This is a genomic window from Rhodococcus sp. KRD197 (genome assembly GCF_017168235.1).
GTDB lineage: Bacteria > Actinomycetota > Actinomycetes > Mycobacteriales > Mycobacteriaceae > Rhodococcoides.
The window spans coordinates 112482-227824 of the sequence record NZ_JABFAO010000002.1; the positions used below are offsets into that span (position 1 = coordinate 112482).

106 protein-coding genes and 1 pseudogene (2 of these 107 cut by a window edge) are annotated in these 115343 nt (G+C 64.0%); 54 read left to right on the plus strand and 53 right to left on the minus strand.

Features of this window, described 5'->3' with window-relative positions; genetic code table 11:
* From J1M86_RS02805 to J1M86_RS02820, 4 genes are all read right to left on the minus strand, one after another.
* Nucleotides 1–634, minus strand: the 5' portion of a protein-coding gene (locus J1M86_RS02805; RefSeq protein WP_307786510.1) for an iron-siderophore ABC transporter substrate-binding protein. The gene continues 368 nt to the left of window position 1, outside the view; only the first 634 of its 1002 coding nucleotides appear in the window; the start codon lies at nucleotides 632–634; its stop codon lies beyond the left edge, outside the window.
* Nucleotides 635–679: 45 nt separating this feature from the next.
* Entirely contained in the window at nucleotides 680–1432 is a 753-nt protein-coding gene (locus J1M86_RS02810; protein WP_206508743.1) for an EAL domain-containing protein, read from the minus strand.
* 2 nt (nucleotides 1433–1434) lie between these two features.
* Nucleotides 1435–2670: a CdaR family transcriptional regulator gene (locus J1M86_RS02815; RefSeq protein WP_075839298.1), complete on the minus strand. Its 1236-nt coding sequence runs from the start codon at nucleotides 2668–2670 to the stop codon at nucleotides 1435–1437.
* Nucleotides 2671–2795: 125 nt separating this feature from the next.
* Complete coding sequence (locus tag J1M86_RS02820; RefSeq protein ID WP_206508744.1) at nucleotides 2796–4121, minus strand: NAD(P)/FAD-dependent oxidoreductase; 1326 nt, start codon at nucleotides 4119–4121, stop codon at nucleotides 2796–2798.
* Nucleotides 4122–4233: 112 nt separating this feature from the next.
* Here J1M86_RS02820 and J1M86_RS02825 point away from each other — a divergent pair, with 112 nt between their 5' ends.
* Complete coding sequence (locus tag J1M86_RS02825; RefSeq protein ID WP_206508745.1) at nucleotides 4234–5160, plus strand: LysR family transcriptional regulator; 927 nt, start codon at nucleotides 4234–4236, stop codon at nucleotides 5158–5160.
* Here the strand turns inward: J1M86_RS02825 and J1M86_RS02830 are convergent.
* The 3 genes from J1M86_RS02830 to mqo form a co-directional block, all read right to left on the minus strand.
* Complete coding sequence (locus J1M86_RS02830; RefSeq protein ID WP_206508746.1) at nucleotides 5126–5467, minus strand: hypothetical protein; 342 nt, start codon at nucleotides 5465–5467, stop codon at nucleotides 5126–5128. The two genes, J1M86_RS02825 and J1M86_RS02830, sit on opposite strands and share 35 nt — an antisense overlap.
* 293 nt (nucleotides 5468–5760) lie before the next feature.
* Entirely contained in the window at nucleotides 5761–7029 is a 1269-nt protein-coding gene (locus J1M86_RS02835) for a hypothetical protein (protein ID WP_075839300.1), read from the minus strand.
* A gap of 40 nt (nucleotides 7030–7069) precedes the next feature.
* Nucleotides 7070–8473, minus strand: a complete 1404-nt coding sequence (mqo, locus tag J1M86_RS02840; RefSeq protein WP_075839301.1) for a malate dehydrogenase (quinone) — start codon at nucleotides 8471–8473, stop codon at nucleotides 7070–7072.
* A gap of 94 nt (nucleotides 8474–8567) precedes the next feature.
* Between mqo and J1M86_RS02845 the strand changes: the two genes are divergently transcribed.
* The 3 genes from J1M86_RS02845 (at nucleotide 8568) to J1M86_RS02855 (ending at nucleotide 11557) form a co-directional block, all read left to right on the plus strand.
* Nucleotides 8568–9467, plus strand: a complete 900-nt coding sequence (locus J1M86_RS02845) for a LysR family transcriptional regulator (protein ID WP_075839302.1) — start codon at nucleotides 8568–8570, stop codon at nucleotides 9465–9467.
* A gap of 143 nt (nucleotides 9468–9610) precedes the next feature.
* On the plus strand, nucleotides 9611–10945 hold the full coding sequence (locus J1M86_RS26790; RefSeq protein ID WP_307786511.1) for a hypothetical protein: 1335 nt from the start codon (nucleotides 9611–9613) through the stop codon (nucleotides 10943–10945).
* 39 nt (nucleotides 10946–10984) lie between these two features.
* Nucleotides 10985–11557: a nucleotidyltransferase family protein gene (locus J1M86_RS02855; protein WP_206508747.1), complete on the plus strand. Its 573-nt coding sequence runs from the start codon at nucleotides 10985–10987 to the stop codon at nucleotides 11555–11557.
* A gap of 23 nt (nucleotides 11558–11580) precedes the next feature.
* On the opposite strand, the gene J1M86_RS02860 is transcribed toward J1M86_RS02855, so the two are convergent.
* Nucleotides 11581–12792 (minus strand): MFS transporter, encoded by a 1212-nt coding sequence (locus tag J1M86_RS02860; RefSeq protein ID WP_307786512.1) that lies wholly within the window; start codon nucleotides 12790–12792, stop codon nucleotides 11581–11583.
* Between the two features lie 129 nt (nucleotides 12793–12921).
* On the opposite strand from J1M86_RS02860, the gene J1M86_RS02865 reads away from it, so the two are divergent.
* From J1M86_RS02865 to ribA, 4 genes are all read left to right on the plus strand, one after another.
* Nucleotides 12922–13518 carry a TetR/AcrR family transcriptional regulator gene (locus tag J1M86_RS02865; RefSeq protein ID WP_075839307.1) on the plus strand — a complete coding sequence of 199 codons (597 nt, stop codon included), beginning with the start codon at nucleotides 12922–12924 and terminating at the stop codon, nucleotides 13516–13518.
* Between the two features lie 192 nt (nucleotides 13519–13710).
* Complete coding sequence (locus J1M86_RS02870; protein WP_075839308.1) at nucleotides 13711–14220, plus strand: NADPH-dependent FMN reductase; 510 nt, start codon at nucleotides 13711–13713, stop codon at nucleotides 14218–14220.
* Nucleotides 14217–14714 carry a flavin reductase family protein gene (locus J1M86_RS02875; RefSeq protein ID WP_075839309.1) on the plus strand — a complete coding sequence of 166 codons (498 nt, stop codon included), beginning with the start codon at nucleotides 14217–14219 and terminating at the stop codon, nucleotides 14712–14714. Before J1M86_RS02870 ends, J1M86_RS02875 begins: the two co-directional genes overlap by 4 nt.
* The gene (gene ribA, locus J1M86_RS02880) at nucleotides 14714–15940 is read left to right on the plus strand and encodes a GTP cyclohydrolase II (RefSeq protein WP_206508748.1); all 1227 of its coding nucleotides are present in this window, start codon (nucleotides 14714–14716) and stop codon (nucleotides 15938–15940) included. Before J1M86_RS02875 ends, ribA begins: the two co-directional genes overlap by 1 nt.
* A 19-nt stretch (nucleotides 15941–15959) precedes the next feature.
* On the opposite strand, the gene dnaB is transcribed toward ribA, so the two are convergent.
* The 6 genes from dnaB to rpsF all read right to left on the minus strand — a co-directional run bounded on the left by dnaB (nucleotide 15960) and on the right by rpsF (nucleotide 23266).
* Nucleotides 15960–18605, minus strand: coding sequence for a replicative DNA helicase (dnaB, locus tag J1M86_RS02885; protein WP_206508749.1), 2646 nt, complete (start codon nucleotides 18603–18605; stop codon nucleotides 15960–15962).
* A 538-nt stretch (nucleotides 18606–19143) separates the two neighbouring features.
* Complete coding sequence (locus J1M86_RS02890) at nucleotides 19144–21318, minus strand: SulP family inorganic anion transporter (RefSeq protein ID WP_307786513.1); 2175 nt, start codon at nucleotides 21316–21318, stop codon at nucleotides 19144–19146.
* A gap of 303 nt (nucleotides 21319–21621) precedes the next feature.
* On the minus strand, nucleotides 21622–22077 hold the full coding sequence (rplI, locus tag J1M86_RS02895; RefSeq protein ID WP_206508751.1) for a 50S ribosomal protein L9: 456 nt from the start codon (nucleotides 22075–22077) through the stop codon (nucleotides 21622–21624).
* A gap of 16 nt (nucleotides 22078–22093) precedes the next feature.
* Nucleotides 22094–22336 carry a 30S ribosomal protein S18 gene (rpsR, locus tag J1M86_RS02900; protein ID WP_072805029.1) on the minus strand — a complete coding sequence of 81 codons (243 nt, stop codon included), beginning with the start codon at nucleotides 22334–22336 and terminating at the stop codon, nucleotides 22094–22096.
* A gap of 43 nt (nucleotides 22337–22379) precedes the next feature.
* On the minus strand, nucleotides 22380–22919 hold the full coding sequence (locus tag J1M86_RS02905) for a single-stranded DNA-binding protein (RefSeq protein ID WP_206508752.1): 540 nt from the start codon (nucleotides 22917–22919) through the stop codon (nucleotides 22380–22382).
* Between the two features lie 59 nt (nucleotides 22920–22978).
* The gene (gene rpsF, locus J1M86_RS02910) at nucleotides 22979–23266 is read right to left on the minus strand and encodes a 30S ribosomal protein S6 (protein ID WP_075839311.1); all 288 of its coding nucleotides are present in this window, start codon (nucleotides 23264–23266) and stop codon (nucleotides 22979–22981) included.
* Between the two features lie 162 nt (nucleotides 23267–23428).
* Here rpsF and J1M86_RS02915 point away from each other — a divergent pair, with 162 nt between their 5' ends.
* From J1M86_RS02915 to J1M86_RS02925, 3 genes are all read left to right on the plus strand, one after another.
* Nucleotides 23429–24808 carry a glycosyltransferase family 87 protein gene (locus J1M86_RS02915; protein WP_206508753.1) on the plus strand — a complete coding sequence of 460 codons (1380 nt, stop codon included), beginning with the start codon at nucleotides 23429–23431 and terminating at the stop codon, nucleotides 24806–24808.
* A gap of 96 nt (nucleotides 24809–24904) precedes the next feature.
* The gene (locus tag J1M86_RS02920; protein ID WP_075839341.1) at nucleotides 24905–25588 is read left to right on the plus strand and encodes a response regulator; all 684 of its coding nucleotides are present in this window, start codon (nucleotides 24905–24907) and stop codon (nucleotides 25586–25588) included.
* Between the two features lie 152 nt (nucleotides 25589–25740).
* Complete coding sequence (locus J1M86_RS02925; RefSeq protein ID WP_206508754.1) at nucleotides 25741–26115, plus strand: LuxR C-terminal-related transcriptional regulator; 375 nt, start codon at nucleotides 25741–25743, stop codon at nucleotides 26113–26115.
* Between the two features lie 11 nt (nucleotides 26116–26126).
* Here the strand turns inward: J1M86_RS02925 and J1M86_RS02930 are convergent, their stop codons facing one another.
* Both J1M86_RS02930 and J1M86_RS02935 read right to left on the minus strand, forming a co-directional pair.
* The gene (locus J1M86_RS02930) at nucleotides 26127–27224 is read right to left on the minus strand and encodes a DUF475 domain-containing protein (RefSeq protein WP_206508755.1); all 1098 of its coding nucleotides are present in this window, start codon (nucleotides 27222–27224) and stop codon (nucleotides 26127–26129) included.
* 104 nt (nucleotides 27225–27328) lie between these two features.
* A complete protein-coding gene (locus J1M86_RS02935; RefSeq protein ID WP_075839342.1) occupies nucleotides 27329–27904 on the minus strand; it encodes a TerD family protein in 576 nt (191 codons plus the stop codon).
* Between the two features lie 247 nt (nucleotides 27905–28151).
* On the opposite strand from J1M86_RS02935, the gene J1M86_RS02940 reads away from it, so the two are divergent.
* The 9 genes from J1M86_RS02940 (at nucleotide 28152) to J1M86_RS02980 (ending at nucleotide 38061) form a co-directional block, all read left to right on the plus strand.
* Nucleotides 28152–29273: a hypothetical protein gene (locus J1M86_RS02940; protein ID WP_206509118.1), complete on the plus strand. Its 1122-nt coding sequence runs from the start codon at nucleotides 28152–28154 to the stop codon at nucleotides 29271–29273.
* Nucleotides 29274–29302: 29 nt separating this feature from the next.
* The gene (locus J1M86_RS02945; RefSeq protein ID WP_206508756.1) at nucleotides 29303–30475 is read left to right on the plus strand and encodes an HpcH/HpaI aldolase/citrate lyase family protein; all 1173 of its coding nucleotides are present in this window, start codon (nucleotides 29303–29305) and stop codon (nucleotides 30473–30475) included.
* Nucleotides 30472–32799, plus strand: coding sequence for a phosphoribosyltransferase (locus J1M86_RS02950; protein WP_206508757.1), 2328 nt, complete (start codon nucleotides 30472–30474; stop codon nucleotides 32797–32799). The genes J1M86_RS02945 and J1M86_RS02950 overlap by 4 nt, the downstream gene beginning before the upstream one ends.
* Complete coding sequence (locus tag J1M86_RS02955) at nucleotides 32796–33608, plus strand: HAD family hydrolase (protein WP_206508758.1); 813 nt, start codon at nucleotides 32796–32798, stop codon at nucleotides 33606–33608. The genes J1M86_RS02950 and J1M86_RS02955 overlap by 4 nt, the downstream gene beginning before the upstream one ends.
* A 104-nt stretch (nucleotides 33609–33712) precedes the next feature.
* Nucleotides 33713–35113 (plus strand): hypothetical protein, encoded by a 1401-nt coding sequence (locus J1M86_RS02960; RefSeq protein ID WP_206508759.1) that lies wholly within the window; start codon nucleotides 33713–33715, stop codon nucleotides 35111–35113.
* Nucleotides 35110–35868: an ESX secretion-associated protein EspG gene (locus J1M86_RS02965; RefSeq protein ID WP_206508760.1), complete on the plus strand. Its 759-nt coding sequence runs from the start codon at nucleotides 35110–35112 to the stop codon at nucleotides 35866–35868. The genes J1M86_RS02960 and J1M86_RS02965 overlap by 4 nt, the downstream gene beginning before the upstream one ends.
* A 75-nt stretch (nucleotides 35869–35943) precedes the next feature.
* The gene (locus tag J1M86_RS02970) at nucleotides 35944–36540 is read left to right on the plus strand and encodes a hypothetical protein (RefSeq protein WP_206508761.1); all 597 of its coding nucleotides are present in this window, start codon (nucleotides 35944–35946) and stop codon (nucleotides 36538–36540) included.
* Entirely contained in the window at nucleotides 36540–36776 is a 237-nt protein-coding gene (locus J1M86_RS02975) for a helix-turn-helix transcriptional regulator (protein ID WP_206508762.1), read from the plus strand. The genes J1M86_RS02970 and J1M86_RS02975 overlap by 1 nt, the downstream gene beginning before the upstream one ends.
* A 73-nt stretch (nucleotides 36777–36849) precedes the next feature.
* Nucleotides 36850–38061, plus strand: coding sequence for a TerD family protein (locus J1M86_RS02980; protein ID WP_206508763.1), 1212 nt, complete (start codon nucleotides 36850–36852; stop codon nucleotides 38059–38061).
* Between the two features lies 1 nt (nucleotide 38062).
* Here J1M86_RS02980 and J1M86_RS02985 read toward each other — a convergent pair whose 3' ends face one another.
* The 3 genes from J1M86_RS02985 to J1M86_RS02995 form a co-directional block, all read right to left on the minus strand.
* A complete protein-coding gene (locus J1M86_RS02985; protein ID WP_206509119.1) occupies nucleotides 38063–39520 on the minus strand; it encodes a glycosyltransferase family 87 protein in 1458 nt (485 codons plus the stop codon).
* 120 nt (nucleotides 39521–39640) lie between these two features.
* On the minus strand, nucleotides 39641–41725 hold the full coding sequence (locus J1M86_RS02990) for a transglycosylase domain-containing protein (RefSeq protein WP_206509120.1): 2085 nt from the start codon (nucleotides 41723–41725) through the stop codon (nucleotides 39641–39643).
* 624 nt (nucleotides 41726–42349) lie between these two features.
* The gene (locus tag J1M86_RS02995) at nucleotides 42350–42781 is read right to left on the minus strand and encodes a DUF5318 domain-containing protein (protein WP_206508764.1); all 432 of its coding nucleotides are present in this window, start codon (nucleotides 42779–42781) and stop codon (nucleotides 42350–42352) included.
* Between the two features lie 88 nt (nucleotides 42782–42869).
* Here J1M86_RS02995 and J1M86_RS03000 point away from each other — a divergent pair, with 88 nt between their 5' ends.
* From J1M86_RS03000 to J1M86_RS03010, 3 genes are all read left to right on the plus strand, one after another.
* Entirely contained in the window at nucleotides 42870–43688 is an 819-nt protein-coding gene (locus J1M86_RS03000) for a DUF1707 domain-containing protein (protein ID WP_206508765.1), read from the plus strand.
* A gap of 7 nt (nucleotides 43689–43695) precedes the next feature.
* Nucleotides 43696–44553 (plus strand): DUF1707 domain-containing protein, encoded by an 858-nt coding sequence (locus J1M86_RS03005; protein WP_206508766.1) that lies wholly within the window; start codon nucleotides 43696–43698, stop codon nucleotides 44551–44553.
* Nucleotides 44554–44738: 185 nt separating this feature from the next.
* Complete coding sequence (locus tag J1M86_RS03010; protein ID WP_206508767.1) at nucleotides 44739–45245, plus strand: hypothetical protein; 507 nt, start codon at nucleotides 44739–44741, stop codon at nucleotides 45243–45245.
* Between the two features lie 33 nt (nucleotides 45246–45278).
* Here J1M86_RS03010 and J1M86_RS03015 read toward each other — a convergent pair whose 3' ends face one another.
* Complete coding sequence (locus J1M86_RS03015; RefSeq protein WP_075839319.1) at nucleotides 45279–46526, minus strand: hypothetical protein; 1248 nt, start codon at nucleotides 46524–46526, stop codon at nucleotides 45279–45281.
* 238 nt (nucleotides 46527–46764) lie between these two features.
* On the opposite strand from J1M86_RS03015, the gene J1M86_RS03020 reads away from it, so the two are divergent.
* From J1M86_RS03020 to J1M86_RS03030, 3 genes are all read left to right on the plus strand, one after another.
* Nucleotides 46765–47346, plus strand: coding sequence for a PadR family transcriptional regulator (locus J1M86_RS03020; protein ID WP_206508768.1), 582 nt, complete (start codon nucleotides 46765–46767; stop codon nucleotides 47344–47346).
* Nucleotides 47339–48436 (plus strand): inositol-3-phosphate synthase, encoded by a 1098-nt coding sequence (locus J1M86_RS03025; protein ID WP_206508769.1) that lies wholly within the window; start codon nucleotides 47339–47341, stop codon nucleotides 48434–48436. Before J1M86_RS03020 ends, J1M86_RS03025 begins: the two co-directional genes overlap by 8 nt.
* 154 nt (nucleotides 48437–48590) lie before the next feature.
* The gene (locus tag J1M86_RS03030; RefSeq protein WP_269418051.1) at nucleotides 48591–49013 is read left to right on the plus strand and encodes an MmcQ/YjbR family DNA-binding protein; all 423 of its coding nucleotides are present in this window, start codon (nucleotides 48591–48593) and stop codon (nucleotides 49011–49013) included.
* 116 nt (nucleotides 49014–49129) lie between these two features.
* Here J1M86_RS03030 and J1M86_RS03035 read toward each other — a convergent pair whose 3' ends face one another.
* The 3 genes from J1M86_RS03035 to J1M86_RS03045 are packed head-to-tail and all read right to left on the minus strand — an operon-like array spanning nucleotide 49130 to nucleotide 51979.
* Nucleotides 49130–50185 carry a PDR/VanB family oxidoreductase gene (locus J1M86_RS03035; protein ID WP_206508770.1) on the minus strand — a complete coding sequence of 352 codons (1056 nt, stop codon included), beginning with the start codon at nucleotides 50183–50185 and terminating at the stop codon, nucleotides 49130–49132.
* A complete protein-coding gene (locus J1M86_RS03040) occupies nucleotides 50182–51060 on the minus strand; it encodes a metal-dependent hydrolase (protein WP_206508771.1) in 879 nt (292 codons plus the stop codon). Before J1M86_RS03040 ends, J1M86_RS03035 begins: the two co-directional genes overlap by 4 nt.
* Complete coding sequence (locus J1M86_RS03045; RefSeq protein WP_241259523.1) at nucleotides 51047–51979, minus strand: alpha/beta fold hydrolase; 933 nt, start codon at nucleotides 51977–51979, stop codon at nucleotides 51047–51049. Before J1M86_RS03045 ends, J1M86_RS03040 begins: the two co-directional genes overlap by 14 nt.
* 148 nt (nucleotides 51980–52127) lie before the next feature.
* Between J1M86_RS03045 and J1M86_RS03050 the strand changes: the two genes are divergently transcribed.
* From J1M86_RS03050 to J1M86_RS03065, 4 genes are all read left to right on the plus strand, one after another.
* Nucleotides 52128–52799, plus strand: a complete 672-nt coding sequence (locus tag J1M86_RS03050) for a TetR/AcrR family transcriptional regulator (protein ID WP_206508772.1) — start codon at nucleotides 52128–52130, stop codon at nucleotides 52797–52799.
* 373 nt (nucleotides 52800–53172) lie between these two features.
* Nucleotides 53173–53541, plus strand: a complete 369-nt coding sequence (locus tag J1M86_RS03055; protein WP_083667725.1) for a DUF5313 family protein — start codon at nucleotides 53173–53175, stop codon at nucleotides 53539–53541.
* 26 nt (nucleotides 53542–53567) lie between these two features.
* Nucleotides 53568–54293: a peroxiredoxin gene (locus tag J1M86_RS03060; RefSeq protein WP_187346751.1), complete on the plus strand. Its 726-nt coding sequence runs from the start codon at nucleotides 53568–53570 to the stop codon at nucleotides 54291–54293.
* Nucleotides 54294–54350: 57 nt separating this feature from the next.
* Nucleotides 54351–55184 carry a DUF2786 domain-containing protein gene (locus tag J1M86_RS03065; RefSeq protein ID WP_206508773.1) on the plus strand — a complete coding sequence of 278 codons (834 nt, stop codon included), beginning with the start codon at nucleotides 54351–54353 and terminating at the stop codon, nucleotides 55182–55184.
* A 10-nt stretch (nucleotides 55185–55194) separates the two neighbouring features.
* Here J1M86_RS03065 and J1M86_RS03070 read toward each other — a convergent pair whose 3' ends face one another.
* The 9 genes from J1M86_RS03070 to J1M86_RS03110 all read right to left on the minus strand — a co-directional run bounded on the left by J1M86_RS03070 (nucleotide 55195) and on the right by J1M86_RS03110 (nucleotide 64767).
* On the minus strand, nucleotides 55195–55368 hold the full coding sequence (locus J1M86_RS03070) for a hypothetical protein (protein ID WP_187346753.1): 174 nt from the start codon (nucleotides 55366–55368) through the stop codon (nucleotides 55195–55197).
* Entirely contained in the window at nucleotides 55365–56186 is an 822-nt protein-coding gene (locus tag J1M86_RS03075) for a carbohydrate ABC transporter permease (protein WP_206508774.1), read from the minus strand. Before J1M86_RS03075 ends, J1M86_RS03070 begins: the two co-directional genes overlap by 4 nt.
* Nucleotides 56183–57232: a carbohydrate ABC transporter permease gene (locus tag J1M86_RS03080; RefSeq protein WP_206508775.1), complete on the minus strand. Its 1050-nt coding sequence runs from the start codon at nucleotides 57230–57232 to the stop codon at nucleotides 56183–56185. Before J1M86_RS03080 ends, J1M86_RS03075 begins: the two co-directional genes overlap by 4 nt.
* A 31-nt stretch (nucleotides 57233–57263) precedes the next feature.
* A complete protein-coding gene (locus J1M86_RS03085) occupies nucleotides 57264–58535 on the minus strand; it encodes an ABC transporter substrate-binding protein (RefSeq protein WP_206508776.1) in 1272 nt (423 codons plus the stop codon).
* Between the two features lie 168 nt (nucleotides 58536–58703).
* Complete coding sequence (locus tag J1M86_RS03090; RefSeq protein ID WP_206508777.1) at nucleotides 58704–59963, minus strand: MFS transporter; 1260 nt, start codon at nucleotides 59961–59963, stop codon at nucleotides 58704–58706.
* Complete coding sequence (locus tag J1M86_RS03095) at nucleotides 59960–61729, minus strand: ABC transporter permease subunit (RefSeq protein ID WP_307786514.1); 1770 nt, start codon at nucleotides 61727–61729, stop codon at nucleotides 59960–59962. Before J1M86_RS03095 ends, J1M86_RS03090 begins: the two co-directional genes overlap by 4 nt.
* 3 nt (nucleotides 61730–61732) lie before the next feature.
* Entirely contained in the window at nucleotides 61733–63223 is a 1491-nt protein-coding gene (locus J1M86_RS03100; RefSeq protein ID WP_206508778.1) for an ABC transporter substrate-binding protein, read from the minus strand.
* A gap of 30 nt (nucleotides 63224–63253) precedes the next feature.
* Nucleotides 63254–64015 (minus strand): ABC transporter ATP-binding protein, encoded by a 762-nt coding sequence (locus J1M86_RS03105; RefSeq protein WP_206508779.1) that lies wholly within the window; start codon nucleotides 64013–64015, stop codon nucleotides 63254–63256.
* On the minus strand, nucleotides 64012–64767 hold the full coding sequence (locus J1M86_RS03110) for an ABC transporter ATP-binding protein (RefSeq protein WP_206508780.1): 756 nt from the start codon (nucleotides 64765–64767) through the stop codon (nucleotides 64012–64014). The genes J1M86_RS03105 and J1M86_RS03110 overlap by 4 nt, the downstream gene beginning before the upstream one ends.
* A 116-nt stretch (nucleotides 64768–64883) precedes the next feature.
* On the opposite strand from J1M86_RS03110, the gene J1M86_RS03115 reads away from it, so the two are divergent.
* The 6 genes and pseudogenes from J1M86_RS03115 to J1M86_RS03145 all read left to right on the plus strand — a co-directional run bounded on the left by J1M86_RS03115 (nucleotide 64884) and on the right by J1M86_RS03145 (nucleotide 72051).
* A complete protein-coding gene (locus J1M86_RS03115) occupies nucleotides 64884–65393 on the plus strand; it encodes a TIGR04338 family metallohydrolase (RefSeq protein WP_206508781.1) in 510 nt (169 codons plus the stop codon).
* Between the two features lie 16 nt (nucleotides 65394–65409).
* Nucleotides 65410–66174: an LLM class F420-dependent oxidoreductase gene (locus J1M86_RS03120; RefSeq protein ID WP_206508782.1), complete on the plus strand. Its 765-nt coding sequence runs from the start codon at nucleotides 65410–65412 to the stop codon at nucleotides 66172–66174.
* Between the two features lie 136 nt (nucleotides 66175–66310).
* A pseudogene (locus J1M86_RS26210) lies at nucleotides 66311–68041 on the plus strand (ABC transporter substrate-binding protein/permease).
* Between the two features lie 4 nt (nucleotides 68042–68045).
* Nucleotides 68046–68771, plus strand: a complete 726-nt coding sequence (locus J1M86_RS03135) for an amino acid ABC transporter ATP-binding protein (RefSeq protein ID WP_206508785.1) — start codon at nucleotides 68046–68048, stop codon at nucleotides 68769–68771.
* Between the two features lie 147 nt (nucleotides 68772–68918).
* Entirely contained in the window at nucleotides 68919–70976 is a 2058-nt protein-coding gene (locus J1M86_RS03140) for a PhoX family phosphatase (protein WP_206508786.1), read from the plus strand.
* 301 nt (nucleotides 70977–71277) lie between these two features.
* Complete coding sequence (locus J1M86_RS03145; RefSeq protein WP_075839330.1) at nucleotides 71278–72051, plus strand: thioesterase domain-containing protein; 774 nt, start codon at nucleotides 71278–71280, stop codon at nucleotides 72049–72051.
* A 3-nt stretch (nucleotides 72052–72054) separates the two neighbouring features.
* Here J1M86_RS03145 and J1M86_RS03150 read toward each other — a convergent pair whose 3' ends face one another.
* A complete protein-coding gene (locus tag J1M86_RS03150; protein WP_206508787.1) occupies nucleotides 72055–73392 on the minus strand; it encodes an amylo-alpha-1,6-glucosidase in 1338 nt (445 codons plus the stop codon).
* A 118-nt stretch (nucleotides 73393–73510) separates the two neighbouring features.
* Here J1M86_RS03150 and J1M86_RS03155 point away from each other — a divergent pair, with 118 nt between their 5' ends.
* The 3 genes from J1M86_RS03155 to J1M86_RS03170 all read left to right on the plus strand — a co-directional run bounded on the left by J1M86_RS03155 (nucleotide 73511) and on the right by J1M86_RS03170 (nucleotide 75322).
* Entirely contained in the window at nucleotides 73511–74035 is a 525-nt protein-coding gene (locus tag J1M86_RS03155; RefSeq protein WP_075839331.1) for a DinB family protein, read from the plus strand.
* A gap of 20 nt (nucleotides 74036–74055) precedes the next feature.
* Nucleotides 74056–74733, plus strand: a complete 678-nt coding sequence (locus J1M86_RS03160; protein ID WP_206508788.1) for an SDR family oxidoreductase — start codon at nucleotides 74056–74058, stop codon at nucleotides 74731–74733.
* 163 nt (nucleotides 74734–74896) lie between these two features.
* Entirely contained in the window at nucleotides 74897–75322 is a 426-nt protein-coding gene (locus J1M86_RS03170; protein WP_206508789.1) for a pyridoxamine 5'-phosphate oxidase family protein, read from the plus strand.
* Nucleotides 75323–75432: 110 nt separating this feature from the next.
* Here J1M86_RS03170 and J1M86_RS03175 read toward each other — a convergent pair whose 3' ends face one another.
* Both J1M86_RS03175 and leuS read right to left on the minus strand, forming a co-directional pair.
* Complete coding sequence (locus J1M86_RS03175) at nucleotides 75433–76692, minus strand: lipase family protein (protein ID WP_206508790.1); 1260 nt, start codon at nucleotides 76690–76692, stop codon at nucleotides 75433–75435.
* A gap of 149 nt (nucleotides 76693–76841) precedes the next feature.
* Nucleotides 76842–79664, minus strand: a complete 2823-nt coding sequence (leuS, locus tag J1M86_RS03180) for a leucine--tRNA ligase (RefSeq protein WP_206508791.1) — start codon at nucleotides 79662–79664, stop codon at nucleotides 76842–76844.
* Between the two features lie 71 nt (nucleotides 79665–79735).
* On the opposite strand from leuS, the gene J1M86_RS03185 reads away from it, so the two are divergent.
* The 4 genes from J1M86_RS03185 to J1M86_RS03200 all read left to right on the plus strand — a co-directional run bounded on the left by J1M86_RS03185 (nucleotide 79736) and on the right by J1M86_RS03200 (nucleotide 83831).
* The gene (locus J1M86_RS03185; protein ID WP_206508792.1) at nucleotides 79736–80137 is read left to right on the plus strand and encodes an SdpI family protein; all 402 of its coding nucleotides are present in this window, start codon (nucleotides 79736–79738) and stop codon (nucleotides 80135–80137) included.
* Nucleotides 80138–80145: 8 nt separating this feature from the next.
* Complete coding sequence (locus tag J1M86_RS03190) at nucleotides 80146–81099, plus strand: DUF1648 domain-containing protein (protein ID WP_206508793.1); 954 nt, start codon at nucleotides 80146–80148, stop codon at nucleotides 81097–81099.
* Nucleotides 81100–81184: 85 nt separating this feature from the next.
* Nucleotides 81185–82330, plus strand: a complete 1146-nt coding sequence (locus tag J1M86_RS03195; RefSeq protein ID WP_206508794.1) for a diguanylate cyclase — start codon at nucleotides 81185–81187, stop codon at nucleotides 82328–82330.
* Between the two features lie 127 nt (nucleotides 82331–82457).
* Nucleotides 82458–83831, plus strand: coding sequence for a glutamate decarboxylase (locus J1M86_RS03200; protein ID WP_075837757.1), 1374 nt, complete (start codon nucleotides 82458–82460; stop codon nucleotides 83829–83831).
* 15 nt (nucleotides 83832–83846) lie between these two features.
* Here the strand turns inward: J1M86_RS03200 and J1M86_RS03205 are convergent, their stop codons facing one another.
* The 5 genes from J1M86_RS03205 to J1M86_RS03225 form a co-directional block, all read right to left on the minus strand.
* Nucleotides 83847–84455, minus strand: coding sequence for a YqgE/AlgH family protein (locus J1M86_RS03205; RefSeq protein WP_075837756.1), 609 nt, complete (start codon nucleotides 84453–84455; stop codon nucleotides 83847–83849).
* A gap of 62 nt (nucleotides 84456–84517) precedes the next feature.
* Nucleotides 84518–85207, minus strand: coding sequence for a TetR/AcrR family transcriptional regulator (locus tag J1M86_RS03210; RefSeq protein WP_075837755.1), 690 nt, complete (start codon nucleotides 85205–85207; stop codon nucleotides 84518–84520).
* Nucleotides 85208–85236: 29 nt separating this feature from the next.
* Nucleotides 85237–85479, minus strand: coding sequence for a helix-turn-helix transcriptional regulator (locus J1M86_RS03215; protein WP_187346677.1), 243 nt, complete (start codon nucleotides 85477–85479; stop codon nucleotides 85237–85239).
* On the minus strand, nucleotides 85469–86320 hold the full coding sequence (locus J1M86_RS03220; RefSeq protein ID WP_206508795.1) for an ABC transporter permease: 852 nt from the start codon (nucleotides 86318–86320) through the stop codon (nucleotides 85469–85471). The genes J1M86_RS03215 and J1M86_RS03220 overlap by 11 nt, the downstream gene beginning before the upstream one ends.
* The gene (locus J1M86_RS03225; RefSeq protein WP_206508796.1) at nucleotides 86317–87240 is read right to left on the minus strand and encodes an ABC transporter ATP-binding protein; all 924 of its coding nucleotides are present in this window, start codon (nucleotides 87238–87240) and stop codon (nucleotides 86317–86319) included. Before J1M86_RS03225 ends, J1M86_RS03220 begins: the two co-directional genes overlap by 4 nt.
* 173 nt (nucleotides 87241–87413) lie before the next feature.
* On the opposite strand from J1M86_RS03225, the gene J1M86_RS03230 reads away from it, so the two are divergent.
* Together J1M86_RS03230 and J1M86_RS03235 are read left to right on the plus strand one after the other, a co-directional pair.
* Nucleotides 87414–88346 carry an NAD-dependent epimerase/dehydratase family protein gene (locus J1M86_RS03230; RefSeq protein ID WP_206508797.1) on the plus strand — a complete coding sequence of 311 codons (933 nt, stop codon included), beginning with the start codon at nucleotides 87414–87416 and terminating at the stop codon, nucleotides 88344–88346.
* 24 nt (nucleotides 88347–88370) lie between these two features.
* Entirely contained in the window at nucleotides 88371–89648 is a 1278-nt protein-coding gene (locus J1M86_RS03235) for an MFS transporter (protein ID WP_206508798.1), read from the plus strand.
* A 32-nt stretch (nucleotides 89649–89680) separates the two neighbouring features.
* On the opposite strand, the gene J1M86_RS03240 is transcribed toward J1M86_RS03235, so the two are convergent.
* A complete protein-coding gene (locus J1M86_RS03240; RefSeq protein ID WP_206508799.1) occupies nucleotides 89681–91156 on the minus strand; it encodes a CCA tRNA nucleotidyltransferase in 1476 nt (491 codons plus the stop codon).
* A gap of 109 nt (nucleotides 91157–91265) precedes the next feature.
* Between J1M86_RS03240 and J1M86_RS03245 the strand changes: the two genes are divergently transcribed.
* The 3 genes from J1M86_RS03245 to J1M86_RS03255 are packed head-to-tail and all read left to right on the plus strand — an operon-like array spanning nucleotide 91266 to nucleotide 98415.
* Nucleotides 91266–91853 carry an NUDIX hydrolase gene (locus J1M86_RS03245; RefSeq protein ID WP_075837752.1) on the plus strand — a complete coding sequence of 196 codons (588 nt, stop codon included), beginning with the start codon at nucleotides 91266–91268 and terminating at the stop codon, nucleotides 91851–91853.
* A gap of 2 nt (nucleotides 91854–91855) precedes the next feature.
* Entirely contained in the window at nucleotides 91856–94219 is a 2364-nt protein-coding gene (locus tag J1M86_RS03250) for a DUF6049 family protein (RefSeq protein ID WP_307786515.1), read from the plus strand.
* A complete protein-coding gene (locus tag J1M86_RS03255; protein ID WP_206508801.1) occupies nucleotides 94216–98415 on the plus strand; it encodes a lipid II flippase MurJ in 4200 nt (1399 codons plus the stop codon). The genes J1M86_RS03250 and J1M86_RS03255 overlap by 4 nt, the downstream gene beginning before the upstream one ends.
* A gap of 369 nt (nucleotides 98416–98784) precedes the next feature.
* Here the strand turns inward: J1M86_RS03255 and J1M86_RS03260 are convergent, their stop codons facing one another.
* The 3 genes from J1M86_RS03260 to J1M86_RS03270 form a co-directional block, all read right to left on the minus strand.
* Nucleotides 98785–99696, minus strand: a complete 912-nt coding sequence (locus tag J1M86_RS03260; RefSeq protein ID WP_206508802.1) for a 3-oxoacyl-ACP synthase — start codon at nucleotides 99694–99696, stop codon at nucleotides 98785–98787.
* Complete coding sequence (locus tag J1M86_RS03265; RefSeq protein WP_083667308.1) at nucleotides 99680–100783, minus strand: 3-oxoacyl-ACP synthase III family protein; 1104 nt, start codon at nucleotides 100781–100783, stop codon at nucleotides 99680–99682. The genes J1M86_RS03260 and J1M86_RS03265 overlap by 17 nt, the downstream gene beginning before the upstream one ends.
* 206 nt (nucleotides 100784–100989) lie before the next feature.
* On the minus strand, nucleotides 100990–102414 hold the full coding sequence (locus J1M86_RS03270; protein ID WP_241259525.1) for a wax ester/triacylglycerol synthase domain-containing protein: 1425 nt from the start codon (nucleotides 102412–102414) through the stop codon (nucleotides 100990–100992).
* 405 nt (nucleotides 102415–102819) lie between these two features.
* Here J1M86_RS03270 and sigM point away from each other — a divergent pair, with 405 nt between their 5' ends.
* The 5 genes from sigM to J1M86_RS03295 all read left to right on the plus strand — a co-directional run bounded on the left by sigM (nucleotide 102820) and on the right by J1M86_RS03295 (nucleotide 107154).
* On the plus strand, nucleotides 102820–103413 hold the full coding sequence (gene sigM / locus J1M86_RS03275) for an RNA polymerase sigma factor SigM (RefSeq protein WP_075837749.1): 594 nt from the start codon (nucleotides 102820–102822) through the stop codon (nucleotides 103411–103413).
* Nucleotides 103414–103470: 57 nt separating this feature from the next.
* Nucleotides 103471–104229: a hypothetical protein gene (locus J1M86_RS03280; protein ID WP_206508803.1), complete on the plus strand. Its 759-nt coding sequence runs from the start codon at nucleotides 103471–103473 to the stop codon at nucleotides 104227–104229.
* 145 nt (nucleotides 104230–104374) lie between these two features.
* Complete coding sequence (trxB, locus tag J1M86_RS03285) at nucleotides 104375–105364, plus strand: thioredoxin-disulfide reductase (protein ID WP_206508804.1); 990 nt, start codon at nucleotides 104375–104377, stop codon at nucleotides 105362–105364.
* Nucleotides 105365–105414: 50 nt separating this feature from the next.
* The gene (trxA, locus tag J1M86_RS03290; protein WP_075837747.1) at nucleotides 105415–105747 is read left to right on the plus strand and encodes a thioredoxin; all 333 of its coding nucleotides are present in this window, start codon (nucleotides 105415–105417) and stop codon (nucleotides 105745–105747) included.
* A gap of 210 nt (nucleotides 105748–105957) precedes the next feature.
* Complete coding sequence (locus tag J1M86_RS03295; protein WP_206508805.1) at nucleotides 105958–107154, plus strand: N-acetylmuramoyl-L-alanine amidase; 1197 nt, start codon at nucleotides 105958–105960, stop codon at nucleotides 107152–107154.
* 19 nt (nucleotides 107155–107173) lie between these two features.
* Here the strand turns inward: J1M86_RS03295 and J1M86_RS03300 are convergent, their stop codons facing one another.
* From J1M86_RS03300 to rpmH, 9 genes are all read right to left on the minus strand, one after another.
* Nucleotides 107174–107899 carry a GNAT family N-acetyltransferase gene (locus tag J1M86_RS03300; RefSeq protein ID WP_206508806.1) on the minus strand — a complete coding sequence of 242 codons (726 nt, stop codon included), beginning with the start codon at nucleotides 107897–107899 and terminating at the stop codon, nucleotides 107174–107176.
* A 235-nt stretch (nucleotides 107900–108134) separates the two neighbouring features.
* Complete coding sequence (locus tag J1M86_RS03305; protein WP_206508807.1) at nucleotides 108135–109187, minus strand: ParB/RepB/Spo0J family partition protein; 1053 nt, start codon at nucleotides 109185–109187, stop codon at nucleotides 108135–108137.
* Entirely contained in the window at nucleotides 109184–110209 is a 1026-nt protein-coding gene (locus J1M86_RS03310) for a ParA family protein (protein ID WP_206508808.1), read from the minus strand. Before J1M86_RS03310 ends, J1M86_RS03305 begins: the two co-directional genes overlap by 4 nt.
* A 59-nt stretch (nucleotides 110210–110268) precedes the next feature.
* Entirely contained in the window at nucleotides 110269–110946 is a 678-nt protein-coding gene (gene rsmG / locus J1M86_RS03315; RefSeq protein WP_206508809.1) for a 16S rRNA (guanine(527)-N(7))-methyltransferase RsmG, read from the minus strand.
* 886 nt (nucleotides 110947–111832) lie between these two features.
* Nucleotides 111833–112474: a R3H domain-containing nucleic acid-binding protein gene (locus J1M86_RS03320; protein ID WP_083667290.1), complete on the minus strand. Its 642-nt coding sequence runs from the start codon at nucleotides 112472–112474 to the stop codon at nucleotides 111833–111835.
* A gap of 23 nt (nucleotides 112475–112497) precedes the next feature.
* Nucleotides 112498–113616, minus strand: coding sequence for a membrane protein insertase YidC (gene yidC, locus J1M86_RS03325; RefSeq protein WP_206508810.1), 1119 nt, complete (start codon nucleotides 113614–113616; stop codon nucleotides 112498–112500).
* A gap of 4 nt (nucleotides 113617–113620) precedes the next feature.
* A complete protein-coding gene (gene yidD, locus J1M86_RS03330; RefSeq protein ID WP_206508811.1) occupies nucleotides 113621–113959 on the minus strand; it encodes a membrane protein insertion efficiency factor YidD in 339 nt (112 codons plus the stop codon).
* On the minus strand, nucleotides 113956–114351 hold the full coding sequence (gene rnpA / locus J1M86_RS03335) for a ribonuclease P protein component (protein ID WP_075837743.1): 396 nt from the start codon (nucleotides 114349–114351) through the stop codon (nucleotides 113956–113958). Before rnpA ends, yidD begins: the two co-directional genes overlap by 4 nt.
* Before the next feature lie 32 nt (nucleotides 114352–114383).
* A complete protein-coding gene (rpmH, locus tag J1M86_RS03340; protein ID WP_206508812.1) occupies nucleotides 114384–114527 on the minus strand; it encodes a 50S ribosomal protein L34 in 144 nt (47 codons plus the stop codon).
* A 614-nt stretch (nucleotides 114528–115141) separates the two neighbouring features.
* On the opposite strand from rpmH, the gene dnaA reads away from it, so the two are divergent.
* Nucleotides 115142–115343: the start of a chromosomal replication initiator protein DnaA gene (gene dnaA / locus J1M86_RS03345; RefSeq protein ID WP_206508813.1), read on the plus strand. 1331 nt of this gene lie beyond the right edge of the window; 202 of the gene's 1533 nt are visible here — the first part of the coding sequence; the start codon lies at nucleotides 115142–115144; its stop codon lies off the right edge, out of view.

The window sequence follows — 115343 nt, forward strand, 5'->3', positions numbered from 1 at the left end:
CTCCGGTGCGTTCGGCAAACTCGGGATGATTCGCGCGCGTGCTCTCCAGCAGTTCCTGGGTCTGCCGATTCAGTTCCATGCCGCGCTCCGCCTCACCCAGCGCGGTCGCGATCGTCTCGGTGGCGACTGCGCGATCGACCGTGTACGCCGCGGTTCCGGCGGGTCGTGCGACCGTGGGGGCGATCGCGTCGAGCTTGTCGTAGACGGCCTCGTCGAATCCTGCGCTGATGCCGAGGATCAGGTCCGGTGCCAACTCCGCGATCTGTTCGAGGTTGGGTTGGGAGTCCGATGCGATACGCGTCAGATCTGCATCATCCACCTCGTCCTCGGTCCACGGTCCGAGCCCGTTCTCGTAGAACACGAACCCGGTGTTGCCGACGGGAATCGTGCCCAGTGCGATGACGGCATCGGCGTCGGTGACACCGAGGGTCACCACACGTTCCGGCTTCTCGGTGATCGTCGTTGCGCCGAACTCGTGTTCGATGGTGATCGGGAACGAGCCGCTCGCCGAGGCGAGTGCATCGCCGGGGCTCTCGTCGCTGCCGCACGACACCGACGCCAGCACAAGCAATCCCGCGGCCGCGGCCGCGGCGAATCGAACTGCCTTCGGCAAGAACAACACTCTGAGACCCACTGATTCCACCTTTGCTCCACGTTCGAGTTAGGGGAACCTTAGCAGCTAGCGTAGGCGGGTCTGCACGTCCGTCCCCGACGCTGCGGCACCGAACAACCAGCCCTGCCCCAACGTCGCACCCAATTTGAGGGCGCGATCGTGATCGCGTTCGGACTCGATACCTTCGGCGAGGAGCACAGCGCCGGTCGATGCGACATACCTGCGTACCGCGAACATCACGCGCGCGGTGTGGAGTGATTTCGGGCGGCGAACAATGGACGCGTCGAGCTTGACGATGTCCGGTTCGACCACCGAAAGCGCCTCGAGCGTAGCCGAGTTCGATCCCACGTCGTCGAGCGCAATCGCAAATCCTCGACGCCGTGCCGATCGCACCATGGCCCGCAACCGGTCCGGGTGCACATCGAGTCCTCGCTCGGTGATCTCGAGAACCACGTTCGCCTCGCACACGAGTGAGTCGAGATGCATCTCGGTGCAGGCATCGTCGACTATTCCCGACGGTTCGAAGTTCAGGTACAGCGCCAGGCTGTCGGTGAGTCCTGCTGATTGAGCTGCCTTCACTGCCGCACTGCGACAGGCGAAGTCGATATCCGAGACAACCCCACGTGATCGGGCCAGAGCGAAGACCTCGGCCGGGTCGGCGCCCTTCACGGTAGGCCACCGTGCCAACGCCTCGACGCCGACGACCTCGCTCGTGTGCAAGGCCACCACGGTCTGGAAGCACGGCACCATGGAGTCGATTCTTCCGAGGGCCGCGCGAGCAGCGAACGACGTCACCGCGGCAACCGGCAGGGCTGTCATGTTCACTGCTTCGAGTCGAGTGAGTCGGCGATCAGGGCAGCGTGCAGTGCACGCAGGCCCGAGGACTTCATGGGATCGACACCCGTGATCTGTTCGATGCGCTTGAGGCGATAGTCGACGGTGTTGGGATGGCAAACCAGTTGCTTCGCGGCCTTCTTGCGATTCGCCTCGGTCGCGACGAACGCCTCCAGAGTCGGCAACAGGTCAGGCGTCTGGCGCAACGGGTCGAGCAACCGCGTCAGATGCCGACGACCGATACCCGGCCGAGCGATCTGAAACTCCAGCGCCAAGTCAGAGATGCGATAGACGGCAGGAGGATAGTTCAGTCGTTGGACGAGCCGCAGTAGTTCGTAGACATTGTCGGCGGCGTCGGACACCCGTTCCGGCTTCGCGAACGCAGTGGCGGCCGACACTGGAACTCCGGCAGCCTCGCTCAGACTCGCGACGAGTTCCTCGGCCGCGGCCGGGGTGGCGTCGGGCACCAGAATCGTTCCTCCCGAGGCGCTCAGCAGCGCCAACGGCGGCATGGGCGAGCTGTATCGCGAAAGGGCCGATGTGATGCGTGCGAGCTTGTAGCCGGCGGCAGCGTCGTTCCCCCCTGGGGTTTCGGTCTCGTCCTCGTGCGGCGGGAAATGCACCGCGAGAACCTCGTAGCCACTGGCGAGTTCGATTCCGACACGTTCGGCGATGCGCGCGGCTTCGGGGTCGCCAGCGAGCAACGCCGTGACAATCGCGTGTGTCTGTTCATGGTCCTGCGCCGCGGCCGTCTTGTACTCATCGAGGTATGCGGAGGCGACAGCCTCGGACACTACGTCGAGCAATCCGAACATCAATACGGTGCCGTCGACGAGCGCGGGGTAGTCACTGTCGACAGCGCAGCCGGCGACCATTCGTAGACCCACCGAGAATCCCTCGTGGAACGCATGTTGGATGGGTGCCAGCGGAACACCGGCACGGGCCCACGTGCCTGCGGATTGGCTGAGGCGAGACAACTCCGCCGACGTGGGCTGGACTCCGCTGTCGAGAACGTCTGCTGCCAGCGCCACGCACACCTCGGCGATGTCGGCGACGGCACTCCGTCCGATTTCTCCGGTCAGATCCTGGCACCGAGCGGTCGTCAGCACATGCTCGACCAGGCGCGCTGTGGTCTCTCTTGCGACGCGCAGCTGATGGGAGGCGGGCCGACCGCCCAGATTCACACTCTCGGCCGGACCCGCGGGCGACATGGTCGCTGCCATCTGACATCACCTTCCCAACAGACGTTCCAACGCTGTACGTCAAGAAGGTACTCCACAAAACCGACCGTCGCTGGTATTTGAGTGTTTCAAACATACCGGCAGTTTGTTTTAGGGTGTCACGCGAACTATGCCGCTCGCTGCTTTTCACTCGACGGATTTTCGACCGACAGCTTCTCGGCGGCGACTGCTTGCCTGTCCGTGTACTGGAAGTGCGGACGCCTGTCCCCGATGTAGGAGTTCATCCACGACAGGACGGCGATGTAGCGGTTTCGGAACCCGACCAGATACATCAGGTGCACCGCCAGCCACATCACCCAAGCCAGCGGACCGGCCATGTCCACCTTGCCGAACAGTCTCGCGACCGCACTGAAGCGGCCGACGATCGACATGCTGCCTTTGTCGAAGTACTCGAACGGTGTGCCGGTATCGAGTTTGCCCGTGATCATCTGGGCAACGTGGCGTCCCTGCTGCATCGCGACGGGCGACTGGCCGGGCAGCCCGTTCAGCGATGTCACGTCACCGATGGCGTAGACGTCCTTCGCGGTCCCGACAGTAAGGTCGTCGTGGACGAGGAGACGGCCCGCGCGGTCAGTCTCGCACCCCGTCCGCTGCGCCACTACCGAAGCAAGGTCGCTGGCCTGCACGCCGGCCGACCAGATGACCGTCTTGGCGCTGATGCGCAAGATGGCGTCGGTATCGACGTCCTTGACGGTGACCACATCGTCGGCGATGTCGGTGACCATGGCGCCCGTCAGGATGTCGACGCCCGAGCTTTCCAGCTTCTTCCGGGCATAGGCGCTCAACTTGCCGCCGAACGCCGGCAACACGTCCTTGACTCCGTCGACGAGCGTCACCGTCACCTCGTCTGGGGCGATGTCCGGGAACGATGCGGCGAAGTATCGGTGTGCCAGGTCTCTGATCTGACCCGCCAGCTCGACTCCGGTCGCGCCGGCACCGACGACGACGAAGCTCAGCAGATCCCTCTTGATCGCCGGGTCCGATGTCTGGTGAGCGGCCTCGTAGCAGCTCAGGATCTGCTCGCGCAGCGCCACGGCGTCGTCGACGGTCTTGAGCGCGAACGTGCGGTCCTTGAACTCGTCGCGACCGAAGTAGGCCTGAGTGGCACCTGTAGCGACGATCAGTTGTCCGTATTCGATGGTGTGGTTCACACCGGCACCGGTGTAGGTGACCTGGTGCCGATCTGGATCCACGTCGACAACGCGACCGAGGCGGACATCGGCGGATTCGTACTCCGCCAGAATGCGCCGGATGGGGGGCGCGATCTCGCCGGTCGAGAGCATTCCGGTCGCCGCCTGGTACAGCAGCGGCTGAAAGAGGTGCTCGGTGCTGCTGGAGATCAGCGAGAAGTCGACTCCGGCCTTGCCGAGGGACTTGGCGGCGGCGAGGGCCCCGAATCCCGATCCGACAATGACAACGTCGTACTTCTCCACAGCGAGTCTCCCTTCGATCGAACGTGTGGCTCCATGAAACGCTGGATTCGGGTGATCATCAACGCGAAAGTTGACATAGCATCTATGAGCAGGACTCATAGATGGAGGCAGGATGGAACTACGACAGCTGAGATACTTCCTTGCCGTCGCCGAGGAGCTCAACTTCTCGCGGGCAGCGGAGCGGTGCTACGTCTCGCAGTCCGCCATCAGCCTGCAGATTGCAAAGCTCGAACGAGAGATGCGAGCGCCTCTGTTCGAACGGTCGTCTCGTTCGGTCCAATTGACCACGGTGGGAACTCGATTGGTGTCCATCGCCCGGCACATGATGGACCTCGAGCAGGCAGCGCTGGCCTTGACGGCGCGAAGCCGGAACCAGCTACGCCTGACGGCGAACATGACATTTGCGGCAAATGCCATCGCCGCGATCGTTCAGGTGAGAGAACGCCACCCAGAAGCGGAGATCGATTTCGTCCTGAAACGATTTGCTGAGCAGATCGAAGCTGTCACCTCCGGCGACTGTCAGGTGGCGTTGATTCGCGGCAGCGTCGAGCGATCCGGTCTCGATGCGATCGAGCTGTGGACCGAGGACCTCGTGGTGGTCCTGGCCGAGGGACATCCACTGGCATCCGAGACCAATCCAAGCCTGGAGCAGCTGGCCGACTATCCGCTGCTCCTGCCGAAACGTAGCGAACAGATTCTCCTGCACAGGGTCGTCGAACGCGCCATGAAACGCAGCGGACTACGGCTGAGCTTCGGCCCACCCGTCGCCCTCGACCACACCGCAAGCGCAGAACTACTGAACCACCCCGAATGCTGGTCCATCCTGTACGCGAGCACCGCGGACAACACACCGAAGACGGGGCTCGTCTTCCGATCCGAGGCTCAGCAACGACTGCGGCTGCCGGTCTCGGCTGTGATCGACACCTCCGCGCCCGAGACCGCGATACAGCGAGACCTCATCGCAGCTCTAGCGGAGACAGCGCCGTCGTCGGCATCGACATCGGTCACAGCACTCCCGCCTCCCGCATCTGCTGGATGACGAACTCTCCCGAATAGTTGCTCACCTGCGACCGTGGGCCGCGCATCGGCGCGAACGCGATCCCGAATTTCGCCATGCTCGAATCAGACTGCGCTACAGCAATATCAAACGAATAGCGATCACCATCTACCGTCATCTCGCCAGCGCGATAGGCATAGTCTTGGACGCCGATGCGCACCTGCCGTTTCGCAGCCACCCCACGGACGGCCACGAGTTCGATCACCGTGTCATTTTTCAGACCCGTGCAGGCGTACACGGCCTCGAGAACGTCACCGGCCTTCGGGACATCGACGGTGCCACCGCCCATGGCACCACCCGCTTGCGAAACCCAGCTGGTGGCCCATTGCGGCGGATCGTCACCCGCAACCGTGACACCCGACGGTTCGTCTCCGGTGCAACTTGCCTCCTTGGTCGAATCGTCCGAACACGCCGACAGCCCGACAACGGCGCCGACGCACACTGCGCAGATCACTGTCCACCGTCGCCTTGCACCCAACCAACCCATAGCCTCGCCCATCACCGACTCCACCGCCGGACAGCCCCGACGGCCCCCGGAGGAACCATACCTCTCGGACCGTTTGTGGTGGCGGTCAGTGACGATTAAGACGCGTGAAGGTGCCGCCCTGGTCGCCGAGCGATTGCGAGTCCTGCAAACACGATGACCGACACCGAGACGAGCACACCGATGTTCAGCGGGGATAACGCGGCGACAACCGGGCCCTCGTAACCGGTCTCGGTCCCGTCGGTCCAGTAGTAGACCGATGGGACGTTCGGGGCGGACACCGAGAACAAAGTCAGCGTCATCGGAATAGCCGGGGCCATAGCCGAGGCCGGCAGGTTCACCGGGAGCGCGGACCCGAGGCTGAAGCCGACGGCAGCCGGGAACAGCAAGGTGTACGCCACTGTCGGTACTACATTCAAACCCGCCGTGTGGGTGAGCAATCCGGTCGCCGCGACGCACGCCAGCACTGACAATCCCACCACTACATGGGGACGGTGAGAGCCGAGGACTGCGGCAAGAGCCAGGACGGCGACGCCACCCAATGCAATCCACCACGACCGAGAAGACCACGCCAAGCCAGTCACTGTGGTCGCAGCTACTGCCAAGCCGACCATGAGGATGACACCGTCACGGGCATCGACGAACCGCGAGGCTGCGAGCGTAGAAGCGCACGAAACAACAACTGCCAGCGTCCATCCCCACGTTGCCGAGGTGATCGAACCGAGAAAGATGTAGGCCAACAGGTATACCAACACAAGCGCAATCAAAGCGAGGACAACGCGGGTGGTCGCCTCATCTCTCGCCAGCGGACCCAACCGAAGCGCGACCACGGACACCAGAACGGCGACGGCCAACAGCACGAGCGGGTGGGCGGAGGGCTCGACGTAGCTGGACCCCACGGATACGAGCCACCGTCCCTCCTCGGAGGGGAGAAGAGCTCTGACGGCGCCCCAGAACAGCACCCCAACCGACACCCCGACGATCAGCGCGACCTGCGCGGCGCGTCGTGTCACCGAAATGACGGCGGAGGCGCCCAACAGGAGTCCAGCACCCACAGCACTGACAGACACAGCCTGATTACCGGCAACTGGCACCAAGGCAGGCAACGCAATGACGGCGGGACCGGTGACGCCAGCGAGGGCGACGAGCCGAGCCGATCGACGCACCTGCACCGCCAGGATCGTCAGAAGCGCCACGCTCACGGTCACGAACCCGGACCACTGGGGCGTAACGAACTGTCCGAACCACACACCGGACTCTTCCGCGAACCGCGAGTCGTTCCCCAGCGACAATCGCGCAGCGAGTACCGCCGTCAAACTTCCACACAGCGCCGCAAACGTCGGCCCATGGCGCTCGGTCCACTTCATCCGTCGAACTTAGCGAACCGTAAAACTCAGGAGCTCTTTCTCACCAGTACGGAGCGAGGGAAGTCCCCGGTAGCAACTCCTGCAAACGCGGCGCCCACGTTCCTCTGTCTTCAGCGAAGCATCGCTCCAAGACTTCGATCATCGCCGACGGCGCCACGGACGCGCCTGGGGAGGCGCCGAGGAGTCCTGCGATGGTTCCGTCTGCACCGGTGACGATCTCGGTCCCGAACATCAACTCGCCGGAGATCCGTGACATCGGCTTGATCAGCTGCGCGCGTTGCCCCGCAGAGATCGGGTACCAATCGGCTGGCTTCGCATCCGGATAGAACTTCTGCAGCTCCGCAAACTTCTTTCTGCGCGTTGCCAGCAGTTGTCCGACGAGATACCGCACCAGAGAGAGGTTCTGCGCACCAACGGACAGCAGAATCGCCAGGTTCGATGGGCGAATCGTGGTGAACAGGTCACGCAACCGACCGTGTTTGAGCAGCCGCGTACTGAAGGTCGCGTACGGCCCGAACATCAGTGACGCTGTGCCATCGACGATGCGCGTGTCCAGGTGCGGTAGCGACATTGGCGGTGCGCCGAGCGACGGCTTGCCGTAGACCTTTGCCCGGTGTCGGTCGACGACGGCGGGATCGTCCGTTCGGAGAAACTCGGCCCCGAACGGGAACACGCTGTACCCGCGGATCTCGGGAATGTGGGCCTTCTGCAACAATCGCAGTGCATATCCACCGGCGCCGACGAACACGAACCGTGACCGAACCCGAAACTTCCTGCCTCCGTGCATCGAACGGCCCGACACAGTCCAGATTCCGTCGCGTCCCCGTTCGAGGTGCGTCACCTCGCAACCGGTGTCTATCCGGCACCCGTTGGTGGACATCGATTGCGTCAGTGAGTGTGTGAGTGCACCGAAGTCGACGTCTGTCCCGGCCGGAGCACGGGTTGCGGCCATGCGTTCCGCCGACGCCCTGCCCTCTATGAGCAAGGGTGCCCAGCGGTGTACGACCTGCGGGTCCTCGGTGTACTCCATCGCCGCGAATGCAGGGTGCGATCGGAGCGTGGTCCATCGCCGACGGAGATACTCGACGTCCTCGTCCCCGAAAACCACGTTCATGTGCGGGACCGAGCTGAGGAAAGACGCCGCGACGTCGCCGCTCTCGATCAGTGAGGCCCAGAAGTCTCGGGTGAGCGCGAACTGGTTCGCGATGACCTCGGGTTTCGACGAGTCATCTGCATCGGGCATGTAGTTCAGTTCACATAGTCCTGCGTGCCCGGTGCCGGCGTTGTTCCACGACCCAGAGCTCTCCCCAGCCAGGTCGTCGAGGCGTTCGAGAAGCGCAATGGACTTGTCCGGCATTGTCTTTGCGATGAGCGTCCCCAAGGTGGCAGACATGATTCCGCCACCGATGAGCAGCACGTCCAGTGGTTCCGATTGCTTGTCCATAGTCAGTTTCCGATCTGCTCGCCGATACACCTGCCATGCTTCCGAGCAGATATTCATCCGTCCAATGATCTTTCAATGGATTTATGATCCGAATATGGATGATGAAGTGTTCTTCGGGCCTGAGTCGATCGCGCCACTGCTCACCGCCTTCGACGCGGTGGCCGCCGAAGGGCACGTCACCCGTGCCGCCGAACTGCTGGGAGTCCCGCAGTCCTCGGTGAGCCGACGACTGCGATCGCTCGAGAGGATCCTCGGGCTCGCCCTGTTCCAGCCCGTCGGCCGCGGGGTGGCACTGACGGCCTCGGGGCATGAGTTCTTTCAACGCACCCACAATGCGATTCGCGAGTTGGACGATGCGGTCTCGGCAGTTCGAGCCGACGCCGATCCGGACAGCGGACTGGTGCGCTTCGGGTTCCCGTTGACTCTCGGCCCCCGCTCGCTGTCGACACTGCTCGTTCAGTTTCACGAATCCGCGTCGCGCATTCGGGTTCACCTGGTTCAAGCTCACGGTCAGGCCCTGGCGACGATGTTGCGTGAGGGCCGTCTCGACGTGGCGGTGATGATCCCGCCACCGGGCGACCTCCCCGCCGTGATTCTCGGTAGTCAGCAGATCTGTCTACACGTAAGCCGGACACACCCCTTTGCCCAGAGGCAGACCGTCGGCATCGAGGAGCTGGCAAACGAGTCTTTCGTAGCCAGCCCGCCGAGCTTTCACTTGCGTACACTCCTCGACAACTGGTGTGCCGAGGCGGGTTTCCGGCCACGAGTTCCGTTCGAGATCAACGAGATCGACACTGTCCGAGCACTGGTCGCCAGCGGACTCGGAGTCGCACTCCTGCCGGTAGCGGAGTCCACCGACCCGAGTGTCGTCACCGTCCCGTTGACGGGCCACCGCGGGCGAGAGGTCGCACTCGTGACCGGCCGATACCGCCCCACCGCGGCCGTGGCCCGTTTTCACGCGCACGTCGTCTCCAGCGAGTTCCTGGCTCGATAGGCTCGGACTTCCGGGGTTCCGACGGCGATATTCGCTGGACACGTTCTTGCGAACGAGCAATGCTGAGAGCCACGCAACTTCGGAGAAGGGACCCCGTTTTGCACGAGCCGAGTGGCCCGCACCTGATACTTCCCGTCGATCCCGTGGCACCCATTCGCGATGGTGTGCTGGACGTCTATGTGCCGGATGGCCCACCACCGTCGGCGTGTGTGCTGCTGGTTCATGGCTTGTACCCAGCGAAACCCGAAGTGATGCCGCGTGATTCGAACTTCTACCACGACTATGCCAGCCATCTTGCCCGACGCGGAGTCGTGGCGGGCGTCGTAGACCACGAACTCACCGATGGATTTCTCTATCCGGAGGCTCTGCGCACGGTGTCCGCGGCTGTGGAGCAACTGCGGTCACGTCCCGAGGTCGACGGTAGCGCCATCGGTCTGTGGTTCTTTTCGGGCGGCGGTCCGCTCGCATACCCGTTCCTGGCCGATACCCAGCCCTGGCTGCGCTGCGTCGAGTTGACCTATCCGGTACTCCCTGGCCCCGGTACCCCCGGTTGGCCCGACCCGGAGCACGCGATACGTGGGGTAGCGACCGTTCCGACGCGCATCACGTTGGTCGAAAACGAGATTCCCGACTTCGTCGGCGGACAGAGAGACTTCCTCGCCCATGCATCCACGGTCGGAGCGCCGCTCGACGTCATGACCGTGGCAGGCGCCGGCCACGGCTTCGACGCCATGCTCGATACACCCGATGCGCAAGCGGCGGTGGAAGCGGGCCTCGACTGGATGGTCGCGCAGCTCACGCACATTGTGCAATCGCGGCGATGTGAAGTAGTCCAATCGACGGATATCCGCCAGGCAGGTGTCGATGCAACCATTGCTCACGACACGAACCTCATCCTGTGCGGAGCAAATATGTTGAACAATAATCGAATACGCCAGTCTCTGGTAGTCGCGGCTGCCGCGGGCGCCGTCGCCCTACTCGCCCCCGGCACGTCCGCGGCGCAACCGAGCACCGGTAGCGTCGAGGCCGCAATCGACAGTGGCAGCGCCATTCTGGATAGTGGAAGCGCCATCCTCGACGGCGGGAGCATCGTCGACGGTGCGAGAAGCATTCTCAACAGCGGGAGCTCGATCATCAACAGCCTGCCGGGAACAGGCTCGATCGCACCGCGGCAGCTGTGCAATCAGGACACCATCGCCGGTGGTGCCGGAGTCACGCAAACCGTGCATGACCTGGGCCGGAGCGGCCCAACCTCGTTCATGCTCCGTTACGAGACCTACAACATTCCGGACATCATCGATGTGTATTACCAGGGTGGCCTCGTCTACAGCACCGGCCAGGTCGGGGACAACATCAACGAGGGCACCGGTTCGGCTGTAGTGAACCTGCCCGCGGGCGGAGACACGACCGTCCTCGTCAAGGTGATCGGGCCGGCCGGAACCGACTGGAACTACACCGTCGGATGCCCAGTCGCGTAGTCGTGATCCATCGCAGCACTTGTGTGTCAGGATGCTGCGATGGGCCCGCACGAGTTCTGGACTGCCATCCGAACGAACTCCGTCGTGACGGAGATTCTCGAGCGCGCACCGAGGCTGGACCTGCCGGATTGGTATCTCACCGCCGGTGGGCTGTTCCAAACCGTCTGGAACTACCGATCGGGCTACGACCCGCAGACCGGCATCCGTGACTACGACTTCTTCTATTTCGACGACTCGGATCTGTCGTACGAGGCGGAGGACCGCGTCATCCAGCAGGCCGAGGAGTTGTTCGGCGATCTCGCCGTCGATGTGGAAGTGCGCAATCAAGCGCGAGTTCACCTCTGGTACGCCGACCATTTCGGTGCTGAACTGAGTCCGTACCGAAGCTCCGAGGACGCCATCGACCACTTCGTCTCGACCACCTGCTGTTTCAGAGTCCGCACCGACCCCGACGGGACACCTCGGGTCTACGCCCCACACGGCTACGAGGACGTGTTCGACGGCATCATTCGACCCAACCCTCGTCTTCCGATGCGTCACGTCTACGAAGCCAAAGCCGAACGGTGGAAGTCGATCTGGCCGAATCTCACCGTACTGCCGTGGGAGGCATGAGGGAGTCATGTAGGTCGCAGCGCTCATACCTTTACCGATGCGCTACGCCTACTGACAAAGAGAAGAAACACTGCAGCCGTTGCAAGCACAGCTCCGATTGCGGGGAGGACGCCCACGGCGGTGCCGCTGGAAAGAGCGACAGATCCAATCCATGCGCCTGCGGCGTTGGCGAGCTGAAAGCCCGCGATGTTCACTGTCGCGGCGAGTTGCGGTGCGTCGCTGGCGGCGCCGATTAGCTTCGATGCGAGCGGCGGGATGATCGAGAACCCGGTGGCGCCGAGGACGAACATCCAGGCGAACGCGAACCACGGCATATTACCGAAGACGAAGAGCACCACCAACGCGAAGGCCAGTGCGCTCAATGCGACGTACAACGTGCGATCGAGCGCCTTGTCCGCGAAGTAGCCCCCGAGTTGATTGCCTACCACCGAGCCCATGCCGAAGACGAACAGCGCCACGGTGACCGTCGACGCTGAGATAGCGGCGTGCTCGGTGAGGTACGGCGCGATGTAGGTGAACACCACGAACAGCGCCGCTTGGCTGAGCGCGGTGAGCCCGATGGCCCACAGGACCGGTCCCCGCGTGAATACGCGTAGTTCCGCTGTCGCACCGCCGGTTTGATGAGATGGAGCCGCGTTGCGGGTGGAGGCGATGAGCCCAGCGGTGACCACCAGCTGGAACACGGCGATGATCGCGAAGGACCAGCGCCAGCCGAGTTGGGTGCCAATCAGGGTGCCAAGCGGGACGCCCAGGACGGTGGCGAGATTGAGGCCCAGCGTCACGCGGGCGATCACCCGTCCCTGGAACTCCGGTGCCACCAGCGAGGTCGCCAACACCAGGCAGAGCGCGAAGAAGGTTGCGTGCGGTAGCGCGGTGATCACCCGGAAGACCACCATGACCGCGAAGTTCGGTGCCAGCGCTGTTCCCACATTCCCGATGACGAACAGCCCCATCAGCGCCACGATCAGCGGCGTCCGCGGCACCCGCGTGGTGGCGATCGTCAGCAGCGGGCCACCGATGACCACTGTGAGTGCGTAGATCGTGATGAGGAGCCCAGCGCTGGAGGTACCGACTCCGAGGTCGGTGGAGATATCCGAAAGTACCCCTACCACCATGTATTCGACGGTTCCCACTCCAAACACTGCGAGCATCATCCAGATGATGGCGACCTTCGCATGTGTACTCCGGCGGGTAGGCCGGGCTGGGGCCGTGGTGTCGTGTCGCGTCTCGGTCACCGTTTGTACATCCCTTCGATCGGGTCGGGCCGTGTTGTATTCGAACCGTAAGCCATTCTCTTAGCGATCGCTACAGGAGTAGACTGGATCACAGCAGACATCTCGTGCGAAGCGAAATCAGGAGGGTGCATGGCGGGCGTACCGGGACAGGGACGAAAGTTCGACGTCGACACAGCGCTCGACCAGGCGATGCTCGCGTTCTGGGAGCACGGATACGAAGGGACGTCGGTGGCAACGTTGACGTCCGCGATGCGCATCAACCCGCCGTCTCTATACAGCGCATTCGGCGGTAAGGAGGGCGTGTTCTTTGCGGCGATCGATCGCTACAAAGCCACTCGCGGCGACTTCATCGATCGCGCCTTCGCCGAGGAGGCCCATGCGAGCGGACTGATTCGCCGCCTGCTCCACGAGGCCGCCACGCACTACACGGACAAGTCCTGTCCGGGTGGATGTTTGATCATCAGCTCGGCCGTCGGCGTGACCCCCGCCAACGACCACATCGCAGACCGGTTGCGGGACATGCGAAATGCGAACGTAGCGTTGCTGTCCGAACGAATCGCCTCGAACATTGCCGACGGTGCACTACCAGCGGACTGCGATCCCGAGGACATGGCCGAGTTCACCGGCGTGGTCATCCAGGGGATGTCCCAACGCGCCCGCGACGGCGCCACCGCGCAGCAACTCGAACGCGTCGCCGTCAGGGCCCTGGACATGCTGAACTTGTAGAAGCTGGGGCGACCACCAGCCCCGGCCTGACCCGTTGTTTGGCGTTCTCCGGGACGGCGCGCGCGTCGGCGCAGGTCAGCACTGCTGGCGAGGCGACCTTCAGTGGCGCAATGCTCCAGCCATCGGAGGGTTGCACGGCCGACATCCGGACGGTGTTGAGTAGTTCTCACCCCACTGCAAGGAGGATCACGCATGAAAGTCACGGTGGTTGCGGGCAACCCCAAGCCGGCCTCTCGAACCCTCGATGCCGCGACGAGCGTGGCAGAGAAGCTGACAGGTGAGACCCCCGACGCGACGGTCGACGTGATCATGCTCGGCAGCGGACTGTTGGGTTGGGGAGACGCCGCGGTGGCGGAGGCAGTGGAGACGGTCTCGTCCTCCGATCTCGTGGTGTGCGCAAGTCCGACCTTCAAAGCCACCTACACCGGAGTTCTCAAGCTGTTTCTCGACCAGTTCGCAGGCGATACCGGCCTGCGCGGTGTGACGGTGCTGCCGCTCATGCTCGGTGCAGGCCCGGCGCACGCGATGGCTCCCGACCTCTTCCTCAAACATGTTCTGGTAGAGCTCGGGGCCACAGCCCCCGCACCGGGTCTCTATCTGATCGACTCCAGCTACACCACCGACTCCAAGATCGGCGACTACGTTTCCCGATGGGGATCGACTCTGCTCGCCGCCGCGTCCACCCGATCGGATCTGTCATGACCTTGGCCACCACCCAGCTCGACCATTCCGTCCTTCGGTCGGCGTTCGCGCAGTTCCCCTCAGGTGTCGTCGCGTTGTGCGCGGAGATCGACGGCAAACCGATGGGGATGGCCGCGTCGAGTTTCGTTGCGGTGTCGATGGATCCACCACTGGTCGCGTTCTGCGTCCAACACACCTCCACGACATGGCCCAAGCTCACCACCTCGGCTCGAATCGGCATTTCGGTCCTGGGCGAGTTGCACGACGGCGCGGCCCGCACGCTGGCCGCCAAGACCGGCAACCGATTCGAAGGTCTCGACACAACCACCACCGAGGACGGTGCCGTCTTCATCGAGGGGGCGAGCATGTGGCTCGACGCCACCGTCACCGAGCAGGTCCCGGCTGGAGATCACGCCATAGTGCTCATGGCGATCAACGAGCTCGAGGTCAAAGCGGATGTGCCTCCGATCGTGTTTCACGGCAGCAAGTTCCGACGCCTTGCCGTGGATCTTTGATGCGGGCGGTCGAGGCGGCGCTCGATTCACTACGTGCTGGCAAACCTGTGTTCGTGACCGATTCCGCGGATCGAGAGAACGAGGGCGACGTTATCCTCGCGGCAGATCGGGTCAATTCGGACTGGGTGGCGTGGACCGTCCGAAACACTTCCGGCTTGCTATGTGCACCGATGACCGGTGCGCGCGCGGACGCGCTGGAACTTCCCCAGATGGTGTCGAACAATCAAGATCCCAAGCAGACCGCCTACACGGTGACCGTCGATGCGGCATTGGGGGTCACGACGGGAATCTCCGCTTCGGATCGTGCACGCACACTACGGGTGCTGGCCGGCGCGGACACGGTTGCGGCGGACTTGATCCGGCCTGGCCACGTTCTGCCGCTGCGGGCTCGGCCCGGAGGCGTTATCGAGCGACCCGGACATACCGAAGCGGCCGTGGATCTCTGTGCATCGGCGGGGTTGCCTGCCGTCGGTGTCATCGCTGAGTTGGTGGCCGACGACGGTTCGATGATGCGCTATCCCGCCGTCGAGGCGCTGGGGCGGCAGATGAGTTTGCCGGTTCTGACCATCGACGAACTCGTCGCCTATCGACGAATGACGAAATCTGCGCCAGCACCGGAGCGGCCCCGAGTGGAACGTATCGTCGAGACGGTTCTACCCACCCAGCACGGTGAATTCCGGATCATCGGCTACCTCGATCACGAGACAGGTGCGGAACATGTCGCGCTCGTGCGCGGCACGCTCGGGTTACGTTCTCTCGCGCGAGTGCACTCGGAATGCTTGACAGGCGAGTCCCTTGCCTCCCAGCGCTGCGAATGCGGCCCCCAGCTAAGCGCTGCGATGGAGCGAATCGGTCGCGAGGGTGGTGTGGTCGTGTATCTACGCGGGCACGAAGGGCGTGGCATCGGTTTGGTCAAGAAACTCGCTGCATATCGTCTGCAGGATCAAGGATTCGACACTGTCGCGGCGAACTTGGAGCTCGGCGAATCAGCGGATGGCCGCGAATACGGCGGCGGCGCTGCGATTCTGCGGGACCTCGGACTCTCGTCCGTACAATTGCTGACGAACAATCCCGCCAAGGTATCGGGCCTGGAGGCTCACGGAATCGAGGTGTCCGCGCGGCTACCCTTGTTGGCGGGTGTTGCACCGGGCAACATTCGATACCTCCAGACGAAGCGAAATCGCATGGGGCACCTGCTTCCTGCGCAATCCGAACGTAGCTCGTAGCGGCGGGGTCCGCCAGCAGCTACCCCCGTGCCATGTCCACGAAGCGCGACAGGTGCAGCTGGTGCGCGACGGTGATGGTCGCGGTCGGACCGTTGCGGTGCTTGCCGAGAATGAGGTCGGCTTCGCCGCCGCGCGGGTCGTCGCGCTCGATGGCGTCGGGGCGGTGCAGCAGGATGACCATGTCGGCGTCCTGCTCCAGCGAACCCGACTCACGGAGGTCGGAGACCATCGGCTTCTTGTCGGTTCGCTGCTCGGGACCACGGTTGAGCTGGCAAACCGCGACGACCGGGCATTCGAGTTCCTTCGCGAGAAGCTTGAGCTGACGCGAGAAGTCGGAGACTTCCTGCTGCCTCGATTCGACCTTCTTGCCCGAGGACATCAGCTGAAGGTAGTCCACCACAATCAGTTTCAGGCCGTTGCGCTGTTTAAGACGACGCGCCTTCGCGCGGATCTCCATCATCGTCAGGTTGGGGGAGTCGTCGACGAACAACGGCGCTTCGCTGATCTCACTCATCCGACGCGCCAGGCGGGTCCAGTCGTCGTCGGTCATCTTTCCCGAACGCATATCGCCGAGTTTGATTTTCGCTTCGGCGGACAGCAGACGCATGACGATCTCGGTGCGGCTCATTTCCAGAGAGAAGATGACACTGGGCATGCCGTGCTTGATCGAGCACGACCGCATGAAGTCCATCGACAAGGTGGAGTTGTGCGTCGGAATCATCGACTCACTGGCGAGGTAGAGGTGCTCGGCGTTGTCCACTTCCACACAACGCACCGGAACGGACTCGACCTTACGGACGTCGACGATGAAGCGGGAACCGGACCGGACTGTTGAGTTTGCCGCCCGACGCTCCTTGTGCAACATCTGCTTTCGATGCAGGCCAAAAACTACTTCGTCGGTGGCGAAGGTCAAAGTGTATGCGGTCGACGACGCCTCGGTGCGTCCCTGGACTCGCTTGGTCGACAAGTGCACGCGATAGCCGAGACTGACTACGAGTTCGCGAACGTCGGTGACCAAACGCTCGCTAGTGACACTGAATTGCGCAGATCCGCCCGCCGTGACCGTTCCGTCGGTGTCGAGCAAACCCGCGAGAAGCGCTCGGCGCTGTGCCACTGAGCTGCGCAGGTACTGATTGGGAATATGTTTGTCGCCGAGGACGCCGATCGTACGAAGCCGAGCCTGAACCGTACCGACCGTATTTCGGCATTCCTGGCATCGGTGCAGCCCTGTTGTACGGGCGCCGCAATCGATACAGGTAGGAGGCTCAACGGGCTCGGAAATGAAGCGCGCTTTACCCCCACAGGATTGACCGCAGGTACGGACAGTCAACGGGAAAGGTACGAATTCCTTGCCGCACACGATGCACGCCTTCGCATCTACGACTTCGGACTGCAATTGAAGTCTGTACCGCAGGGCGGCAGACGGCGACGCCGTCACCCGGAGTCCTTCCCCCTCGATGCGCGTGATGATCTCGGGATCAGCGGTCGTGAGCTGTGCGCAAGCAGACGAACCGTCGCCCAGCCATGCCCCCAGGGTGTACGGAGGGACCAACAAGTCGCGCTCGGGCAGTTGCACTGCCTGCGAGTTGCCGACCGAATGATTGAGTCGCTCATCCTTGGTGTTGCATCGGACCGTCTTCGCGATCTCCTCGGTGGTGCGCACCTCAGCGAACGTCTTCTGATTGCGCATGCGGTGGTAACTGGCTGCCGCGGTCTGCGCCGACTTCCTCGATGCCCTGGTATCTGTCAGCCACTGATGCTCCGCATCGGCGACGATGACTGTGCCATCGGAGAATTCGACCTCGTAGCACGGACGGTCGAGCATCACGTCGGTGGCTGCGACCACGCGTGTGGGAATTCCGTGAGCGTCGATGAGGTGATCGCCCACCGCGACCTCACCCATGGTGGTCCATCCATCGGGTGTGGGTAGCGGTGTGTCCAGCGCGAGCGCCTTGCCCACACCAGGCCTGGCCGCCACGATGATCATCTGACCGGGGTGCAGGCCGTTGGTGATCTCGTCGAGTTCGGCGAAGCCGGTCGGTACGCCGAGCGAGATGCCGCCGCGGCTGGCGATGGAGTCGATCTCGTCCATCGTCGGCTGCAACAGCTCTTCGAGGGGCAGGAAGTCCTCCGAGGTGCGCCGCTCGGTGACGTCGTACACCTCGGCCTGTGCTCGGTCGACCACCTCGGCAACGTCCTGGCCGTCGGAGCCGGCATACCCGAACTGCACGATGCGCGTGCCCGCCTGAACCAGGCGACGCAGAATCGACTTCTCAGCGACGATCTCGGCGTAGTAGCCGGCGTTGGCAGCCGTCGGGACGGTCTGCGTGAGCGTGATCAGGTAGGGCGGACCGCCGATGCGCTTGAGCTCACCGCGACGATCCAGCTCGGCGGATACCGTCACCGGGTCGGCGGGCTCACCGCGGCTGTAGAGGTCCAGGATCGCGTCGTAGACGTTCTGATGCGCCGGACGGTAGAAGTCGCCGGGGCGGAGCACCTCGAGGACGTCCGCGATGGCGTCCTTGCTCAGCAGCATGCCCCCGAGAACCGATTGCTCCGCGGCCATGTCCTGTGGAGGTTGACGGCCGAAGTCTTCACCCGGTGCCTCACTGGGAGGTGATTCGGAGGAATAGCCCGACTGTCCTCGATCGTCCACAACTGCCACGAGAACCGACCGTCCTTTCCCCTCGAAACCCTCACCGCCTGACACGGCCACGCCCTGACACCAGTTGTACAGCCAGCCTCCGACAGTCCTCGGATGTGCTGGATGCAGCTGGCGCCGTGGGCGCCGTCGCCGCGTCACGAAGAGACGCTGCACGGACGTTAGGTGGTCTCGTCTCCAGTCACAACACGGCCTGTGGATGAACCTGTGTAGCAATTGTGGACAGTGCTGAACAACTGTGTTGACCACCTGGGGATAACCTGGGTATAACTTTCCGAGGTTCGGCCATATCTGCCGCTCAGAGCATGTACATAAAGTTTTTTGCCTGTGCATCAACTTGGGAGCGGCGTGTCGAGCCAAGTTGACAGCTCGGGCGTGTTGAGTAAATGCCAGGTGAACAAAGGAGTGAACTGGGTCACAACGTATGGGATTTCACACAATTTCGGGGTGCACGAATGTTTAAACCGAAAAACCCGCATTCGATTCCGAAAATTCGCCCCGACTTCCATGGGCTTGACTCGACACCGGCCCTACTGTTCGGCTAGCGATCCTCGTCGAGGACCGTGATTTCCTTGGTGCCGATCTGCAGGACACGCGCCGAGGGGATGTCGAAGAAGAGTCCAGTGATGCGGACCCTGCCCTCCGCCGCGGCGCGACCCACCACGTGGTGCCGGGCGAGCGTCTGCAACTGCACAGCGACGTTGACCATGCCCAGTTGATCGCCCTCGCCGAAACCGAGTTCGGCGGCCGCTCGGCCGACAGGATGCCCGCTGCGATACGCGTCGAGGCTCGCCAGCCCGTGCTGCAGCCACTCCACCACCCGCTCGTTGGCGGCGTTCTCGGGTCCAGCCATCACGGCCTTCATGGCGCCGCATCCCGAGTGACCGCAGACGACGACCGAACTCGTCCCTACGACGTCAACGCCGTAGGCGAGTGCCGCCTCGACCGAGGTGTCCTGCCCCTGCGCGGGCACAAAGTTGCCCATGTTGCGGACAGTGAAGAGATCGCCCGGCCCACTGCTGGTGATCGTGTTGGGCATGACACGGGAGTCGACACAGCACAGGAAGAACGTGTCGGGTTCCTGGAACTCTCGGAGCCCCTCCAGATGCGGTCTGATGGCGGCCGCGTGAGTGCGGTGGTACTCGGCGACACCAGCGATGACGGGACGCAGCGCCGGCGGCTGATCCTCCATCTCTACGTCACTTCGGAGCTGCCATGCGGACCACGGTGCCAGCGATCGACGTGACTCGGTCAGTCCGCGCTTGGGTGGGCCTTCTGCCGCCGCGGCGAGCGATGCGGATCCGTTCTCTTCGATCTTTACTGTGCCGCCGCCCAGTTCGTGCTGACGTACCCACTCGTGAAGGTGCTCGTGCACAGCATGATCGAGGAAGTCCACTGCCAGTTCCATGCGAACAGTCGCGCCGGCGGGCACCGATGCCAGCACACGCGTCAGTCGCGGCAACGACAGGAAGCTCAGCGAGCCCTGCATGCGCACGCGCCAGCCACCATCGACCGTTTCGTCGGCATGGACATGCGCCCACACCACTCGGCGCAACACGAGGAATATCGCGAGGGCGAGCCCGATGAGCACACCCTCGAGTAGGTTGAGAGCGACGACACCGACGACTGTCACGCCGTAAACGGCGATGTCTCCGGTCTTGCGCGCAATCTTGATGTCCGCCAGCTTGATCAGCTGTACACCTATCATGACCAACAAGCCGGCCAGCGCAGCGAACGGCACCAACTCGACCACCGAGATGAAGAGAACCGAGAAGACCAGGATCCACACGCCGTGCAGAATCGCCGATGCGCGAGACTTCGCCCCGGCCTTGACATTGCTGGCGCTGCGCACGATCACACCGGTCACCGGAAGTCCGCCGGCCGCACCGGAAACCATGTTGGCGGCGCCTTGCCCGAGTAGTTCGCGATCGAAGTTGGTACGCGGACCGGTGTGCATCTTGTCGATGGCTACGGCCGATAGCAGACTCTCCACGCTGGCGATCAACGCGATCGTCAGCACACCCGTGGCAATTCCCGCCCATTGCCCATCCGGAAGCGCGGGGAGACTGAGCGCCTCGATCAGGTTGCCGGGCAGTTCGATTCGTTCCACGTCGAGGTCCATCAGAACCGAGATTGCTGTTGCAACCACCACGGCGACGAGAGCGGCCGGGACCTTCGTTGCCATTCCCGGCATACGCGGCCATGCGAGCATCAGAGCGATCACGATGCCGCCGATGAGAATCGACGGCCACTGGCCGTCGGCGATCGACGTCGGGATGGCAAGGAGGTTCTCCACCGCCGAGCTCTCGGATTCACCCCCGAGGAGGACGTGAATCTGTTGCAGCGCAATGGTGACACCGATTCCGGCCAGCATCGCATGCACCACCACCGGGGAGATGGCCAGTGCGTGGCGCGCAATCTTGCTGAGCCCCAACAGTATCTGCACTGCTCCCGCACCCACGGTAATGAGGCATGTCAGAGCCCAACCGAACTGGTTGACCAACTCCGCGACCACGACGGTGAGGCCGGCCGCTGGGCCACTCACCTGCAGCGCCGACCCACCCAGGGCGCCCGCGAGAATGCCTCCGATAACGGCGGCGATGAGGCCCGCCATGATCGGCGCGCCCGAGGCGACGGCAATACCGATCGACAGCGGGACGGCGACGAGAAAGACGACCAGCGAGGCCGGAACGTCGTATCTGAGAATGCTTGTCACACGGGACCGAGGTCCAGTGCGCTCGGGTGATGTTTCGGAAGAATCCTGTTCGGCTGTCGTTGTCACGTCGAAGTCCTCCGGGCGTCTCGGCGTCAGGTCGGTCGATCGCTTGTCGTACTACTTGTTTCCCCGTGTCGCCCCTTCGACCCAAGCTACGCACATGAACTTGAAATCGCTTATCAAGAGACGATCTTCACATTCGAAAACCGTTGTGAGAAGCAACCTTTGTGAGTAGACACGAAAAAGCCCCACGAACGTTGTGTTCGTGGGGCTTTTGCGGCTGTATCGGCCGGAAGCGTGGAATCAGCTTCCGACGACCTCCAGCTTGAACTTGGCAGCCACATCGGGGTGCAGGTTCACGACGACGTCGTGCTTGCCCGTTGCCTTGATGTGTGCCTTCGGCAGTTCGACGCTGCGCTTGTCGACGACCGGTCCACCGGCTGCCTTGATCGCCGAAGCGACGTCGGACGCGGTGACCGAACCGAACAGCTTGCCCGAGTCGCCGGCGGTCTTGACCGACAGCGTCACGGACTCGAGTCCTTCGATGGCCTGCTTGAGCTCGTTGGCGTGCTCGAGGCCGCGGACGGCACGAGCTTCCTGAGCGCGGCGGATGCCTTCGACCTGCTTCTGTGCGCCGCGGGTGGCCGCGATGGCCAGTCCACGAGGCAGCAGGAAGTTACGGCCGTAGCCGTCTTTGACCTCTACGGTGTCGCCAGGCGCACCGAGGTTGTCCACATCAGCGGTGAGGATCAGCTTCATAGTTGATCGCCCCTTTCTATCGTGCCGTCGCGGCGTAAGGGAGCAGAGCTACCTCACGCGAGTTCTTCACGGCAACGGCCACGTCACGCTGATGCTGGACGCAGTTGCCGGTGACTCGACGCGCGCGGATCTTCCCGCGGTCGCTGACGTACTTACGCAGCAGCGTCGTGTCCTTGTAATCGATTTGCGCGTTCTTTTCCTTGCAGAAGGAACACGCTTTCTTCTTGAGCACCTTGTCGCGCAATGGCGGTTTGGGCATGGTCTTTCTCCGTTACATCTGGTTGTTCTCGATCGCGAAGGATCTAGAACGGAGGCTCGTCGTCCCCGCCGCGAGATCCGCCGAAGGAGCCGGACGCCGCGGGAGCACTGCCCCACGGATCGTCTCCACCGGAATTGGATCCCGCGTTCGAGGCCGGGCGCGCTCCGCCCGATCCACCCGAGGAACCACTGAAGCCGCCTCCGCCGCCACCCCCACCGCGACTGGCCTTGTTGACCTTCGCAGTGGCGTAGCGCAGAGATGGACCGATCTCGTCGACTTCGAGCTCGACGACAGTTCGCTTTTCGCCTTCACGCGTTTCATAGGAACGCTGCCTGAGCCGGCCGGTCACGACTACTCGTGCCCCACGGGTCAAGCTCTCGGCCACGTTCTCCGCAGCTTCACGCCAGATGTTGCAGCGCATGAAGAGGGCGTCTCCGTCTTTCCATTCATTGGTCTGACGGTCGAACGTGCGCGGAGTGGACGCAACAGTGAAGTTGGCCACGGCCGCACCGGCCGGGGTGAAGCGAAGTTCTGGATCTGCCGTCAAGTTTCCGACGACGGTGATGACGGTCTCGCCTGCCATGGTTCCTCTTTCAGTAGAGAAGTCTTTGTTGATGCCAGCCTAGAGGCGAGCAACGACAATTACTTGCCCTGTCGCAGGACCTTTGTGCGCAGAACGGACTCGTTGAGACCGAGCTGGCGGTCGAGCTCGCTCACGGTGGCAGGCTCGGCGTTGATGTTCACAACGGCGTAGATGCCCTCGGCGTGCTTGGCGATCTCGTAGGCCAGACGACGCTTGCCCCAGACATCGACCTTGTCGACGCTGCCGCCGTCCTTGCGAACGACGTTGAGGAACGTGTCGAGTGACGGAGCGACAGTGCGCTCGTCCAGATTGGGGTCGAGAATGACCATCAATTCGTAATGACGCATAAGACCTCATCACCTCCTGTGGACTAGTGAAAACGGCCACGGACGATCCGTGGCAGGAGGGTCGTTGCGTCAGCAACCCTTGGAGGGTACACGGCCATGGCCTGACCTGGGAAATCACTCGACGGTTCCGAACTCGTTACCCAGGCGCCCTAGGCTGGCGGCATGAAGAGGGAAGGGTGGTTGCCGCGAACGCGTCACTCCGCAACCGCCACAGCGATCATCGTGTCCCTGTGTGCGGTGACCCTGTTTCTCGGTTACCTGAACAAGGCGCGTTGCGCGATCGCGCCGTTCTACGACAACGGTCGCAGCACCGCGTTCGACCTGATCAAGGACACTCGCGTCTGCTATTCCGACATCCAGTTCCTGTGGCTGGGTCGCGACATCGACAATCACGTTTTCCCGTATCTGGATGGTGCCATCAACTCCGATGGAATCCTGACGGGGGGAACCGTCGAATACCCGGTGCTGAGCGGGCTGCTGATGTGGCTGGGCGCGATCCCCGCGCACACCGATGCCGAGTTCCTGCTCTACTCGGCGCTGCTGCTCGCGCCCTTCGGTCTCCTGACCGCCTGGATGCTCGGACGGCTGGCGGGCAATGCCGCTCTTCTGTGGTCCGTCGGGCCGCCACTGGTGATGTACGCATTCCACAACTGGGAGCTGCCGGTGGTCGCCTCCGCGGTCGGCGCCGTGTTCGTCATGAACACACGGTGGTCGCTGCGCACCCGCTCCATCATCGCGGCGGTTCTGCTCGGCATCGGGTTCTGCCTCAAGTTGTATCCCGGGGCGTTCGTGCTTCCGCTCGCCGCCTACGTCGCCTACGAGGGAGCTCGCGGCCGAGGCCGCTTCGACATCCGCGGCGGACTGTCGGTCATCGCGGCGGCCACGGCAACCGTGATAGCGATCAATCTTCCGTTCGCCGTGCTCGGTTACGAGGGCTGGCGGGCGTCGTTCGCGTTCCAGACGCTGCGGCAGGCCGACATCACGACCAATTCCATCTGGTACTGGGGCATGCGGCCGCTCTACTTCGTCGACGGCGTGCCCGAGGATGGATCCGAGCAGGCCGAAGCAGCGTTCCAGAACGCCGTCGACGTGCTGTCGCCACTCTTGGTGTTCGCGGCATTCGGGCTCGCGCTGTGGCTCGGCGCCCGGCGCGCCAGGGTCGATAACCTCTACCCGTGGGTCGCGGTGAGCGGATCGATGCTCTGCGGCTTCCTTCTCCTGCACAAAGTGCACTCACCGCAGTACACCCTGTGGCTCGTGCCGTTCTTCGTGTTGCTCCGCGTGCCATGGCCCCTCGTCGCCGCATACCTGGTGGCTGATTTGTCGATGGGCATCGGCATCTTCAAGTACTTCGCCGCGCTCTCCCAGGAAACAGACGAAACCACCGAGGAGTTCTTCGTCGAGGTCGGCGTCTGGGGCCGAGCAGTACTACTGGTCGTGTTCTTCTTTCTGTTCCTCCGAGCGCAGACCAGGTTCGAGCAGGAACCGTCCGCGAGGCTGCCCGTCACCGCCGACGTCCCCGTAGGGTCGGTTCGCCAGTAACGAACCGACCCCGCTGTTCGACAATTGCTCAGAGGGCAGGCAAGCTGAGTACACGAGCCGGGGGGCGACGGCATGGCACACAGCGCGGGGGAGCCGATGACGGTCGATGAACCGATTTCAAGACACGGTCGGTTGCGCCGTATAGGACTCGTGGAGGACCACGAATCGGTCGCGGTGGGGCTGGGAGCGATTCTCGCCGACGAGGCCGACCTGGAGCTCGTTGCCGTTGCCGCAACCGTCGACGAACTGGTCGAACTCGGCGAGAAGCTCGATCTCGTCGTACTCGATCTTCGCCTCGGTGACGGCTCGTCACCCCGCTCGAACGTCGAGAAGCTGCACGCCCTCGGCGTCCAGGTGTTGGTCTACACCGGTGCCGAGAACCCATTCCTCGTCCGCTCGGCGGCGCGTGCCGGAGTGCTCGGTGTCGTCCGAAAATCCGAACCGGCCGCGGCCATCGTCGCCGCCATCCGTAGTGCCGCCGCCGGCGACCAGGTGGTGACGACGGATTGGGCGGCGGCGATCGATGGGGACCCACAACTACCCGACGTCGGCCTGAGCCCGCGTCAGCGAGAGGTGCTCGCGTTGTACGCATCTGGCGAGAAGGCCGGGCGCGTTGCGCGTCTGGCCGGCCTGTCGGAGCAGACGGTCAACGATTACCTGGTGCGGATCAGGAACAAGTACGCCGAAGCAGGGCGGCCTGCGCCGACCAAGACCGATCTCTACAAGCGAGCGGTCGAGGACGGGTGGCTACCGATGCCGGAAGTGCCGCCACAGACCTGATCGAAATCGTCATCACGCGGCTACACATGCGGAGGTTGTGGTTTCAATGCCCCTAGTTTTCAGGGCAGACAACCTGGCAGTCAGCTGAGAAAATTCTGCAAGGAACGGTAGCGCCGCGGCGCAACCGTCATCGGGTTCGGGGGAGGAACATCATGTCTGTCGAGTTCAGCACGGGGGAGGAATCAACGGTCGGCCGGATCACGGAGATCCCTCCCGGCCGACCGATGTCCCTCGTTCCGGCAATGCAGTCTCCGCCGATTCGGATTCCACGGGCCGCGGCTTCGGCAGGACCGTTCAAGCCACGGCCGATGCTGACCAAACGTGAGATTCAAGTCCTCACCGGATGGATCAGGTGCGATTCCAAGCTTGCCGTCGCGAATTCTCTCTTCATCTCGCTGGGCACCGTGAACACGCACCTGACCCGCATCCGTGCCAAGTACGCCGCTGTCGGCCGGCCGGCATCGACCAAGGCTTCCCTCGTCGCCCGCGCCCTGCAGGACGGGCTGATCGACATCGCGGACCTGTAAGGCGCATCGACTCACACGTGCGTGGGGGTGGCGCTGTCTTGTGCTTCGACCTTCCGGTTGCGCATCACCGAGCCGATGAACGCTGCGCCGATGAAGAAGACGCCGACGAGTCCGGTGATGATTTCGTTGATGTGTACCCCGATGGACACCATCAAGATGAGCGCGAGCGCGCCGATGGCCCAGTGCGCGCCGTGCTCGAGATACACGTAATCCGACAGCGTGCCCTTGCGGACGAGGAAGACGGTGATGGACCGCACGAACATCGCGCCGATGAAGCCAAGGCCGAGGGCGATGATGATGGGGTCTGCGGTGATCGCGAACGCGCCGATGACGCCGTCGAACGAGAATGAGGCGTCGAGCACTTCGAGATAGAGGAACAGAAAGAAGCCGGCCTTGCCGGTCGCCTTGGCCAGGGCTGTCGGTCCGCCGGCGGCGTCTTCTGAGTCGTTCTCGACGTGGAACAGTTCTCCCAGCCCGTTGACTGCGATGTAGGTAACCATCCCCAGGACACCTGCGACCATGACTGTCGAGATCTTGTCGTCCTCGGCGAGGAACTCGGCGGTGAGGACCAGGATGATGCTGGCGACCACGACGGCGAGCTGGTTGAGACGCCCGATCCGCGCGAGAGGCCTTTCCAGCCAGCTGAGCCAGGTGATCTCGCGGTGCTCGAAGATGAACCCGAGGAACAACATCAACAGGAACATTCCGCCGAAGGCCGCGATCTGCGGGTGCGCGTCGGTCAACAGGGTCTCGTAACTGGGACTGCCATCCGGGAAGGTTGCGGCTCCGTCGGCGGGCGGGTTCAGCGCCAGATCGATGGCTGCCACCGGACCGAGACCCGAGGCTGCCCAGACGATGATGAGGGGGAACAGCAATCGCATGCCGAACACGGCGATGATGATGCCGATCGTCAGGAAGATCCTCTGCCAGAACTCACTCATCCGCCGCAGAACGGTGGCGTTGATGACGGCGTTGTCGAAGGAAAGTGACACCTCGAGGACGCCGAGGATCGTCACCAGAAACAATGCCTGCCAGCCGCCGTAGAGAAAGGCGACGATCATCGACACGATCGTGACGCCGATGGACCATCCGAAGATGCGCACAACCACGGTGAGTGGCCTTTCTGTAGCAGGCAGAGGGAGGGAAGACGAGAAAACCCCGCCTCATCATGAACGATGAAGCGGGGCAAACCCCAATCATTGACCAGCCTTTACTACACGTTTACCCCGAAATCGCGGGCAATTCCGGCGAGGCCCGACGCGTAGCCCTGGCCGACCGCACGGAACTTCCACTCGGCGCCATTGCGGTAGAGCTCACCGAACACCATTGCCGTCTCCGTGGACGCGTCCTCGGTGAGGTCGTAGCGCGCGAGCTCGTTGTTGTCCGCCTGGTTCACGACACGGATGAACGCATTGCGAACCTGACCGAACGACTGCGAACGAGCGTCGGCATCGTAGATCGAAACGGGGAAGGTGATGGTGTCGACATTCGGCGGAACAGCCGAGAGGTCGACCTTGATCGCCTCGTCGTCACCCTCACCTTCGCCGGTGAGGTTGTCACCGGTGTGCTCGATGGCGCCGTCCGGGCTCTTCAGATTGTTGAAGAAGACGAAGTGCTGATCGCTCAGCGCTTTCTTGTCGGCGCCCAGAGCGATTGCGCTGGCGTCGAGATCGAAGTCCGTGCCGGTCGTCGAACGCACATCCCAACCGAGACCGACCGTAACGGCGGTCATGTTCGGAGCTGCCTTGGTGAGTGAAACGTTGCCGCCCTTGCTGAGGCTGACGCCCATGAGAAGTCCTTTCGCAATGAGTTCCTGTCCGGAATTCACCGTAGTGGTCTCGTGTCCGCTAGGTCACTGTTCGTCCTGCTTCTCTACGCCAACGCGCATCCGACCCGGAGAAGTTCCCGTCAGTAGTATCGACAAGGTGACAAGCCGCCGACCTGGACTCTTTCGCCGACTCGGTGGGTCCGCTCCCGGAGCACCCGGAGCCGGAGACAGTTCCGCGCAGGGCACGGCGGTCGCAGCGTTTCTGGACATGGACAAACGGCAGTCCATCGCATCGTCCGGTGTCGACGCCGTACGCAGCCTCGAAACCGAGCACGAGCTTTCGTCGCGGCGCGAGATGCTGGATCGCTGGGCGGCCACCGAGAAGACCTGTTTCGACGCCGGTGCCGCATACCTGGCCGCAGTGGATCAATTCGACGGCATGACCAACACCGCGGCCAAGACCGCGTTCGAGAATGCCGCCCACGGTCTGGGTGTCGCAGCACAAGCCGTCGACCGTTTCTATGCGGCGCACCGCAGCTCTCTCGAAGAGGCCCGGGCGGCGCTCGCCGCAACGCCCCGCATTGCCCGGGATGCGAAGGCCCAGGCGGAACAGGCGCAGCTCGAGCTCGCGTCGGCGGATCCGTCGTTCGTCGACTATCCCTCGATTCGTTCGGCATTCCTCTCCGTCGACACCGCCGTTGCCGCCGTCGATGCGTCTCTGGCGTCCAACGATGCTCGGGGTGCGCGCGCCGCCGCCGCGGACGTTCGAGAAGCCGCCGTGGCGTTGAAGGCAGCGCTCGCCGCGGCACCCGCGCGGGCACGGGAGGCGCAGTCCGCTCTGGCGTCGGTGCGGACCCGAGTCGAAGCGGTTCGCACCCGGTTCGACCGACTTGCACCGGCGTTTTCCACCCTTCTCCGCGAGTTCAACGTCGCAAGCTCCGCCGACCTCTCCGACAACGAACGTGCCAGCGCACGCCACATCGAGCAGGCCGAGGAGGACTTGGCGGCGGCGCGGGCTGCTGCCGGCGCAGGCAACCCCGAGCAGGCTCTGGAATACGTTGCGCAGGCACGTGCACATCTGAGCGATGCCGAAGAACTCGTCGACGCCGTCACCGACCGTGTCGATTTGCTGCGCAAGGTGAAGGCTGATCCGGTTGCAAGAGAACAGTCGGTGCGTTTCCGGTTACGAGATGCCCAACAACTCGCCGTCAATCGCGGCCTGGTTGCCGAATGGGGATCTGTGTTGGATGCTCAGCTGGCTCGTATCGACCGCGCCAGCGCCGCCCTGACGGGCACGCACCCCGACTATTGGTCGTACCTGCAAGACCTGGACAGCATCTCGGCCTTCATCACCGGGGTGGTCGACCGGATGCGCGCTTCGGCTCGCTGATCTCTTTCCCACGGACACAAAGGATTTCGTTGCAACACTTTCGACATCTCGACGCCGCGGTGCTGGACCGGTTGTTCCTCCACCCGCCGCGGCGGATCGACACCTCCGGCGACATCACGACGCTCGCGACTGCGCTCGGCGCCACCCTCTACATGCCGGCCACTCGAAGTGACCTCCTCGAAGCACTCGTGCGACGCAGCGGCGAGGGTGTCTGCTCCCTCGTCATCGATCTCGAGGATGCCGTCGCCGATCACAACCTGGAAAGCGCGATCACCAACACCGTCGAGACGCTCGAGAAACTGAACCCCTCGGACGTGTTCGGATCATTGGTCTTCGTGCGTACACGCACCCCGGAGCAGATCCGACGGATCAGCGATGCGCTCATCCCCCGCGATGGTTCGACCACCCCCTCGGCACTGACCGGTTTCGTCATCCCGAAGTTCACGGCCGCGACCGGGCGAGCATTCCTCGACGAGATCTCCGGAGCGTCCGTGGCCCACGGCCGGAGATTGCTGGCGATGCCTGTCCTCGAATCCGCAGAAGTCGTCTTCCGCGAAACCCGCGACGCCGAGCTCGTGGCCATCCGCCAGCTCCTGCACGAGCACCGCGACCGAGTGCTCGCGGTCCGGATCGGCGCGACCGACATGTGCGGAATGTTCGGCATTCGCCGTGACCGTGACTTGACCATCTACGACGTGCGCGTCGTCGCGGATGTCATCAGCGCCATCGTCAACCATCTCGGACGCAGCAACGACGCAGGATTCATCATCACCGGGCCGGTCTGGGAATACTTCGCCGACCACGAACGCATGTTCCGCCCCCTGCTGCGCCAGACACCGTTCGCCGAGCAAGAGGCCGTTCGCTTCCGGCAACAACTGGTGAGCCACGATCTCGACGCTCTGCTGCGGGAGGTCACTCTCGACCGCGCCAACGGCATTGCGGGCAAGACCGTCATCCACCCATCGCACGTGGCCCCGGTGCACGCACTCTCGGCCGTGACGCACGAGGAGTATCTCGATGCCCTGGACATACTCGACTCCGACGCCGGAGGCGTGCGAGCTTCGGGATTCGGCAACAAGATGAACGAACTGGGCCCACACCGGAACTGGGCGAAACAGACAATTGTGCGAGCAGAGGCATTCGGCGTGACGAACGAGGGCATCACCTTCGTAGACCTGCTCACCGAACTGGCCGGCCGATGATCGATATCGGTTCATCGATCACGCTCACACCGACGGGTTCGTCGTCGAACTTCTCGCTCGATCAGCTGGTGCGGCCCGGTCTACGCCGAAATCCGCGACGCGCCCACCTGTTGGTGTCGGAAGTACTCGGCAAGCACATTCCCGTCGATCCCGTCCTCGTGGCCGACGCAGCAGGCCGGCTCGCCGACCTGGTACTGACGGCTGTGGGCGGTTCCGACGTCGACGTACTCGGGTTCGCCGAGACAGCGACGGGATTGGGCCACGGTGTCGCCGCTCACCTCGGTGCTCACTGCTACCTGCACTCGACACGGCGTGAGGTCCCCGGCACGGTTGTGTACGCCGAGTTCCAGGAGGGGCACTCGCACGCCACCGATCACCGACTCCTGCCCACATCCACCGATGTCATGACGGCAGCACTCCCACTCGTACTGGTCGACGACGAAATATCGACCGGCCGAACTGCTTTGGAGGCCCTGAGGTCACTGCACGCGCGTACCCCACGGGCTCGCTACGTGATCGCGTCACTGGTCGACATGCGCACCTCGGAGCATCAGGCGCAGACGCAGTCGGTGGCGCAGGAACTCGGCGTCGTCATCGACAGCGTGAGCCTCGCGCAGGGCAGCGTCGAGCTTGCATCTGACCTCGTCGAGACGGTCATCGCGCTGCCCGAGCCCAGGTACAACCCGATCGGGGCGGAGCCCGGCTCGATATCACGGGTCGATGTACCCTGGCCCGCAACCGTTCCCGACGGTGGCCGGCACGGCTTCCTCGCCTCCGACACCGTGGCCTTCGAGGCAGCAGTCGCCGACGCGGCAGCCGTCGTCGGCGCCTCGATCGATCCCGCACGTGCGGTCGTCGTCCTCGGGCACGAAGAGTTGATGTATCTGCCCCAGCGTCTGGCCGCTGCGCTGCAAGAGAACGGGCATCCGGCCCTCTACCAAACCACCACGCGTTCACCGGCGTATGTTCTGGACGAGCCCGGGTATCCGCTGCGGCGCGGCTTCCGCTTCCGCGCACCGGAGGCCGACGACACTGAGTTTCGGTACCTCTACAACGCAGCCGGTCCCGAGAACGCACTGATCGTCCTCGTCGTGGACGAACCCGCCGCGACCGATCGACTCGTCGCCGACGGTGGTGCGGCACACACGATTGCGGCATCCGCGTCGGATGTTCTCATCGTGGTCGTGAGCGGGGCCGACCCCCGAGCATTGGCGACGTCGCGGCGGGCACAACCACTCACCGGCCCTGAGTTCGGTTCGTATGCTCCGCACGAGGTGACGTGGCTTCTGAAGGATCTGTCCGCAGTCGCGCTCGAAGCTGAGGTGGAAGAACGCGAGAAGAACATTCAGGCCGGTACCGCCCACTACGCCGAGTCCCTTCCCGTCGAGTACCAACCGGACGCGGCCTACCGCGAGTTGTTCGAGAAAGTTCTGCAAGAGAGCGCATCTCGACTGGCCCTCGCGGTCGGGACCGTCACCGAGATCGTGCTCGCCGAGCGAGGGCACGACATCGTCCTGGCATCGCTGGCCCGCGCGGGAACACCCGTGGGAATTCTCATGCGGCGCTGGGCTCACCGCATGCACGGCCTCGAACTGCCGCACTACGCCGTCTCCATCGTCCGCGATCGCGGCATCGACACCGTCGCCCTCAGATACATTGCTGAACATCATGATTCGCGTTCGGTGGTCTTCGTCGACGGATGGACCGGCAAGGGCGCGATCGCCCGAGAACTGTCCGAGGCGCTGGCCGCGTTCGACGATGCCCAGTTCAACGACGATATTGCTGTGCTCGCCGATCCTGGGCACTGCGCGCGCACGTACGGCACCCGCGACGACTTCCTGATCGCGTCGGCCTGCCTCAACTCCACCGTGTCCGGTTTGGTGTCTCGGACTGTACTCAACCGCAACCTGATCCACGACGGTGAGTTCCACGGCGCAAAGTTCTACGCCGAGCTGGCGCCTGTCGACGTGTCCAATCACCTCCTCGACACCGTGTCCGCACGCTTCGACGACGTACGCACTGCGGCCTCGGACTCCGCAGCCGAGATACTCCGATCCGATCGGACGCCGAGCTGGAGCGGCTGGGCATCGGTGGAGAAGGTGCGGCAGGAGTTCGGGATCTCCGGGGTGAACTTTGTCAAACCCGGTGTCGGGGAAACGACCCGAGTGCTGCTGCGGCGGGTGCCCTGGCGGGTGCTGGTGCGCGACGCCGATGCGCCCGAGCACCAACACATTCGGATGTTGGCGGCCGCTCGGGGCGTGCCGATCGTCGAGGTTCCGGACCTCGCGTATTCCTGCATGGGCTTGATCAGGAACGTGACATGACCGGTGCCCTCGTGTCGGTCGATCTCGACCGCACGATGATCTACTCGCGCAACGCCCTCGGTGCCGCGTTCGAGGATGCGGTCACCTGTGTCGAGATCTATCAGGATGCGCCGCTGTCGTTCATGAGCATCGACGCGGCCGAATCGCTGCGGTCGTTGGCCGCGGCGGCCCTGGTGGTGCCGACCACCACCCGCACCATCGAACAGTTTCAGAGAATCGCTCTGCCGGGAGCCCCGTGGCGGTACGCGATCACCAGCAACGGCGGGAACATCCTGGTCGACGGCGTGCCCGACGGTAGCTGGCGGGCCGGCTTCACCGGTATCGAACTGCATCGGATACAACGCGAGCTGAGCACCCGCGCGGACGGTGACTGGGTGCTCAAGCGTCGCACCGCCGACGATCTGTTCTGCTACCTCGTGGTCGAGCCCACCGAGGTCCCCGCCGGCTTCCTCACCGAGTGGAGCTGTTGGTGCGCAGCGCGGGGATGGAACGTCTCGCAGCAGGGCCGCAAGATCTACACGATGCCCGATGTCGTCAGCAAGAGCCGGGCCGTGGCCGAGGTACGGGCTCGCGCCATCGAGGACGGCATGCTCGATGCCGGTGTGCGCACGTTCGCCGCCGGTGACGGAGCTCTCGACGCCGATATGCTCATCGCCGCGGACCGGGCCATTCGGCCGCGGCACGGCGAGCTCGAGAGCAAGAATTTTCGATTCCCGGGTCTCGAGGTCACTGCCGCATCCGGCGGACAGGCGGCAGAGGAGATTCTGCGGTGGTTGCAGGCGCAGGTCGGAAATCGAGTGGAACCGTAGCCACTGCCGGTGCGTCAAACAAGAGAAAGGGTCGACTCGCACACAGGGGGTAGTGGAATGGGCAGCAGGCTGCATGCAGATGTTGCGGATGCTGGGTGTCCATCGTGAGTCCGGAGCCCCTCGAGGCAATCGACGTGCCCGGTGAGATCGAGCGCACATTTCACTCGCTGGAGATGACACGAGGCATCCCGACTGCTCCCATGTACTTGATGTCGCAGATGGCCGTAAATGGTCTCGCCGAACGAATCGGCTATGAAGCGCAATACAGTTCGAAGTCGATTACCGACGACCCCTTCGATGCCATGTCACACGAGGAAATCTGGGACAAGGCATCGAGCTTGAAAGCGGACACAATCGACGTGACGGCCCACAACTGGCGCAACCTCGGTTACAACGCCGCTACTGATGCAGCGGAATTCGCGAGTGCGCTATCGGGCACGATAGGCGTCGACTGGCAGGGGATCGCGGCGGACGCAGCGGGGCAGGGCGTACTGCGATACTCGCATTCCGCGGTCGAGCTGGTTCTCGCGTCGGAAAACCTTGCCGCCAAGGTCATGCAATCTCACGACGCCGTTGTCAACACAGCACGGCTACTGGGTCCGCCGGTGCCGTACGGCATCGGCGAGAAGCTGCTCGACGCAAACTCCTGGGTCACACGCACCTTGAGCTTTGGGCTGATCAAGAGCAATCAGCACATGCACGAGGAGGCGGAGGAGGCCGCGCGGATGGTGATGAAGACGCACTACGCGCCGGTGATCCGTCAGGCCGCGATAGAGGTGCCGGTACTCCCTCCGGCAGTGAGCCCCTTCAGCGGCGCGGAGGCCTTCTCCTCGCCGAGTGGATACAGCGGCGGCGCCTCGCAGGGCGCTTCCGCCGGACCCTACGGCGCACCGACATCCGCGGGCGGGGCGTACTCCCAAGCGCAATCGTCAGACGCACGGGGGGCCGAGGGGCTGTCGGCGATGGCGCAGAACCCCACGGCCTCCCCGGAGAACACCTCGACGCAGGCAGCCGGATGGGCGCCCGAAACGGCCTCGCCCGGTCAGACCGGTACCTCACCGGCGTCGGCCGGCGGCCCGAACGGTGCCGGCGGTTCGGCTGCCGGCAATCCCGGCGCCGGTTCGGTTGTGGGGGGCGCCGGTTCGCCCGCGCGATCCGCCACTGGCAGAAGCGGATCCGGATTCGGTGGAGGCGGGGGTGGCTTGGGGAGCGGCAGTGGTAGCGGCGGGCTGGGTGGCAGATCCGGGTCGATGCCCGGCACGCCCGGCTACGCAGGCGGTGGTTCGGGCGCCGGAAGCGGTGCCGGGAGCCCCGGCGCAGGTGGAATCGGCCGCTCCGGTAGCCCCGGCATGGCAGGGATGGGCATGGCCCCGGCAGCTGGACGCGGTGGTCCCGGAGGCGATGACGATGTACACGCGACGCCGGGGTACCTGATCGACGCAGTCAACGGCGACAAACTCATCGGAACACTTCCGCTGGTTGCCCCACCGGTGCTCGGCGAGTGAACGGGCGCTCGTGGACGCTCGGCGGCCTCGAATTTCGCATGCTGATGGAACATGCAGGCCGCGACCGACTCCCGTTCCCCATTCAGTTTCAGCCCACCGCAGACTCGGCCGCGGACTACCATCGCCAGCGCCACGAGGCGGCCGAATCGGTCGCTCGGATGATGGACGACGACCTGCGCCTCGCCATACACACCCTCGTCACCCCGAATGTTCGAGTGGAAGTCGTCGGTCATCGATCATCGTCACCCATCTCCACCGAGAAGATTCGCGGCCATGCAGCCCGCGGACACGAGATCGCCGTCGTGGCAACCCAGCAACCCGCGGACACCGACCGATCCGGGGGCGCGGTGACACTGACACTGCTGGAGCCGTTTCGAGCCGTTGCGGCGGTGCTGAAGGTGCTCCCACCCGCCGACGGGGGAACTGCTCCGCGCATGGACGTCGACTATGCCGGCGCGTCCGTAGAAACACAGTCTCCGTTGGTTCGGCGGGCGGGCCGCAGAACCGACGAGGACCGCTACGAGGCACTCTTCAGCCGTGCGCCGACTTGCGCGGGTGAGATCCTGGTCTGCACCGGATCGGCCACCGACAACAGACTCGAGGAGTCCACCACCGGCGTCAACTGGGTGGACTTCGCCGACGACGGTCGATACCTGATCCGACACGGCGCAAAGCTGTGCGTGCTGCCGGCGTCGACACCCCAGCTGGTGACCGAGATCGCCGGGTTGGTCGGGGAGGCCCTTGCTGCGGTGTGACCCACCGTTGACACCGTATCGAATTTCGATAACATATCGATGATCGTTAATAACGACAATCGATATGGAGTGGCCATGAACCTCGGGCTCGGATCGGTGCGCGGAAACGCCTGGGCGTCCGCTCTACTGGCAGCGATGATCGCCGGCTGGGGCGTCGTGCAGGCGGTGACGTTTCATCGCTCGAACACCGTGGATGTCGTGCTCGAGGCGAGAGATACGCTGCCACCGATTCCACTGTTCGGTGGCCGCTTCTCCGACGGCAACATCGTCGAACTGACCGTCGACAGACAGGATCTCGGGCACCTACAAGGGTTCGTCACCTTCTGCGGGTACGCCGTCTCCGTCACCACGACGCTTGTGCTTCTGTTCGGCCTGTTCTTCCTGTACCGGTTCTGTGTCGACGTCATCGAGGAAAGGCCGTTCTCCCAGCGCGCGAACGTGAATCTCGTCATGGTCAGCGTCGCCGTCATCGCCTTCGCTGTCCTGCCCATGGTCTTCGATCGGCTCGGTACCAATTCGGTCATCGGAGCTCTCGACCTGGACGCCTTCGACGCGCACGGTTCGACGGCAGGCGTATGGGTCGCCCTCGGCATCGCGGTCTTCCTTCAGCTCGTGTTCGCCACACTCAAGCAGGGCGCACGGCTCGAGCAAGACAGTGACGGACTCGTGTGATGGCCGATGCCGTCGAGCACCTCGTGACGTGCAATCTCGGTGAACTTCTCGAAGACCGCGGCATGACCCTTGCCGAACTCTCGCGTCTGGCCGGAGTCAGCGTGGTCAACCTGTCCGTCCTCAAGAACGATCGCGCGAAGGCCATCCGGTTCAGCACCCTCACCGCGGTGTGCAGCGCCCTCGAGTGCACACCCGGCGAGCTTCTCACCATGCGAACGCCCCGCCGCACAAGCTGACGGTCGAGCTGACGAACCCAGTACATTGGTGGGCGGCACGAAGTCGGTTCCGCCCACGATACGAAGGACGTACATGTCTGCCCAGCAATTGGTGAAGGGTCAGAACGGTCCGATCACCGCAACCGACGTGGTCGTCTCGGTGCAGCTCACCGCCCCGGCCGACCTGTCCGCCCTCCTGGTCGGGGCCGACGGCAAGGTTCGCTCCGACGCCGATTTCGTCTTTTTCAACCAGCCCACCGGCCCTGGCGTTCGACTCGTTCCCGGTCGAACCGGCCAACCCGCACAGCTGGCGATCTCGCTGACGCAGATTCCGGCCGACATCGAGCAGATTCGCGCCGTCATCACCCTGGAGGACGCGTCGAGCAGCTTCGGACGCTCCGCGCCACCGACCGCGTATGTCTCCGATGCGCAGGGCAACTCGCTCTTCCAGTACTCCGTCGACGGCCTGACCGCCGAATCGATCGTCATCGCTGTCGAAATCTACCGGCGCTCCGGCGCCTGGAAAGTACGAGCCGTCGGGCAGGGTTACGCGGGTGGTTTCGCGGCACTCGTCACCGATCACGGAGTGTCCGTCGACGACGCCCCCGCCGCACAGCCCGTCTCCGCACCCGTACCACCCGCACCCGCGCCACCCGCTCCTGCACCGTCCGCACCTGCCGGCCCGCCGGAAGTGAGCCTGACGAAGGCTCGTCCAGTCAGCCTCACGAAGGGGCAGAAGGTCACCCTCCGCAAGGACGGTGGCGTCGCGCTGACCGTCATCCGCATGGGACTCGGTTGGGATCCGGTACCTGCACCGAAGAAGACGGGCTTCTTCGGTGGCGGCGGCAGCAAGAGCGGAAACATCGACCTCGACGCATCGGCCATCATGCTGGCCGGCAAGAACGTCGTCGACGTCGTCTACTACGGGCAGCTCAAAGCCAAAGACGGTTCCATCCTGCACGAGGGTGACAACCTCACAGGTGAAGGCGAAGGTGACGACGAGGTCGTGGGCGTCGACCTGACGCGGGTGTCGCCGCAGGTTACCTCGATCGTGTTCACGGTGACCTCCTATCGGGGACAGACTTTCGAGCAGATCGACAATGCGTTCTGCCGACTCGTCGACGACACCAACAACACCGAGCTCGCACGATTCACCCTGCAGGGCGGGATGCCGTTCACCGGCCTCGTCATGGCCAAGGTGTACCGCGAGGGTGCGAACTGGAAACTTCAAGCCATCGGCGAGGGCATCAACGCCAAGCACGCGGGCGAAGCGGTTCCGCAGCTCGGACGCTTCGTTCAGGCCTGACTCAGGCGCTATCCGAGACCGTCTTGCGCCGCACTGGTTTCGCACCTCTGCGGACGTCCGGCGCCCGATCGAGAACACCGCCGATCGGATCGTCGACACCTCCGCCGCGAACCAGATCCTCGCTCGGACGGTAGATCTGGCGCACCACCAGCGCGCACAGACCAATGACCGCGATGTCACGAACGACGACGGCTGCGGTGAACCACTGTTCGGGGACACCCTTGTTCCCAACACCGAGGTAGTAGTACATACGCGGAAACCACACGAGGGCATCGACCGCCATCCACGCCAACAGGATTCTCCGGTGCGGTAGCGCGAGCACAGCGAGCGGAACCAGCCACAGTGAATACTGCGGGCTCCATACCTTGTTGGTCAGCAGAAAGCCGGCCACGACAAGGAAGGCCAGCTGCGCGAGCCTCGGTCGGGTCGGCGCATTGAGGGCGATGTAGGCGATCGCGGCACAGACAAGCCCGAACAGCACGAACGTGACCGCATTGAGCACGATCGGAGTGTCACCCGCGTACTGCACACCGTCGAACCCGGCCCACCCCGTGAAGGAGGCCACCACGTTGTAGATCGAATCGGGATCGGCACCGCGAGTGGAGTTGAGCCGCATGAACTCGTACCACCCGCTCGGAAAGAGGATGGCTATCGGAAGATTCACGGCGAGCCAGGCCGCCACCGCGGCACACGCGGTGACACCCCACTCGCGCATCTTCCCGGCACGCCAGCACAGCACCAGTAGCGGCCCCAGCAACAGCAGCGGATACAGCTTGGCGGCGCCACCGAGTCCCAGCAGAACGCCGGCGAGAACCGGTTTCTTCCGACCCCACGCGAGCAGACCGCCGGCCGCGAATGCGGTCGCCAAAGCGTCGAAGTTGGTGAAGGCATGCACCACAACCAAGGGCGAGGCAGCGACGAGTGCGGCGTCGAAGATACGGCGCCCAGCCGAGAGCGCCGTAGCCCACACCGTCACCAACCATGCGATGGCCAACCCGAGTGTGACGACGTTGAAGTAGACGGCCACGTCGAGCGCCTGCGGCAACCACGACACCGATGTCCACGATCTCGCGACCACCATCGATCCGTACTGGTACAGCCCGGACAGCACCGGATACTCCATATACCGGATCTGCGAGGTGCCGTCCGCCGCGGTTTCCTCCCAGGACTTCTTGTACGGGAACGCGCCCTCGTCGAGTCGCTCCGCGCCGAACAGGGGAACGGTGTCGGAATAGCACATCGCGACGTACTGGCGGCTTCCGCTCCAGTCCAATCCGAGGGCACCGTCGGGCCCGTTCGGTGCCTGTTGGATACAGCCCGCTTTCGCGAACCACCCGAAGCACAGGAACACCACCGCGAGCAGCAACAGCACGCGCAGGGGGGTCATGAAGCGCTGCCGCCCGATCAACGCGTGTTTTCCTGCGGGTCCACCGATGACCGAGGCCAGCTCCGCCACCATCGGATCGGTGTTCGCGGGCCTGTCGCGCGTGGCGTCGGACGACAGATCCGGGGCCGGAGTGGCCGGGCTCGCGATGCGGCGGCCGACCGGTTGGGCGGATCTGTCGTTCACCCGGTCAGGCTACCCGGCCGGATCCGATCCCTGCGCGGGTTCCCCGGGCACCGCTGGCTCTTCCGGGGTCGCAGGCGCAGGTGCGAGGCCCGGCAGCGGAATCGTCACCCCGGGCAGAATCTCCACCTGTCGAGGAGTGATGACCACGGGCGGGGAGATCTCGGTGGGTATGGGCAGCGTGATCGGCGGCTGCTCCGTCGGCGTCTCCTGCGGCGTCGTGGCAGGAGGGGCTGGAGCCGAATACTGCGGTACCCCAGCCTGTCCGGCAATGGGCTCCGGCGTCGGGAACGACTCGTTGGTGGTGCCTTCCAACGCCCCGTCCATCGTGTCCTTCCAGATGTCGGAAGGAAGTCCGGAACCGTAGATCGGTCCGCCCCAGCTGTTCTCGAGCGGTAAGCCCTGCTCGGTGCCGACCCATACCGCCGTCGACAGCGAGGGTGTGTACCCGACCATCCAGGCGTCCTTGTTGTCCCCGGTGTCGCCCAGCTGTGCGGTACCGGTCTTCGCGGCGGATTGCCGTCCACCTGCGAGATTGTGGCCGTTGGAGTATCCGGCGATGGGACGCATGGCGGAGGTGGCATTGTCCGCGACAGCGGCCGAGACCACCTGCTCGCCCGGTTCGGTGCCTCGATCGAGCAGCACCGTGCCGTCGGCGGTGACGACGCGTTGCACGAAGTGCGGTGCGTGATACACACCGGAGGCCGCGAGCGTCGCGTATGCCGAGGCCATGTCGATGACCCGGGACTGGTACTGCCCGAGCACGATTCCGTTGTTCGGTCCGGTCCCGTTCGGCTCGGTCAGCGTAGGACCGACACCCGGAAGCTCCTCGGCCACACCCAGTCGGTGCGCCATGTCCGCGATGGCCTGCGGGCCGTCGTCCATCGACAGCTGCATGCGGTAGAAGCTCGTGTTCAGCGAACGCTTGAGCGCCTCGGCGATGGTGCAGGTTCCGCAGGACGCGCCCTCGACGTTGCCGATCTCGATACCGTCGACGGTCAGCGGCGAGCTGTCGTACATCTTCGACAGTGGAATGCCCTGATCGAGTGCGGCGGCAAGCCCGAACACCTTGAACGACGAGCCGGTCTGTAGACCCGACTGGGCGAAGTCGAAGCCCGCGCCGTCCGCGCCGCCGTAATACGACCGGACGGCACCGGTACGGGGATCGATCGACACCGAGGCCGTACGGAGCTCTGGCGACTCGCCCTCCATGTTCGAGTTCACCGCCTCGATCGCAGCCGCCTGGGCCGCCGGATCGATCGTGGTGGTGATCTGCAGGCCTTCGGTGTTGAGGTCCTGCTCACTGACGCCCTCGGCGGACAGCTCACGCAACACCTGTGTCTTGATCAAACCGTTGGGTCCGCTGTCTGCACTACCGACGGCCGCGGATGCGCTCGGCACCCACTGCGGGAATGTCATCGCCGCGCGCTGAGCCTGCTCGAGATTGCCCTGCGAGACCATGCCGTCGAGCACGTAGTTCCAGCGCGACTCTGCGCCTTCGAGGTTGAACTCCGGATCCAGATTCGATGGCATCTGGATGACCGAGGCCAGTACTGCGCCCTCTTCGATGGACAGCGCTTCGACGGGCTTGCCGAAGTATGCCGTCGACGCTGCCGCGATGCCGTAGGCGCCGCGTCCGAAGTAGATGGTGTTGAGGTATGCGGCAAGGATGTCGTCCTTGGACCACTGACGCGCCATCTTCGAGGAGAGGACCAACTCGCGCATCTTTCGCGTCAGCGTCCGCTCGGAGCCGACGAGCGCGTTCTTCACGTACTGCTGCGTGATGGTCGATCCGCCACCTGCGCTGTCGCGGCCGAGCACATTGTCCCTCGCCGCGCGCGCGAAACCGGTGATCGAGAAACCCGGGTTCGAGTAGAAGTCGCGGTCCTCCGCGGAAAGCACCGCATTGCGAACGTGCAGCGGGATCTGGTCGATGTTCACATCGGTTCGGTTGCCCTCGGGTGGGACGACCCTGGCGATCTCACTGGTTCCGTCGGCGGCATAGATCTTCGCCACCTGATTGGTCTTGATGTCACCGGGACGCGGCACGTCCTCGACGACGTACGCGACCATGAACGCGAGAAGCGGGACGACCATGCCCAGCGCGAACAGTGCCAGCACGGTCCTCCGGACTGTGCGCCATCTGGACTTCTTCTTCGTTTTCGCGGCGGTACCTCTCTCGGGCGGTTCGGGCGGTTCACTGCCCGACGATCGTGGGGAATTCTCGTTCGGCGGACCCACAGGTGGGCGCGTCGGTGGGCCGGTCGGTGGACGGCCGGCTCCGCCCGCGCCCGCGTGCGGCGGACGACCCGGCAGAGGTGTCGGAGGAGGTCCGAGCGGGCGACCCTGCGCGTCGCGCGGCATCTGCGGAGGGATCGGGCGGCCCTGGGCATCTCGTCGAATGGGCGGCGGTGGGCCTGGCCGGGCACCCGGCGGTGGGCCTGACCGGGCACCCGGCGGTGGGCCTGGCCGGGCACCCGGCGGTGGGCCGAGCGGTCGGCCTTGCGCGTCGCGTCGCATGCCGGGAGGGGGGCCGACGGGTCGACGTCCCGGAGGCGGGCCCGGTGGGCGCCTCGACGGGTCGCGGTCGCCGGGATTGCCGCCCGGCTCGTGGTTGCCACCAGGGTTGGCGTTGTCGTATGGGGAACTCACGTACAGGTCTCCAGTGTTTGCGGCAGGCAAGTGCTCGTGCCGACCGGGTCGCTCAGCGAAGCGATTGTGTCACTCACTCGCTGTTCGACGGTTCGGTTGGCGTGAACTCGACCGCGACCGGCGCGGTTGCTTCGGGGGCGGTACGGCACCCAAGACGTAGGACTGAACGAGGTGATTCCAACTGCAGGAACGACACACCTCGACCACGTGTACCGAAAATTCTTCCTGCGTGGCCGCCAGGCGGACCAGCTCGTCGGCGGTGCGAGCGGAACCGGCGAGCGGGCCGAGCTTCTCGCCGAACACCCACGAGACGAGGGTGAGCTGTTCTTTTCTGCAGATCGGACAGACGACATCGCTGCCGCGGCCATGGAACTTGGCAGCCCGAAGTAGGTACGGGTCGGCGTCGCACACGGCAGTGACGCCCGTCCTACCCGAGTACACCTCGGCAAGCAGCGACCGTCGCTGAAGGGCGTAGTCCACCACCTGTCGCTGAAGTCGCACGTTGACCAGAGTACGTGCGGCCGACGACACACGGGGTGGGCACCGTCGGACCGGTGCAAGCGGAAGCCTGCGAAACTATGCTCCACCTGTGCCGACGCGACTTCCACCCTCTACCCGTGCGAGAGACACCGACCGCACAGACACGTGCGCGACGCTCGACGAGGCCCATGCAGACGGGCAGTTGTCCGAGGAAGAGCATGCCGCGCGACTCGACCTGGCGATGGAGGCCGAGACGCTCGCAGATCTGCATTCCCTGATCGAGGACCTGCAGAACGAGTCCGAACTCGCGCGGATGGCGGATCCGATCGAGCTGGCGCACCCGGTGCGAACGGCTCGGTCGTCGCGAATCGGTTTCTTCTCCGTCGCTGTGCCGGTCATCGTCGGTCTCATCGCTCTCACTTTCGGCGTCCGCGCCTGCGCGACGCCGGACGAGCCCGTCCAGCCCTACGGTGACATGGGTTACCAGAACCCGGCCATCGTGGCCGATATCGCAGCGGCCATGCAGGCCAAGACCGGAACCACCGTCGTCGACAGTCTTGGCTTGTTTCCCGAGTACGCAATCGTCCGGATGCCAGGGCCGGGAACCCCACAGAAACAGGTCACGTACGACTTCCGCGACGGAGTGTTGGAGGACTTCGACGACGATTGGTCGAGTCCCCGTACCGCGAATCAGGCGCAGGTCGATCTGACCTCGCTCGATCTGCAGAAGATCTCGGGCATAGTCGCAGGCGCTGCCGAGAGCTTGAACCTCTCGCGTGTGGACACCATCAACATCCAGATTCGAGGCGAGAAGGACGGGCCGGAAGTGTTGATCAGCGCCGCCAACACCGATCAGGAACGAGGGTCCATGTCCGTCGATCCGTCGGGCAATTTCTTGTACGTCACCCCCTTCCGGTTCGGCGAGTAGGACACCCATGGCATCGACATCGAAATACCGCGCGACCGCCCTGCGTGCCCGCGACATCGATCGCGCACTCACGGCCACTGCACTGGACACTGCATACGCCGACGGGCAGCTCACCTTCGGCGAGCACCGACTCAGAACCGAGCGCGCGCGAACGGCAGTGACTCTCGACGAGCTCCGACGGCTCGTCGCCGACCTCCAACTCGATGTCGATCTTCCCGAGCCGGAGGCCGGACGATCGGCTTCGAGGCCCCGGGTGCTCCTCGTGCTCGGGTCGGTGGTGATCGTGGCCGCCGGGTTGGTGCTGTTCTTCGCGACGAGGGAGGACAAGGTGGAGGTGGCAGCGGTGGCAGCCCCCGTGCCGTCTCCGGTGGAGACGGTGCTGATGCCATTGCCGGACGACGTCACGCCGATCGTCGCCCGACCTTTCGTGTTCGACACCGCCGCGGGTCTCGACGACTTCCGGGACCGTTTCATCGAGCGGTTCGGAAGCTCTCAGGTGGTATCGCTGAGCCTGCAGGTCGACGAGGGCTCGCGTGCCGACGTCTACCGCCTCGACGCCGAGGGTCGGGTCGAGCGGATCATGGTCAACGGTGGATTCGAACCACAGAAAGACACATCCCTACCGGAGGAAGGCCAGCTCGGCTTCGACTGGAATCTGCTCGACTCGGCCGTCGTGGCGGGCGTCATCGCCGGCGCGCCCGAGACCGTCGGGGCACCCCAGGGCGTAGTCGACTGGGTCAGCATCGACAACGACGAAGGCGAACAACGCATCTCGGTATCGGTGAGCGTTCCAGATCTATCCGGCGGGCGGGTCGAAACCGACTTCGCCGGCAATCCGACGTACGTGTCGCCTGCTCGGCGCTGATCGAGGTGACGAACACTAGCCGTACACAGGCACTCGTGCTCGTTGCACAGTATGTGCACGCGCGTCGACTCGACCACCCGGTGCGGGTAGCCGTTGACGGCGTAACCGCTTCCGGTAAAACAACTTTGGCCAACGAGCTGAGCGAGATGTTGTCGTAGCTGGGCCGGTCCGCACACCGACTCAGCATGGACGGCTTCCACCGTCCCAGGGCGCGCCGGTACAAGCAAGGCAGGCACTCAGCGCTAGGGTACTACGAAGACGCCTACGACTTCGCCTCGCTCGCACGGCGTGTCCTGATCCCACTCGGACCCGGCGGCGACTACCGCTACACGAGAGCCGTAATCGACTTGGCCTCAGACACTCCCGTCGACGAGCCTGCCGTCCAACTGCAGCAATCCGCGGTCCTCATCGTCGACGGTACGTTCCTCCAGAAGCCCGAGATCGCCGACCTGTGGGACACAACCATTTTCGTTCACACTTCGCTCGATGTCGCCAGACGACGCGGGGTAACTCGCGACGCGGAGGCGCTCGGCGGAACCGAGAAGGCAGACACCGCATTCACGGTTCGCTACCACGCGGCGTCGCAGATGTATCTCGACGAAGCGAGGCCGGCCAAGCACGCGAGCCTGGTGTTCGACAACGACGACCTCGATCACCCGTCCGTCCGAATGGCCAATCCCGAATCATCCTGAGCTGCAGGATGCTTGGTCGAAGCGGTGACGCACTCACTCAGCTTTCCGCTGAAAGCGCGAGACGTCCACAGTGATCCGGCCAACCACGTCCGCGTTGGCGGGGTCGGCGAACGCATCTGGCGTCGTACATCGAACGGTGCCCGTTGCAGTTCGCCCCGAGAGGTCGATCGTCGACGTCACGCCGTCGAGGCCGATGCGCCGTAGTGTGTGCGTGCCGTCGACGCACCACTGGGTGCCGTCGGCTCCCGTCGCTCGATCTGCGCGCGTTGCAGCGACATCTGCCGGGCCGTCCACGGGCACGATGCGTCGGTCCGCGTCGTTCAACATGCGCAATCGCTGCGCATCCGGGTATGTGCGCACGAGCCCATGCCTCCGGTCATCCATCATGTGCGACTGCGTCGAGCCCAGGAGGTACAGCCGTCCCTCGTGGACTGCGCTGGTTCCGCCGCCCTCGGTGGTGTATCTGTCGACACTCAGTTCACCGTCCGGAGCGAGAATGCAGCGGTGGATGTCGTGCTCGCAGGTGATCCAGCAACCGTCGTCGACGGCGTGTATGCGTCGTGCCCATCGGTCGATCGTGGGCTCGATGGTCAGTGGCAACAGGTATCGGGTGATCGTCGAGCTCGTTGTTTCCACCCGAAGGAGTACCGGGTCAGACGAGTGCATCACCCACAGGCAGTCTCCGGCGGCCGCAACGGCTCCGGCGACGAAAGGTGTTGGCCGCACAGGTACATCGTCGAGGTCGAGGTCGATCAGTATGCCCGATGCGACCAGATCGCCCTCCGTGGTGGTCTCGGACGGCCACCAGTCGTTCTCGATCGGCACAGTATCGATCTCGGTGAGCTGGTCGGTGCCGTCGACGCCCGCCCAACCATTCCCTGTCGGTCGGACTTGACTGTGTACGAGAAACATTCGGACGATCCGTCCGAGGACTTGAGGGGGCATATCGATCCCGAAGCCGCCGAGGCTTGCACTGAAGATGCCGGTGAGAGTGACCGGACCGTTGGTGGGTTCGTCCGTCCACCACTGGCTGCTCCAGCCGTCGCCGTAGACGAGATGCAACCACCGCAGCCGTCCGTCGCGGTACCTGCTGGGCGCCTTGCCATAGGCGGGTCTGGCTATCGCCATTCGGGTTTCGTCGCGGGCAGACGGAACGGGCGACGGGTAGTGCTCGAGTACGACGTCCGCGATGTCGCCTACCGATGCACGCGGAAACGAGCCGTCTTGAATTACCCATCCGGCGACGAAGACGCGGAGGGTGCGGGGCTGGGCAATGTTCATTCAATTCCCGACGCAGTAGGAAGAGTCCGCACGACGATGCGTTGCGGGCGTCGGGTCACCGTGCGTCGAAGAATACACGCCGTGGCGGGGGGGCCTCGCTTCGTCGGACACGGTTCCTATTTGTCCTTACAACCTCAACCGCCGCTATGTATGTACATATATCGGCGCGATACATTGTGGGTATATGCTCGGTTATCGCATCAGTTGTGCGGGACGTCCACCGGGGAAAGGAGTAGGCATGCTCGAGCTAGCAATCCTCGGTCTGCTTCTCGAATCTCCGATGCACGGGTACGAGCTCCGAAAGCGCCTGACCGGTCTGCTCGGAGCGTTCAGAGCGTTCTCCTACGGTTCGTTGTATCCAGCCCTGCGTCGCCTACAGGCGGACGGGCTGATTGCCGAGGACGCCGGTCCGGACACGCTCGTCAAGCGTCGAGCCAGGCGCGTGTACGAGCTCACTCCGGAAGGCAGGAAGCGCTTCGCCGAACTCGTAGCGGATACCGGACCGCAGAACTACACAGACGATGGATTCGGCGTCCATCTCGCCTTCTTCAGTCGCACCCCGGCAGAAGCCAGGATGCGCATCCTCGAAGGCAGGCGGCGTCAGGTCGAGGAGCGCCGGGAAGGGCTCCGCGAGGCAGTGGCCAAGGCCAACGGGACCCTCGACCGCTACACCCGTCAGTTGCACCAGCTCGGCCTCGAATCGAGCGAACGCGAAGTTCGCTGGCTCAACGAAGTCATCGCGGCAGAGCAGGCGGGCCCGTCCGCCACCCCCAACCCGACACGTATTTCGAAGACAGAAGGAGAACCCGACCATGGGTGAGAACAGCAGAGGCGCCAACAGCAACGCCATCCGGGTGGCCATTGTGGGTGTAGGCAACTGCGCCTCCTCCCTGGTCCAGGGCGTCGAGTACTACAAGGACGCAGACGAGAACGTCACCGTCCCCGGTCTCATGCACGTCAAGTTCGGCAAGTACCACGTCCGCGACGTCGAGTTCGTCGCTGCGTTCGACGTGGATGCCAAGAAGGTCGGCTTCGACCTGTCCGACGCGATCTTCGCCAGCGAGAACAACACCATCAAGATCGCTGACGTGCCGCCGAAGGACGTGCAGGTTCTGCGCGGACCGACCCTCGACGGACTCGGAAAGTACTACCGCGAGACCATCACCGAGGCCGACGGCGAATCGGTCGACGTCGCACAGGCGCTGCGTGACGCCAAGGTCGACGTCCTGGTGTCCTACCTGCCCGTCGGCTCCGAAGAGGCCGACAAGTTCTACGCGCAGGCCTCCATCGATGCAGGTGTCGCATTCGTCAACGCGCTGCCCGTGTTCATCGCCAGCGACCCCGTCTGGGCCAAGAAGTTCACCGACGCAGGCGTTCCCATCGTCGGCGACGACATCAAGAGCCAGGTCGGCGCGACCATCACGCACCGCGTCATGGCCAAGCTGTTCGAGGACCGCGGCGTACAGCTCGACCGCACCATGCAGCTCAACGTCGGCGGCAACATGGACTTCCTCAACATGCTCGAGCGCACCCGCCTCGAGTCGAAGAAGATCTCCAAGACCCAGGCCGTGACCTCGAACCTGCAGCGCGAGTTCAACACCAAGGACGTCCACATCGGACCGTCCGATCACGTCGGCTGGCTCGACGACCGCAAGTGGGCCTACGTTCGCCTCGAAGGCCGCGCCTTCGGTGACGTGCCTCTGAGCCTCGAGTACAAGCTCGAGGTTTGGGACTCGCCCAACTCGGCCGGCGTCATCATCGACGCGGTTCGTGCCGCGAAGATCGCCCTCGATCGCGGTATCGGTGGACCGGTCATCCCGGCTTCGGCATACCTGATGAAGAGCCCGCCGAAGCAGCTCGCCGACGACGTTGCCCGGACCCAGCTCGAAGCGTTCATCATCGACGCCTAGGCGACTCCGTCGCATGTGAGCGAAAATACGTGTCCTGTCCTGTACTTCCGCTCACATAGGTTGCTCCCAGTGGCACGGCCGAGTTTCCTTCGGGACGCTCGACCGTGCCACTCGCGTGTGTGGACCCCTGCTGTGTGGACCCCTGCGCTATCGTGTGCCAGTGGCCGTCGATCCCACCTCGAACCATCCGTGCCTGAGTCGTGTTCGAGCGATGGCACTCGCCTATCCGGACGCGACCGAGAAGATCTCCCACGGCAGGCCCACTTTCCGCACCGCCAATGTCTTCGTCTACTTCGGCGGTAGCGTCAAAGGGGGTGACGACTTCGACCTGTCGATCGTCGTCAAGTGTGAGAGCGCCGAGGAGCAACGTGCCTGCGAGTCCGAGCCGCGCTACTTCCACCCCGCCTACCTCGGACCCGCCGGGTGGGTCGGGTTCGACCTCTCCGATGCCGAAAACTCGAAAGCCGGAGAAGACATCTGGGCCGAGGCCGCCGAACTGATCGACTGCAGCTACCGAGTCACCGCTCCCAAGCGTGCCGTCGCCAGGTTGGACGCGGGTGAAGGCCCGACGCTGTGAGCCTTGACGCCGTGCGCCAGTGCACACAGGTCGATCGCCTGGAGCACATTCGGCCCTGCGGACCCGACTTGTGTGCACTGACGCACGGGTCCTCGCCAGCTAGATACCCCTGCCAGCTAGATGTCGAGTACTACCCGCTCGCCCTGCGTGCGTTCGGTGCACACGAGCATCCCGTCGGTGCCACCGACAACAGGCACGCGACATGTGCCACAAAAGCCCTGCCTGCACGAGTAGGCCACATCGGGCCGGACTGTTCGAATTGCATCGAGTGCCGAACGGTCCGCCGGCACAGTCACCGTCTCGCCCGTTCGGGCTAGCTCGACTTCGAATTGCACACCGTCGACGATGGGCGGCGCCGAGAACCGTTCGAAGTGAAACTCCGTTCCGCGCGCGACGCCTCGATCGAGCGTGCCGATCATCGGCATCGGCCCGCACGCGTAGATCGCCGATGTACTCCGAGCTCCCTCCAACAGCACTGCCGCCGAGGGGGTGCCGTCGACGTCGTCGGTCCGGATCGTCACATTGTCACCGAACTCGCGCAGCTCGCCGAGAAACGGTAGCGAATCTCTGCTGCGCCCGGTGTAGACCATCGTCCACTCGACGCCGAGACGATGCGCGAGGCGCACCATCGGCAGGATGGGTGTGATGCCGATGCCGCCCGCGACGAAGTGCAGGTGGTCTGCGGTTGATCCGTGCCCCGGAACCGCGAAGGCAAAGGCGTTGCGCGGACCACGAATGGTCAACCGCGTGCCGAGCACAACCTCGTCATGCATCTCCACTGACCCGATACCGTCCGGAATACGCCGCACCGCAATGCGATAGCGCCGACTGTCTGCGGGATCCCCGCACAGCGAGTACTGACGCAACAGTCCCGACGGTGTCTCTACATCGATGTGCGCGCCTGCTCGCCACAGCGGGAGCTCACCACCGTCGGGGGCGGCCAACGCGAAGCCCATGACGTTCTCGTCGTGGGCTTCGACGGCGCGGTCGACGACGACCACCGGAAAGCTGCGGTCGATGCTTTCGCCGGCGACGTCCTTTCGGTGCCGGTACCGCAGGGGGTGCATGTGGGCGTTCATCAGTCGTTCGAGAACCCGAAGCAGCGGATCGCGTTCGCGACGCCCGTACAGATCAGGAGGCACCTCGTCGGGGACGGGGAAAGCGATATTCATTGCAGCGGCGTCCTTGCCGCGGGCGAACCGGCGAGGTAGGCAACTGCTTGCGCGGTACTCCCTTCGCCGTCGGGTGTGTAGTTCGGTTTCAGATACCGTGCAACGCCTCTGGTCATCTGCGCCAACGACGGGAGCGAGCCTCTTCGCATGGCACGAAGCCACTGGAACCACAGCACGATGTAACCGCGGTCCTTCAAGCTCGGGTCGTGCCGCACGATGTACCGGGTCCCGCGCAGCATCAACACGAGGAAGCTGACGAACGCGAAGAGCATGGACAGATTACGACGGACATAGCCGACGCCGAAGTACATCGCGACATCGTGTGCGACGTTGCGGTGCTCGACTTCCTCGGCGCCGTGCCAGCGGTAGAGGTCGATCATGTTCGCATCGCCGTCGAACTCGTCCCAGCGTGAGTTGAGCGCGTAGTCGCCGAGGAATGCCGTCATGTGCTCGATGGCGCCGATCAGGGCGATGCGGTCGACGAGTTGATGCTTCTGCGCCCGGACCGACAGGCCCGGACGAGGTCCGAGAACCTTCCGCATCAGGTACTCGGCGTGCGCCGTGAAGGGCCGGGGATCGATGCCGTGTGCATCGAGGTACTCGTACAGGACGTCATTGTGGGTCTCGGCATGCATCGATTCCTGGCCGATGAAACCGAGCACATCCTCGCGGAGTTTCGCGTCGGCGATCAGCGGGAGCGCCTCGGTGTACGTCGCACAGAACCACCGCTCGCCCTCCGGGAGCAGGAGATTCAGCGCGCTCACGGTGTGCGAGGCGATTGGTTCGCTCGGCATCCAGTGCAGCGGCGTCCGTGTCCAATCGAAGCGCACGTTGCGGGGCTGCAGGGAAACCTCGCCGGGATCATGCTCGTACATGGTCGATCCTTTCGATGAACTGCGTGGTCGCAGCGGCGACGAGCGCAGGCTTTCGCATCGGCAGCCAGTGTCCGGATCGCACGTCGGTGCGACTGACGGATGACGCCCACCTGTCGATATCGGCAAACGAGGCCGGTCTGATGGCCGGGTCGCGCGTGGTGACGAGAAGCTGTATCGGGACGCGGGTGTAGCGCTCGGCGGGCCGAAACACCCGCTGCAGCACGTTGGCTCGATAGATGCGCAGACCGCGGGTCATGTCCCGTCGTAAGGTGTCGGCCAGGTGGGCTTCCGACCGCGGAATCCGCTCGACAATCCGCAGCGAAAGCAGCCAGATCCAGCGACGACCGAAGATGCGAAAGAACACCCGCGGCAGGATCCCCGCCATGAAGAACAGCGTGTAGGCACCCGAGGCGAGCTGGGTAGCAAGCGGCCACAGGCGTTTCGGCGTGAGCGCGGCGTTGCGCATCCACATGCCCATGTGATCGAGACTGGGTCCGGAGATCGAGGTGAACGATGCGATCCGCTCATGGGCACCGGGTTCGCAGACCGCCTCCCACACCTGAACCGAGCCCCAGTCGTGCCCGAGCACGTGCACCGGATTCGGTCCCGCCACGGCGTCGGCAACCGCCATGAAGTCGTCGGCAAGTTGCTCGAGCCGCATCTCGGCGACCGTTCCCTGGTCGGTGGAGGCACCGTGACCGCGCGTGTCGTACGCGACCACCCGAAAGCTGTCGGCAAGGAGCGGAACCACCGAATCCCAGAGACGGTGGGTGTCGGGCCATCCATGCACGAGCACGAGCGTGGGCGCGTCCGGGCCGGTGGGGTCCGGCTGGCCGTGGTCGTAGACCGCCAGTTCGGCGCCGTCGACGCGCACGGTGAACCGCGTGGCCGTGGCGGCTGTTCCTTCGATGGTCATCATCACTCCAGTCGTTGTTACCGACGGTACGCATAGCGTTACCGTCGGTACGTACTGGTTCAAGACTCATCGATTCGCGGCCCTCTGTCAACACACGCGGCCCGAAACCTTCGGTAGCGTGCGGACCCGCGAGGACCTCTACACTGCAGGGATGCCCACCGGCCGAGATCCTGCAGCGCGCAGAACCCACGCTCGCGAGGAATTCGTCGACGCGGCCTTCCGCGTCATCGACAGCAGTGGCCCGAACCCGAGCATGAACGACATCGCGCGCGAAGCAGGGGCCACGAAGCCGCGGCTGTACCGACAGTTCGCGGACAAGGCGGACCTGTACGGCGCAGTCGCGCAGCGCATGGCCGACGAGGTGTACCAACTCGCCGTATCGGACTTCAATTTTCTTCTCGACGCACCCGTGCCGGCGCTGCGCCACGCGATCACGGGTTACGCCGAGGTGGTCGCCCGCCATCCGAACGTCTTCAGATTTCTCGCACAGTCACGCTCGGCTCCCGAGGATCCGACGATCGCCCCGCCACTCGATATCGGCCGCGACATCGCCACGCGCTTCTCGGCCGTCGCGCGGTCGATCCTCGAGTCCGTCGACGCCGACACCACGGGTATCGAGTACGCCTGTAGAGCAGCGGTGGGGGCCGTTCTCGCCGCGACCGATCTGTGGCTCGACGACGACGAACTCGGCGCCGAGGATTTTGTCGACCAGCTCACCGACCTGGTCTGGGGATTGTTGGCGGCTTACCTACGCCGCAAGCAGCTCGAGCTCGACGGCGAGGAGCCGATCTTCGTTACCCTGGCTCGGCTCAAAGGCGCGTAGGGGCTGCGGCGCGTGACGACTCATCGGCGCACGTGCAACGATCCGAGGGAGCTACCGTGCGCATGACTGCGTCAGCGTGCTGGCCGCATCCATCCCACGTGGTCTTTCGGCAGCGAGGACATGGGGCTGGATAACACATTTCGGTCACCTTTCGATTGCGGACGTATGGATGGGCGATCAGACGTCGGCATGCAACGTTCCCATTCGGTATTCGACGCCTTCAGCATACCCCCGGGGGTATCAGATTCCAAGTGATTTCGAGCACCACAGGGTTCAGCACGAGAATCTCCCAGCCAACCCAGGGCCGTTGGGCTGAGTATCAGAGGACCTTGTACCCCAGCGCATATGAACTGGCGAGCCTACGGTCGAGGCCATGAACAAGCCCACGTTTCGTCAGCGCCTGCGCTACGACGCCGGCGGTGTGCTGCCGGAGGAATTTCAGGAATGGGTTCGTCGCGACCTCACCGGTCGCGGTTCGACCGCCCGCTATCTAGCGCGTTTCCTCGTACCTCTCGTCGCTCTGCTCTTTCTCTTTCTGTTGTTTCCCGGACCCAACTGGATTCCAGCTCTGATGATGCTGATGATCCTTGTCCCGACGGTGTACTTCGCGCTTGCTCTGCACTTCGTGTACCGAGTCTTTCGCCTCCAACAACACGGTATCGATCCGGCTTCGGTCACGCGGAAAATTCCCAGCGTCCAACACGACCGCTCGACCTACAAATACAACTACAGGCACCCATGAGATCGATACAGCAAGGCGAGGTTGACATGACGACCCCAGATTCGACAGCCCAGAGCGCGTTCGGAATGCCGCGAATCGGTGATCCTGCACCGGAATTCACCGCCGTGACCACTCAGGGTCCGATCGACTTTCCCGCCGACTATCGCGGCAAATGGGTCATCTTCTTCTCTCATCCAGCAGATTTCACCCCCGTATGCACCAGCGAGTTCATCACGTTCGCTTCGATGTCGGATCAGTTCAAGCAGTACAACACCGAACTGGTCGGGCTCTCGATCGATGGTCTCTACAGCCACATCGCATGGCTGCGCACCATCAAGGACAAGATCAGCTTCAACGGAATGTCCGAGGTCGAGGTCACATTCCCGCTGGTCGAGGACATCACCATGGAGATTGCCAGGCTGTACGGAATGATCATGCCGGGTGAAAGCTCCTCGAAGGCCGTCCGCGCGGTCTTCGTCATCGACCCCAGCGGTGTCGTTCGGGCGGTCATCTACTACCCGCTGAGCACAGGTCGCAATTTCGACGAACTCCTGCGTCTGGTGAAGGCCCTGCAAACCGCGGACGCCTTCGACGTGGCAACACCCGCAGATTGGCGGCCGGGAGATCCCGTGATCGTTCCCCCCGCGGGCTCGTGCGGCACCGCAGCCGACCGGATGCAAAACACAGACACCGACGTCGAATGCCAGGACTGGTTCTTCTGCACCCGATCCATCAGCGAGTCCGAGATCGAGGGCGCGATCCGAGCCGAGTGACGGCTTGCCCGATAAGCGGTGAGTCTGTTGTCGGTGCCGCGTTGTAGCGTCGTGGGCGTGACCTCGGACAAAATGCTCACCCGGATCGGCGGGCTGCTGCGCCAGGCCGAGTCCACCGATAACCCGCACGAGGCCGAAGCGTTCATGGAGGCGGCGCAGCGCCTGGCGACGGCCACCTCGATCGACCTGGCAGTGGCGCGCTCGCACAGTGCCTCCCGTGAGAAGCGGGCAACTCCGGTACAACGGGTCATCCGGATCGGTGAAGCGGGCAAGAGGGGCCTGAAGACCTTCGTGCAGTTGTTCGTCGCCATCGCCCACGCCAACGATGTTCAATGCGACGTCGCCAGGTCGTCGACGCAGGTATTCGCCTACGGCTTCGACTCCGACATCGACACCACCGAGGCGCTCTACTCGTCGTTGCTGATCCAAATGGTTCGGGCCTCGGACAGGTACATCAAGTCCGGGACGTACCGATCCGAGACAGCCGTGCGCACAGTGACCAAAGTGGTCGGGCGTCGCCGCTACCGATTCCGAGAAGAAGTGCCCGTGGCTGCCGTCACCGCGCGGCTCAATTTCCACAGCGCGTTCGCCTTCCGAATCGGCACCCGCTTGGGGGAGGTCAAGAAGGAGACCGAGACCAAAGCGATCTCCGAGAACCGGGAGAAGGGCACGGCATTGGTGCTGCCCGAAAAAGAGATCGAGCTGCGCGAGTTCTACCGCACAGAGTCGACGGCCCGCGGAACATGGCGCGGGCAGAGCGCGAACGCGGGTTACTCCGAGGGTGCGCGCAAGGCAGGTGATCGGGCGGGACGAGCGGCTCGCCTCGGGGTGGGCACGGCAAGCGACAGTCGAGGGCAGATCGGCTCGGCGAACAAGCAACTCGATTCGTGAAGCGTCCCTCTCACCGGAGCTTTCGCATCACGAACCCGAGCGCCGCCAGCAACCCGAGTAGCACGAGGGACGGCCACACCGGCGGATCTCCGCCGATGATTCCAGCTACGGCAGCGATGAACGCCATCACCGCGAAAACACCGAGTATCCCGGCCAGCATCTGAAGATGATCCTGCGCGGTCACGATTTGACACCGCCCGCGGTCAACCCGGAAATGATGCGACGCTGGAACAGCAGCACCATGATCACCAGCGGAATCGCGACGATCGTGCCTGCCGCCATGATCGCTGCGTACGGAACGACATGTGGATCGTTGCCCGAGAATCGCGCGATGGCCACCGTCACCGGTTCGGTTCTGTCACTGGAGAGCTGGCTCGCCAGGAGGTACTCGTTCACAGCCGCGATGAACGCCAGAATAGCGGTGGTGAACAACGCCGGTGCCGCAAGCGGCAGCATCACGAGCCGGAATGCCTGGAATCTTCCGGCGCCGTCGATACGCGCTGCCTCCTCGAGCTCCCACGGCAGTTCGGCGAAGAATGCCGTCAGTGTGTAGATGGTCAAGGGGAGCACGAACGAAATGTTCGGGATGATCATCGCCTGATAGCTACCGATCCAGCCGATGTTCGTGAAGAACTGGAACAGTGGCGTCACGAGCGCGACCACCGGAAACATCGACGCCCCGAGAACGATACCGACGACAACGTACTTGAACCGGAAGTCGATGCGGGACAATGCATAGGCACAGAAGATGCCGATGACCAATCCGATGAACGTGGTGACGCCACCGATGATCAAGCTGTTGAACACTGCTCGGACGAAGTTGTTGCCGTTGGACGTGGACAGCGCGTTCGCGAAGTTCTCCCACGTCACGTGCGTCGGCCACGGTGTCGTGTCGAAGGTGTATCGGGGATCGCGAAAAGCCGTCACCGTCATCCAGTAGAACGGCGCGAGACCCCAGATCAGGATGATCAGGACTCCGAGGTAGATCCGCGCAGTTTTCATCGGAGGGTTCCTTTGCGCTGATCCTCTTGCGTCGCCACCGCATTGGCACCGAGGAACTTCACCAGAATGAACGCGACGATGAAGATCATGATGAAGGAGATGGTGGACAGCGATGCTGCGCTGTTGAATCCTTGCCGAATCTGTTCGACCACCAGGATGGAGATGGTCCGCGTAGCCGGATTGCCCTCGGTGAGAATGGCCGGCAGATCGTACATCCGGAGCGCATCCATGGTGCGGAAGAGAATCGCTACCATCAGCGCGGGTTTGACCAGCGGCAGTGTGATTTTGGTGAAACGCTGCCAGGCCGATGCGCCGTCGACGCGCGCGGCCTCGTAGACGTCGGCGGGAATCATCTGCAGCCCAGCCAGTATCAACAAGGCCATGAACGGTGTCGTCTTCCAGACGTCGGCGATGATGACTGCGAAACGTGCGGGCCAGGCATCGCCCGTCCACAGGATGTTCGTTCCGAGCATCTTGTTGGCGATGCCGTCATAGGCGAAGATGAAATACCACAACTTGGCGGTGACCGCCGTCGGGATGGCCCAGGGAATGAGAATCGCGGCCCGCAACAACGCTCGGCCGGCGAAAGTCTTTCCCATGATGACGGCCATGGCGAAGCCGATGACCACCTCGATGGACACTGTGACGACCGTGAAGAACGCAGTATTGCCGACGGCTTCCCAGAACTGCGATCCGAGAGTGCCGGGAGGACAGGGAACCAACGTCCCCGACGCCGACGTGCACTGCTGCAGTATCCAGTGGGTGTAGTTGGAGAATCCCGCGCTGCCGCCTTGGACGAACATCCCCGTCGCCGGGTCGAGACCCGCGTCCTTCTGGAAGGACATGATGACGGCGCGGATGACCGGGTAAGCGATGACGACCGCCAGAATCACCAGCGTCGGCGCGATCAGCAACCACGCCCTGCCCGACGAGAGTCCGAAGCGTGGCTTCGATGCGGTGCGTGCATGCCGACCGCGGCCGGGGGAAGATCCCCCGGCCGCGGTCGTTGCTACAGCCCCACCGGTTTCACCAGTAGGTAGAGCCATGAATTCTCCTGATTGGCCCGAAAGCGAATCGCTAGTTGGCGCCGGCCGACTCGATACCGGCCTGGATGTCCACGATGGCCTGGTCCACGGGCTTCTCACCCTTGATTGCAGCGAAGGTGTTGTCCTGGATCGCCTTCGACACAGCCGGGTAGAACGGTGTGACGGGACGCGGGACCGCGTTCGCGATGGACTCCTTCAGGGCCGGCAGATAAGGCATCTCGGCGATGAGAGCGGGATCGTCGTAGAGCGACTCGAGCACGGGAGGCAGAGCGCCCTCGGCGATGATGCGCTGCGCCTGCTCGCCCTGCATGAAGCGCAGGAAGTCGGCGGCAGTCGCCTTGTTCTCCGAGAACGTACTGATGGCGGCGTTGTAACCACCGAGTGTCGAGGTGCCGACGCCGTCGACGCCGGGCAGTGGTGCGACGCCGTAGTTACCGGCGACAGCCGATCCCTCCTGCGAGGCGGTGCCGTAGACGTAGGGCCAGTTGCGCAGGTACAGGACGTTGCCGTCCTCGAACGCCTGCTGGCTCTCGGGCTCTTTGAAGGTGGTGTCCTGTTCCGGGATGACACCGGTCTCGAAGGCCGTCACCAGTGCCTGCAGACCGGCCCTGGCCTCGGGGCTGTCGACGGTCGGTGTGGTGCCGTCCTCGGCGACGAACGATCCGCCGTGCGCGTTGATGATCTCGGATACGTTCGCGGTCAGGCCCTCGTAGGCCGCGAACTGGCCTGCGTAGCAATCGATGTTGTTAGCTGTCGCGATCTCGCAACTGGCGGTGAGCTCGTCCCACGTGGTGGGTGCCTCGGGCACCAGATCGGTCCGGTAGAACAGCAGGCCGCCGTTGGTGTTCTTCGGCGCCGCATACTGGGTTCCGTTGTAGGTGGCGCTCTCGACCGTCGAGGGCAGGATGCCCGCGTTGTCCATCGCGAACTCACCCTCGAGCGGGACGAGCCAGCCCTTGGCTGCGAACTCGGCCGTCCAGATCACGTCGAGCGCCATGACGTCGTAGTCGGATTGCTCCGCCTGCAGGTGCTGAACCAGGTCGTCGTGCGCCTGATCGGCGTCGTTCGACTGCTCCTTGAAGGTGACTTCCTCGTCGGGGTTGGCAGCGTTCCACTCGTCGATGATCTGCCGAACCACCCCGGTCTCGGTGGTGTCCTTACCTTCCACGTACGTGATGGGCCCGCGGCCATCGGTGTTGGCCGAGGCCGAGTCGCTGGAACCGCTGTCGCTGGAACACGCGGTGAGCGTCAGCAACGATGCCGCTGTCGCGAGCACCGCCACCTTAGAGATCAAAGACGCCATTGTTTGTCTCTCCACTTGCTTGCTGCACGGGTGCGTGAGGAGATCACAGCACACGAAAACGAACGCGCTCCCCCGACGCACAATGTCGATAGGGACTGTGACACACATTCGGCGAATTGGGAGCGAATCGGCACGAGCTGAATCGGTCAACCTGCTGCCAGCCGAGGTTCAGTCCAATTTTCCGAGCACGATGCGCAGACCGAGAACGCTGGCGATGGGGAACGTCGCGGCCACGAGCCAGGGGATCGCCGAGCCAGGACCGTCGTCGGGTGCAGCATCGATCACTGCACCGAGCGCCACCGATCCGATCAGCACCCCGATGCCGCCGACGGAGGCCATGAAACCGTAGTAGGAGCCGAGCCTGCGTTCGCCGGCCAAGCGCGGCACCAACTCACGCGCCTGCGGCATGGCGAGCATCTGACCGAGAGCCAGCAGGAGAACGAACATCGCAGCCGGGACGAGGCCGACGAAACCCTCCAGCTGCAGTGGTGATGTCGCAGCGACAACGACGAATGACACCGCCATGACTGCGAATCCGACGGGGATAACGACACGTGGTGACCGGCGCGCCGTGACCCGGGTGATTGGCAGCTGTGCCGTCACCACGAATACCGCGGAGATGGCGAAGAACCAGCCCAGAACGGTTTGCGAACCCCAGGCCCGTTCCACCTCGAGTGGCAGCAGCAGATACAACTGGTTGTATGCCACCAGTTGCGCGCTCATCGCGACCGCGAAGAGCACGAACAGCTTGTTGCGCACAACGTCCGTCCAGCCCGAGAGCCACGGATCGTCGCGGTGCTCGCCCGGTTCGTTCGGCAACCACTTCACATGGGCAGCAACAATGACGAGAAAAATCGCCGCCGCGACGAGGCAGGCGAGGCGAAAGTCGACCAGCAGCAACAGCGAACCGACGAGCGGTCCGGTGAACGATCCGATCTGACTGCACACCGACAGCAACGCGAAGGTCTCGACCCGGCGGGGGCCACCGTCGGACTCGCTCTTACCTGCCTCGATGGCTACGGCCGATTCCACTGCAGGAGAGAACAATGCCGCCGCAAAGCCGACGAGGACCGTCGCCACCAGTACCCCGGTGAGCGAGTCGAAGAATGCCAGACCCACGAATCCAAGCACGCGCAACACACAGCCGACGAGGACGACGGGTTTGATGCCCCACCTGTCGGCCAGTGTGCCACCGATGAAGAACAGTCCCTGCTGCGAGAAGGTTCGCACTCCCAGCACGACTCCGACGAGAGCTGCCCCGAGTCCCAGGTCGGAGGTCAGGTGCACCGACAGGTACGGCAGCACCATGAAGAAGCCGACGTTGAACGTCAGCTGCGTCAGAACCAACAGCCTGATCGTCGCAGTCGCCCGCTGTAGCTCGTCGATGAACGACCACCGCCACCGCGCTTGCTTCACACCCGTACTCATGCCGCAGGGGAGCCTACCGCTGCCTCGCTGGCCGGATTGCTGTCGGTGCGACGGCTGCGCCCCGAGGTGGCACTGGACAGGGACACCGCCAGCACGGCCAGTGCGATCAGTGAGGCCAACGGTGCCAACACCACCCACGGCGCTCGTTCGACGTTGGCGACGCCGTCGGCCAGGATCAACCCCCAGTCCGGTGACGGCGGCTGGGGTCCGAGTCCGAGAAAGCCGAGTGCAGCCAGCGCGAGCGCGACACCGGGCAGGCGAAGCAGCGCATGGCGCAGGACCACCGGGACGACGCTGGGAACGATGGACCCGAACAGGATTCGCGGTTCACTGGCGCCGAGGGTCGGCAGAATCGCGATGTACGGACGCGCTCTGGTTTCCTCTACCAACGCGGCGGTGTGTGCGGCCAGCGGAGCCCACGTCACGATCAGAACGGCAACGGCGGCACCCCCGGCGCTGGGCCCCCAGATCGCGGCGATGATGATGCCCGCGACGATGGGGGGAGCGGCATTGGTGACCTCGATCAACCCGCGCGATGCGCGTGGAATCAACCCGAACAACACGCCGATGACGAACGCGGCCAACGTTACCGCCAGCGACAACCCGATCGTCGAGACGGCGCCGTCGGACACTCGCGCCAGCAGGTCCCGTCCGGACGCGTCGGTGCCGAACGGAAACTCGAGAGACGGCGCCGCGAACTTGTCCCGGCTGGTGACGAACGGGTCGCGAGTCACGCCTGCAAGAACGATGACGAGAAGTACCGTCGCCGAGACTATCGGTGCGATCCATCGACGCGGGGACGGCGCGAAGACCCCGGACGGGATCGGCATCGCCCGGTCACGTAACGCACCGCCGAGCATCAGACGCCGGAGCATCTCGGCGGTGATGCCGAGCAGCGCGCTGATCACGAGCAGCAAGAGCACGTCGATCTGCAACGCAGGAAGGTCCTGAGACTGCGCGTCGCCCAGCGTCTTTCGGCCCAAGCCTGGAATGGCGAACACCTTTTCCACAGCCACCGCGCCGCCGGTCAACGCGACCATGATGAGCCCGATCTGGGTGGCGAGACCGGGCAGTGCTCGACGCACGACGGCGACGGCGATGCGCCGTTTGGAGAAGCCGGCCACCGTCCACGTCGTCACCCAGCCCTCGGTGAACGTGACGGCGATGGCGTCGGCGAGGAGGCGACCCAGCAGGCCTCCGGCAGGCAGGCCCAGCGCGAGCGCCGGGAGCACCGCATACTCGAGCCCGTTCCACCCGTACGCCGGGAACGACAGCCACACGGCCCCGAAAACGACGAGTGCCGAGGCCAGCAGGAAGTCCGGGAGCGAGGTCAGCGCAGCCGCCGCGGCGCCGCTCGTTCGACGCGGCGTACCGCGCAGTCCCGCGCGCAGGGACGGCAGGACCACCAGGGTCGCGACGATGAGGGCGACGATCAGAACGAACCCCATCAGGGTCAGCGATACCCCCAGGGCGTCGAGCGCACCCGGCAGCACCGGCGTGCCCGAGTTCCACGACACCCCCGGATCGCCCTGCACGAGACCTGTGAACCAGTCCCAGAACATGCGGACCGGCCCGGCGTCGAGTCCCAACTCCCGACGGATCGAGGCGAGAGCTTCGTCGGTGGGCTCCTGCTCGGCCGACCGCGCTCGCAGAATGCTCAGTGCGGGATCACGATCGGAGAGCCACGGGAGCATCCCGAGCAGCGCCACCACACCTGCGACAGTGACGACGCGCGACGCCGTGACGATCGATGGTCCTCCTCGCACGGTCTACTCGAACGTGGTCTGGTTGGTGATGAGAATGCGCTCGCGAGGGTCGCGGGCCACATCGGTGATACCGGCGGACTCGCCTTGGATGACGCGCTCGTGCAGCATCGGGACCGCGGCGTCCTTCTCCAGAATCAGCCTCTCGGCCTCGAGGATTGCTGCGCGACGGGCGTCGCCGGGCTCGGTTGCCGATGCCGCCGCCAAAGCCGCGTCCACCTCGGCGTCGCAGAACTGGGAGATGTTGAACGATCCCTCGCAGGCGAAGTCGGAGTACATGTACGCCACCGGGTCACCGGAATCGAGGACCGTGGCGCGCGAGAGGATGAAGGCATCGAAACGTCCCTCCAGCGCGTCGGATTCGATGAACTGGTACTCGCGGACGACCTGCTCGACGATGAAGCCCTGGGCCTCGAGCTCCTGCTGCAGCAGCACCGCCACCTCGGGCAGTTCGGCGCGATCGGTGAAGGTGGCGAGGGTGATTCGTTTGCCGGTCGCGTCGCCGGCCGGGGTTTCGGTGCGCTCGGGGCGATCGGCGGCCCAGGGAAGTGCAGGTCCGAGGAGACCGTTCGCGGCGTCGGCGCGGCCCTCGTACACCTGCTCGACGAGTCGATCCTTGTCGACGGACTCGCGGGCCGCGGCGCGCATGGATGGGTCGCTGAAGACGCCGTTCGCGGTATTGAGATACAGGGTGTTGGTCCGCGGCATCGGTACCTCGTGCACCAACTCGGGGTCGACGAGCGATGCCTGCGAGACCGGAATGGCCTCTACGACATCGGCGGTGTCGTTGCGTAGCGACGCCCCGCGTGCGGTGCCGTCGGGCACGAAGTCGGCGTCGATGCCGGCGATCTTGGCGCTCTCGCCCCAGTAGTCGTCATTGCGGTCGAGCGAGGCGCTCGAGGTGCCGTCGACGCTGGTGAGCACGAACGGCCCGGTACCGGTGCCGATCGCATCGACCGGACCCTCACCCTCGTAGGCGACCGGGGCGAGGATGGCCAACTGTGGACTCGACAGTCGCTGGGGCACCAGTGGGTCGACCAATTCGGTTGTGACCGTGACGGTCTCCTCGTCCACTGCAGCGACGGTCATCTCGACGCCGTCGAGGATGCGCGGCTTGGGTGCGGCCTCGGTCGCCGCCGTCAGTGCCGTCACGACAGCATCGGCGTCGAGCGATGCCCCGTTGTGGAAGCGCACATCGGGACGGATGTCGAAGCTCCACGTGAACTCGTCGACGCGGTCCCACCCGGTCGCGAGCCCCGGTAGTGCGTCACCGAGGTCATCGAGGGTGACCAACGTTTCCGCCGTCGACCAGCGTGAGAGCTTGAAGGCGTCGTCGCTGAACTGGTCGAGGCCCGAGCGCGGCGGCTGGAGATGAGCGATCCGCACTCGATCCTCGCTGTCCTCGGACGCCGGTGTGGAGAAGCAACTGGTGAGCGCGAGAACACCCACTGCACCGACCGCTCCCAGTCGTGCTGCGCGAAACTTGCTGCTGGACATGCATTTTCTCCTGTGCTGGTTCGTGACCGGTCAAGCGGAATGAAGCCTGGGCACCGCGTCGAGCAATGCTCGGGTGTGCTGATGGACGGGAGCGGTGAGGACGGACGCGGTGGTCCCGGTCTCGACGATCCGGCCGTCGCACATCACCGAGATGTCGCTGCACAACCGAGCCACCACCGACAGATCGTGGGAGACCACCAGCAACGCGGTCGAGGTTCGTGTGGACAGGTTGTCGAGCACGGTGAGTACCTGGTCGCGCAGGTCGAGGTCCAGTCCGCTCACCGGCTCGTCGGCCAGCAGATAGTCCGGTTCACAAGCAACGGCGCGTGCGATGGCGACCCGCTGATTCTGGCCGCCGGACAGTTCCGAAGCCCTCCGCTGCAGATATCTCTCGTCCAATCCAACTGCAGCCAGAGCCCGCCGAGCGAGTGCCGCGTGGTCGCCCTCGGCGCCGAGAAGGCGCAACGGCGTCGCGACGAGATCGACGACGCTTCGCCGAGGGTCGAGTGAGGTGGCCGGGTCCTGCGGGATGTACTGCACCCGTCGGCGAAACCAACGCAACGAGCGTGCCGAGGCAGGCCCGACGAGTGTGCCGTCCAGCGTCACGGTTCCGGAGTCCGGATAGTTCAGCGCGAGAAGCATTTTCAGTAGCGTTGTCTTGCCTGATCCCGATTCGCCCACCAGCGCGACCCGCGCGCCGGGCGGGACCTCGAGGTCGACTCCGTCGAGCGCGGTGGTGGTCTTGCTGCCCTGGCGGAATCGACGCGTGAGTCCGGATGCGAGAAGGCTCATCGGGCGCGGCCTGCGGTCAGCGCGGATAGCGGGTCCATCGCCCGCGCCCGTGCGATGAGACTCTGTGTCAGGGGGCTCCGGGGATTGGCGATGATGTCGGTCGTCGCACCCTCTTCGACGATATGTCCGCGTTCCATGACGATCAGCCGGTCGCACAGCTGGGCCGCGACGGCCACGTCGTGCGTGATGAACATCTGCGCGGAGTCGACGGCCTTCAAGGCGTCGAGCACCCGTACCTGCGTGACCACGTCGAGGGCGGTGGTCGGCTCGTCGGCGACGAGCAGCGGGCTGCGGCAGGCGAGGGCCAACGCGATGCATACTCGCTGTCGTTGACCACCTGAGAGTTCCAGGGGGTAGGCGGCGAGGATCCGCTCGGGTTCACGGAAGCCGACCTGCTCGAGCAGTGCGGTGGCGTCGGATTTCGTTCTTCGGGCGGGCGCGCTGAGTTGCGCGCCGACGGTGACCATCGGGTTCAGCGCGGTTGCCGAGTTCTGGAAGACCATCGCCGGGCGTGCGCTGAGGGGACGCCGCGGCGTCGGCAGGCCCGCGACGTCGTGGCCATCGACCGTGATGCGACCACTCGAGGTGATGCCCGGGGGAAGGTGTCCGATGATCGCCGAGGCGGTGAGCGACTTGCCCGACCCGGACGCGCCGAGGAGGCCGACTCGCTGGCCGGCGGCGATTCGGAAGGAGATGTTCTCGACGATGCGGGTGCGGCCGGCGTCGATATTCAAGCCATCGACGACGAGCAAGGGGGTCTCCTACGCGAGAATACGGGCGCCTGTTGGCAGTGACTTCGACAATCGTTGTCGCTTTAACTGTAGAGGCGCCTCGGAGCAGACACAAATTCGGCATTAGTGTCGAGACGGTGAAGAACAGGGATTCGCAACGGTCGAAGGTGTACGCGGCCGAGACCTTGGTGCGGACCATCTTCGATCGAGCAGACGAGCGTGACCTGCGAACCGTCGACATCTACGGCTCCACACTGACGCTTCCGATCGAGCGGAAGTTCGCCTCACTCGATTCGGTTCAGCACTATGTCGACTCGATTCTCGCGCTCGACTGGGTCCGCGCGCGGTGGCCTGGCGCCGGGTCGGTGCGGGTGCGCGAGCGGTCCGGATCCGGGGCCTCGCACTACGAGAGAGACACCCGCACCATCGCCGTCCCGCTGCACCGCCGAAACAAGGCATGGGCACTACGGGAGCTCGTCGTACTCCACGAACTCGCCCACCACTTCGAACCGGAGGACTCCGAGGCTCCCGCACACGGCGGTGCATTCGTCGACCGCTTCGTAACCCTGGTCACCGAGATCGTCGGCAACGAGGCAGGGTTCCTACTGCGGGCCACATTGTTGGAGACGGGCGTCGAGATCGGATGATGCGCACAATAGAGGTATGACTGTGAAAATCGGCGTACAACTGCAGCCCCAGCATGCCCCCGACTACGGCCTCATCCGAGATGCGGTGTTGCGCTCGGAGGATGCGGGTGTCGACATCGTCTTCAACTGGGACCACTTCTATCCGCTCTACGGCGACCTCGACGGGGCGCACTTCGAGTGCTGGACGATGCTCGGCGCCTGGGCCGAACAGACGTCCGCCGTCGAGATCGGGGCCCTCGTCACCGGTGGTGGCTATCGTAATCCCGACCTGCTCGCGGATATGGCACGCACGGTCGACCACATGAGCGGTGGCCGACTGATCCTGGGCATCGGTGGTGGGTGGAACCAAAAGGACTACGACAACTTCGGTTACGAGTTCGGCACCGCGGGCTCGCGCCTGAAGCTGCTCGACGACAACCTCGCTCGGATCAGGCACCGCCTCGACGTCGCCAATCCCGCGCCGACACGCGAGATTCCGATCCTGATCGGCGGCGGTGGGGAGAAGAAGACACTGAAGATGGTCGCGAAGTACGCGCATATCTGGCACAGCTTCGCCGACCTGGAGACTTTCGAGCGCAAATCGGGCATCCTCGCCGAACACGGCGAAACCGTCGGACGTGACGTTTCGGGCATCACCCGTTCGGTGCCATGGCCGGGCGCGGACAAGGCCCAGGCCTTCTTCGACGCCGGAGTGAGACTGTTCACCGTGGGGACAGGCGGCCCCGACTACGACCTCACTGAACTCGAAGCTGCGCTGACGTGGCGCAACGACCACAGGTGAGGACTTTCGGGATCGAAGCGCCTCGGTGCGGGAATGTTTGAACACATTCGGTGGTTGACCGCTCGGGCGGCGTAGCGCTCGTGCTGCCTCCAGCGGCGCGATAGTTTCGTTCGTTCGTGACAACACCGAATCACCGATGCCAGCACCGAGGAGTCCAGAGTTGAACACACGTCGTTTACGAGGCCGCGCCACCGCAGCAATTGCAGCGACGCTCGCACTCACGCTCGGCGCAGTAGCGTGCTCGAGCGACGGCAGCTCGGGCGGTACCGGCGAGAACGCACTCGCCGGCTCGGATCAGGTATCCCTGGACAGGTACACCACCGATGACGTCACCCCGCTCGACGAGATCGACACCGCGAACATCGGATTGACCCAACCCGGCACCCTGTACGTGGGCACACTGTCCGACGCCCCGCCGAACATCTTCATCGACGAAGCCGGTAACTTCACCGGCTTCGACAACGAACTGCTCAGGGCGATCGGGGACAAACTCGGCCTCGAGGTCGAGTTCGCCGCGACCGAGTTCTCGGGCCTGCTCGCTTCGGTGAACAACACGGTCTACGACGTCGGATCCTCGTCCATCTCCACCACCGATGCGCGCCGCCAGACCGTCGGATTCACCAACGGCTACGACTTCGGGGAGATGGCGCTCGTGGCGAAGAACGACTACGCCATCCGGACCATCGCCGAGCTGGACGACCAGCAGCGCATCGGCGTCGTCCAGGGCACTGTGCAGGACGATTACGTCACCAACACCATCGGCATCGAGCCGGTCCGATTCCCGGACTACAACACCGCCTACGCCAACGTCAGGTCCGGCCAGATCGACGCGTGGGTCGCGCCGTCGCAGCAGGCCTCCGGCCAGGTCAAGGCAGAGGACGGCGGCGTCGCCATCCTGGAAACGACCGTCAACACCACCAACTTCACTGCCTACGCGGTGAACAAGGACAACCAGCCGTTGATCGACGCCTTGAACTCCGGACTCGACGCGGTCGTCAACGACGGCACATGGAACACCCTCGAGCAGGAGTGGTACCCGGAGCGCGAGGTGCCCTCGGACTGGAAGCCGGGTAGCAAGGCCTCCGTTCTCCCGGCGTCCTAGTCGATGGATACGCTCTCCAACCTGTACGACACGTTCTTCGACTGGCAGCTCATCTGGGACACCGTCCCCGCGCTGATCACCGTCGGACTGCCGAACACTCTGATCCTCGCCCTCTCGTCCGGGGTGATCGGCACGATCATCGGACTCGGGCTGGCGGTGGCGGGAATGTCCCGTTCCCGCTGGCTCCGGTGGCCGGCCCGGATGTACACCGACGTCTTTCGCGGGCTTCCCGCAGCCGTCGTCATTCTCCTCATCGGGCTCGGTTTCGGGCCGACGCTGACCCAATTGACCGGCAGCCGAAGCCCATTCCCCCTCGGTATCGCTGCGCTGTCGCTGATGGCGGCGGCATACTTCGGCGAGATCTTCCGCTCCGGCATCCAGAGCGTCGACTCCGGCCAGCTCGAGGCGTCCCGCGCGCTGGGGTTCAGCTATCGGCGGTCGATGGCGCTGGTGGTTGTGCCGCAGGGGATTCGACGCGTCCTGCCGGCCATCGTCAATCAGTTCATCTCGCTGATCAAGGACAGTTCGCTGATCTACTTCCTCGGGCTGCTGGCCTCGCAACGCGAGCTGTTCCGGGTGGGACAGGACACCGCCGCGCAGACCGGCAATCTCTCACCCCTGCTGGCCGCCGGGGTGTTCTACCTGTTCCTGACGATCCCCCTGACGCACCTGGTGAACTTCATCGACTCCCGTCTGCGATCGGGCAAAGCCGACACATCCGGCACGCTCGACCCGGTCGAGAAGATCATCGTGGTGGAGAGGTGAGCACATGGCTGTCTCATTGACCGGCACCGACATTCATCTCGCCTTCGGCAACAACAAGGTGCTGCGCGGGGTGAACATTCACGTCGACGCGGGTAGAACCACCACCGTCATCGGGCCGTCGGGTTCCGGCAAGTCGACGCTGCTGCGCGCACTGAACAGACTGCACGAACCCGACGAGGGCGACATCCTTCTCGGCGGAAAATCGGTGTTGCGCGACAACCCGGACGAACTTCGGCAGCGTATCGGCATGGTGTTCCAGCACTTCAATCTGTTCCCGCACAAGACAGTGGCCGACAACGTCGCGCTGGCCCCGCAGAAACTCAAGGGTTTGTCGAAGGAGGCAGCGCGAGCCGCGGCAATGGAACAGCTGGAATTGGTGGGCCTTTCCGCCAAGGCGGATTCACGTCCGGGCAATCTGTCCGGTGGACAGCAGCAGCGTGTCGCCATCGCTCGTGCACTCGCCATGAAGCCCGAGATCATGTTCTTCGACGAGGCGACATCCGCGCTGGATCCGGAGCTGGTCAAGGGTGTGCTGGCCCTGATGGCGGATCTGGCATCGGGCGGTATGACGATGGTGGTGGTCACTCACGAGATGGGCTTCGCTCGTTCGGTGTCCAACAAGGTGCTGTTCATGGACCACGGCAGCGCCGTCGAAACCGGCACTCCGGACCAACTTTTCGACGACCCGCACACCGACCGGCTCCAGCAGTTCCTGTCCCAGGTGTTGTAGGCGCCTTCGGCGCATGTGCGTGGAAATACATAGCCTGCTATGTATTTCCACGCACCTGTGGCGGAGCCGCCTTAGGGCACCCTCGTTATTCCCGACTTCACCTGAGCGACTCCTTCGTTTCGCTTTCCACTGGAACGCTGCCGTCTCATGAAGCTTCTCCCGATTCTGACGACCCACGACGGTAGCTCGGCGCGGTCGAACCTGACATGCAAGTACAAGTGCGGCGACGCGTGTTTCCACGACGCCCCCAATACATCCAAGGGCGAGTACTTCGGCGACATCGTCAAGACGGCGATGAGTCGGCGCGGGGTACTGCGCGGCGGCGCGATGGCTGTCGTCGCGGTCGGCGCCGGCGGCCTGCTCGCAGCATGCGGCACCGAGGACGACGCCGCCGCCACCGACGGGACGTCGTCGAACGGCTCGACACCATCCACCCCACCCGTCGACGGTGTCGATTTCACCGCTGTGGCGCCCAACACCGAGGATGCAGTCGTGATCCCGGAGGGCTACGAGCAGGGCGTCGTCATCCGCTGGGGCGACCCGGTGCTCGAGGGTGCACCCGAGTTCGACTTCGACAACCAGACCGCTGCCGCACAGGCCATGCAGTTCGGCTACAACAACGACTTCGCCGGCCTGCTCCCGATCGAGGGCACCCCGAACGCGTACCTGCTCGTCGTCAGCCACGAATACACCACCGAGCCGGCCCTGTTCAAGGGTTACGACGAGGAGAACCCGACGCGTGAGCAGTTCGACATCGCGCTCGCCGCACACGGCCTGTCCATTCTGCAGGTCAACGGCGAGAACGGCTCCGGCGCACTGACACCGGCGTTCAGCCAGTACAACCGTCGCCTCACCGCGACCTCGGAGTTCCTCGTCACCGGTCCCGCCGCGGGCAGTGATTTCCTCAAGACCGGTGCCGACCCCACCGGTACCAAGGTCCTCGGCACGCTCAACAACTGCGCGGGCGGACTGACACCCTGGGGCACAGTGCTCTCGGGTGAGGAGAACTTCAACCAGTACTTCGGCAACGCCGAGTCGGTCACCGAACCCGCTGCCGCCGAGCGGCTCGCGCGCTACGGCCTCGAAGGCGCAGCAAGCGACCGCAAGTGGGAGCAGTTCGACCCTCGATTCGATCTCGCTCAGGAACCCAACGAGGCCAACCGCTTCGGATACATCGTCGAGATCGATCCGTGGGATCCCAACTCCACCCCGGTCAAGCACTCGGCCATGGGTCGCTTCAAGCACGAGGCCGCGACCATCTATGTCACCGACGACGGCACGGTCGTCGCCTACAGCGGTGACGACGAGCGCTTCGACTACATGTACAAGTTCGTCTCCAGCCGAAAGATCATGCCCGGCAACGGCCAGGCTGCTATGCGTGAGAACATGACCATTCTCGACGCGGGCACCCTCTACGTCGCAGTCCTCACAGGCGACTCGCCCGATGCCATCGACGGCACCGGAACCCTGCCGCCGTCCGGCAAGTTCTCGGGCAAGGGTGAGTGGATTCCGTTGCTCCGCACCAACAATGACGGCAATGCAGAATCCCTCGTCGACGGCATGTCCGCCGAAGAGGTCGCTGTCTTCACCCGGCAGGCAGGCGACAAGGTCGGCGCCACGAAGATGGACCGGCCCGAGGACTTCGAGCCGAACCCGGTGACCGGCAAGGTGTACGTGGCACTGACCAACAACAAGAACCGCGGAGTCGACGACTACGCGTCCGTCGACGAGGCGAACCCGCGCGTGCAGAACAAGAACGGCCAGGTCCTCGAGCTCGAAGACGATCACGCCGGTACCGAGTTCGTGTGGAACCTGCTCATCGTCGCCGGTGACCCGGAAGCCGCTGACACCTACTTCGGCGGCTTCGACAAGACCCAGGTCAGCCCGATCTCGTGCCCGGACAACCTGGCTTTCGACTCCAAGGGCAACCTGTGGATTTCCACGGACGGCAACGCCCTCGACTCCAACGACGGCTTGTTCGCTGTCGTCCTGGACGGTGAGCGCCGCGGAGAGACGCGTCAGTTCCTGACCGTTCCGGCAGGCGCCGAGACGTGTGGCCCGATCATCCAGGATGAGCGCGTGATCGTTGCAGTTCAGCACCCGGGTGAGTCGGACGATGCGTCTGCTGACAATCCGGCTTCACACTGGCCCGACGGAGGCGACTCCCAGCCGCGCCCGTCGATGGTTGCGGTCTGGAAGGTCTGACGCCGACCGCGCGATAGCGCCGTTCCACCAGAGGGCGCACGTAACCGTAGTTCTGCGGTTGCGTGCGCCTTCGCCGTTGTTAGGTGTCATCGAAACTTGGCGATCACCTCTGTGACCTGTCTACACGCGCCCCGCTCGTGCGCTCGATCCGCTCGACCAGAGATAACGACTGTGTAACCTCGCCTGATACAGGCCTGGTGGCGGGGGCTTCCATCACAGGGCGGACGAGATCTCGGGGCAGCGTCCGCATCTCCCCGGTACGGGCTTCGGCTCGTCACCACAGCACTTCGGAGGCACAGACATGACCGACATCGGCATCACGGACAGCTACTTCGAGCCTGATGGTTCTGTGCTCACCGCACCGCGCAGTACGGACCCGCAGGTCGATTCTGGCTTCGGCTCCAGATCAGCGTTCGACATCGTCTTCCCCATCCGAACCGAAGGCGCCGACGCCCCGGTGTTCTGCATCCACCCGATTATCGGATTGTCCTGGTGCTACCTCGGTTTCGAGGAATTCACCGCCAACCCCCTGTACGGCATTCAAACTCCCTCACCGAACGAATTGCCCGACACTCTCGACGAATTGGCGCAGAGCTACATCGACGAGATCGAGGCACTCGTCCCCGACGGGCCGTATCACCTTCTCGGGTGGTCGCTCGGCGGTACCATCGCGCACGCCATGGCAGTGCGGCTACGCGCGCAGGGCAAACAGCTCGCGTCTCTCGTGATGTTGGACAGTCACGCCATCCAGCCCCAGATCGGTGACCAGCTAGCCACACTCATCACTGAGTCAGGCGTCGTCGACCCCCGGGAAGCCGAGCGACTGGTCTCGGCCGCCCGGCACACCCACGAACTCGCCAACCGTCACCACCCGGGTGTCTACGACGGCGATGTGCTCTTCGTGACGGCCGACCACGAGGAACGGCTCGGACTGTCGACGTGGCACCCGTATCTGTGCGGCGAGCTCTCGCACTACTCGGTCCCGTATGCCCACTGGGAGATGACGTCGGCGGCGGCGCTGCGGGCTGTCGGCCCGCTCACTGCCCGATACATCGGAGCGCACCGCAGCGAGTAGGCGTCAGCCCAACCAGTCGAGAACCGCAGCCGCCGTCCACGATTGCTGCATGCTGCCCAGCGGTTGACCGGTGAACGGTTCATAGTATTCCGCGAAACTCCCGTCGCTCGCTTGACGCAGTCCTTCCTCGCGCAGATTCAGGGACCGCTCGGCCCAGCCCCGTCGCGAGAACGCCCACGAGAACAGCCACGTTATGACGGGCCACACCGGGCCGCGCCAGTATTCGCGAGGCCGGAAGTCCCGTGAGACGGGCGACGTCGACGGCGGCACCGCGAAGCGCAGGTCGGGGTGGCCGCAGAACCTGGTGCCCTCGAAGGTGCGAATGAGGTTGCGTTCCTGCTCACGAGGGAGACCGCCGCACAACAGTGGCGCGAACATCGCGATGGTGTCGGTGGTGATCCATCGCTGAGCGCGCAGGTCGAAGTCGCGGGCACCGCCGGAGCGCTCGTCCGTCGTCGCGATGACACCCTGGCGAAACTTGTCTGCCCAGCCACGTAGTTCGCGGACGTCCGAGTTGGGCTTCGAATGCTCCTCGCCGATCGTCGCGAGCACGTCGCACGCCATTGCGAAAATCGCGCTGACGAACACGTCTTCGACGGCGAAACTCATCCTCTCCGCGAGGAGCACGTCGTCGTACCCGGACTGCTTCATCTCTTCGACGAGCCAGATGTAGCGGTCGTACTCGCTGTTGCTCGGGCGCTGGGACGGGTCGGTGATAACGGCGTCGTCCTTACGAACGTACGACGGCATCACCCCGGCCACGACAGCCTTGTATGCCGCGTCCCATCGTGGGGAGTTGTCCATGCCCGACTCCCAGCCGTGGAAGAGGGTGATGCGGCCGTTATCGCCGACGTCACGCGCCTCGGCAAGCCAGCGATGCCACCGGACGAGGTTCTCCCATCGGCGATCGAGAAACTCCTCGGCGACGGCTCTCGTCGTGCGGCCGTGTCGACGCGAATGGTCGAGGATCCGCTGGACCGCGATCGCATGTACCGGAGGCTGGGTGATGCCCGATGTCTGCGGACCGAGTGGCGCATGCGCCGCGAGTTCGCTCGTCTCCCATCGGGCCGGGCCGGGAAAGTACCCGTCCACTCCGTTGGCGAAAACGATGTGCGGAATCATCCCGTTCTTCCACTGTGCGGACAGCAGTGTGTCGAGCTCCACCACCGCGCGTTCGACGCTCAGCGGAGCGAGCCCGACGGAGACGAACGCTGCATCCCAGCTCCACATGTGCGGGTACAGACGCGGTGCGGCGCTGGTCATCGTCCCCAGATCGTTGCCGCGCAGGAGATAGGCAGCTCGCGCGGCCAGCTGTGTCGAAGTGAATCCCCGGTCTCCCATCTTCCTAGTTTGCGACCCCGGCGCCGATCTCGCCCGATGAGTGAGCATTCCTATCGAGGACCGAAGCTGTCCGCAAAGCCTTCTATCGTCATTTTCACCAACAACGAAGGAGTTTTCCATGACACTCACCGGTGAGAAGGCCGACATCGCGCGTATGTTCGCCGACCAACGGACCAACTACCTCTATACGGTCGACGGCATCACCGACGAGCAGGCGAGGCTGCGAACCACTGTCAGCGAACTCACCCTCGGCGGGCTGCTCAACCATGTGATCAACAATGAGCGTTCGTGGATGAAGGTCATCGCCGAAATGGACGAGACCGCCGAGTTCGACGTATCTCGGATGGGCACCGAGTACGTGATGGCCGCCGGCGATACCGTCGCGGGACTACGTGAGGAGTACTCCCGCGTCGCGCAGGCCACCGAGGCCGCTCTCGCCGACTTGGACCTCGACGCCCAGGTCCCACTCCCGACGGCACCGTGGGCACCTGTTCGCACGTACCAGTCGGTGCGGTTCACGCTGCTGCACATTCTCCGCGAGATGGCCCAGCATGCAGGTCACGCCGACATCATCCGGGAGTCCCTCGACGGCGGCAACACGACGATGCGCATGGCGGGAGCGGGAGTGGAGCCTGCGGAATGACCATTCGCTAAGTTGGCAGTATGACTTCAACGGCTCTGGTGACGGGTGCCAGCCGAGGTCTCGGCGCGGCGATCGCACGGAAACTCGCGTCCGATCACCACGTCTATCTCGGTGGACGCTCGGCGGAATCGCTCGGTTCCATTGCCGCCGAACTCCCGGAAGCGACGGCATGGCCGGTGGATCTGACGGACCATGCCGCCGTTGTGGGCGCGGCAGCGTCGTTCGACTCTTTGAACGTGCTCGTCCACAACGCGGGCGTCGCAGCCTTGGGCACCGTTCAAGAGTCCTCGATCGAGGACTGGCGGTCGCAGTTCGAGAGCAATGTTCTTGCTGTCGTTGCGTTGACGCAGGCTCTGCTTCCTGCGTTGCGGAAGGTCAATGGTCATGTCGTCCTGATCAATTCGGGTGCGGGGTTGCGTGTCAATCCGGGCTGGGGCGCGTATGCGGCGTCGAAATTCGCGCTGCGGGCGTTCGGTGACGCGCTGCGACAGGAGGAGCCGTCCTTGCGGGTGACCTCGGTGCACCCGGGTCGGATCGACACCGACATGCAGAGGGCGATCGTCGAGCACGAGGGTAAGGAGTACGACGGCGGACAGTTCCTTCGAGCCGACACCGTCGCGCTTGCGGTCCGCAATGCCATCGACACTCCGGCTGATGCGCACCCGACGGAGCTGGTGCTCAAGCCTGTTCGCCGGTAGCCCTCCCGCTGAAATCGAAGTTACGTCGCAGTTTGTGCCGGTTTTCGTACACAACCTCGATCTCGGCGCTGCGGCGCTGCAGCTCGCCGACGGTCCGGTGAACGGCAGCTTTCGATATGCGAAACCCTTCGACGAGCTGTAAAAGCGGACATATCCTCGGTACATGCCACTGTCGAAATCCGAGCGTGAAGAGTTTCTCTCCGAGCCGCACATCGCGGCACTGTCGGTGTTCGCTGGAGCCGAGCGCGGCCCGCTGACCGTCCCTATCTGGTACCAGTACACGCCCGGCGGCGAGGCGTGGGTGCTGACCGGAAAGACGTCCAAGAAGGCCGAGTTGATCCGCGCTGCAGGCACTTTCAGCCTCATGGTCGAACGCGTGGAGCCGACTGTTCGATACGTCTCTGTCGACGGGCCCGTCCTGCGCGAAGTACCCGGCACGGCGGATCAGTTGCGTGAGATGGCTGCCCGCTACCTCGAGCCCGAGAAGGTGGACGGCTACCTCGAGTTCGCGAACAGTCAGCTCGAAGAGAACGTCGTGTTCTACCTCGAACCGAAGTACTGGTTGTCCGCGGATTTGGGCGCAATCTAGCCGTCAGTTGTCTCCGAACATGTACAGCACCTTCGCCGAGATCGAAGTTGTGTACCGAAATCGAACCGAATCGATGCATAACTTCGATCTCGGCGCCGACGGGGTCCGTGTCAGGGGACAGGCGTCGGCGCCAGCGAGTTCCCGACGCCGATCACCCCGCAGTTGCTGCGCGTCGGCAGTCCCGCGAAGCGCTCGGTGAGGAACTGCAAGCCCTGGGCCTCGAAGGGCGCGAAGGCGTCGCCGTGAGTCAACCCGTTGTACTGCGAGTACTGCACATCGACGCCGCGGCCGCAGTATTCGTGGGCAAGTCCTTCCACGTCGGCGGTGATCATGACGGTGTCGCCGATCGGATCGGAATGCCCGACGGCCAGGAACATGGGGGTGCTCGGGGTTCCGGTGCTGCCCATGATGTTGTCGTTGATGGCCTCGACCACCTCGGGAACATCGAGCAGCGAGTTGTACGGGGCTCGCACCATGTCGGCATCGGTCAAGCCGGGGTAATCGGCTGCGAACTCGGCGATGCACTGGTTCGCAACCTCTTGGATCAACTCTGCCCCGTACTCGGACAGGAATGACGCAGTGTCGAGTCCGTAGGCCCGTTGGTAGGCGACGATGAGCGCAGGGATCACCCCGGACCAGTTGTCGCTTCCACTGATGTACGGGAGATTGTGCGCGAGGTCGACGGGAAGGCCACCGGCAGCTGCACCGACGATGTTGAGTTCCGGCGCGTAGTACGGCGCGACCTCGGCGCCCCACTGTGTCGGTACCGAGCCACCCGAGTAGCCGATCAAGCCGACGGGGGTGTTCGACGGCAACTGCAGAAACGCCTGAGTAGCGCGGACACCGTCGAGGGCGGCATAGCCAGACTGCCGCCCGATGGTCCATTCCATCTCCTCGCCCTCGTAATCCGGTGCGACGACGGTGTAGCCGGCCGCGAGATAACCGGCGATGACGGCTTGCTCTGCACCTGCGATTCTGTTGGTCGAACCGCCGCTGAGGGTGTACGACGGGTCGCACTGAGAACCGAGGGCGTCGTAGGCCATGTGGTAGGAGACGATCTTCGGCGGCCCCGGGATGAGCGGCCTGAGTACCGCGGCGGCGGTGACGGCTCCGTTGCCCTGCTGGTCGGTGGTGCGATACAGCACCTGCTCACCGGTGATGGGTGTAGTCAGCGTCGGCGTCGAGAACACCATCGGCCTACTTCGGAGGACCGTTCCCGGCGCGGCGTCGAGCGAACCGTCCCAGCTGTAGAACGGATCGTCGGCGGGGATCGGCGAACCGGGACCCTGGGCCTGCGCGATGGGCGCAACGAGGGTGACCGAGCCGAGAACGAGGGCAATCGCGGCGAGGACTCGAACGATCAGCGACATGGGAGATATCTAAGCGCAGCAGACCGACAGAAACGGCGACTTCAGTCCAGTCTCACCCTCTACGGGTGGTGCTCGACGTCGAGATCGAGGTTGCGTACGGAAACACGCTCGAATCCGTACACAACCTCGATCTCGGCGGGAGGGGCGGACTACTTCAGAACGATGTTGACCATCCGGCCCGGGATGACGATGACCTTGGTGGGTGCTTTGCCGTCGAGCAGGGCCGTGATCTTCTCGTCGGCGAGCGCAGTCTTCTCGACCTCACCTACCGAAGAATCGGCGGGCACCGTGATTCGGCTGCGAACCTTGCCGTTGACCTGGATGGGGTAGTCGACGGTGTCGGCGACGAGCCATTTGGCGTCCACTCGTGGGAACGGTCCGTGCGCGAGCGAACGGTCGTGGCCGAGCCGGCTCCACAGTTCCTCGCACAGGTGCGGCGCCATCGGGGCGAGCATCAGCACGAGCGGCTCGACGACGCCGCGTGGGGCACCGTCCGGGTATTCCTTGGTGAGGTGATTGGTCAGCTCGATGAGCTTGGCTCCGGCCGTATTGTCGCGCAGCGCAATGTAATCCGCTTCCACTCCGTCGATGACGCGGTTGAGTACGCGCAGCGTCTCCTCGGTGGGCTTGGCGTCGGTGACGCGGACTTCGCCGGTCTCCTCGTCGAGCACCAGACGCCATACGCGCTGCAGGAAACGCTGAGCGCCGACGACGTCCTTGGTGGCCCACGGCCGGGAAGTGTCCAGCGGCCCCATCGACATCTCGTACACACGCAGGGTGTCGGCGCCGTACTCGGCGAAGATCTCGTCGGGGGAGACGGAGTTCTTCAGGCTCTTGCCCATCTTCCCGTACTCGCGGTTGACGGGCTCGCCCTGGTAGAACCAGCTGCCGTCGCGTTCTTCGACTTCCTCGGCCGGGACGTAGACACCGCGCGCATCGGTGAATGCATACGCCTGGATGTAGCCCTGGTTGTACAACCGGCGGTACGGCTCACTCGAACTGACGTGGCCCAGATCGAAGAGAACCTTGTGCCAGAACCGCGCATACATCAGGTGCAGCACAGCGTGCTCCTGCCCGCCGACGTACAGGTCCACCCCACCCGGATCGTTCGGTCCGTGGATCTCCGGACGCGGTCCGACCCAGTACTTTTCGTTCTCCGGGTCGACAAAGGTCTCGGTGTTGGTCGGGTCGACGTAGCGCAGCTGATACCACGAACTGCCGGCCCACTGCGGCATCACATTGGTGTCGCGGCGGTAGGTCTGCAGGCCGTCACCGAGATCGAGTTCGACATTCACCCAGTCCGACGCCTTGGCCAGGGGCGGTGACGGCTCGGAGCTCGCGTCCTCGGGATCGAAGGAGACGGGCGCGAAGTCCTCGACCTCCGGAAGCTCAACGGGCAGAGCCGAATCCGGTAGTGCATGCGCGTTGCCGTCTGCGTCGTAGACGATGGGGAAGGGCTCGCCCCAGTATCGCTGCCGCGCGAACAACCAGTCGCGCAACTTGTACTGAATAGTCCCCTTGCCCTTGCCTTCTTCTTCGAGACGCGCGATGACCGCTGCCTTGGCCTCGTCGACGGGCATGCCGTCCAAGAAGCCCGAGTTCACCAACGCGCCGTCGCCGACGAAGGCGGCCTCGGTGATATCGCCACCGGAGATGACCTCGCGAATCGGCAGCTCGAACTTGCTCGCGAACTCCCAGTCACGCTGATCGTGTCCGGGGACAGCCATGATGGCGCCGGTGCCGTAGCCGGTGAGCACGTAGTCGGCGATGAACACCGGAACCTGCTCGCCGTTGACCGGGTTCTCGGCGTACGACCCGGTGAAGACGCCAGTCTTCTCCTTGTTCTCCTGACGCTCGAGATCGGACTTGGCGGCGATGGACGCCCGGTAGGCAGCAATGGCCTCACCCGGACTCGCGGCCCCACCGGTCCACGACGACGGCACGTCCGCCGGCCATGCGGCAGCGACCAGCCCGTCGACCAATTCGTGCTCGGGAGCGAGCACCACGTAGGTGGCACCGAACAGCGTGTCCGGCCGGGTGGTGAACACTTCGATTCCGGAGAAAGAGACCTGCGCGCCGCGCGAGCGCCCGATCCAGTTGCTCTGCATCGCCTTGATCTTGGCCGGCCAGTCCAGGTACTCGAGGTCGTCGATCAGGCGGTCCGAGTAGGCGGTGATACGCATCATCCACTGCCGCAGGTTCTTTCGGAACACCGGGAAGTTGCCGCGATCACTGCGGCCGTCCGCCGTCACTTCCTCGTTGGCGAGCACGGTACCCAGACCAGGGCACCAGTTGACCATCGAGTTGGACTCGTAGACCAGACGGTAGGAGTCCAACACGCCGGCCCGCTCGGACGCCGTCAAAGATGCCCAGTCACGTCCGTCCTCCAGCGCGCGCTCTCCCGAGGCGAACGCCGCTTCCAGCTCGGCGATCGGGCGCGCCTTCGCCTGATCGACGTCGTACCAGGAGTTGAAGATCTGCAGAAAGATCCACTGTGTCCAATGATAGAAATCCACATCCGTCGTCGCCAGTGATCGACGACGGTCGTGGCCGAGGCCGAGCCGACGCAGCTGGCGCCGCATGTTCGCGATGTTCGCCTCGGTGGTGCTGCGCGGATGCGTGCCGGTTTGGACGGCGTACTGCTCGGCCGGCAGGCCGAAGGCGTCGTAGCCGAGCGCATGCAAGACGTTGCGTCCGTGCATGCGGTGAAAACGCGCGAACACATCGGTGGCGATGTAGCCGAGGGGATGTCCCACGTGCAGGCCGCTGCCCGACGGATACGGGAACATGTCCTGGACGAAGAGCTTGTCCTTCGGGACCTCGCCCGCGAGGGGGCCGACCGGGTTGGGGGCGTCGAACGTGCCCTGCTCTTCCCAGAGATCTTGCCACCGCTGCTCGATTCGACCGGCAACGTCCGCGGTGTAGCGGTGCTCGGGGACGGACTCGGAGGGCGCTTTGGCTGGATCGGTCACGCGGACCAGCTTAAGGGGGTGAGCTGGGGCGCTTGGTACGAGGACCTCGGTGAGCCGTATCCTTACCTACCGTGATCGTCGTGTCGATACTGATGTTCGTCCTCGCACTCGTGGTGGGCGTCGTCGCTGCCCTGAGTCTGGTCGGCCGGTTGCCCCGCAACCGCTGGGCGGGCGTACGCACCGCCGACTCGATGCGCGACGATGCCACCTTCGTCACCGCCAACAAGGTCGCGGGCCCCACCACCGCCGCAGCTGCAGTGCTCCTGCTCGTCGGAGGCGCCGCCGGCGTCGCGCTGACGGGTGCCGCCGCAGTCGTGGCGGTTATCGCCTCCGCGATCGCCGCGTTGGTCACCGCAGGCGCTGGGGGATCGATCGGTGCCCGCGTCGCCGCTGCCACTCCGGCAGAGGACGTCGGCGGCTGCGGTCACTCCTGCATTTCCTGCAGTCTCAAGGACGCTTGTCAGCCGAGCTGAGTTCGGTCATGAAAACGAAGACCTTCGACCCGGCAGGCGTCATCTTCGGCGTCGTCGTTCCTGTTCTTGCTGCCGCCCTCGGTGTGATCGTGGCCAGGCTCTGGAGCGCACGACTGCCTGACCAGATCGCAACCCATTGGTCCGGAACGCAGCCAGACGGTTTCACCAGTCCCACCACCAGCGCCTGGACACTGGCCATCGTCACAGTGATCGTCGGCGGCGGTTGTAGTGCGGTCGCCGCTCTTGCGCATGCACTTCTGCTGATGCGCCGGACGATGCTGATGATCGGCCTGACGGTGGTCGGGCTGATCACCGTGCTGCAGTTGGCGATCCTCGCCCGACAACTCGATGCCACCGACGTCGGCAGTGTCGAAGTGCCCGGATGGGCTCTGGGCGTCGGAACCGCGGTCGGCTTCTCTGTCGGACTGCTCGGCGCCTCGCTGTTGCGTGACTACCGAGAACGCGTGCCCGCGGATGCGCCTCCGCCGGAGGCGCTGCCCCGCGCCGACGAGGAACTGCCGATCATCGAGTCGCTCGGCGCCGGACGCGTCGCACTGGTGGTGCTCTTCGCGATACTCGGCGCCGGGGCGGCGCTCACGTGTTGGCTCTCGCAGTCCTGGTGGCCGATCGCGATCTTCCTGCCCTTGGCCGTGCTTCCGGTGTCGCTGATGCGCTACGAGCTGGTCGTCGACCGCTCGGGCCTGCACATCACCAGTCTCGGCATGGCTGCGTTCGATTATTCACTCGACGAGATCACGGGCGCGTCGGTGCGCGAGGTCGATCCGTTCGGCGATTTCGGTGGGTGGGGACTGCGCGTGAGAGGACGAGGCAACTACGCGGTGGCCACGGCCAAGGGTCCTGCCGTCTTTGTTACCTTCGCCAATGGTGAGAGGCTGACGGTGACGACGCCGAATGCGGATCGAATCGCGGGAGCTTTGAACACGCTGGCATCACAGCGCTGACAAGCCGGGCGCCAGCTCGAGTGGTTAGGCTCTGCACTGGATCGGGTAGTGGCTGGAGGCAGCAACGAACGAAAAGCGACCGCCGATGAGTCGCGGTCCCGGGGCGCCCCGTGCGGCCAGCCATCGGCGGACCAACAGTTTCTCGACGAGCACGCTCCTCGAGGAGTGGTACCGCCAACCCTTCGACTACGAGTGGATCGTCGCGCATCGCTCGACGCGTGGGCTGCAGGCTCCGCTTCGACTCGTTTTCGGCGCAGCCACCCTGCTGTTCGCTGCAACGTCGATTCTGATGCTGTTCAGCTCACAGGGCCCCTCCAGCCTGATGGCGCAGGCATGGGTCGGGCTGGTGCTACTGGCGCAACTGGCTGTCGCCCTCCGGTGGTTCTTCGGACCGTTGCCGGTTCGGCGCGACTTCATCGCCTTTGCTCTCTTCGGGGATCTCGGCCTCACCTCGGTGCTTGTGCTCCACGACCCCGACGCGACCCTCTACGGGTGTGCGCTCTTCGTCGTCACAGGCGCGTTGTTCACCTACTTTCTGTCGCCGCGGTGGCTGCTGGCCCACCTCGTATGGTGTTCCGTGTTCATCACCATCGCGATTGCGCGGGCGGCCCGCTATGGCGACGACGACGTTCCGTCCACTCTCGCCGCAGGATTGGTCATTCTTGCTATCAACACCTCCGTTCCGCTTTTCGCACATATCGCTTGGACGGCGATCGGGCTGGATGCTCGCCGATCCCTCGTCGATCCGCTGACCGGTCTGCTCAATCGGCGGGGACTCGGGGACGCTGCGGAGGACCTGTGGCTGCGAAGCAGGCAGACGAGTGAGGTGTTCGTCGTCGTGGTGATCGACATCGATCGCTTCAAGGCCGTCAACGACTACTTCGGTCACGACAGCGGAGACCGGGTCATCGCAACAGTCGCAACTCGGCTGCAAACGCTGTTTGCGGACATCGGTGTGGTTGCGCGAACCGGCGGCGAGGAGTACGTCGTCGTTTTCTCCAGTCCCGCAGGGCAGGTTCACGACTTGATCGGCCGAATCGGCCACACTTTGCATCGTCGCGAAGACCACATCCCCATCACGGTCAGTGTGGGTGCGTCGATCGTCTCCAGTGCGGTCGATCGCTGGCAGTCGAGCTCGGATGTCCTCACCCGCGCCACCCGAGCAGCGGATTCGATGATGTACCGCGCCAAGTACGGCGGCGGCAACCGGACGGCAACCACCGATCTGTGACCGCGGGTTCGCCGTCCGAGGAATCAACAGCCCGTCCGGGGCGCGAGTTTCGCCTGCAAAGGGTGAGGCGTTCTCGGCTCACCCTCACTAGCGTCGGGACCGTATCTGCGATCCGTATGGAGGACACATGGCCCGAATCGAGCATCCCCACGGCGTGATCGCTGCGGCCTACACAGGCCGATTCGCGACGAATCCAGTGCCTGCTCTGCGTTTGCCGGAGGAACAACTCGATCCCGAGGCCGCATACCGATTCATCCACGACGAACTCATGCTCGACGGCTCATCCCGCCTCAACCTCGCGACGTTCGTCACCACGTGGATGGATCCACAGGCCGAAAAACTGATGGCCGAGACGTTCGACAAGAACATGATCGACAAGGACGAATACCCGGCGACGGCATCGATCGAGGAGCGATGCGTGAACATGGTCGCCGATCTCTTTCACGCGCCCGGTCTGGACGCCGAGCACCCGTCCAGCGCGACCGGTGTGTCGACGATCGGGTCGAGCGAGGCCGTCATGCTGGCCGGTTTGGCGTTGAAATGGCGCTGGCGTGCGCGGCGGGGTGATGCCGACACCACCCGGCCCAATCTGGTTCTCGGCAGCAATGTTCAGGTGGTATGGGAAAAGTTCTGCCGCTATTTCGATGTCGAACCCAAGTACCTTCCGATGGAAAAGGGTCGTTACGTCATCACCACCGAGCAGGTACGCGAGGCCGTCGACGAGAACACCATCGCGGTGGTGGCCATCCTCGGCACCACATTCACCGGGGAGCTCGAACCCGTCGCCGAGATCTGCGGCGTACTCGACGCCCTGGCTGCCGGGGGCGGGCCGGATGTACCGGTACACGTCGACGCGGCCAGCGGCGGTTTCGTCGTACCGTTCCTCCATCCGCAGCTCGAATGGGACTTTCGTCTGCCTCGCGTCAAATCCATCAATGCCAGCGGCCACAAGTACGGATTGACCTATCCGGGAATCGGTTTCGCGATCTGGCGCACCAAGGAAGACCTACCCGAGGAACTCGTCTTCCGCGTGAACTACCTCGGCGGGGACATGCCCACGTTCACCCTCAACTTCTCGCGGCCGGGCAACCAGGTCATCGGCCAGTACTACAACTTTCTGCGCCTCGGTCGTTCCGGTTACACCAACATCATGGAAGCCCTGCGAAACACAGCTGTTCGCGTAAGCGCGCACCTCGCCGAGCATCCCGCGTTCGAGGTGATCACCGACGGCAGCGCGATACCGGTGGTCTCGTTCACGCTGTCCGGGGAGCGCAGCTACACCGTCTTCGACATCTCGCACGAACTCCGCGCGCGCGGCTGGCAGGTGCCCGCGTACACGATGCCCGAGAATGCGACCGACGTCGCGGTTCTCCGCATCGTGGTGCGTGAGGGCTTCAGCGCCGATCTCGGGCGATTGCTCTGCATGTCCATCGGCGAGGTGGTCGAGCAACTCGACGCGGACGGGACCAGACACTCGACGGCGACCCACTTCGCGCACTGATCCCCTGTACGGAACCTAGTTCCGTTCGACGTCGATCGGGTGCGAGGCAAGCATGGCCAGGGGCATGGGTTGGCGCCTCAGCACGTGCGCCCACAGGTCGATTTTCGGCGGGCCGATGACGTCCGAGGCGAGCGCGGAGAGAACCATCCAGTCGTTGCGTTCGAGTTCACCTTCCAGCTGGCCGAAAGTCCAGCCCGAGTACCCGGCGAAAATGCGCACGCCTTCGACCAAGGGGGCAATATCGGCCGGGTTCGAGTCGAGATCGACCATCACAACGCGTCCGTCGACGCGGCGGACACCCGGGACGCCGTCGATGTCGATCCCGGTACGCACCGTGGCGAGGCACAGCGCCGAATCCCGTTTGACGGGGCCTCCGACGAAAAGGGCCCGGGGACGCGCGGCGAGGTCCGCCCACTGTGGCAGAACATTCTGGACCGCAGTCTCGCTCGCCCGGTTGATCACCACACCGAGGCTGCCGCCGTCGTTGTGCTCGATGATGTAGATGACGGTGCGTCGAAATGTCGGCTCGACGAGTTCCACCGACGAGACCAGCAGGCTTCCTGGACGCACCGCCTGCTCGACCCATGCCGTCTGGTCTTCCGGTTCCTCCGCATGCGCAGCCATCGTTTCATTGTGGCACCGAGCACGTGCAGTTGTGGCGCAAGGAATCGGACGAGTTTTTCGCGCTAGCGAAAACCGGCGATTTCGACCAGGCGTGCCAGCTGATACTCGAACAATTGGTCCCTGTCGCCGAAAGTGGTGCGCCCGTACTGATCGAAGACATCGAAGCTCACCGCGCCGAACAACGAGACCCACACCAGTACCCCGCGAGCGATGGTTTCGTCGGGAATGTCGGTGCCCAGGCCCCGGCGAACCTCGGCGAAGTCGGACTGCAACCCGGACAACGGGACATCTGCGGCACGTTCGATGAGGCTGCCCGCACGATATGCCGCGTCGAAGAGGGAGACGAGGGTGACGATCACCCGTGTGCCCGGTCCGGTCGTCTGCTCTGCCGGTGCGTGGTAGCCGGGGACCGGGCTACCGAACAACAGTGCGTACCGCGCAGGTTCCCGCAGACCCCAGGCGCGGACGGTCCGGCCGAGAGCACGGAACTTCTCGACGGTCCCGTCCGCGTCCTCGACTGCAGCGTCGACGGCATCACCCAGTTCGTTGTAAGCGTCGACCACGAGAAGGGTCAGCAGCTCGTCCCGACTCTTGACGTATCGGTAGACAGCCGAGGATACGACGCCGAGGTCGCGTGCTACGGCGCGCAGCGACAGCGCGGCGGCGCCGTCGGCAGCGAGATGATCCCGGCCGATACGGGTGATATCGGCCAGCGTCTGCGCCCGGGCACGTTCACGGGGTGTGGTCGCCATGAGTGCCACAGTAAACGTCGCCGATGATCTCAGGCCGTGGAGTCCTTGGACCCCAGTCGAGCGAAGGGGTCCGTGGAGAAGATCACTTCGACGGATACCTCGAAGTACGCGGCGATCCGCAGCGCGAGGTGCAGGCTGGGGCTGTACTCACCCCGCTCGAGGTAACCCACGGTTTGGTAATGCACCCCGAGCGCCTCTGCGAGTTCTCGCCTCGAGATCCCGCGCTCGGCGCGGAGCATCGCGATGCGGTTGTAGATCACTTCAGTAGGCACGCTGCAAAGCCTTGTCTCGTCGTTCGTCCATCTTGCTACCGGACTCGTTCCGGGCCATGCGTCGCAACACTATCGGTGCCAGCACCAGCCCGGCGACAGCCCACGCACCGAGGACGCCGAGGGTCTCCATGTGTCGCCAGGACTGGCCGATTTCGATGGCCACAGCGTCGGCGGGTAGCAGCGCGGAGCGCAGTCCCAGGCCGAGCCAGTAGCAGGGGAGCACTTGCGCGACGCCCTGCAACCAACCTGGTAGGGCGGTGATCGGGTAGAAGATTCCAGATATCGCGATGACCCCCATGAGCGGCATGGTGACGAAGAACAGGCCACGTGCGGTCCCGACGGTTGCACCCAGAACGGCCCCGATGGACAGCGCCGAGAGGAGACCGAGAACAAGTACCCAGAGCAGGGTCGACCATGCAGAGAAGCTGTCGAGGGCAACTCCTCCGACGATGAACCAGCCGGTGACGAGAATGGCCAGCACCTGAACGGCAACGGCTGCGGCGCTGGCACCGATCCTGCCGATGAAATAACCGATCATTCCGTTCGGAGTCGCTTTGGCCCGCAACAATGTTCCGTCCTCGCAGTCCAGGACGAGGCTTTCGCCGATGCCGTAGAGCCCGTTGAAGAAGATGATGGTGCCCAACACACCGGGCAGGGCCAAGGAGGCCAGCACGAAGCCACTGGACTCGAATGTGCCGTTACGCATGAAGAACAGCGCAACCATGATCAGGGTTGGAAACAGAAACAGGTTGAGAAGCCCCTGGATGTCGGTGAACTGTTGCCGCACTTCGATTCCGGTCCGGCGGATGCCGGCTCGTACCGCGACAGTTGTCGGGTTCATCGCCGAACCTCCTCGAGTGTGGTGATATCCGAATCCGTGGACCCGGCTTGATGAACGAGCCTCATGTAGGTGTCTTCGAGGGACGAGCGCCGAACCTCGAGCTCGGTGACCCGATTGCCGTACTGGACGTACAGATCGTGCACGAATTCAACGGACGCGGTGGTGCTGTGTACCGACCGCTGGCCGTCGACACTCCACCGGACCTCGGAGTCCGTAGGCATCATGCGCGCGAGTTGCTCCGGCGAGCCGTCGGCGATGATGCGTCCCCCGGCCAGGATGATCGTGCGGTCGGCCAGTTTCTCGGCCTCGTCCAGGTCGTGGGTGGTGACCATGATGGTGGTGCCTTCGAGATCGGCCAGTCGATGGACCAGATCGTGGAATTCGCGACGCGCATCGGGGTCGAATCCCGCGGTGGGTTCGTCCAGGAACAGCAGCTCGGGCCGGCCGACGATGCCGATGGCAACATCCATTCGGCGCCGCTGCCCGCCGGAGAGGGACTTGATTTTCGTGTCCGCTTGGTCGGTCAGGCCGACTACGTCGAGAAGGTCGGCTATCACCCAGGGGCGCGGACTCGCCTGGGTACCGTAGGGAGCGTAGAAGGAACCGAGGTAGTCCAGTAGCTCTCGGACTTTCCACTTCCCGTGGTCTCGCCACGACTGCAGCACGACGCCTATCCGCGCTCTCCAGGCCTCATCGCCGTCTGCTGGGTCGATGCCGAGGACGTGGACCTGTCCCGCGGATCGCATGCGGAATCCTTCGAGGATCTCGAGGGTGGTCGACTTTCCCGCACCGTTCGGGCCCAGCATGACCAGCACTTCGCCCTGGTGTGCGCGAAAGGTGACGCCCGTCAGAACGTCCGTGGTTCCGTATCGCATCCGTAATCCGTCGACGTCGATGACGACATCCCCTGCAGTTTTCATCGAGTTCCCTACTGTTGTGGGTGCCTGATGGTTTGTAGCATATGTACTACATAACGTATTGGCTATAGGTTCTGCCGACCAATTTCGAGAGCACCGCTCTTGTTTTCTTTCCCGCAACGGCGCACACTCGAACTACAGAGAGCAGTGCTCACACTTTCCGTCGAGGAGAAGCCATGAACCAGACACACGTAGTCATCGGAGCCGGACCGGTCGGCTGGTCGGTCGCCGAACAACTTGTTGCACGGGGGCATTCGGTGCGAATCCTGACCCGCTCGGGAACCGGACCCGACCACCCCGCAATCGAACGGCGACGCGTCGACATCTCTGCCGGCAGTCTCCATGCCGCATTCGACGACGCTGCGGCGATCTTCAACTGCACCCATGTTGCATACACCGACAAGGCATGGCGCGCAGAGCTTCCCACGATGGAACAGCACGTACTCGACGCCGCGAACGGCGCCGTCGTCGCGTTCCCCGAAAGCCTCTATTCCTACGGGCGCGTCCCCGGTCCCATCCGCGAGGACTCTCCTCGAACCGCGACCCACCGCAAACTCGGCGTGCGCACCGAACTGCTCGCCGCGCGTGACGCGCACGTCAATCCCACGGTGAGCGTGGCTGCTTCGGACTTCTACGGCCCCCGCGTGAAGACCTCGCACATGGGCGAGCGCGTAGTGGCGAACGTACTCGCTCGCAAGCCTATTCGAGTGATCGCGAATGCCGACATCCCACACTCGTTCACCTACGTTCCCGATCTCGCCGCCGCCATGATCACAGCTGCGGGCACACCAGCGCTCTGGAACACCCTCCTCCACGCACCCACAGCGCCGGCCGTCTCACAACGCGAGATGATCCAACTGTTCGCCAACGCTGCCGGCGTGGAAATGCCCAAGGTGGGAACGGTTCCCGCCTGGTTGATGCGAACGCTCGCACTCTTCCCCGGTCAACTCAAAGAACTCGGTGACACCCTGTACCAGTTCCAGTACCCGTTCGTCCTCGACAGCGCTCGCAGCCAAGAAATACTAGGATCGACGCCGACTCCCCACATCGAGGGCGCCGCAGCGACCATCGCGTGGTGGAAGGCCGCGGAGCTGACGCAGACGCCCTGACTGGCCGCGGCTACAGTGCCGTAAGTGAGCGACGAGACCTTCCGGACCCGGCTACGCAATTCCCCGGGGGCAGGCAGGCTCACCACCGTACGATTTGCCGGCCAGTTCGGGGACGGCCTATTTCAGGCCGCCCTGAGCGGCGCGATCCTGTTCAATCCAGAACGGGAGTCGAGCCCAGCCGCCATCGCAGCCGGATTCGCCGTGCTGCTCGTGCCGTACTCGGTGATCGGGCCGTTTGCAGGCGCCATGCTCGACCGGTGGGACCGACGCGCCGTGATTCTGTGGGCGAACGTGATCCGCCTGCTGCTGATCGGCGTCACCGCTGCGGTGCTTCTCTCGGGCGGGGGAGAAACGCCGCTGCTGCTGCTGGCACTGACCACCGTCGGATTGAGCAGATTCGTACTCGCAGGTGTATCGGCTTCACTGCCCCACGTCGTCCGAACCGCTTGGCTCGTTCCCATGAACTCGCTGCTCGCGACCATCGGCTCCGGATTTGCCGCCGCGGGGGCGGGGGCAGCCGTGGCAATCATCGGCTACGTCGGCGCCGGCGACCTCGGATCGGGAATCGCCGTCGCCGCGTCGGCGTCCGGCTCGATCGTCGGCGCCATCGCTGCAGCCGGTTTCCGCCGACACTCCCTCGGACCCGCCACCTTGGCCGAGGACCGACAGGCAACGAAAACACTCGTCGTCATCGCGACGGGACTGAGATCGGGCGCCGTAGCCGTATGGAACTCGCCCACCGTGACCGCCGCGATGACCGGCATCGGTGCCCACCGCATCGCATTCGGCATCGACACCCTCGTCATGGTGCTGATTCTGCGGGAGACCACTTCCAGTTCACTGTCCGGCGGGCTCGCAGGATTCGGCATCGCCGTCGGCGCGACCGCCGCAGGGATGCTCGTTGCTGCACTCCTGACGCCGTTCGTGCTGCCGAGACTGGGCCGCATACGCACCATCGTGGTGGGGTTGATCGGCGCCGCGATCGTGCAAGTGACCTTCGTCGCAACCCTGACACAGAACAGTCTGCTCATCGGTGCGTTTCTGCTGGGGATCGCCGGTCAAACCATCAAACTCACCGGCGACGCCTCGATGCAGACGGAGATCGACGACGACCACCGCGGCCGCGTGTTCGCCCTTCAGGACACCGTGTTCAACATCTTCTTCGTCGCCGCCCTCGCTGTGGCCGCCTTCGTGATCGGGCCGACGACAGCCAACCTGGCCGACGAAGCCTCCGCGCATGCCGTGGTCTATGCCGGTGGCTTCGTCTACGTCCTCGGCCTCCTGGGCGCTTCGCGCATGTGAGCGGAAATCCGTGTCGGGCTATGTATTTCCGCTCACGTGCGCGGAGCGCCCGACCACCACTCGAGGAGCGCCTTCTCCGCTTCCTCACGGGGGAGGGGACCGCGATCGAGGCGGAGCTCCTTGAGGAACTTCCACGCCTTCCCGACATCGGGACCGGCCTCGATCCCGAGCAACTCCATGATCGCGTTGCCGTCGAGATCGGGCCGCACCCGGGCGAGATCCTCCTGTTCGGCCAGCACGGCTATCCGCTGTTCGAGGTCGTCGTACGTGGCCTGCAGTGCGGCGGCGCGACGCTTGTTGCGCGTGGTGCTGTCGGCTCGAACGAGTTTGTGCAACTTGGGCAGCAGCTCGCCTGCATCGGTGACATAGCGGCGCACCGCCGAATCGGTCCACTGCCCCTTGCCGTATCCGTGGAAGCGCAGGTGCAAGAAAACCAGGTGCGAAATGTCGTCGACCATCCGCTTGGAGTACTTCAACGCACGCAAACGCTTGCGCACCATCTTCGCCCCGACGACCTCATGATGGTGGAAGCTGACGCCACCACCGGGCTCGTGCTTTCGGGTATCGGGTTTACCGATGTCGTGAAGCAGTGCAGCCCAACGTAATACGAGATCTGGATCGCCGTCCTCGAGATCGATCGCCTGCACGAGCACGGTCAGCGAATGCCAGTACACGTCCTTGTGCTGATGGTGCTCGTCGATCTCGAGCTTCATCGCCGGCACCTCGGGCAGCACGTAGCCGGCAAGACCGGTCTCGCACATGACGTCGATCCCCTCGACCGGGAAATCGCCGAGAATCAGCTTGTCGAGTTCCACCTGCACACGCTCGGCGGTGATCCGCTCGATCTGACCCGCCATCTCGGTGATCGCCGTGTAAACGCGCGGGATCAGCGAGAAACCTAGCTGGGAGACGAAGCGAGCGGCGCGCAACATCCTCAGCGGATCGTCTCCGAAGGATTTTTCCGGCGCCGACGGCGTGTCCAGCAGCCCCTCGAGGAGTGCATCCATGCCGCCGAGCGGGTCGACGAACTCCTGCGCCCCGTCTGCGCCGAGGCGAACAGCCATGGCGTTGACCGTGAAGTCACGGCGAATCAGATCTTCTTCGAGCGAGGTGCCGTACAGAACCTCGGGATTGCGCGAGACCTGGTCGTACGAGTCGGTACGAAAAGTGGTGATCTCGATGACCTGATCACCCTTGGCCGCGCTGATCGTGCCGAACGCGATTCCGGTGTCCCACTGATTGTCGGCCCAACCCGACAGCAGCTGCTGAACGATCTCGGGCCGCGCGTCGGTGGTGAAATCCAAGTCCGTCCCCAGTCGACCCAGCACGGCGTCGCGCACGCTGCCGCCGACGAGGTAGAGCTCGTGACCTGCGGCCGCGAACCGGCCGGCCAACGGCGTCAAGATGGGAGAGAGTTCGTTGAGGGTGACCGCAGCAGCCGCCAACAGTCTCGCCCGTCGTTCTTCCGACTTCTCGGACTGTCCAGCTGCTGAAATCTTGTCGGCCACGTCGATAGAGCCTAGTGGGAGGGCAAGATCGAACGCCGATGCCCGTCTCCGGAATGACCCACGATCTAGATGCGGGGAACGCACGGTCTTTCCATCTAGTATGGATCGGGTGTCTGCTGGCGAACGTGCAAACAGGAGCCGCCGCAATCCGCGGCGGCGGAATGCACGTGTCGACGGCGACAAGCCACGGCTGCGCACCGTCCGCGAGACCTCCGCTGGCGGCCTGGTCGTCGACGGTCTCGACGGCCCACCGGCGATGCGGTGCGCTGCACTGATCGGGCGCACGGACCGTCGCGGCCGACTCCTGTGGTCGCTACCGAAGGGTCACATCGAGCAGGGTGAAACGGCCGAGCAGACGGCGATGCGTGAGGTCGCCGAGGAAACGGGCATCCGCGGCACGGTGCTCGCGTCGTTGGGCAGCATCGACTACTGGTTCGTCACCGAGGGTCGGCGAGTACACAAGACCGTTCACCACTACCTTCTTCGTTTCCTCGGCGGCGAGCTGTCCGACGAGGACGTCGAGGTCACCGAGGTGGCCTGGGTTCCGCTCAGCGAACTCCCGTCGCGGTTGGCCTATGCCGACGAGCGCAAGCTCGCTGCCATCGCAGGTCAGTTGATCGAGGATATGAGCGAGGCTGGGAAGAACGACGGCGGCACGAGCGAATCGGATCCCGAATCGCCTGACGGCCGGGAGTGAGAGTGCGGCTCTCCACGATCACCGCAGTCGCATCGACCGCACTCCTGGTGGCGTTCGCCCCTGGTATGGCATCGGCCCAGGATCTCGGTTCGCAGGAAAGCACCGCGCAGGAGAACACCGCGGGCGAGACCGATTCGGAGTCCGCCGAGTCCGAGCTTCCGCAGACGTCTCAGGGTGATGAATTCCTGTCATTGGCGATCGACACCGTTGCGCCGAGCACGGTCACCACCACCAGTGAACCGTTCGTCACAGTCCGAGCCACCGTGACCAACACCGGTGATCGACGCGTCGACGAGGTGGCCGTGCGCATGCAGAGCGCCGAAGCGATCGACCGGTCCGAGGAGCTTCGTACGTCTCTCGTGCCCGGTCGGCAGCAATACGACAACGTGGGTGACTTCGAGACGGTCAGTGCCGGTCTCGAGCGCGGCGAGAGCGCGCAGTTCGTCATATCGATGCCGCTTCGAAGCACGCTGGGGCCGTCTCTGGGTATCGACGAGCCCGGGGTCTATCCCCTTCTGCTCAATGTCAACGGCACGCCCGAGTTCGGCGGCGCCGCACGTCTCGACGATGCGCGCTTCCTGCTACCCGTCACCGGTGTACCGCGCGACCCGACGGCTCTGGACCCATTGGGTCCCGAGGCAGGCCCACAGGCACCGAGCACCGCTGACCCGGTGGCTACGACGGTGCTGTGGCCCCTCACCGACAAACCGCGGCTGGCAGCGGGAGTCCCAGGATCGATCGAGGACAGAGTACGACTGGTCGACGACGAACTCGCCGACGAGCTGGCCCCCGGCGGCCGGCTCGACCGGTTGCTCGGCGCCGTCGAGTTCGCCACTACCGAGCAGCTCGATCCCGACGGCCGGCTCGCCGAGAGCATGTGTCTCGCCGTCGACCCGGACCTTCTCATCACGGTCTCCAACATGACCCGCGGTTACTTGATCGTCGACGACCCCGCCGATCCGACGGGCCCGGCCCGCGAGGGTACCGGCGCTCAGGCCGCGTCCGACTGGTTGACGCGACTCGAGACTGTCACCGATTCGATGTGTGTGACGGCTGTGCCGTTCGCTCAGGTCGATCTCGACACCCTGGGCAACGTGGGCGACGCCTCACTCGCCTCTGCCGCGCTGGAATCGCCGGCGGACATCGTCGACACCCTCCTGGGAGTGACGTCGACGCGCGGCATCATCTGGAGTTCCTCCGGGCAACTCGGTGAGGCCGGTGCGGCGACAGTCCGATCGATCGGCCCTCGCACCGCGCTGCTCGCGGACAACAGCATCGCCCCAGCGGCGGGCGGAGCCGTCGCTGGCGTCGTCGGTGGCAACGATGTCCTCGCCGACCTCGCCGTCACCGTTTTCGATGCACCGACGGCGACGGCGCTGGCTGCGGTGGGTGATCAACCCGCTACTCCCGAGTTCACCCCCGACGAGCAGCGATACAACCTGACCGGGGACTCTCGGACCGCTCGACTGCAGGATGCGTTGGGCGCCGTCACCTATCAGGCGCTGTCGAAGCCGCAGGATTTCGGTGGGGGTCCGCCGCGAACGCTGACAATTGCGCCACCTCAATACTGGACAGCCGACGGTGACGAACCCGCCGCGGTGCTGTCCACTGTTTCGTCGTTGCTACGTTCCGGGCTTGCCACCCCCCGCCCGTTCGCAGAACTCGCCGCCGAGGAACCGAGTGGCCTGCCCGTCGAAACGCGAACCGTCGGCCAGGCCGGTCGGGACGTAGCGCTCGAAGATCGCGTCCGCGCGCAGAGCAAACGCATCGAAGCGTTGCGGGGCTCGCTCGTCGAAGCTCCACAATCGGAACTGACCCCGCAGCGCTACACCGCGCCGCTGCGCGAGGACCTGCTCCGCACCATCGGTACCGCGGACAGAGCCGCGGCGAACGTCCGCATGGACGGTGCCGAGGCAGGGCTGGACTCCATCTACCGTTCGGTGACGGTGCTCGCTCCCGGCGGCGTCTACACGCTTGCTTCAGAGCAGAGCCCGCTGCTACTCGTCGCCCGCAACGACCTGCCCGTAGGTGTCAACGTGCGCCTCGAGGTCGACGCACCGCCGGAGATGACCGTCACCGACGTCGGGGTGACGGCGCTGCCCGCTCGCGGAAGCCGCACGATCACCGTTCCCGCCCAGGTCGACGACAGCCGCAATCTCGCCGTCGACTTCTCGCTCACCACCCTCGACGGCCAACAATTGGGCGAACCGTCCACCGTGAACGTACGGTCGAACGCGTACGGACAGGCTTTGGCGATCATCACCGCCTCCGCAGGCGTTCTTCTGCTGCTGCTGGCGGGGCGTCGACTGTGGCACCGGTTCAAGGGTCAACCCGACCCAGCCGACGAAGGGTACGAACGGCCATGACGGGTAGAGACGTGCCCTACCGGGGTGGAGTGCCCTACGAGGGTGACGCCGCGCGCCTACCTGCCACACAGGTCTTCCGGAGATCCGCGCCGCCGCGGCAAGCACCGTGGGAACGACGGGCGAACGAGCCGCCGCGCGAGATGCGCAGCTATCCGGCTCCGCCGGCTCCCGACGGCGGCCCCGCGCCCGACAACTCGGTCACCCAGCTGATCCCGCGTTTCCGCGACGAGGACTATCCGCCCGCCGCGACGCCACCGCAGCAGGCGTCCGCGCCGGAGGAGCCGCCGGGCAAGCCACCGGCGAGACCGCAGAAGAGTTTGCTGGCGTCGACGGGATCGATCGCGATCGCCACCCTGGTCAGCCGTATCACCGGCTTCTTCAAGCAGATCGTGATGCTCGCGATTCTGGGTGGCGCGATCGCCAGTTCGTTCACATCCGCGACGATCCTGCCCAACATGATCTCCGAGCTGGTGCTCGGCGCAGTTCTCACGGCCATCGTCGTTCCGGTTCTGGTGCGGGCCGAGATGGAGGACGCCGACGGCGGTGCGTCGTTCGTTCGCAGGCTGTTCACCATCGCGTTCACGATGCTCGCCGTCGTCGCGTTGGTCGCGACACTGTTCGCGCCCCTGCTCAGCCGCATGCTCATCGACGAGAACGCCAAGGTCAGCAGCGAGCTGACCACCGCCCTGTCGTACCTGTTGCTGCCGGCAATCCTGTTCTACGGACTGTCCGGGCTGCTCACCGCGGTGCTGAATACTCGGCAGAATTTCAAGCCCGGTGCCTGGGCTCCAGTGTGGAACAACCTCGTCGTCCTCGGGATCTTCTCGCTGTACTTCTTCGTGCCCGGGGAGATCACGCTCGACCCGGTGCGGATGAGCGATCCGCACGTGCTCATCCTCGGACTGGGCGTGACCGCCGGTGTCATCACCCAGGTGCTCGCCCTGATCCCGGCGCTGAAGCGAGAAAAGATCGATCTCCGGCCGATGTGGGGATTCGATGCTCGACTCAAAGCGTTCGGCGGAATGGCTGTCGCGATCGTTCTGTACGTCGTCATCAGTCAGGCCGGCCTCGTCTTCGCGACCAGAATTTCTGCCGACGCCGACTCAGCCGGCCCGGCCATCTACTCCCAGGCCTGGATTCTGCTGCAACTGCCGTACGGCATCCTCGGTGTCACGGTGCTCACGGCAATCATGCCGCGACTGAGCCGCAACGCCGCCGAGGGCAACGACCCGGCCGTCGTCGACGATCTGTCCGTTGCCACGAGGATGACCCTCGTCGCTCTCGTGCCCATCGTCGTGTTTCTGACGTTCGCCGGGCCCTGGGTCGGTGAAGCACTGTTCGGTTTCGGTAACTTCGCGAACGAGGCCAGCCGTCTCGGCGAGGCCGTCAGCTGGTCGGCATTCACGCTGATCCCGTATGCGCTGGTGCTGATCCATCTCCGCGTGTTCTATGCCCGCGAGCAGGCCTGGACACCCACCTGGATCATTCTCGGCATCACCGGCGTCAAGATCGCGCTGTCGGCCCTGGCCCCTTTCGTGGCCAGTAGCGACCAGCAGGTGGTGCTGTGGCTCGGTGTCGCGAACGGGCTCGGCTTCGTCGTCGGCGCATGCATCGGTGGCTTCTTACTGCACCGGAGTCTCGGCGACCTACGAATGATCAACGTCGGCAAGACGATCTGGATGGTGTTGCTCGCATCCGCAGCCGGCGGCACCGCGATGCTCGCCATCGATCGCATCGCCGATCTCGAAGGACTGACCGAACCCCTCGGATCCATCGGAGCCATGCTCAGAGTCGGTTTCTGCGGTGTAATCATGCTCGGCATCACGTTTTCGATTCTGTGGTTCGGCAGAATCCCCGAAGTACTCGCCGTTACCGTCGCACTGCGCCGACTCGTGAATCGAGCGCGGGGAGTGGCGGCCACACCGCCCGAGCCGGTTGCACCCTTCGCCGAGGACAAGACCGAGACGATACCGGTCGTTACAGGTGCCGCTACATGGGAGACTGCAGGTCGACAACTCCCGTACCCTGGATCACGGCGAACCGGGACGCCGTCACCAGCAGGTATTCCTGAGCCGGGTAGACGTATGGGACGACCCGGGGCACAGACGCAAGAAGGAGCAAGAGTGACCGACGACGAAGTGGCTGGGGGGCCGGCCGAGTCCGTAGCGAACGGCACCGACCGAGCAACCGGTGGAGTCGAGGTGGACGAACGCACGAAGAAGACACCGATGCAGTCCACGTCTTCCACATCCGCCGCATCCACTACATCGTCGAAGAGCTCGAAAACCGAAGACGCCGTCAACGACGACGCCCCGGCCGAAGACGCGTCAACAGAGTCTGCCGAGGCAGCATCCGATGCGGACGCCACAGCGCCTGTCAACACAACGCCTGTCAACACAACACCCGACGGCACAGCACCCGACGGCACGGCACCTGACGCCGATTCCTCGGCCGAAGACGACTCCTCGGCTGAAGACTCGACTGAAGACACAGTCGAGGAGAAGACCGACTCGCAGGACAGCAGTGACCAGCACAGCGGTGACCAGGACAGCAGTGAAGACAGCGGTGACGAGCCCGCTGCCGATGCCGGTGCACCCACCGATGCCTCCGGTACGCCTGCGCAGACCGTGCCGACTCCACCGGCCGATGCTCCGCGCGCACCTCGCGGGCCGAAGCTCATTCCCGGCGCCTCGGTTGCCGGTGGCCGTTACCGACTGCTGGCTCCGCACGGCGGCGCCCGCGGTCTCAAGTTCTGGCAGGCGCACGACGTCAAGCTGGACCGGGAGGTCGCTCTGACCTTCGTCGATGCCGACCAGCAGGCGGGGGCACGTGCCTCCGACCGGGCCGAGGGCCCACAGGCGGTTCTGTCACGCACACTTCGGCTGGGACGTATCAACTCACCGGGTCTCGCCCGCGTACTGGACGTGGTCCGGGGCAGTTCCGGCGGAATCGTCGTCGCCGAATGGACGCCCGGTCGTTCTCTGCGTGAGATGGCGGACACCGTGCCCTCGCCCACCGGCGCGGCCCGTGCGATCAAGGTGCTCGCGGCTGCGGCCGAGGCAGCACATCGCAGCGGCGGTGCCCTGTCGATCGATCATCCTGATCGAATTCGAATCAGCAGTGACGGAAACGCCGTACTCGCCTTCCCGGCGACACTCGCCGACGCCGATCCCGGCACAGATGTTCGCGGTCTCGGCGCCATGCTTTACGCGTTGATCACGGCCCGATGGCCACTCGCGGACTCCGCCGGGCGACCCGACGGCCCACCGCGCTCGGTCGGTGGCCTCAAGCCCGCCGATCGTGACAGCGCCGGCGCCCCCGTGGAGCCTCGCAAGATCCGGCCCGATGTTCCGTTCGAGATCTCCGCAGTGGCGGTCCGCGCGCTCGAGCAGAACAGCGGCATCCGTACCGCTGCGACGGTTCAGCATGTCCTCGATCAGGCCGCTGTCGTCAACGACAAGACGGATCTGATGCCCGCACTGCGCCTCGGTCAACGCGCCCCAGGTGCAAGCGGGCATTCGCTCGCCGATCCGGAAGAGCTGAGCGCTCAACAGGAGCGGTCACGACGGACCAACATTGCGCTCGCCGTACTGGGTGTGCTGACGGTGGTCGTTCTCGGCTTTGCCGGCTACTGGCTGCTCACGCTCATTGCAGGCGGTAGCTCCGACGAACCGCTGACCTCACAGGACTTCGGCCTGACGACGGAGGAAACCGTCCCCGCCGAGCCGTCGGCACCCGACGCCAGCGCACCGCAGGCCGCTCCGGTGGCGCTGAGCGCGGTGGAAGTGTTCTCTCCTGACGGCAGCGCCGACAACTCCGGAACCGCGGACAACGCGATCGACAACGATCCCACGACGGTGTGGAGCACCGATTCCTACTTCCAGCCGTTCCCGGCCCTCAAGGACGGCGTGGGCCTCCTGGCGACGCTTCCGGCCTCGGAGGTCTTGACCAACGCTTACGTCAATACACCGACTCCCGGAACCGTCGTGGAAATCAGGTCGGCTTCCAGTGCTTCTCCGGACCTCGATGACACCACTGTCATCGGCCAAGCGACGCTCCGGGGCGGTGTCACCGAGATCCCGCTCGAGATGTCGGAGCCCACAAGTCATGTGCTCCTGTGGATTACCGACCTGAGCAGCGATGGTGGGCGCAACCAATCCACCATCGCCGATTTCGGTGTCTTTTCGCAACAGTGACGTATTCACCAGTTCGCATGCTGAACCCGCACAAAACGTGAAAACTTGACGGTTCCATAGTTGTCGACCGCGCACGTTGCCGGGAGCCGCACGCGTTCAGCGCGATGTCGTCGATCCCGAGTTCCTCGAAGAATCGGATGTAACTCGTTATTTGTCGCTTCTTCTGTAATCGGAGCCGCTCAGCGTCCCTCGGGTCGAACCGCCTCCGGAAGCAGATCCGGCGAATTTCGTTACCCGACACAGACACTCAGCGGGGGTCCTCGTCGGCATGATTGGGTGAACACCGTGGTGATGCGGACGGTACAGGGTCCGAAATCACCCCGCGAGGAGAACGGATCCGACGACTGGATCTCGGTCAACCGTGGCCCCTTACCCGTTGGAGGCAGACCCGTTCGAACTCGTCACCGGCGGCTCGGTGTACAGCGCGGCGCCGGCGGTGACACTCGCTCCTGCGGCCACGACCAGGGTGCGGGTGCCCGCGGGCATGCGGTGGTGTCGCCCGCGATCGAGACCCGCGACGAGCGCGGCAGTATGCATCGATTCGTCGTCCCCCACCGTGATCCGGGTTTCGGCGATCCCCAGTCGTTCGGCTAGGGCGAGACGGAATGCGGGGCGCGCCGGTGCTGCCACGATCGAGTCGACGTCGGACAACCGGAGCGACTCTCGGCGCAGGCATTCGGTGAGCGCGGCCACCGCCGCATCCGCATACCGTTCGTCCAGCACGTCTGACTCGGTGATCCGCAGGACGTTGCCGGTATCGACCTGCCCGACCGTGGCCCGGAACGACTCACCGCCGTCGGGAGTGTTGACCCACGACACGTGCCCGAGTCCAGGCTCACCGTCGATCCACCTGCAGAGCACCGCTCCCCCTGCCGCGGTGAACGGAAATCCCTCGCTCAGGTTGCGGCCCGGATCGGCGTCGCTGGCGACCACCAAAGCGTGCTCGATCGTGCCCGAGCGCAGGAACCCGTCGACGATCTGCAATGCGGTCAAGACTCCGCAGGTGCCGTTGGCGACGTCGAACGAGAACGTACCGTGGGCGTCCGGGTGTGGATTCTCGGGGTGGGCCCCGACATCTTCTTGGATCAGTGCGGCCAGGGCGGGCTCACCGAGGTTGCGGTCGCGGTACAGACCGGCATTGATGAGGAGGTCGAGGTCGCCGGCTTCCCGGCCGGCACGTTCGAGACAGTTCTTCGCCGCAGTCACCGCGACCTGGAGAGCGCTGTGCCGGTGGAGCCAACCGGCACGCGTGACCACCATCCGCTCAATGACCGTGCCCATAGCAACCCACCAATTCTTCGTCTACGGTCAGCAGAACCACACCGATCTCGAGGCCGGACGCCAGCGATATCAACGCCACGGTCTCGCCGGGTTGTATGCGCCCGGCTTCGAGTTCCTCGATGAGGGCCACGGTGTGGGTCGTCGATGCCGTGTTCCCGTAGCGATCGACGGTGATGACCGCGTCGTGACGCGGGGATTCACCGAACGAGGTCTCGAGCTCGGCCATGCCTTTCCGGATCGCTCGCGTCGAAGTCTGGTGCGCGATCAGGTGATCGATGTCGTGCAACGAGATCCCGACCGAGTCGAGGACCTCGTGCAGCAGCAGGGGTGTAGCGGCGATGGCTGCCTTCTGCAGCGCACGCGACTTGGTGAACATGCGGGCGCCGGGATCCTCACCCATCGGATATGCCAGGCACAGACGGCTGTGGTCCGCCACCGTCGTGAAGCCGGCGACCCGTATACCGCCGGAGCCGGCGGAAGCACGTTCGAGGACCAGCGCGGCACCCGCATCGCCCAACGTCAACGACGCCAGCTCACGGCTCATGACGTTACGGATGTGCTGGGCGGCGTTCTGACCGAGCTGGGAGATGTACTCGCCACTCACGACGAGGGCGCGCTCGATGATCCCCTGGCGAATCCAGTTGTTCACCACAGTCACCCCGGTGAGCATGCCCGCGCAGGCATTCGAGAGGTCGAAGGTCATGGCCTTGTCGGCACCGAGTGCGTGTGCGACCGCACCGCTCATCGTCGGCTCGAGCCATTGGGTGAGGCCGTTTCGGAATTTCGTGATGCTGCAACTGATCACGACGTCGAGCGAGTCCGCTGCCCGGCCCGACTTGGTCAGGGCGTCGAGTCCCGCGGTGACGGCCAGCGAGTAGGAATCCTCGTCTCCGACCGACACACGCCGCTCCCGCACGCCCGTCAGCCGTTCGAGATCGATGTTCGTCGAGTGGCGGGTCGACGCCATCAAGTCCTCGGTGGTGAGATGCGTGGCCGGCAGATGCCGGCCCGCGCCGGCCACTCGGGTCCGGTACGGCGCCCGCGGATCCTCCTCCTCGGTCTCCATGACGAGCCAGTGCTTGACCATGGTGTCGTCCACCTCCATCACTCACATACTCCCTTCCACCGTACGGCGAAACCAGAGCATTTGGGCCCTTCTCGCAGCCACTGTCGATAACCGATCGGCAGGCCGCCGAGCCGCGCTGATCGGAACGGAAGGAATGGCTATGCGCGCGCGACACATCATGAGCAGCCCGGTCACCACGGTGACCGAATCACCGGACCTAGTTGTCGTCAGCGAATCCAGGAGGCGAGTACGGCTGTGTCGGCCGATTCATCGGTGCACAGCGCCAGGACCGTGCGGAAGCCCTCGGCGATCGAGGACGTCAGCAACGCCGGATCGGGGACCGCCGCAACGTCGGCGTTGATGCCGATGCAGCACACGGACGTGTAGGACATCAACGTCACATTGAACGCGGACCCCAAGGTGGGACTGAAGGCGTAGTACCGCTCGATTTCTGCACCTGCCATGAAGAGTGGCACAGGCGAGCCCACCACGTTCGACGCGACGAAATCCACGTGCTTGAGCATGTTCCCCAGCGATGTCGCCGGGAGCAGGTTCAAGGCACCGGCGATCGTGGACGACAGGGGCACCGCGGGTTCGGTGCGCCACGCCTCCACCGTCGTACGGACCCGTCCCATCAATTGGGCCGGATCATCGATATCGGTGGGTAATGCGAAGCGCGCCAGCGTAATCCGGTTCCCACCGATCGGATCCTCTTCGGTGCGAAGACTGATCGGCAGCGTGAGCCTCAACGCCGGCGGTATCTCGGCGCCGTGAGCGCGGTGATAGTGCCGCATCCCGAGAAGAATCGACGCCAGGAATGCGTCGTTGATCGATCCACCTCCCGCTGCCGCTGCCGCGGTGAGTCCGCTGATCGGTACGTCGAGTGCCGCGTAGTGCCTGCGCGTGCTTCGCTCCGTCATCACCGGCGACATGGTCGAGAACACCGGCCGCGCGAACCTGACCGTCGATCCCACGACCGCTGCCGCCTCACGGACCGCGGCTGCCGGGTCCGACCAGAGCTTCCCGGCTCCCCGCACGGCCGAGGACACCGTCCGCCGGGCCAGTGCACCACCGGTCGCGCGGTACCAGGACAGACTGTCCGCCACGGAGGAGTCGGCCTCGGCCCCTGCGACTGTCGACGGGCGCGGGGTGTCGCCACGTGGCGTGCCCTCACGCGTGAAATCCATTATCTCCCTGGCGATCTGCATTCCACCGACGCCATCGGTCAGGGAATGATGAACCTTGATCACGAGAGCAGCCCGCCCGTCCGCGAGCCCGTCGAGCACGGTGAACTCCCACAATGGGCGGGCCGTGTCGAAGGCCGACATACCAGTGGTCCGGGCGAAATCCAGGACGCCGTCCCACCCGTCGCGGTCGGGCAACGTGAATCTCCGCAGATGCCAGCCGAGGTCGAAGTCGGGGTCGTCCACCCAGTGCGGCGGAACCGCGCCGAGCCGATCGATGACCACCTTGCGCCGGAAGATCGGGACCACGTCGACGCCACGCCGCATCATCCGGACGAACCGGGACCAATCGGGGCTCCGGTCGAGCACTGCCACTGCGACGATCGTCGAGCGCAGGACCGGATCCGCCTCCATCCTCCAGGACATGAAATCCGTCTGCGCCATGTATCGCGGCTTCGCCTTCGTCATATCCGATCCATTTCCCGTGCCTGCAGGGCGGCCGTCGCTCGCGGCCGGGTGCCGCCGCAGTCGAACTGCAGCACCTGCATTTCTACATCGGCATCACGTGCATCGGTGGAAGAATTCCCATCTCCTGTAGCCACAGGATGAACAGGTGAAGTTCGCTCAGCGGGCCAAAGTGGCCAAAGGCCCGACACCTGGCGGCGTAGACGGCCGATGCTGGACGTACCGATGCCGGAGCTCGGTGTCCGGACGAAAGGTCTTTTCGCAAGAGTGACATATTTACCAGTTCGCATGCTGAACCCGCACAGAACTTGAAAATTTGACGGTTCCATACTCAGCGGTCTCTATGCTCTAGGCTCTCTCGCAATGCGGTAATACGGGGGGGAGCCGTTTGCGTATGGGGGCAGTCGCATGGGGACAGTAGGTACGGACGGCGGCGCTGGGGGCTTGCTCGGTGAGCGCTCCGACGTCGAGTTGTTGACCGCGCACGTCGCCGGGGAGCCGCATGCGTTCACCACGCTCGTTCATCGGCATCACGAGCATCTGTGGATGACCGCACGCCGCACCAGCTACACGGCCGAGGACGCGGCCGATGCGCTGCAGGAAGCACTGCTGTCGGCGCATCGCACAGCGGCATCCTTTCGCGCCGATGCTGCTGTCCGAAGTTGGATGCACAAGATCGTGGTGAACGCGTGCCTCGACCGCATCCGGCGCAACCGGTCCAGGCCCACCACACCCCTTCCGGACGGTGACTCCTTCGATCTCGCCGATGCGCGCGATTCGATGGCCGATGTCGAGACCTCCATCGAGGTCCACACCGCGTTGATGTCCCTGGCCCCCGACCAGCGAGCTGCCGTGGTGGCGGTCGACATGGAGGGCTACTCGGTGGCCGATGCAGCCCGATTGCTCGGCGTCCCGGCGGGCACCGTCAAGAGTCGTTGCGCGCGCGGACGGTTGAAACTGGCGATCCGATTGCAGTTTCTGCGCGAGGACGGGAACCGATAGGACACTCGCCGCGTCTTACCATGTGTAGGAGGGACTTCGCACGGAGAGGAGACCGGCATGGCTGTCCACCGCACCGAGCCTCTACCCGAAGCGCCGTACTCGCTGGACCTTCTCGCAGATCTGCACGCGGGCGTCCTCTCCGAATCCGTCAGTGAACGCCTCTGGCCACTGGTTCGCCAGGATGACGCGGCGATGACCGTCATCACAGCACTCGACGAGGTCTCTGCCCACCTTCGCGATTTCGGAACTGACCATACGGTCGGTGAACCTATACCTCCCCAGGTTGCCGAGAAGATCGATCGAGCACTCGAGGATGCCACTGGCGCACCGACCGCTCCAGCCGAGGCCCCCACCGCCGTCACCACCCTCTCCTCGCGGCGCCGACCACGCGCCGCGATCGTGGTCGGTCTCGCAGCAACAGTCGTCCTTGCCATCGCGGTCACCACCGCCATCCTGATGCCGTCCTCCGGTGAGAACTCTTCCGAGACAATCGCCGACGGGTTGGTAGTCGATCCCGATTCCACCCTGGTCGTCGACTCGAGCGATATCGACGCGTCCTTCGCCTACCGGATCATGGCCGACCGCGACACGGTTCCCCTGCTGGGGTCGGAGGCTCTCGCGGATTGTCTCGCAGCCAACGGGTTCGGCGCTTCGTCCACAGTGCTCGGTGCGGCCCCGGTGGAATTGGACGGTCGCCAAGCGGTGGTGTTGGTGCTGCCGCAGAACTCCGCGACCCCAGGTTTGACGCTGCTTGCCGTCGGCCCCGATTGCGGCGTCGACAATCCAGCGACCCTGCTGCGGCGCGACCTCGACTGAGCCCTCCGCGCGCGACCGGTCGGACCTGCCACAGCCCTCGCCGAACGGGAACAACAGCCCTTACCCTTGTGTTGTCATGGATGTCCTCGGCAGACTCTTCTCGCCGCCGCAGGCGCCACGGAAGAACATCAATCGGAAGGTCCGCATGACTACGCCCAAGGTTCACGATCTCATCATCGTCGGCTCGGGACCCGCAGGTTACACCGCAGGCGTCTACTCGGCTCGGGCAGAACTCGAACCCCTGTTGTTCGAGGGCACACAGTTCGGCGGTGCCCTGATGACCACCACCGAGGTAGAGAACTTCCCCGGCTTCCGTGAAGGCATCATGGGACCGGACCTCATGGAGCAGATGCGTGAGCAGGCCAAACGTTTCGGTGCCGACATTCGCACCGAGGATGTGGAAGAGCTGGACCTGCGCGGTGACATCAAGACCGTCTCCGCCAACGGTCAGACGTACCAGGCCAAAGCAGTCATCCTCGCTATGGGTGCAGCTGCGCGATACCTCGGCATTCCCGGTGAGGAAAAGTTGCTGGGACGAGGCGTCAGCGCCTGCGCGACATGCGATGGCTTCTTCTTCCGCGACCAGGACATCGCCGTCATCGGCGGCGGCGACTCGGCCATGGAAGAGGCGACCTTCCTGACACGGTTCGCCCGCAGCGTCACGGTCATTCACCGCCGCAACGAGTTCCGCGCGTCGCGCATCATGCTCGAGCGCGCGAAGAACAACGACAAGATCACCTTCCTGACCAACACCAAGGTCAACGAAGTGCTCGGCGACACCTCCGTCACCGGGTTGACGCTCGAAGACGCGATCACCGGAGAGACGAGAACTCTCGACGTAACCGGAATGTTCGTTGCCATCGGCCACGATCCGCGCAGCGAGTTGGTGAAGGGACAGGTCGATCTCGACGAGGACGGTTACGTCAAGGTTGCTTCCCCTTCGTCCGCAACGTCGATACCCGGCGTGTTCGCCGCCGGCGATCTCGTCGACCACGTCTACCAGCAGGCGATTACCGCAGCTGGTACCGGATGTACCGCGTCCATCGACGCTGAGCGCTGGCTGGCCGAGCAGGGCGACATCACCAGCAACACGCTCGAGCATGCCGATCAACCTGTCGACGCCGTCACGGCCTGACCGAATACCCCACCGAGTTCACACTTCGTTTCAGATCTAGAGGAGAACCCATGTCCGATGACAAGAAGACCGTCACCATCACCGATGCATCTTTCGCCGACGATGTCCTGACCAGCGAGAAGCCAGTCCTCGTCGACTTCTGGGCCACCTGGTGCGGCCCGTGCAAGATGGTCGCCCCTGTGCTCGAGGAGATCGCGGCCGAGCACGCCGACAAGCTGACCGTCGCCAAGCTCGATATCGACGCGAACCCTCAGTCTGCTCGAGATTTCAAGGTGATGTCCATTCCCACGATGATCCTCTTCCAGGGTGGCAAGCCTGTGAAGCAGATCGTCGGAGCCAAAGGCAAGGCCGCGCTGCTCAAGGACCTCGACTCCGTATTGTGACGTGATCGCGCCAGGACTGTGGCCCACCGCTCGAGCGCGTGGATTGCGGTCCTGACGGTATTTTCTGCGACAATGATCCGATGTGCCGACACAGGGTCGGCACATCGGATTTGTGATCGACGCTTGGTTTCCGGTGGTGAGCAGGACTGCCGCACCCGGTTGGCTAGAGTCGATTCAGATTTCGTTCATTCTTGCGAGAGGCTTCGAGGTATGCACCGACTCAGTCACGGCGATTCCGGTCCCGCCGTCGCGGAGGTTCGGAGCACTCTCCTCTCACTCGGCTTCCTTCCCGACGATGCTCAGGACCGTGACACCGCGGGCGATCCCCTTCACTGGAGCGCTCCGGCATCTGACTACGACTCCGCCCTCGACGGCGCTGTCCGAGCATTCCAACAGCACCGCGGGTTGCTCGTCGACGGAATTGTCGGGCCGGCGACCTATCGGTCACTGAACGAAGCGTCCTACCGACTCGGTGCCCGCACCCTGATCTACCAGCTTTCGGCGCCGCTCTACGGCGACGATGTCGCGACACTGCAAACCCGTCTGCAGGATCTCGGTTTCTACAGCGAGCGCGTCGACGGCTATTTCGGGCCGAAGACCCACGAAGGACTGTCGTCCTTCCAACGCGAGATCGGCCTGTCGCCGGACGGTATCTGTGGCCCGGCAACCTTGCGCTCACTCGATTTGCTCGGCGCGCGAGTGACCGGTGGATCACCGCACGCCATCAGCGAGGAAGAACTGGTCCGCCAGTCGGGTCCTCAGCTGACCGGCAAGCGTATCGTGATCGATCCCGACCTGGGCGGCGCTGACACAGGACGGATCGTCGACGGAATCTATGGGCGGATCGCCGAGGCCGAGATCCTGTGGGATGTCGCCAGCCGACTCGAGGGTCGGATGGCAGCCACCGGAATGGAAACCTTTCTCTCTCGAGCGCGCGGCACCAACCCAAGTGTCGCCGAACGCGCCGAGACCTCCAACGCATTCAATGCTGATCTGATGATCTCCCTGCGTTGCGCTTCGAGCACCAGCCCTGCAGCAAACGGTGTGGCCAGCTTCCACTTCGGTAACTCACACGGGTCGACGTCGCTGATCGGCCAGGTTCTGACGGGATATGTGCAGCGTGAGATCGTTGCCCGCACACCGCTACTCGACTGCCGAAGCCACGGTCGGACGTGGGATCTGTTGCGCCTGACCGACATGCCGACGGTTCAGATAGACCTCGGATACCTCACCAACGCCTCCGACGTCGAGGTCTTGAGCGACCCACGTTCACGTGACGTGATCGCCGAGGCCATACTCGTCTCGGTCAAGCGTCTGTATCTCCTCGGCCAGGATGATCAACCGACCGGCACCTTCACCTTCGCGGAGCTCCTCGCAGAGGAGTTGGCCGCCGCGGACCGCGGCTGAGTTCAACTCGCAGCACCGGCTATCGCGGGACTCGAGCTCCGTACGCCGTTGTGCTCGACGAGGACACGCTGACGGTGTCCTTCTGCTCGATGTCGAGCATCGACAGGCTCGCCGCGATCAGCAGCTGTTCGAGCGCTGATTCCACGTCCTCTTTCCACCCGTGATCGCGATCCAACTCGAGCCGCAGCCGTGGGTAGCGGTGATGGGGTGCCACTACTTCGAACCCGGCCTTCTCGAGGAAATCGGCGTCGATCATGCACGTGGCGTCCGAACACCTCATCGAGGCACTCGCACGCGGACCGTCTGTCTCGTCTTCCGCTGTACGCCGGATTCCGAATGCCTCGAGGGCGCGTACACCTCGATTCACAAGATCGCTGACGACCGCGGCGATCAGTGATGCCGAGTGCGCGTCGCGGTCGGTGTCGGTCTCGATGCGCAATGTCGTCAACAGCACTGCATCCGGACTGACGGGAGAGGTGGGGAACGTCGCTGCTCTCGGTACTGCACTCGGTGGGGCATACAGGGCGCACCCGATGCTCTCGCCGCCGTCCGTCAACAACTGTCCGCATGATCCCCATTCGAGCATGATCATCGACAACCATGCCTCGTTCTCGAACTCGAGATCCAACGGAGACCCGTCCGCTTTGTCGGTCGCCGGATCGAGTACCCAGAACCGGCATCGGCGAGTGTGGCTGGGTAACCGATCGAACGAGTCCAACGTGACTCCGGTGACAAGCGTCGACACTGGTTACCTCAGCCTCCATACCCCGACAATTTCGGCCTCCGTGAGTGCCGGAAACCCGACCGCACCGCCACAGACTAAGCCACGGATACGTTCCGCGGCATGCCGAACACCACGAGACTCGAAAGTGCTGGTGTTCAACATATTTCGGCCCCATTCTGATCTTTGATCCAATAGATCCTGAACATATGTCACAGTGACGTAAATGCCGCGTATGGCGGTGCCTGAAATTTCGCGGCTATTTTTTCTTCTGGTCTTCCATCATCTCGACGATCCTCTGGAGATCGTCCACCGACCCGAACTCGACAACAATCTTGCCCTTCTTCTTGCCCAGGCTCACCGTCACACGGGTGTCGAACGAATCGGACAGCCTGTCGGCGACATCCTGAAGCCCCGGCATCTGTATCGGCTTGCGGCGAGGGGCTGGCGGGTGCGTCGTATCGTCATTGCGGTTGGCCAACGTCACAGCTTCCTCGGTGGCACGCACCGACAAGCCCTCGGCCACGATCCGAGCCGCCAAATGCTCCTGAGCCTCCGACCCGGCGTCGAGGGACAGCAGTGCACGAGCGTGACCCGCCGACAGAACGCCGGCTGCCACACGACGCTGCACGGGAATCGGCAGCTTCAGCAAGCGAATCATATTGGTCACGACCGGACGTGACCGTCCGATCTTCAGCGCAAGTTCCTCATGGGTCACGTCGAACTCTTCGAGCAACTGTTGATACGCCGCTGCCTCTTCCAAAGGGTTGAGTTGCACCCGATGGATGTTCTCGAGAAGCGCGTCTCGCAACATGGCATCGTCAGCGGTTTCCCGGATGATGGCCGGGATCGACTCGAGGCCGGCTTCCTGACTGGCGCGCCAGCGGCGTTCGCCCATCACCAACTCGTACGTTCCGCCCTCGACGGAGCGGACGACGATCGGTTGCATCAAGCCGAACTCACGGATCGAGTGGACGAGTTCCGCCAAGGACTCTTCGTCGAAAACAGTTCGTGGTTGCTTGGGGTTGGGGTGAATCAGCGAGGGCGGGATCTCTCGATACACCGCGCCGGCAGGGGAGAGGTCTTCGTCGGAGCTTCGTACTGGGGGAGCGGGCGTGGGGGCCGAGGCGGTCTTGTCACCTGAGGAGCCGGCAGGCCGAGTCAGGTCTGGGGCTCTACCCGCGGACCCCGAAGTATCCCGGCCGATGACGACATCTGCTGCCGCATTGCCGAGCCTGGGACCTGCTTCCGGTCCCGTCGGAATGAGTGCGGCGAGCCCTCGGCCGAGGCCACCCTTGCGTGTCTGACTCATCTGTTCTTGCGCTCCTGCGTTGTCTGCGGTGCCATGTTTGCGGACCGCGCTGCCAGCTCTCGACCTGCATCCAGGTAGCTCATTGCGCCACGAGAACCGGGGTCGTAATCGATCACGGTCATTCCGTAGCCCGGCGCCTCGGATACTTTGACGCTGCGCGGAATCACCGCACGCAATACGGCATCACCGAAGTGTTTACGAACCTCCTCGGCAACCTGGTCGGCGAGCTTGGTACGTCCGTCGTACATCGTGAGTATCACTGTGGAGACATGCAGCGACGGATTCAGGTGCGACTGGACTAGCTCGATATTCCGCAGAAGCTGACCCACGCCCTCGAGGGCGTAGTACTCACACTGAATCGGGATCAATACCTCGGTCGCGGCAACCAGCGCGTTGACGGTGAGAAGCCCCAGGGACGGAGGACAGTCGATCAGGACGAAGTCCACGTCGATCTCCGCAAGATCGGCCAGCGCAGTCTTGAGCCGACCTTCACGTGCCACCATCGACACCAGTTCGATCTCTGCTCCGGCGAGGTCGATGGTTGCTGGGATGCAGAGCAAACGTTCACTGTGGGGACTCTGTTGTATCGCCTCGGTCGCGCTGACTTCGCCGATGAGGACCTCATAGCTCGACGGAACCCCTGAGTGATGCTCGACGCCCAATGCAGTGCTGGCGTTGCCCTGAGGGTCGAGGTCCACGACGAGGACGGTGAGTCCCTGTATCGCGAGTGCGGCAGCGAGATTGACCGCTGTGGTCGTCTTGCCGACTCCGCCCTTCTGGTTGGCGATGGTCAACATCCGACGCTGCGCGGGCTTGGGGAGTGTCACGCTCCCTGGGTGCAGAATTTGACTTGCGCGCTGTGCGGCTGCACCGATTGGAGTGTCATCGGAAGAGATGCTGCTGTATTCGCCGAAACCAGAGCCACCCGTCGTCTTCGCTTCGGGACCACGGGTAGCTCGGCGCGCACCCTCGGTCGATTGCTCTGTTTCACGTGAAACAGTTGGATCGGATCCACCCGACATACGTGCTCCTCAATACGGAACTGGGTTGTTGAACAAGAACTGGATTGAAACAGATGGGTCTATCTACGGGGATGGCGTCGGGGAATCCGCTCCGCCCTAACCACGATAGTCGGCGTCGGCAACAGGTCGACACCACACTTCACAACCTCTAGCTTGCCAGCACCGATGCGACTAAGGGAAGCCCGATCCCTCTCGATCTCCTCCTCGGCGCTGCTTCCCTTCAGCGCGAGCATTCTGCCGTGCTCGTGGATGAGCGGCATGGACCATTTGGCAAGCTTCTCGAGCGGCGCCACCGCGCGGGAAGTCACCACGTCGGCACCTCCCGCTTCCTTGATCACTCCCGGTTGCTCCGCACGACCACGTACGACCAGTACATCGAGATCGTGGGAATCGACGAACTCCGCGAGATACACCGTTCGTCGAAGCAGGGGTTCGACGAGCGTCACACGTAGATCGGGACGCGCTATAGCAAGCGGTATCCCGGGGAGTCCAGCGCCGCTTCCGACGTCGACAACGCGCTCCCCTTCGTCGATCAGTTCGCCTATGACAGCGCAGTTCAGAATGTGACGTTCCCACAAGCGAGGAACCTCGCGAGGCCCGATGAGTCCGCGTTCCACGCCCGCTGTGGCGAGAGACTCGTGATACTGCACGGCAAGTTCGAGGCGCGGACCGAACACGCGCTCAGCGATCGCCATCAATTGTTCTTCGTCCAACGCGTCAGGTTCCACGCCTATCATCTTCCCGCGTCCCGGGGTACTTCGCCAAACTCCGGAGTGAACTTCGGCGCCCATTGCCCGTGTTGTCCGATCTGGATGGAAGATTCTGGAGCTCTGCGACACATCGTGCTTGGCGGTGTTTCACGTGAAACAGGAATTGTGCGCCCAGCCGACCTCGGTGGTTCTTCAAACGAAACGAGTACGGGACGTTTCACGTGAAACAGCCAGGCTTTGCGAGCGTGAAGGGGCGTCCACCGCACGAGCATGTACAGGGTTCCTACAACGGGTGCGGGGTTCCAACTCCGTCGCCCCGGGTGGCAGCCAGCATCCGATCATGTTTCACGTGAAACGGTCGGTCCTGCTATCGCCATACAAGTTCGCCATATATCGGACCGCAGTGACCTAACCGCTTCTACAAGAGGCGACTGACACCGACAGGACGGTCCGAACTGAAGTCGAACTTCGGCGATACGACGTATCGATCTACCGCACGATGTGTTCGCGAGACTCTAGAGACACCGATGGAACTGAACACTCGAATTCGGCCGGACGCACGATCTCGTTGTGACGCCGTCCTCGAGAACCCACATCACCGACGCATTCATCTCTACGGTGTTTCACGTGAAACAACTAGCCCTGATAGTGCGGGGGACTGGCTCGTCGTATCGATCCTAGGTGCGCATCCATCGGTAGCGAAAAGGAAGCGGATCAGGTTTCACGTGAAACATCGTGCAGTTCACGTCCGTCACAGTGACGTTTCTAGCCGTCCCCAGTCTTCGTGGGCCCACAAGATCAAAATCGAACTACATCGTTGAAATTCACGAGATCGTCTCGGAGAAACAGAAGAGCCCCCAGCCGGTGGCTGGGGGCTCCTGCTCTGTATGTGCGATCAGGACTTCATGTGCGATCAGGACTTCACAACAACAACCCGTCGTGAAGGCTCGACGCCGGTGCTCTCACTGTCGACGCCATCGATTCCCGCGACCGCGTCGTGCACGATCTTGCGCTCGAACGGAGTCATAGGTACGAGCTCCTCGCGATCCCCAGTCTCCAGAACGCGACGCGCGGCCTCGATGCCGAGTGCGCTCAACTCGCTCCGGCGACCCGCTCGCCACCCGGCAACATCGAGCATCAGCTTGCTGCGCTCACCCGTCGACTGCTGGACCGCCAGGCGAGTGAGTTCCTGGAGAGCATCCAGAACCTCGCCTTTACGCCCCACGAGCTTCGTGAGATCGCTGCCACCATCGATACTCACTACAGCACGGTCGCCCTCGACGTCGAGATCGATATCTCCGTCGAAGTCCAAAACGTCGAGAAGCTGCTCCAAGTAGTCTCCGGCGATCTCGCCTTCCTCCACCAGATAGTCTTCTGAATCCTCGTCATCGTCCAGATCGGCAGATGCCACGTCCTCGGGTTCGCTCACCTTCGACTCGTCGCGGTCGTCCACACTGCTGTCGGACTGTTCTGTCTCCACTGCCACGACTTCACTCGCTCCATCCCCAGCGCTCACTGCGTTGTGCGTATTGGATACTTCAGTTTCTGCAGACATGTTCGGTCCTCGATCCTGTGGCGTCAGCGACGCTTCCGCTTGGACTTGCTGCGGTTGGTCTGGGGACGCGGCTTGGGCTTCGATCCCGAACTGTTCGTCGACGACGTCTTGCGGGGCGAAGACTTGGTCGACCCGCTATCGACTTCACCATCAGAGACCGCATCATCAGCGTCATTCTCGACCGCGGTCATCTTCGACAGCTTCGGTCGAGCTCCCGGCTTGGGCTTGGTAACGGGCTTGACCCCTGGCTTCGGCCCATTCTCCGCGCGCTTCTCGACAGCCACCTGCTTCTTCGCAGCCTCTTCTTTGTCGATCTTGCCGAACACCAGGTGTTGCTGCCCGTATGTCCAGGCGTTGTTGCTGACCCAGTACAGGAGGATGGCGATAGGCAGGAATGCACCGAAGGCAAGAACACCCAGCGGGAAGACATAGAGAGCCAGCTTGTTCATGATCGCCGACTGCGGATTGGCCGCTGCGGCCTCGCTCTGGCGCGCAACAGAGGCGCGAGAGTTCATGTGGGTGGCGATGGCGGCGATGATCATCAGCGGGATCGAGACCAAAGCGATGGTCAGCGTCGACGGCACACCCAGGCCCAGAGCGGGGTTGGCATACGCCTCCAGCTGGCTCTGCGGGCTGGTGATCATCGCGGAGATGGGTGCGCCGAACAGTCGCGCGTCGAGGAAGGAGTTGACGTCCTCGACGCTGAACGCGTAGTTGGACAATTCGCGGTTCTCGGCGGGCGTCAGACCCAGCTGGCCGAATCCGGTGCCGGTGCGGTTGAACGAGCGCAGCACGTGGAACAGGCCGATGAACACAGGTGCTTGTGCAAGCACCGGAAGGCAGCCCATGATCGGGTTGAAGCCGTGCTCTTTCTGCAGCTTCTGCATCTCGACAGCCATCCGCTGCTTGTCCTTGCCGTACTTCTTCTGCAGCGCTTTGATCTGAGGTTGCAGTTCCTGCATCTGCCGCGTCGTGCGAACCTGCTTGACGAACGGCTTGTACAGAAGGATTCGAAGCGTGAAGACGAGGAACACCACGGACAGCGCCCATGCGAATCCATTGTCGGGACCCAGCACGGCGCCGAAGACTCTGTGCCACACCCAGAGAATCCAGGAGACCGGATAGTAAATGAAATCGAGCACGGCTCTATGTACTCCTCTGTTCGTCCACTTTCACAACCAAGTGGATGTCTTGGGTCGAAGTCTGTTCGGCAACACCACGATCTCGGTATCTCCACGAACCGCGTTCGGGTACCGGATCCCACCCACCAGGGTGCCAGGGTGCACATTTGAGAAGCCGTACGACGGCCAGAAGGGAACCTTTGACGGCTCCATGAGTCTTCAACGACTCGACTGCGTACTCACTGCACGTGGGAGAGAAACGGCAGGTTGGCAGTCTGAGTGGAGACACATACGTGCGATACAACTCGATACAGAAGATCAGTGTCCGCGCCGGGAGCAAACGGATGAAACGCAGAAATCTCATGGACGCGCATCTTTCGCAACCGACGTCTCCGCCGGGACAAGGTAACCGAGCTTCTTCAGTCCGGACCGCAACTGTCGATGCAGATCAGCAGACGACGAATCTGCTGCACCTGGCAGAGCACGAACAACCACATCGACAGTCGGTGGCACATCCGAGAGTATCTGCGCACAGATATGCCGAAGCCGGCGCGCAACTCGATGACGAGTTACCGCCGGCCCGACAGCTTTGCTGACGATCAGTCCGAATCTTGGCTTGCCGACGCTGAAGACACAACTTGCATCGTCACGCGTGTATGCGTGGACAACCAAGTCTTGTCTTCCTATTCGTCGGCCTCGACGCACAGCTCGCGAGAAATCAATGCTGCTGTGCAGTCTGTGCGGCTCAGGTAACACCCCGAGCTCCGTAACTTCAGACGAACGATGAATCAGGCGGTAAGAGCCTTGCGGCCCTTGCCGCGTCGCGCAGCAACGATCGAACGACCTGCACGCGTACGCATACGAAGGCGGAAGCCGTGAACGCGCGCGCGGCGTCGGTTGTTCGGCTGGAACGTCCGCTTGCCCTTGGCCACGGTCAACACTCCTCGAAAATCATCGGCGCCACACTGGGCGCCTACTGGCGGTAGTAGCGAGTCCGGTCGGACCCGAGTTACACCCCGATAGCGAGTCATCCGAGTGAAGACAGACTGTAAGCAGCCAGCATGCATCGGCCACCTCGCCGTTGGGTGACTGTTCGACAGTACTGACCTCATCGACGGTGGTCAAACTCGTCGGCGTCAAAGGTTGAGACTACATCCGTGTAATTCATCCACAGGCTTGGGGACAACGGTGTGTGGACAACTCGTTCGCGCCGATTCAACGCCGGTATCCACAGGTCGTTGCCGTAGCTCGAGAATATGCAATTCCGCAAAACTGCAGGTCACAGCGTACAAGTTTCAAGATCGACGCGTGAACCGACCGGATGGGGTGACAGCGATGTCGTTCATCCACACCTGTGGATAATTGTGTGGAAACACCGGCCAGGTGGCATATTCGTACCAGGCACACATATTCCTGATCGATCATGACTCCCCGAAGCGTTCGTCGTCGGGGACGTTAGTCGAACGCAGCGGACCGCGGGGCCTTTTATGGCTCTTTTTGCCGCCGACTGCACATTTTTGATTCGAACGTCCGAAGGGGAGGCACCGTGAACGACGATCCGGGTGCGTTGGCGCGCGTCTGGCCGGAGGTTGTCACGGAGTTGACGTCCGACCGGCACAGCGGACAACCACTGACAAAAGGACAGAAGGCTTGGCTGGCGTTGGTCGAGCCATTGACCCTGACGCAGGGATTCGCCCTGCTCGCCGTGCCGTCCTCATTCGCTCAGGAGGCAATCGAACGCGATCTCC

Excerpts from the sequence above, each read along its gene's own strand:
- J1M86_RS02810 (WP_206508743.1), bottom strand. The coding sequence starts at position 1,432 with ATGACAGCCCTGCCGGTTGCCGCGGTGACGTCGTTCGCTGCTCGCGCG.
- J1M86_RS02815 (WP_075839298.1), bottom strand. The coding sequence starts at position 2,670 with ATGGCAGCGACCATGTCGCCCGCGGGTCCGGCCGAGAGTGTGAATCTG.
- J1M86_RS02825 (WP_206508745.1), top strand. The coding sequence starts at position 4,234 with ATGGAACTACGACAGCTGAGATACTTCCTTGCCGTCGCCGAGGAGCTC.
- J1M86_RS02830 (WP_206508746.1), bottom strand. The coding sequence starts at position 5,467 with ATGGGCGGTGGCACCGTCGATGTCCCGAAGGCCGGTGACGTTCTCGAG.
- J1M86_RS02835 (WP_075839300.1), bottom strand. The coding sequence starts at position 7,029 with ATGAAGTGGACCGAGCGCCATGGGCCGACGTTTGCGGCGCTGTGTGGA.
- mqo (WP_075839301.1), bottom strand. The coding sequence starts at position 8,473 with ATGGACAAGCAATCGGAACCACTGGACGTGCTGCTCATCGGTGGCGGA.
- J1M86_RS02845 (WP_075839302.1), top strand. The coding sequence starts at position 8,568 with ATGGATGATGAAGTGTTCTTCGGGCCTGAGTCGATCGCGCCACTGCTC.
- J1M86_RS02855 (WP_206508747.1), top strand. The coding sequence starts at position 10,985 with ATGGGCCCGCACGAGTTCTGGACTGCCATCCGAACGAACTCCGTCGTG.
- J1M86_RS02865 (WP_075839307.1), top strand. The coding sequence starts at position 12,922 with ATGGCGGGCGTACCGGGACAGGGACGAAAGTTCGACGTCGACACAGCG.
- J1M86_RS02870 (WP_075839308.1), top strand. The coding sequence starts at position 13,711 with ATGAAAGTCACGGTGGTTGCGGGCAACCCCAAGCCGGCCTCTCGAACC.
- J1M86_RS02875 (WP_075839309.1), top strand. The coding sequence starts at position 14,217 with ATGACCTTGGCCACCACCCAGCTCGACCATTCCGTCCTTCGGTCGGCG.
- ribA (WP_206508748.1), top strand. The coding sequence starts at position 14,714 with ATGCGGGCGGTCGAGGCGGCGCTCGATTCACTACGTGCTGGCAAACCT.
- rplI (WP_206508751.1), bottom strand. The coding sequence starts at position 22,077 with ATGAAGCTGATCCTCACCGCTGATGTGGACAACCTCGGTGCGCCTGGC.
- rpsR (WP_072805029.1), bottom strand. The coding sequence starts at position 22,336 with ATGCCCAAACCGCCATTGCGCGACAAGGTGCTCAAGAAGAAAGCGTGT.
- J1M86_RS02905 (WP_206508752.1), bottom strand. The coding sequence starts at position 22,919 with ATGGCAGGCGAGACCGTCATCACCGTCGTCGGAAACTTGACGGCAGAT.
- rpsF (WP_075839311.1), bottom strand. The coding sequence starts at position 23,266 with ATGCGTCATTACGAATTGATGGTCATTCTCGACCCCAATCTGGACGAG.
- J1M86_RS02915 (WP_206508753.1), top strand. The coding sequence starts at position 23,429 with ATGAAGAGGGAAGGGTGGTTGCCGCGAACGCGTCACTCCGCAACCGCC.
- J1M86_RS02920 (WP_075839341.1), top strand. The coding sequence starts at position 24,905 with ATGACGGTCGATGAACCGATTTCAAGACACGGTCGGTTGCGCCGTATA.
- J1M86_RS02925 (WP_206508754.1), top strand. The coding sequence starts at position 25,741 with ATGTCTGTCGAGTTCAGCACGGGGGAGGAATCAACGGTCGGCCGGATC.
- J1M86_RS02935 (WP_075839342.1), bottom strand. The coding sequence starts at position 27,904 with ATGGGCGTCAGCCTCAGCAAGGGCGGCAACGTTTCACTCACCAAGGCA.
- J1M86_RS02940 (WP_206509118.1), top strand. The coding sequence starts at position 28,152 with ATGGACAAACGGCAGTCCATCGCATCGTCCGGTGTCGACGCCGTACGC.
- J1M86_RS02950 (WP_206508757.1), top strand. The coding sequence starts at position 30,472 with ATGATCGATATCGGTTCATCGATCACGCTCACACCGACGGGTTCGTCG.
- J1M86_RS02955 (WP_206508758.1), top strand. The coding sequence starts at position 32,796 with ATGACCGGTGCCCTCGTGTCGGTCGATCTCGACCGCACGATGATCTAC.
- J1M86_RS02970 (WP_206508761.1), top strand. The coding sequence starts at position 35,944 with ATGAACCTCGGGCTCGGATCGGTGCGCGGAAACGCCTGGGCGTCCGCT.
- J1M86_RS02975 (WP_206508762.1), top strand. The coding sequence starts at position 36,540 with ATGGCCGATGCCGTCGAGCACCTCGTGACGTGCAATCTCGGTGAACTT.
- J1M86_RS02980 (WP_206508763.1), top strand. The coding sequence starts at position 36,850 with ATGTCTGCCCAGCAATTGGTGAAGGGTCAGAACGGTCCGATCACCGCA.
- J1M86_RS02985 (WP_206509119.1), bottom strand. The coding sequence starts at position 39,520 with ATGGTGGCGGAGCTGGCCTCGGTCATCGGTGGACCCGCAGGAAAACAC.
- J1M86_RS02990 (WP_206509120.1), bottom strand. The coding sequence starts at position 41,725 with ATGGTCGTCCCGCTTCTCGCGTTCATGGTCGCGTACGTCGTCGAGGAC.
- J1M86_RS03005 (WP_206508766.1), top strand. The coding sequence starts at position 43,696 with ATGGCATCGACATCGAAATACCGCGCGACCGCCCTGCGTGCCCGCGAC.
- J1M86_RS03010 (WP_206508767.1), top strand. The coding sequence starts at position 44,739 with ATGGACGGCTTCCACCGTCCCAGGGCGCGCCGGTACAAGCAAGGCAGG.
- J1M86_RS03015 (WP_075839319.1), bottom strand. The coding sequence starts at position 46,526 with ATGAACATTGCCCAGCCCCGCACCCTCCGCGTCTTCGTCGCCGGATGG.
- J1M86_RS03020 (WP_206508768.1), top strand. The coding sequence starts at position 46,765 with ATGCTCGAGCTAGCAATCCTCGGTCTGCTTCTCGAATCTCCGATGCAC.
- J1M86_RS03025 (WP_206508769.1), top strand. The coding sequence starts at position 47,339 with ATGGGTGAGAACAGCAGAGGCGCCAACAGCAACGCCATCCGGGTGGCC.
- J1M86_RS03035 (WP_206508770.1), bottom strand. The coding sequence starts at position 50,185 with ATGAATATCGCTTTCCCCGTCCCCGACGAGGTGCCTCCTGATCTGTAC.
- J1M86_RS03040 (WP_206508771.1), bottom strand. The coding sequence starts at position 51,060 with ATGTACGAGCATGATCCCGGCGAGGTTTCCCTGCAGCCCCGCAACGTG.
- J1M86_RS03045 (WP_241259523.1), bottom strand. The coding sequence starts at position 51,979 with ATGATGACCATCGAAGGAACAGCCGCCACGGCCACGCGGTTCACCGTG.
- J1M86_RS03050 (WP_206508772.1), top strand. The coding sequence starts at position 52,128 with ATGCCCACCGGCCGAGATCCTGCAGCGCGCAGAACCCACGCTCGCGAG.
- J1M86_RS03055 (WP_083667725.1), top strand. The coding sequence starts at position 53,173 with ATGAACAAGCCCACGTTTCGTCAGCGCCTGCGCTACGACGCCGGCGGT.
- J1M86_RS03060 (WP_187346751.1), top strand. The coding sequence starts at position 53,568 with ATGACGACCCCAGATTCGACAGCCCAGAGCGCGTTCGGAATGCCGCGA.
- J1M86_RS03075 (WP_206508774.1), bottom strand. The coding sequence starts at position 56,186 with ATGAAAACTGCGCGGATCTACCTCGGAGTCCTGATCATCCTGATCTGG.
- J1M86_RS03080 (WP_206508775.1), bottom strand. The coding sequence starts at position 57,232 with ATGGCTCTACCTACTGGTGAAACCGGTGGGGCTGTAGCAACGACCGCG.
- J1M86_RS03085 (WP_206508776.1), bottom strand. The coding sequence starts at position 58,535 with ATGGCGTCTTTGATCTCTAAGGTGGCGGTGCTCGCGACAGCGGCATCG.
- J1M86_RS03090 (WP_206508777.1), bottom strand. The coding sequence starts at position 59,963 with ATGAGTACGGGTGTGAAGCAAGCGCGGTGGCGGTGGTCGTTCATCGAC.
- J1M86_RS03100 (WP_206508778.1), bottom strand. The coding sequence starts at position 63,223 with ATGTCCAGCAGCAAGTTTCGCGCAGCACGACTGGGAGCGGTCGGTGCA.
- J1M86_RS03105 (WP_206508779.1), bottom strand. The coding sequence starts at position 64,015 with ATGAGCCTTCTCGCATCCGGACTCACGCGTCGATTCCGCCAGGGCAGC.
- J1M86_RS03120 (WP_206508782.1), top strand. The coding sequence starts at position 65,410 with ATGACTGTGAAAATCGGCGTACAACTGCAGCCCCAGCATGCCCCCGAC.
- J1M86_RS03135 (WP_206508785.1), top strand. The coding sequence starts at position 68,046 with ATGGCTGTCTCATTGACCGGCACCGACATTCATCTCGCCTTCGGCAAC.
- J1M86_RS03140 (WP_206508786.1), top strand. The coding sequence starts at position 68,919 with ATGAAGCTTCTCCCGATTCTGACGACCCACGACGGTAGCTCGGCGCGG.
- J1M86_RS03145 (WP_075839330.1), top strand. The coding sequence starts at position 71,278 with ATGACCGACATCGGCATCACGGACAGCTACTTCGAGCCTGATGGTTCT.
- J1M86_RS03150 (WP_206508787.1), bottom strand. The coding sequence starts at position 73,392 with ATGGGAGACCGGGGATTCACTTCGACACAGCTGGCCGCGCGAGCTGCC.
- J1M86_RS03155 (WP_075839331.1), top strand. The coding sequence starts at position 73,511 with ATGACACTCACCGGTGAGAAGGCCGACATCGCGCGTATGTTCGCCGAC.
- J1M86_RS03160 (WP_206508788.1), top strand. The coding sequence starts at position 74,056 with ATGACTTCAACGGCTCTGGTGACGGGTGCCAGCCGAGGTCTCGGCGCG.
- J1M86_RS03170 (WP_206508789.1), top strand. The coding sequence starts at position 74,897 with ATGCCACTGTCGAAATCCGAGCGTGAAGAGTTTCTCTCCGAGCCGCAC.
- J1M86_RS03175 (WP_206508790.1), bottom strand. The coding sequence starts at position 76,692 with ATGTCGCTGATCGTTCGAGTCCTCGCCGCGATTGCCCTCGTTCTCGGC.
- J1M86_RS03190 (WP_206508793.1), top strand. The coding sequence starts at position 80,146 with ATGAAAACGAAGACCTTCGACCCGGCAGGCGTCATCTTCGGCGTCGTC.
- J1M86_RS03195 (WP_206508794.1), top strand. The coding sequence starts at position 81,185 with ATGAGTCGCGGTCCCGGGGCGCCCCGTGCGGCCAGCCATCGGCGGACC.
- J1M86_RS03200 (WP_075837757.1), top strand. The coding sequence starts at position 82,458 with ATGGCCCGAATCGAGCATCCCCACGGCGTGATCGCTGCGGCCTACACA.
- J1M86_RS03205 (WP_075837756.1), bottom strand. The coding sequence starts at position 84,455 with ATGGCTGCGCATGCGGAGGAACCGGAAGACCAGACGGCATGGGTCGAG.
- J1M86_RS03210 (WP_075837755.1), bottom strand. The coding sequence starts at position 85,207 with ATGGCGACCACACCCCGTGAACGTGCCCGGGCGCAGACGCTGGCCGAT.
- J1M86_RS03220 (WP_206508795.1), bottom strand. The coding sequence starts at position 86,320 with ATGAACCCGACAACTGTCGCGGTACGAGCCGGCATCCGCCGGACCGGA.
- J1M86_RS03225 (WP_206508796.1), bottom strand. The coding sequence starts at position 87,240 with ATGAAAACTGCAGGGGATGTCGTCATCGACGTCGACGGATTACGGATG.
- J1M86_RS03230 (WP_206508797.1), top strand. The coding sequence starts at position 87,414 with ATGAACCAGACACACGTAGTCATCGGAGCCGGACCGGTCGGCTGGTCG.
- J1M86_RS03255 (WP_206508801.1), top strand. The coding sequence starts at position 94,216 with ATGACGGGTAGAGACGTGCCCTACCGGGGTGGAGTGCCCTACGAGGGT.
- J1M86_RS03260 (WP_206508802.1), bottom strand. The coding sequence starts at position 99,696 with ATGGGCACGGTCATTGAGCGGATGGTGGTCACGCGTGCCGGTTGGCTC.
- J1M86_RS03265 (WP_083667308.1), bottom strand. The coding sequence starts at position 100,783 with ATGGTCAAGCACTGGCTCGTCATGGAGACCGAGGAGGAGGATCCGCGG.
- J1M86_RS03270 (WP_241259525.1), bottom strand. The coding sequence starts at position 102,414 with ATGACGAAGGCGAAGCCGCGATACATGGCGCAGACGGATTTCATGTCC.
- sigM (WP_075837749.1), top strand. The coding sequence starts at position 102,820 with ATGGGGACAGTAGGTACGGACGGCGGCGCTGGGGGCTTGCTCGGTGAG.
- J1M86_RS03280 (WP_206508803.1), top strand. The coding sequence starts at position 103,471 with ATGGCTGTCCACCGCACCGAGCCTCTACCCGAAGCGCCGTACTCGCTG.
- trxB (WP_206508804.1), top strand. The coding sequence starts at position 104,375 with ATGACTACGCCCAAGGTTCACGATCTCATCATCGTCGGCTCGGGACCC.
- trxA (WP_075837747.1), top strand. The coding sequence starts at position 105,415 with ATGTCCGATGACAAGAAGACCGTCACCATCACCGATGCATCTTTCGCC.
- J1M86_RS03295 (WP_206508805.1), top strand. The coding sequence starts at position 105,958 with ATGCACCGACTCAGTCACGGCGATTCCGGTCCCGCCGTCGCGGAGGTT.
- J1M86_RS03305 (WP_206508807.1), bottom strand. The coding sequence starts at position 109,187 with ATGAGTCAGACACGCAAGGGTGGCCTCGGCCGAGGGCTCGCCGCACTC.
- J1M86_RS03310 (WP_206508808.1), bottom strand. The coding sequence starts at position 110,209 with ATGTCGGGTGGATCCGATCCAACTGTTTCACGTGAAACAGAGCAATCG.
- rsmG (WP_206508809.1), bottom strand. The coding sequence starts at position 110,946 with ATGATAGGCGTGGAACCTGACGCGTTGGACGAAGAACAATTGATGGCG.
- J1M86_RS03320 (WP_083667290.1), bottom strand. The coding sequence starts at position 112,474 with ATGTCTGCAGAAACTGAAGTATCCAATACGCACAACGCAGTGAGCGCT.
- yidD (WP_206508811.1), bottom strand. The coding sequence starts at position 113,959 with ATGAGATTTCTGCGTTTCATCCGTTTGCTCCCGGCGCGGACACTGATC.